Origin of the sequence: Algibacter marinivivus (assembly GCF_003143755.1) — a bacterium.
Taxonomy (GTDB): domain Bacteria; phylum Bacteroidota; class Bacteroidia; order Flavobacteriales; family Flavobacteriaceae; genus Algibacter_B; species Algibacter_B marinivivus.
Window position 1 is genome coordinate 1 of record NZ_QFRI01000002.1, and the last position, 115,343, is coordinate 115,343.

Here is a 115,343-nt window from a genome sequence, read left to right on the forward strand (position 1 = left end):
TGACGATTTGTGTACAAGTAGCTGTATTTCCAGAACCATCGGTTACGGTCCAAGTGACTGTCGTATCTCCTAATGGGAATGTTGCTGGTGCATCATTCGTTACTGTAGCTACTGAACAGTTATCATCTGTTGTTGGTGTGCCTAAAGTGACGTTAGCAGCATCCGTAGTACAAGTACCTGCATCGACATTGACTGCGACATCTGCAGCACAAGTGATTGTTGGATTAGTAGTATCTGGGATTGTTGAAACATTATAGGTTTCAGATATAGAACATCCACTGTTAGTATCTGTAACGATAATAGTATATGAATCAGCGGATAAACCTGTTAAATCTTGAGTATCAGAATCTGGATCTTGTAGACCATTATTATCCCAATCATAGGAATAGCTTCCAGTACCACCTGAAACAGATATATCTATTGCTCCATCATTTGCATTTAAACAAGTTTCATCAGTAATTGATTCTAAGTCAATAACTAAAGCAGGGGGTAAGGTTAATGTATTTGATGATTCTTCAATATCGTTTAAAGTACATGATCCTGTTCCGTATGATCCAGAATAAGTTAAATCAGCTGTAAAGGAACCTTCAAAAACAGGACTTCCAGTATAATTAAAAGTACCATTCTGTGTGTTTGATGTACCAACTTGAGTCCCATTTAGTCTGAAAATCCATTCATAATTATCAGAAACAGATGAACACCCCCCTTGGTTTACTGTACTTGAATACTCGATAGAATTAGTACAACCAATTCTAGAAATAGTAGGACTTACAACAGGACAAGGAACACAAATATTTGGGTTTGAAAAATTAAGAGATGTTGTATTACATGATGAATCTTCATAGTTTATGACTGAATTACCAGGAACTTGAGTGCTACAAGCTGTCATACCATCGGATTCTATCGTATATGTTAAAGTAATGGTTTCATTAAATAAATTAGGTACAAACCATGAAATACTAGTTGCTGTATTTGATGTAGTTCCTGTGCTAGCATTTATAGTTCCGGGGACTAAAGAAAAACCAGCTTGTAAAACATCAGAAACAAGTGATTGCCCTGAAAGTTGAGTAGCTGCTGGAGCTAGTCTCCCTAAAATCTCTGCATAAATATCAGTTAAGTCAGCATTATTCTCCGTAGAGAAAGCTCCTGCATTTTGCATTCCATTTAATGTGTTTAAGGCAACACTTTCTTCAGTACCACTAATAGCACCAACAAGCCCTATTGTAAAAATACTTTGATTATATGTTTGTCCCAAAACTGTTGTAGTTTGCGCATCTATTCCTGCTTGAATAGCTTCAGTTTGGCATGTAGTTACAGTAGTAGTTGAAGAACAAGAACTAGTACCAGAACCATTGTTTCGAACTGTTGAAACTCCATCTGATAACAAAATAATACTTCTAGAAGTCCTACAATCAAAATTACCAGTAGTAGTTAAAATATCATCTGCTTTAACAATACCGTCTTCAGTATTTGTTCCACCACCAGTAACAATACTGCTTATAGCTGCAATTACTGCAGCTTGACCGCTACTATTAGTTAAACCAATATCTATTGTTGCTGTATTACTAAAACTGACAATAGCAATTCTATTTAGGCCAGTAGGGTTATTAGCTGGCAAAAAGAAATTATTTACAAAAGCCTCAGCTGCATCTTGTGCAAAATCTATAGGCTCAGGATTTGGTCCAAAGCTCATACTTCCAGATCTATCAATTACCAATACAGTTTCTTGTGGCTGAGGAGGTGGATTTCCTATAATTTCAAGGGTGACATCAAATTGATTACATTCAGTAGAGTTTTCAACAGCATATTTATTTGCAACAACTTCTTGGGCAGAAATTGTGCTATATGCGAAAAACAACAAAACAACTAAAAGAATATTCTTTAGCTGCTTTCTATTTGTTTTTTGAAAAAGTAAATGACTTCTCATAATTATCTTTTTAGAACTAATTTCAATAGCATACATTTTTAATTTTCTGATGGATCTGGTACAAACACACTTAAAATGATTTCATCAGAAGTAGTTTTACAGTTATCAGAAACGGCTTCTACTTTTATACATCCCCAGGTATTATAGGGTGTTCCATTAGGAGCGGTTGCAGTAATAGTAAACTCTTTTGTTTGTCCAGCTTCAATAGAAATTAGATTACTAGATTGCTTTTTTCCTGTTCCTCTTGATTCATTTGAATTAAATGAAATATTTAAATTTGAGTTTTTTATTGAAGAACCTTTTTTATTTGATCTAGCAGACGCATTTTTATTTGAACAAGGAGAAGAAGCCATTGAAGTTTTTATTACGTAGGAGTTTCTTGAACTAGATGTATTCTTTAGTATCAATTTAAAATTAGCACCATCCTCATCAGCAGATTTAAAACTTCTATTTTTTTCAACAGAAAGTTCTGCACTACAATTTTGTGAAACTTCATTCAAAGCGTTGTTAGCTGGAGGGATTCCATTAACAATCAATGCCATTATCAAAGTAAATAGTGTTCTCATTATTTTTGCATTATAAATTTATAAATCATTATTTTTTAGACACAAACTACAGCTGTTAGTCACTTTACAAGCTTTTACGGCTGTTTTACAACTTTATTTTGGGTCTGTAAAATGATTTTATTTCATTTTTATATACTTTTATGAAGCAAATAAATTGAATTTTATCGAATAAAACAACTTTTTATCGATAAAAAATGCATTTAATCGATGGTTTTGAAAAAAATAATTCTTGTTAGGCACGCTAAATCTTCATGGAAATTTAATGTTATTGATCATCAAAGGCCTCTTAAAACAAGAGGTTATAATGATGCAGAAATTATATCAAAATCTTTGAAAGGTGAAGCTATAATTGTAGATAAGTTAGTTTCTAGTGATGCTGTAAGAGCAAAAACTACTGCAGAAATATTTATAAATAATTTAAATATTGATGAATCAATTATTGAATTTAATAATGATTTATATGATTTCTCAGGCGAAAAACTTATAAAGGTTATTAAGAATATTGACGATACCACAAACAACCTTATGATTTTTGGGCATAATCACGCTATTACTGCTTTTGTAAATACTTTCGGAACAAAATATATTGATAATGTTCCAACTAGCGGTGTTGTAATCATTGAATTTGATATTGTAAATTGGAGTGATTTGAAACAAGGTATAACCGTAAAAACATTATTTCCAAGAGATTTTAAACCTTAAATGTTTTTACTGCAGAATACTTATTAAAAATTACTGTTCAAAATTTATTTATAGCTTAAGATTTAAAAGCATTTTTTTAAGACTAAATACAATATATTTGTTTATGAAATTCAAAATGTGATAATAGTTAATGACAAGACCTGAAACTTCAAAAAACAATAGTTATATAAATCGAGAAATAAGTTGGTTGCAATTTAATGCAAGAGTTTTGCAAGAAGCAGCAGATGAAACTGTTCCTTTAATTGAAAGATTGCGTTTTTTAGGGATTTTCTCTAATAATCTAGATGAGTTTTTTAAAGTAAGATATGCTACTGTTAAGCGTATAGTTGAAGCAGGAAAAGGAGGTAAGAGTGAATTAGGTGGTATAAAAGCTCAAGAACTATTAGAAATCATTACTCAAATTGTGATTAAGCAACAGAGTGAAAGTGTAGAAATTTTGAAGCTTATAGATAAAAAATTAAATCAGGAAAATATATATATCATTGATGAAACTCAAATTGATGATGCACAAAAAGAATTTATAAAAGCTTATTTTTTTAAAATAGTAAGTCCAGCTTTAGTAACTATAATACTTAATGATTTAGTTGTACTACCAAATTTAAAGGATAGTGCAGCTTATTTAGCTGTACGTATGTTAATGTCAGATAATCAAAAACAATTTGCATTAATTGAAATTCCTAAATCAGTAAATAGGTTTGTTGAGCTTCCCAAGCAAGGTGATAAAAGCTACATTATCATGGTAGATGATTTATTGCGTTTATGTCTGGAAGATATTTTCAGCATATTTGAATATGAGTCTATTTCTGCTCACATGATAAAAATAACTAGAGATGGTGAGTTAGATTTTGAAAGTGATTTAAGTAAAAGTTTTATTGAAAAAATTTCTGATAGTGTAAAACATCGTCAAGTAGGTGAACCTGTTAGGTTTGTTTATGATAAAACAATACATAAAGACACTTTAGAATATTTAATGTCTAAAATGGGTATTGATGATATGGATAGTATTATTCCAGGGGGTCGTTACCATAATAGGAGAGATTACATGGGTTTCCCTAGTTTAGGAAGAAACGATTTGTTGTATGATAAAATCGAGGCTCTACCTGTAAAAGCCTTGAGTATGCAGGGAAGTATTTTTAATGCTATTTCAGAAAAGGATTATTTGCTACATGCGCCATATCAAACCTTTTCTTATGTTGTTAAGTTTTTAAGAGAAGCTGCTTTAGACCCAAAAGTAAAAACCATAAAAATTACTATTTATCGTTTAGCAGAAATCTCTCATATAGCCAGCTCACTTATTAATGCTGCAGTAAATGGGAAATCTGTAACTGTTTCGATAGAACTTAGAGCAAGGTTTGATGAGCAGGCAAATATAGATTATGCACAACAGATGAAAGATGAGGGTGTTAATCTAATCTTTGGTGTTACAGGACTTAAAGTACACAGTAAAATGTGTGTTGTTGAAAGAGAAGAAGGAAAAAAATTAAGACGCTATGGCTTTATAAGTACAGGAAATTTTAATGAGTCTACTGCAAAAATTTATACCGATTATACATTACTAACGGCAAACAAAAAAATACTTAAAGACGTTAATAAAATATTTAAGTTTTTTGAAACTAACTATCGTATTTATAGATACAAGCACTTAATTGTATCTCCTCATTACACAAAAAATGCAGTTTTTAGGTTAATTGATAAAGAGATAGAACATGTTAAAGCTGGTCGTAAAGGACTGATAAGACTTAAAATGAATAGTATATCTAGCTACCCAATGATTGATAAGTTATATGAGGCTAGTAGAGCAGGTGTTAAAATTCAAATGATTGTTAGAGGAATTTGTTGTTTAATTCCAGGAATTAAGGGCATGAGTGAAAATATAGAAGTCATAAGTGTGGTTGATAAATTTTTAGAGCATTCTAGAATATACATTTTTGGAAGTAACGGTGATTCTCAATTATATATTTCCTCTGCAGATTGGATGACCAGAAATATTGAAAATAGAGTAGAAGTTAGTTGCCCCATTTATGATGAAGAGATAAAAAAAGAAATTATAGATACCTTTAATATTAGCTGGAAAGATAATGTGAAAGCAAGAATATTAAATGATTCGCAAAAAAATGAATATCGCATCAATGATGAAGAAAAAGTAAGATCACAATTTGCTGTATACGATTATTACATTAAAAAATTAGAAGATTAGGATGCTTTCAATTAAAAAATATGCAGCAATAGATATTGGCTCAAATGCTGTAAGATTACTTATTTCAAATATAATAGAAGAAAAGGGAAAGCCTGTAACATTTAAAAAGAACTCTTTGGTTCGTGTACCTATTCGTTTGGGAGCAGATGTTTTTATAAAAAATAAAATTTCAAAAGCTAACACTGAGCGTATACTTGATACGATGCTTGCGTTTAAACTTCTAATGAAATCTCATAAAGTTGTAAAATATAAAGCTTGTGCAACATCTGCAATGAGAGAGTCTGCAAACGGTAAACAAATAGTTGATTTAGTTTTAAAGCATTCAGGAATAAGTATTGATGTTATTGGAGGAGAAGAAGAAGCAGCTATAATTGCTGCAACAGATTTGAATAAATATATAGATCCGAATAAAACATATTTATATGTTGATGTTGGAGGAGGAAGTACTGAGTTTACTGTTATAGACAGAGGCAATCAGGTAGCTTCAAAATCGTTTAAAATAGGAACTGTTAGGTTGTTAAACGATATGGTAAAAAAAGAAACATGGCAAGAATTACAACACTGGATTGGTAGTCATGCAAAAGGTTACCATAAAATAGATGTTATAGGTTCTGGAGGGAACATCAATAAAATCTTCAAAATATCTGGTAAATCCATGGGGAAACCACTTTCGTATTTTTATATGACATCTTATTACAATACATTACAAAGCTATTCGTATGAAGAGCGTATAACTGAGCTAGCATTAAATCAAGATAGAGCAGATGTTATTATTCCAGCTATGCGAATTTATCTTTCTGCTATGAAATGGAGTGGTGCCAAAAATATATATGTCCCTAAAATTGGACTCGCAGATGGTATCATAAAAAGTATATATTATGATACGGTTTCAAGCAATACACAGTAAAATTCTGCACTTTAGCTTGTATAATTGTAATTTTTTAAATTTATAATATATCTTCGTACTCGCATTATTGCTATTAATAATAACCCAAATCTATTAATAATGAAATAGGCCTGCACACTTATATTGCCCTCTCTTCAATATATTTTTTGGCAAATTACATCTGAATAGATTTAACTAAATAAAAGTAAACAGATGAAAAAATTACTACTATTAACAGTACTACTTGGTTTTTCATTACAAGGATTTTCTCAGGATTCTAAAGACGTAAAAGCTTCTGAAAAAATTAAGGACACAGTTAAAGTCCAAGAAAAATGGTCTGCTTCTAGCGGAATAAAATATGGTATAAGAGCAGGTTACACTATTTCTCATTTAGATTTTGATGGTACACCAACTATGGATAATAAGCATAGAAACAGTATGTATATTGGTTTCTTAGCAAATATTGGTTTATCAAGAACACTATCAATAGTTCCAGAAATACAGTTTTCGGCAGAAGGTGCAGATGCTGAACCACTTCATTTAGATTACATTCAAATGCCAGTTTTATTCAGGTTCAGATTTAGCGAAAAATTCCATGCTGGTATTGGACCACAAATAGGAGTGAAGGTTCATAAATTTGAAGATGGTATGAAAAATATAGCTTATTCTGCAGTAATTGGTGCAGATTATAAAATTAACTATGCCATTTTTGTTGATGTTAGATATAACTACGGAATTAGAAACGTTTTTGATGAAGCATCAGGAATAGTTGCAAAAAACAGAAATATTCAATTAGGTGTTGGTTATAAATTTTAACCGTGTATAGCTTCGCTAGTACCTAAGTTGCTTATAATTTTACTCTCATATTCAAGAAGTTGTTGCCATTTGGTATCAACTTCTTTTTTTTCGCCATATTGTCTTGCAAAGCCTAGAAACATAGTGTAGTGGTTTGCTTCACTAACCATAAGGTTTCTGTAAAACTCAGCTAATTCTTTATCTTCTAATTCTTCTGAAAGTAGCCTGAAACGTTCACAACTTCTTGCTTCAATTAATGCTGCGTATAATAAACGATGTACAAGTTGAGTAGTTCTACTGCCACCTTTTGGGAAAAACTTAAGTAACTCAATAACATAGTCATCTCGTCTATCACGTCCTAAAGTCCAACCACGTTCTAAGATTTTATCGTGTACCATTTTAAAATGGCTAATTTCCTCTTTAACCAAAGCCACCATTTCTTGAACTAACTCAGTATATTCAGGAAAGCTAACAATTAATGAAATAGCTGTACTCGTTGCTTTTTGCTCACAAAAGGCATGATCGGTTAAAATCTCTTCAATGTTTTTTTCAACTATGTTTACCCAACGCGGGTCAGTTGGTAGTTTTAATCCTAACATATTTTATATAAGATTAGCAAGTTGGTTTTTTTCTTTGATTTCAACTTCACCTAGTTTATTTATAACCAAAATAAAATCCTTGTAGGTTTCTGTGTTTGGAATATTAAAAGATGTATTTAAATGTAATTCTGTAGTGGTGGAAGTTTCATAATCAATCCAAACATATTGCATAATGGCTTTTTTCCAAAAAGAATCATCAGCAAAAGCACCAAAAAGTTCTTTGTTTATAAGGCTTTGATTAATAGTTATTCCATTTTTTAAAATATGAAGCTTAGCCTCAAAATTTTTGTAGTATATCTTAGTTGTTGTTTCATTATCAGTTTTTATAGTTTCAGAAACTGTATGATTTTCAATAGAATGGTATTGCATTTTTATTTGAAAACCATTACTTAAAATGGTATCGGTAACTATAGCAACTCTAGATTCTGGTACAAACTTTATGTCTTTACTAAACGTTTCTAAAAGATTATTTTCTTCCAAAACTTCAGCATTAGTTTTGTATGCTCTATCTCTACCATCACAACTAATTAATGCTGTGATTATTATAAAACTAAAAATTATTAACTTACTGTTATATAGCTTTTTAAACATCTAAATCGAAAGTTTTTCTTAAAATATCAATATTTGGGTTTTTCTCCTTTAATTTTTCAAATTTATCAGCAGCTGTATAAGCATATTTCTTTTCCATAACTTCATTTATTGTTATGTTTAAACTGATATCAAAATTACTTAATGTCTTTCTGATAAAGGCTAATAAATCGTATTGTTGACGTTCTACTTCCACTTTATTTGTAGCGTTAGGAAACTCTAAATTAATAGTAGTTCCAGTAACCTTTGGGGTGTCAATAGATAAAATAGAGGCTAAATTATGTTTGCCATCGGTTCTTAAATTTTCAATAAAGGTATTCCAAGCGGTAAGGAGCTCTTTTTCAGTAAATGGTTCTTTAGGCAAGTTTTCTTCATCAATAACCACATCCATTTGTCTGATTTCATGCTCTTTCTTTGCTCTTATGCTAGATAATGAAAGTCCAGACGTTCGTTTAGACTCTTGCTTTAAAACAATTTTTGGTGGTTCTTTTACTTGAAATTTTTCAACAACTTCTGCAATTTGTTCAACAGGTTCTAGTGTTTCTGTTTTAGCTTCCGCGGAATTGGTAGCGTTTTTAGTTTTATTAGGAATAGTAACCGGAATAGGAGTAATGCCCTTTTTTCTGAAGTAAGATGCTGGAATTATGTAATGCTTGCTATTTTTTTTTTCTCCATCATGAGTGATAGAGGCAAGTTGCATAAGGCATAATTCAACAAGTAAGCGTTGATTTTTACTTGTTTTGTATTTGAGGTCGCAATCGTTAGCAAGATTTATACCTTGCATCAGGAACTCTTGGGAGGCTTTTTTTGATTGCTCTAAATATTTAGCTTGTGTTTGTTCTCCAACTTCAAGCAGTTCTATGGTTTCTTCTGTTTTGCTAACCAGTAAATCTCTAAAATGAGACGCTAAACCAGCAATAAAATGATGGCCATCAAAACCTTTTGAAAGCGTATTGTTGAATTGCAATAACAATTCTGGAATTTTATTTTCTAGAATTAAATCTGTGCTTGTAAAATACGTTTCGTAATCAAGCACGTTTAAGTTTTCTGTAACCGCTTGTCTGGTTAGGTTTTTACCAGAAAAACTAACCACACGGTCAAAAATAGAAAGGGCGTCACGCATGGCGCCATCTGCTTTTTGAGCAATAATGTGTAAAGCATCATCTTCGGCAGCAATACCTTGTTCTTCAGCAATGTATTTTAAATACCCTTTGGCATCTTTAACCGTAATGCGTTTAAAATCGAAGATTTGACAACGCGATAAGATGGTTGGGATAATTTTATGTTTCTCAGTAGTTGCCAAAATAAAAATACAATGCTTTGGAGGCTCTTCTAGGGTTTTAAGAAAGGCATTAAAAGCGGCTTGAGAGAGCATGTGCACCTCGTCAATAATATATACTTTGTATTTCCCTACTTGTGGTGGGATTCTAACTTGATCTGTTAAGCTTCTTATATCATCAACAGAGTTGTTTGAAGCTGCATCGAGTTCGAAGATATTGAATGCAAAATCTTCATCGCCAGTTTCAGTTCCATCACTGTTAATCATTTTAGCTAGAATACGTGCGCAAGTGGTTTTACCAACACCACGAGGACCAGTAAACAGTAATGCTTGTGCTAAATGATTGTTTTCAATAGCATTAAGTAGGGTATTTGTAATAGCCTGCTGTCCCACAACGTCTTTAAACGTTTGGGGTCTGTATTTTCTAGCCGATACTACAAAGTGTTCCATTGCTATTGGTAAAGTAACAAAGTTAAAAATTCAGTTTTGAATTGGGAATTTTGAAGCTATAATTTAATAGGAGTTATTAACAAAAATTAAAGTTTTATAAGGATGGATTCTTTTGAATTTGTCAGAAAAAAATGATAAATTCGTTTAATGTTGGATATAAATCATTGAAACGACGCATATCCGTAAAAACATTGTAGCACATTAGAAAACAAAACAAATGAAATATCATTTAAAAATTGAGTATGACCAAGGAACCCATTTTTGGCATAATTACCCTAAAGAAGAAATCATTGATGAACTTCTAGTACCATTTGTAAATGGTCAAATTGTTCTTATAAATATTGGAGATGGCAATAAAGCTATTCTAAACATGAAAAGTGTTGCAAAAATGATTGTTTACCGTACAAGAAAGAGTTTAACAACTACAGATGATAAATCAAAAGTTGAACAAATGAACGAATCGGAATTTGCAAAACACATCTGTACTGAAGAAATTATTAATGAAGCTAAACTTCTATTGATTTCAAAAGGCACTTCATCTCTTCTTCAAAAATCATTAATGACAAGTAAGAATCAAGTCTTCGTTATCTCCAAATTTGGAGATAAAGTGATTGACTCAGCTTATGAAGGAGTCATAAAACCATTGTTCAAAGAAAATGGGATTGATGTGGTTCGTGTTGATGAAATTCAAGATTCAGGTAAAATAGATGACCAAATATTAAATTTAATTGCAGAAAGCAAGTACATAATTTCAGACTTAACTAGTGCAAGACCCAATTGTTATTACGAAACTGGATTTGCACATGCTCTTGGCAAAGAGATAATTTTAACTATTAGAAAGGAAGATGAAATCCATTTTGATCTAGCTGGCTATAGATTTATCCAATGGGAAACTGAAAGTGAATTGAGGAAGGAATTGAAGAAAAGAATAAAAGGATTGATAGAATAACGTGCTACAACAACGTATATAGTACATTGCCAAAATTTGGCTAACTTTAAAATCTCCCCAACAAAATAAAACTCAGTCTCGACTGAATAAAAGGAACTAATCAATACGGCAACGTGCCATATACAAGACCGTTAAACGAACCTTCCCAAAAAGACACCAACTTTCTTTTAAACCCCTAAACAAGCAAACAGACCCGCGTTAAGGATTGCAGTGGAAAACCCACAGCTTTTGCGCCTTAGCGCAGAAGCGAGGACTTGTAGTGGAAAGCCTGACCTAGGTCCTGAACTAAATTCAGGATATAGGTAACGCCCAAATAATTAATTTTATTTAGATTATACAATTTAGGAATTGTAATTTTGCGGGTAAGTAAATCGCCTTATCGCTAGATTCCCGCTTTCGTGAGAATTTAGAGGAAAGTCCGAACACCATAGTGCAACATAGTGGTTAACAGCCACCAACCGTGAGGTTAGGAAAAGTGCAACAGAAAGTATGTACAGGTTATGCTGTAGTGAAACCAGGTAAACTCTATGTGGTGCAATGCTATGTAAACCAACGTTTGAGGGCTGCACGCCCGATTGTTGGAGGGTAAGCAGCTAGAGTGTATTGGTAACAATGCATGTAGATAAATGATAAGGAATTCTTGTTCTTTTTTCGGGAGATCCTGAAACAAGTTCAGGATGAACAGAATTCGGCTTATAGATTTACTTAGCTATAAATAAACCCTTCTTATTAATTTAAGAAGGGTTTATGGTTAAAAAGAGTTGGTTACTCTAGGTAATTGGTAGATTACGTTGTTTATTCTTTTGGTGAGTATGATAAATCTGGACGCATTTTACCTCTAAATTCTTCCATTTTTTCGGTGTAGTTTATAACCTTATTGAATGTTTTATAACGGTCTGGACCTAAAACGTCTTGATTTGCTTTAGATCTTGTTGCACTGTCTATTTCGTCTTTTGCTGGTATTGAGACTAAATAATAATTATCCATGGTGCCTAACGCTGTGTGATACACATTATAATATTCTTTAGAGCCTTTGGATTCAAATAGCTCTTTTACAGCTTTCATGCCTTCTTTCATTTTTGCTGCATTTTTTGGTTTGTAATGCATCATAAACCAAACGCGGTAATTTTGATCAGACATATCTGTTCCTTCTGGAGCTTTATAGCTTAAAGCATCAACACTTCGCATTAAATAAGAACCATGAGAATCATAGCACTTATTAAAACGCTCAAACATTTCACCAAACTTATCGCCCATTGCTTTTGCCATATCTTCCATTGGATCTTCGTCTAATTCTGCCATATTTTTAATAGGCGTGATATAGTAATATGTGAAATCGTCACGCACTGCAGTTATCCATTGTGTTTGCACGTTATGTGCAATACTAGCATCATTAAACTCTTTGGCAATTGTTTCGTATTCCATTGCTTTGGAAGGCTTAACGTTGTCTTGATGTATAAGAAACATTTGTTGTGCCGAAATTTGATAAGTAAAACAAAAGATTGTTACTACAAGTAAAATTGATTTAATAGTTTTCATAAATTATATAATTGGTTGGTTAATATTTTATTCTTCAGATGTTTCTGCTTCTTGAGCAGCTTTAGCAGCGGCTATAGCTGCAAATTCAGCATTCATAGCTGTTCCATCAAAATACACATGTTCTTCTACAATTTTCCCATCAACAAATTGCACAGCTAAATGAACAGGAATTGCCAATTCTTTGCTATTTGCAGCAAGTGTGCCTTTGTGCATAGCCCAGTAATATACCCAAGTTTCATCTTCTTTATCTAAAACCATTTCAACATACTCTTTTTCATGATTAAATCCATAAGCGGACATAGCTTCAGCCATAGATTTTAATCCTTCTGCTCTTTTTGCTATTGTAATATGGTCTGGAGAGTTAACATAGATTTTAGCTGTATCGGCAAAATGGCTTTTCCATTTATCCCAATCACCAGCTTCATAAGCTTCTATACCAGCTTTTAAAGTGTTTATTTCTGGAGAGTCAGCAAAATAACGTTGTGGTTTGTTTTGGCAAGCTATAAACATAATTACAGCTAATGCGAGTAGAAAAATTTTCTTCATTTTAATTTATGGTTTTAAAGGTTAGTATTAAAATTTAAACCATAAAATAAGCGCAAAAAAATATTGTTTTTTTGAGAGATTAAAATAGATGTAGAGCCGGGGAAGGCTCTTAAGGAGATTTCTAAATTACTGAAAAAAAATGAGTTATGAAAATATAAATCAAATTATGCCTTTTCGAAAAAGCTAAAAACATTGCCTCCATAACTTTTAGAGTATTGATAGTTTTCTAACTCTGAAAGCTTAGTATGCTTAGAGTGTTCTACTATCAAAACACCATCTTCAAGCAATAAATCATTAGAAAACACAAGTTCTGGTATTTTTGCAAATTGCTCGTCTGAAAAGTTATAAGGCGGGTCTGCAAAAATGATATTAGATTGAATGTTTGTCTTTTCTAAGAATTTAAAAACATCACTTTTAATAGTTTGAATAGGCATTTCAAATTTTTCCGCTGTTTGATTTATAAATTTTATACAGCCAAAATCTTGATCTACACAGGTAATTTGCTCAGTGCCTCTTGATGCAAACTCATAACTAATATTTCCTGTACCTGCAAAGAGGTCTAAAACAGAAATATCATCAAAGTAATATAGATTATTTATGATGTTAAATAACGATTCCTTTGCCATATCTGTAGTTGGGCGCACAGGTAAATTTTTAGGAGCAATTATTTTTCTACTTTTATATAGACCAGATATAATTCTCATTAAAAACTTTTTAGCAAGGTGAAATTTGAATAATTTGATATTGGCTTGTTCACGTAATTATAATCATCATCTCTATTACCAAAACTAATATTACGGATGTATTTATAAGCTATGTTATATAAGTCATCTTTCTCGCTAATTTCTCCAATCAAAACTAGATTAAGCGTTTCTGGATCTAGATTTAACTGTTCGGCAGTAAAAAGTATATAGTAGATAAAATCTTCTTTTGAATTGTAAGCAAAGGTATTATAAAGCCTTAGCTTTCCATTTTCTACTATTATAATTTCTAAATGATTTAACCCAACATGAACAAACACTTTTGGAGTTTTAGAATCTTTTTCAATCTTTAAAATAGATTCAATTAAAACTGATGATACGTGTTTAAAAGTAAATTCGCCAAACTTATCGTAGATGTAATTGTTAATGTTTACATAAGGTACATATACATTAACACTGTTGTTTTCTGAAATAGCATCGTGAGCAATAAAATCTGACTTTAAGATTTTAGAGTTAAATTTTAAATAATCAGCTAAATGGTTTTTATTGAATAATGACTGGGGTACTAGCGTAGATAAATCGTTATTATGTATAATAGTTACGTTGTTAAAACTATTATTTAAAATAGCTTCATTTTTGAATAGGGATTTTAATTCATCTAAAACTTCTAATGGATTCAGACGTTTATCAAAGTGAAATTCTTTTATTTCAATAATAGTATTAGAATCTCTGTTTAGAATACAAAAAGAAAGTCCACTCAAACTTATTTGAATGGACAAATCTAAATTAGTTAGTTTGTTAGAACTTTTATTCGTTATCGCCATATGTTTTTGGCCAGTTTCCATTAGTCTTAACCTCGTCCATAGAACCTACTTTTAAAGCATCACCGTTAACACCGTCAACAGATACTACTTGATTTTCTTGAACTAATAAATCTTTACTTTGATCACTTAAAATAATATTCTTTTTAACCGAAGCTTCAAATACAGGGATTTTAATATTGTTTTGCTCTAAGAAACCAGATTTCATTTCAAATTTAGCCCCTTCAGTACCAACAGGTACATTCATCATAGTTTTATAACGGTTAGATGTTTTAAATAGAGAATCTTTTACAGGCACAAAATCTAATGTGTCAATAATTACAATATCTTTATATGTATCTACGCCATATCGTTTTGTTAAATCTTCATCAATAATACTAGAATCTCTACGTTGGGTTATAGTATATTCAGCAGTATCAATAAACTTTACTAATCCATTAAAGTCATTTGCAAAAGATCCAGTAACTTGTCTGTGAGCTAATTGTGAGTCTCTAATGTCTTTTAAACTTTCAATAACTTGCGCATAACGCTTTTTCTTTACTTTGTTAAATTGAATAGGCTCATAAATCGACATGTAAGTCTTATAACCTAAGAATGCAATTATTAACCATAATGCTATAGTTAAGATGGATTTAAATTTAGCTGGAATGAATTTATCAACCAATTTTACAAGGCCAATAGTAACTAATATAACTGCAACTGCAACAAGAATGAAATTTAACATAGTGTGCTATTTAATTAAAATTTTTATTAATGGTATTTAGCAAATCTACAATTTTTTTTTAATCGTTAAAACCAAAGCACATAAAAATCATTTCTATCTTTGAATAAAATATAAATACTCCTAAAAGTTAAATGAGCTCATCTGAATTTTATTCAATTATAAAACAGCAATTTCCGTTTCAGCCTACACTGAAGCAGAATATTGTTCTTCAGCAATTATCTGAGTTTATTTTTTCCAAAGAAGTAAATGCACTTTATCTATTAAAAGGGTATGCAGGAACAGGAAAAACTACTATTGTAGGTGCTATTGTATCTAATTTATGGAAAGCTAGAAAAAGTGCTGTATTGATGGCTCCAACTGGAAGAGCTGCGAAAGTTATTTCAAATTATTCAGGAAAAGAAGCATTTACTATTCATAAAAAAATATATTTTCCTAAGAAAGATAAGGGTGGAGGCGTTAAGTTTGTATTACAACCAAATAAGCATAAAAACACCATTTTTATAGTTGATGAGGCTTCAATGATTCCTGATACTCCTGGAGATTCAAAATTATTTGAAAACGGTTCTCTGCTAGACGATCTTATGCAATATGTGTATTCTGGTCATCAATGTAAACTATTACTAATTGGAGATACGGCACAATTACCACCTGTAAAATTAGACTTAAGTCCAGCACTAGACGAAAGAACACTAGCATTAAATTATAATAAGGAGGTTACAAGAATGGAGCTTGATGAAGTAGTACGTCAAGAAGAAGGTTCTGGTATTCTTGCTAATGCTACCGTATTAAGAGAAGCTTTATCAAATGGTAATTTTGATTCATTTAAGTTTGATTTGTCTGATTACAAGGATATTGTTAGGCTAGTTGATGGTTATGAAATAATGGATGCTATTAACGATGCTTACAGCAGTTTAGGAAACGAGGAAACTGCTATTATAGTAAGAAGTAATAAAAGAGCCAATTTATACAATCAGCAAATTAGAAATAGAATTCTTTTTAATGAAAATGAATTAACTGCTGGTGATTATTTAATGGTTGTTAAAAATAATTATTTTTGGATTAAACCAACAACTGAAGCTGGTTTTATAGCTAATGGGGATATTATTGAAGTTCTAGAAATATTCAGTATACAAGAATTATATGGCTTTCGTTTTGCTGAAGTTAAAATAAGAATGGTTGATTATCCAAGGATGCGTCCGTTTGAAACGGTGCTACTTTTGGATACTATTGATGCTGAAACACCATCATTACCTTATGAAGAATCAAATAGATTATATCAAGAAGTAATGAAAGATTTTGAAGATGAAACCAGTAAATACAAAAAATTTTTAAAGGTAAAAGGGAATAAACATTTTAATGCTTTACAGGTAAAATTCTCTTATGCAGTTACCTGTCATAAATCTCAAGGAGGGCAGTGGCAAACGGTATTTGTTGAACAGCCCTATTTACCGAATGGGATTGATAAAGACTATATGCGTTGGTTATATACGGCAGTTACAAGAGCCAAAGAAAAATTGTATCTTATTGGTTTTAATGATAATTTTTTTGAGGAATAGTTTTTGATAAAATTAAAATATGACATTTGAAACCATAATAAGTATTTGCCTCGGCGTTGGTTTATCAGCATCCGTTGGCTTTAGAGTTTTTTTACCACTATTTGCTTTAAGCTTAGCATCTTATTTTGATGTTTGGCAATTAAACGAATCTTGGGAATGGATTGGTAGTACAGCAGCATTAATTACTTTAGGTGCAGCTACTATTGTTGAAATTTTTGCTTATTTCATTCCATATATTGATAATTTGTTAGATAGTATTGCTGTGCCACTTGCAGCATTAGCAGGAACAGCTATTATGTTATCTACTGTGGCAGATTTAAGCCCTGTTATAACATGGTCTTTAGCTATAATAGCTGGTGGAGGAACAGCGGCTGCAGTTGCTGGAACTTCAAGTGCAACACGTTTAACATCAACAGCTACAACTGGGGGAATAGCTAACCCTGTAGTTTCTAGTATTGAAACTGGCACTTCAGTAGTTATGTCTGTAGTTTCTATTTTTCTCCCCATTTTAGCTGTAGTTTTAGTCATTATTTTATTATTTATAATTTTTAGATTATATAAAAAGTTTAAACCATCTAAAGCGCAAAACCAATAATATTTGGCTATTTTTGAAATAGATTTAACCCAATAATAATTTACATTGTGAAAATAATTTCAATGATTCCTGCTCGATATGCAGCATCTCGTTTCCCTGGCAAACTCATGCAAGATCTAGGTGGTAAAACGGTGATTTTAAGGACTTATGAAGCCACTGTAGCTACAAAATTATTTGATGATGTTATTGTGGTTACTGATAGCAAGATTATTTATGATGAAATTGAAAGTAATGGAGGCAAAGTGATGATGAGTAAAAAAGAACATGACTGTGGAAGTGATAGAATAGCTGAAGCGGTTGAGTTTTTAGATGTCGATATTGTTATAAATGTGCAAGGTGATGAACCTTTCACTGATGCAATATCTTTAGCTAAACTTATTGATGTTTTTAAAGATGATGATAAAAAAAATATTGACTTAGCGTCATTGATGGTTCATATTACTGATGAAGATGAAATAAATAACCCTAATACAGTTAAAGTTGTTCTTGATCAATCAAACTTTGCCTTGTATTTTTCGCGAAGCCCGATTCCTTATCCTAGGGATAAAAATGCAGGAGCTAAATATTATAAGCACAAAGGTGTTTATGCTTTTAGAAAAGAGGCCATTTTAGATTTTTATCGTTTGCCAATGCAATCTTTAGAAGCTACCGAGAAGCTTGAACAATTAAGATATTTAGAATATGGAAAGCGCATAAGGATGGTAGAAACCGATGTGCAAGGTATAGAAATTGATACTCCCGAAGATTTAGAACGCGCAAAAAAAGTATGGAAATAAATTACCAAAACATCAAAGTTATAGGCTTTGATGCTGATGATACACTTTGGGTTAATGAAACTTATTTTAGAGAAGCAGAAACAGATTTTGCCAAACTCTTATCCAAATATGAAACTCCAAATAAAATAGACCAAGAACTTTTCAAAAAGGAAATTGATAATTTGCCCATATATGGCTATGGAATAAAGGCATTTACATTATCAATGGTAGAATCTGCTTTAGAATTATCAAATTATAATATCTCATCAAAAAATATTGAAGAGATTCTAAACATTGGCAAAGCCATGTTGAGTAAGCCTGTTGAATTGCTTGATGGTGTTGAAGAAGTTTTAAAATCTTTGTCAGGAAAGTATCGGTTAATTTTAGCAACAAAAGGAGATTTATTAGACCAAGAACGAAAGCTTGAGAAATCTGGATTAACCAATTATTTTCATCATATTGAAGTTTTAAGTGATAAAAAAGAAGAAAATTATTCAAAATTGCTAAGGCATTTAGATATTAACCCTTCTGAATTTTTAATGATAGGAAATTCATTAAAATCTGATGTTTTACCATTAGTAAATATTAAAGCGCATGCTATACATGTGCCTTTTCATACTACTTGGGCACATGAAGAAGTAACTGAAGAAGAGAAAAATGGGAAAGCTTATAAAACAATTAGTAGCTTAAAGGATGTATTAAAATTAATGACTTAATTAATGAATTGTTATATTTATCAAGTTAAGTTGTCTAAAATTATAAATAAAACGAATTATTATTTTATTAAAAATCTAATCTATTTAATAAGATTGAATTTAAAATAATGGTATTTTTACCGACTGTTAAAGAAAATATGTAGATGAGTTATAAAAACTTTCCAATGGTGCCAAAAGTTATTTTTGGCAGAGGTAGTTTCAATCAAATAAACGAAGTTTTAGCCCCTAAGCGGTTAAGCATTCATTCTCCTTTTATATTTTTAATTGACGATGTATTTAAAAACAATACATGGTTATTATCTAGAATATCATTGGCTTATGATGATAGAATCATTTTCATTTCAGCAAAAGAAGAGCCTAAAACGTCCCAAGTAGACACACTAGTAGAAGATATTATCTTAAAATCTAAAGAGCGCCCTTCTGGCATTATAGGTATTGGTGGAGGTACTTTATTAGATTTAGCAAAGGCAGTTTCAATTATGATTACAAATGAAGGTGAAGCTAAAGATTATCAAGGCTGGGACTTAGTGAAAAATGCAGCAATATATCATGTTGGAATCCCTACTATATCTGGAACTGGAGCGGAAGTGTCTAGAACTACTGTATTAACTGGACCTGAAAGAAAATTAGGAATAAATTCTGATTTCACCCCTTTTGACCAAGTATTTTTAGATTCTGAATTGACAAAAGATGTGCCGAATGACCAATGGTTTTATACAGGTATGGATTGTTATGTACATTGTATAGAATCTTTAACTGGAACATATCTTAATGCATTCAGTGAGACCTATGGAAATATGGCTCTCGACTTATGTAAGGAAATATTTTTAGAGGGTAACCTTTCTGAAGTTGATGCACAAGAAAAGCTTATGATGGCCTCATGGCATGGTGGTATGAGTATAGCATATTCACAAGTTGGAATTGCACACGCTATGAGTTATGGTTTATCTTATTTGCTTGGAACTAAGCATGGTATAGGAAATTGTATTGTTTTTGATCATTTAGAATCATATTACCCTGAAGGCGTTAAGCTATTCAAAAAAATGAAATCTAAACATAACATTTCTCTACCTCAAGGGCTTTGTGCAGATTTAAGTGATAGAGAATTTGATATTATGATTGATGTAGCAATGAGTCTTGAACCACTTTGGGAAAATGCTATTGGAAAAAACTGGAAAAAAACAATTACAAGAGAAAAATTGAAAGCATTATATCAAAAAATGTAATATGCAATGGCTAGCCAAATTTATATATTTTAAGATTTTAGGTTGGCAAATTTTCGGCAATACTTCTTTCTCTAAAGAAAACATAAAAAAAGCTATAATTATTGCTGCACCACATACCAGTTGGCACGATTTCTATATTGGTATATTACTACGTGCAGCTGTTGGTGTTAAAACAAACTTTATAGGTAAAAAAGAACTATTTGTATTTCCCTTAGGTTGGTTTTTTAGGGTTTTGGGAGGAGCTCCCATAAACAGGCATTCAAACGAAAACAAAGTTGATGCTATTGCTAAACTATTTGGAGAATATGACGAATTCAGAATGACGCTTGCTCCAGAAGGAACTAGAAAAAAGGTTGAATCATGGCGAACAGGTTTTTACTACATAGCTAAACAAGCTAATGTTCCAATTATAATGTTTACCCTGGATTTTGAAAACAAACAAAATAAAATCTCTGAGCCTTTTTATCCAACAGATGATGTTGATGCAGATTTTAAGTTTATGTATAATTTCTATAAAGGTGTAAAAGGTAAAATTCCAAAATACTCGTAGTTTTTAATTAATTTGTGACTTTGGCATACATATTGTTTCTTATAAATAGAAGCACATGAAACATAAAGTAAACAATTCATTGTTCCTAAAAAGAAACATGAGCTACCCCAAACAAAAAGCTACTTCATAATTGAAGTAGCTTTTTTGCTTTATAATACTTATCATTTATATTATTTAATCTCTTTAATAGCGTTATCAATTAAAGTTCTTAAATGTTGTTTATGTGCTCTAGAGGCAATATTTCCAGAAGGAGCAGCCATAGACCTTATGGCTTTCAAATTATACAATGCCATAGATTTTGCATTGTGTGTATAGCTTCCACTTTGTTTACTTGTTAACATATTAATCAACATATTGGTATATTCTAATTGAAGGTTTTGCCTGAATGAATTGACAGAACTATATATATCAGATTTGAAAATTGCACTATTTAAATCAGTCATAAAAATAGACAACTTGTATTTGTTTCCATATAACTCAGAATCTGTAATACGCTGTAATGTATTTGGATGCAAAATGTGATTCAAAACATTTTTCTGGTACCTTAATACTTGGCTATGAATTTTAGGATCCTCTTGAGTATAATCAAACCCTCTTCGTTGTCTTGCTAAATAGTTATATAAATCATTAGGCGCATCAAAAGCAGTTGGAGAAAACACATAGGTTTTTAATGCATTCATAGCTCTTTTTTGATCTTCAAAACTCACAGGTGTGTAGGGCTGAGTTTCTCCCTGCTGTCCTGCCATAGCTCTATCAACATAAACACCACCAATATATCTAGAAATAACATTTGCCGCATTTGCCTTTTGACCACTTAGTGTATAATATACGCGTCTCAATTCATGATATGATTCACCATTCTTTGTGAATTTATTTTTTACTTCTTTCATCAAGTCGTTAGAAAGCTCTATTCTGTTAATAGCATACCTAATTGGGTCACTAGATTGATCAAAAACCATGACTCTGGGGTCAATTGCTTTCCCAGGCGATCTCATATCATCTGCATCGTTACCAAATATATGCTCAGGTTTTGTAGATTCATTTAAAAGTGCTTGTCGTTCTTCTTCATTTTTAAATGGTTTATAACCTAATTGAATAGCCCAAACATCATAAGGACCAACCGTAACATCATCATATTGGCCTTGTTTAGTTCTATCATTTGTAACGTTAATAATGGCATAATCCATAATTGAAGCCGTTAAACATTTCCCTTTTATAAAATCAGCATCTGCTAATTGCTCTGGAGAGTATAATTGACTTGCTTTCATATTGTGGTTTAATCCCAAAGTATGACCAATTTCATGTATTATCACACCAGTTATAGCTTCTTTTTGTATGGTATTTAATTCTTCTTCAGAAGCTCCAAAAGCTAAAGCAGAAGTTTTTGCAAAGTGTAAATTCTCTAACATACCTTTAGCTAAATTACAGTTGTAATCATTTGCTGGGTTTTCATTTGCATTATTAAAATTGTTATATCCACTTGATGAATCATAAATTTTTGATTGAAAATCACTACCCGTAAACATAACATACTCCAGCATAATATCTGCCCCAATAATCTCACCTGTTCTTGGGTTTTTCATACTTGGTCCATAGCCTCCAAACGGTGGGCGAGGAGAAGCGGTCCATCGTAATACATTATACCTAATATCTCCAGCATCCCACTCAGCATCATCAGGTTGTTGTTTTACTACAATAGCATTTTTAAATCCGGCTTTTTCAAACGCCTTATTCCACTCTAAAACTGCATTCTTAATTGTTTCTCGCCACGCAATTGGTGTGGTGTTTTCCATCCACCATGTAATTGGTTTTACAGGTTCAGAGATTTCCGCATTCGGATCTTTCTTTTTTAAATGCCATCTTTGGATTAAATCCCTATACGGGGTAGAGCTTGAAACGGTTTTGTCATCAACTTTATTAGTAAAGTAACCAACACGAGGATCATCAAAACGCGGTTGATAATCATTTTCTGGTAATGCAATTAAATTATGTATTACTTTAATACTAACATTTCTGCCATCAGTCACAGCATTAGATCCATTGTTTAAAGTTGAAGATTTTGAATAGACGTATTCAGTTTTAATTTTTATATTACTTGGGTAATTATTTATGGCGTTAATTTTAGTTTTATTTTTATCAAGATTACCTAATTTAAAACTAGTAGGAGATGTCCCGGGTCTTGAGGAAGGTTTAATTTGTAAAAACGTTTCTTTTAAAAATAAATCGCCTGCTTTTATTAAATATAATTTTGTGTCTTTATCATACGCTTCTATTTTTAAGCTTGCCATAATACCTTGACTAATGTTTGCATCTTTAGCCTTTGAAATAGCATTATTAGGGTCAAAATAAAAAGATGTGTTTTGTGCAACAAATTCAATTTTATTGAAATATTTTTTTATTTTAAATATTTTTGAACCTCTGTAAGACCCTCTGTTAATCCTACCTGCATCCATAACGCCATCAGCAATTTGTGCAAAATGAATGTATTCTTTATTTAACTGGTCTTCAGAAACAACCATTTGTAAAGCACCTGTAATGGTATCTTGATAAATAGTAAATAAACCTTCAATTTTTTTACTGGACTTTGTTAAACTCTTAATGGTTTTTTTAGGAGCTTTCTTAGGTGTTTTTGCAACAATTTCTGTATTGCCTTTTTTGTTTTTCTTTTTCTTCTTTTGTGCATCAACGGATTGAGGCAATAAGAAAATTGCTGTAGCAAAAATTAGGAAGAAATACCTAACTTGGTTTTTTGATAATTTCATACGATTACTTAATTATTTATGGATATAAATCCTGCTATTTAAATTAGTCGCATAAATGTAGAAATAATTAAGTGTTTAGTTATCAAAAGAAAAGTTAAAATATTTTAGATGGGTTTAATTCTCTATCTTTATAACTTATGATAAAAGACACTAAAATTGCCGTATTGATTGATGGAGATAATATTCCTTCAAAATATATTTCTGAAATGATGGAAGAAATAACTAAATACGGAACACCAACAATAAAAAGAATTTACGGAGATTGGACAAAACCACATTTGTCTAAATGGAAAAATGTTCTATTAGAAAATGCCATCACACCAATACAGCAGTATGCTTATACTACTGGTAAGAATGCTACAGATTCAGCAATGATTATTGATGCTATGGATATTTTATATTCTGAAAAGGTTAATGGTTTTGCTTTAGCATCTTCAGATAGTGATTTTACAAAATTAGCTACTCGTTTACGCGAAGCAGGTATGGTTGTTTACGGCATGGGAGAGAAGAAGACTCCAGACCCCTTTATAGTGGCTTGTGATAAGTTTATTTATCTTGAAATTCTTAAAAAGGATTCTAGTAAGCCAGAAGATGGTACTCAAAAAGCTAAAAAGAATTTATATAATATTACGCCAAAGGTTATTAAATTACTAAGAAACTCTGTTGATGATGCTGCCGATGATGATGGGTGGGCTTTTCTTGGAGATGTAGGCTCATTAATTTTAAAGAAGCAACCTAATTTTGATTCTAGAAATTTTGGTTTTGCTAAATTAACTCCATTATTTAAATCGCTTCAACAATTTGAAATGGAACAACGCGACCAAACTAATGGGCGTTTTAAATTAATTTACGTTAAAAACAAATAACATGGTTTAATTTTTGTGGTGTTCTGAATTTTCATAATGCTCTCTAATTAAATCCCTTCCAAAATCACCATTAAAATCTCTCCATACTGTATGTATATGGTTAGCTTTGTTTTGTGTGTTATCAAACTCTATTAAGAAAGTATCTCCTTGTATTCTATAATAGTGACCTTCTGATAGATTAGTAGATCCAGCCCAACCAAAATAAACATCATCAAACTCAGCTATTTTTATTGCCCTGAATCGTTCTTTTGCTAAACTTTTAGGTATAGTCAATAAGTATTCTTCTATTAATTTTACTAGAATAGTTTGTTGTTTTTTATTTAATAGTTTAGCCTGTATTCCAACAGGGTTTAATTTTTGTACTCTTGATTGATTTTGAGTAACAATTTCTTGAAACGATATTGCTTGAAAGATTGATTGTTTCTTTTGTTCATCAGTCATTGAGTTAATTAATTTAAAAGCTAAATCTTCCTCCTTGTTTAAAACACGTTCTCCTTTACGCTTTCCATTTTTAACCATTCCTGGATTTGCACCTAAAAATCTTGGAGAAAAAGATATTTTATCTTCTGAAATCGTAAAATTTAACGATATATGATGTCCTTCAAAAGACCAACTCCATAATTTATCTTTTTTGGGATTTCCATAAATTGCTATGTAATATTTTAATGGATCTCTGTAAATAGGATCCCCACTAATTTCTGCAAGTATATTTTCTAAACTAATTATAGATTGGGTTTTAGCGTATCCTACTTCACTTAAATAATTTTTAAGAAAATTTATAGCTAATGCATTTTGTTCTTTGCTTAATTCTAGAAGTGCTATTCCTTCTCGTGGAAATGAAACAGCTGGTAAAAAATGCCAAGTTTCTCTATTTTTGTCATCAAAAGATAAATTTGCTTTTTTACGCTGATCTTCATTTAGAGACAATAGAAAATCACTTGCAGTAATGGATTGCGCATTTGAAAGAGCTGAAACAATAAGAATCAGTATTAATAATCTTTTCATAACTCTAGCTTTAATAAAAGTTAAAGTACAAAAAAAGAGGACTAAGTCCTCTTTTTTTGTACTAGGTTACTTATGGTTATTCAGTAGTTTCTTCCATTGTGTGATAAACGTTTTGTACATCATCATCTTCTTCAAGCTTTTCAAGGAGTTTTTCAACATCTTCTGCCTGTTCTGGAGTTAATGATTTTGTCACTTGAGGAATACGTTCAAATCCAGAAGATAAGATTTCAATTTCTCTTTTTTCAAGTTCTGCTTGAATGGCTCCAAAGCTTTCAAAAGGAGCGTAGATTAAAATACCATCTTCATCTGCAAAAACTTCCTCAGCACCAAAATCTATAAACTCTAATTCAATTTCTTCTGGGTCTAAACCTTTAGCATTTATTCTGAAATTACAAGTATGGTCAAACATAAAAACTACCGAACCTGAGGTTCCTAAACTACCATCGCATTTATTGAAATAACTTCTAACATTGGCTACAGTTCTTGTATTATTATCAGTTGCTGTTTCAACTAGGACAGCAATACCATGTTGTGCGTAGCCTTCAAAAATAACTTCTTTATAATCGCCTTGTCCTTTCTCGCTGGCTTTTTTAATAGCACGCTCTACATTATCCTTGGGCATGTTTACAGATTTTGCATTCTGTATAACAGCACGTAAACGCGAATTACTATCTGGATCTGGACCACCTTCTTTCACGGCCATTACAATATCTTTACCAATACGAGTAAAGGCTTTACTCATTGCAGACCAACGTTTCATTTTTCTTGCTTTTCTAAACTCAAAAGCTCTTCCCATAATTATCTTATTTCTTAATGAATCTCAAATTTAAAATTGAACAAATTTAATAAATCTATTATTCCTTTGGAATATGTTTTGCCAAAAACCTTTCATTAGCACCATTCAATTTATTAAATAGAACAGTACGTTTTTTGTTTAATTCTGTATTTGTTTTATTATAATCTTTTACACCTTTATTAAGCAATTTAACCTGCTCATTATAGTTGTCTATTTGTTTTTTAGTACGTTTTCTTTCTGGCGTTTTATCTAAAGTGTTTTTTATAGTTGCAAAATTTTCATTTAAAAGTAAAAAATCAATAAGCTTTGGTACTTTATTTTCAGCTTCATCTTTATAAAATTCAAAAAAGTCTTTAGTTATATATATTATAGATTTATCTCCTTTGTAAGTTTTAAGTGTTGATAGTTTTTCAAGGCCAGCGTTTGCTGTTTCACTTAATGCATTTGCGCTTTGTTCAATAGTCCCAATGTCTGATTTCTCCATTGCCTTCAATAAATATACTTCATTAATATATACTTTAAAATAGGTTAAATACATTTCATTATAATGTTTAAAAACTTCATTAGAAATTTTCATTTTCTTACCTAAATCTGTATCACTTTCAATAATATTTATGTTATGTTTTTTTGCATAAGCATGGAAATCTATTTCATACTGTTGTTGGGCTTCTTCCATTTTTTTATCTGCTAACTCTTGTGCTAACATATAGGCTTCCATTAAATCGTATGATTGTTCTGCAACTTCTTTCATATCTATAATTTTCGCATAGTCATGGTTAAGTAAATTCAAATTAAAATCCAATTGTTTTAGCACTTTGTTTTTATAATCATCACCATCAAAACCGTTAGCTTTTTGGATTTTTAAAATGGCTCGTTGCACAGTTTTAATTAAAACGCTACGTTTCCCTCTTATGGTTCTGTCTTTTTTACTATGCGCTACAGCTTTGGTGTAAGACCACATACTTTTGGATATTGCAGTATGCTCTTTACCAACAAAATTTAAATATTCAGAAGCATTTTTAAAGCTTTGTGCGTTACAAATCATGAAAGCACTTAATAGTAATATGGTAATTTTAATTTTCATGCGTATTTTTTTGTTTTAAATTAATAAAATCCATCATTATTTGATGTGTTTCTTGAAGTGTTATATCTTTTTTTAAATCCTCCAAAATTGAGTTATTATTTTCCAAAGCAACTTCATCATATTGAATAATTTCCTCAGTAGATGTTGTGTTTGCAAATTTCAATTCTTTTAAATTTTGGTTAGTATCATTATTAAACCATTCCCAAAGTTTTTTATAACCATCAACATCATTGTAAATATTGTCTAGAGTTAATGGGTATTGCTTTTTTTTATGAATATAATTTTTTAGTAATTCGATGTTCATTTTTGAAACACTCTTAAAGGTTTCACTTGCCTTAATTCGGTTATTACTTAATAGTTTTAAATTATCCAAATTATATTTTTTTCGAGGAATATATTTAATGCTAGGAGAGATAGAATCATTGTTAAGTGCAAAACTTGAATAACTTTCTTGTGTTTTAAAATTATCATACATCGATGGTATAGCAATATCTGGAATAACACCAATTGATTGATGGCTTTTACCTGTAGGCCTATAAAATTTTTCTACTGTAAGCTTAACAAAACCTAAATCTCTTTCTTTGTCCAAAGGGAAAAGAATCTGTGCACTAGATTTACCATGAGTTGGTGTGCCTACAATTATTGCTCTGTTATAATCTTGCATTACAGAAGCAAAAAGTTCTGAGGCTGATGCACTAAACGCATTGACTAAAACAACTACTGGTTTAACAAATACAGATCCTCTTTTAAAGTCCTTTATAGTATACATTTCTCCATTACTATATTTAATAATAGACACAGGTCCTCTATCTATAAACATACCTGCCAAATCTGAGGCTTCCTTCATTGAACCACCACCATTAAATCTTAAATCTATAATTAAACCTTGAATTTTTTCTTTTTTGAGCTTGTAAATTTCTTTGGCAAAATCATTTGCCATTCCTAGGCCATTAGGTAATTCTAAGTCTGTATAAAAGCTTGGAATTTTTACATACCCAATGGTGCTATTACTTTTTATTAAATAACCTCTTATACTGTTTGTTTCAATTTCAACATTTTTTTTTGTTAACTCTATATCCAAAACTAACCCATTAGATTTTTTTATTTTGAAGATTATAGTTGGTATGGTTTCATCATTTAAATAAGCTAAAATATCTTCATTAGATACACAATAAGTTTCTAGGGTACTTGCATCATGTTTTAAAGACTTAATAATATCATTAACTTCTAAATCTTTATTTCTAGAAGCTGGACTACCTGGAGCTATTTGGGCTATTACAATATCTCCATTGTCATTTTTAGTAGTGGTAATACCAAATGTGAACTGACTATTGGCAACATAAGTTTCAAACTGAACTTTGTTAGATGTATTGAGGTATATAGAATTTGGGTCTTGATAATTTAAAAAAGCGTTAAAGAAAGATTCTTTAACAAATTGATCTATACCGCCATTTTGATTTATAAGTTCATCAAGTAAACATAATTCGTTTTGAATAATTAGAGGCTTTACAGACTCTTCCAAATCTTTAAAATTTATTTTTATATGTTCTAATATTGAATCGTTTTCTATAAGTTTTGTAATAATATTATATCGTATTCTTTTACTCCAATATTTTTTAGCCGAATCAATACTTCCGAAATAAGAATAATTTAAATCAGCATCAAAATATAAAGTGTCTAAACCTGAATAGTCTAAAGTTTTATTTTTTAATTCTGAAATATATGTTTTAGAAAGTTCTATTCTTTTTTTAAGTTTATCTGTGTATAAATTTATAAACTCACAATTATTAGTATTTATATAATCATCAAATTTATAAATATCAGCCTTAAATAGTTTGATATCAGTCTTATTAAAAAGCCTTTTATTTTCATCTAAACTATTAATGAATAATTCATAGACACTTTTAGATAAGCTGTCATTGATTGGTTTTGGAGCATAATGGGATTCTTCAACTAGTGTTTTTAAGTGTGCTAATTGTTCACAAAATATATCATTTTGAGATAATGCATTGAGGCTTAATAAGAATAATAAAAGGAAATAGTATTTTTTGAGCATTCACTAATTTTCAAGAACAACTAAAGTAAGAAAAATATATTGTTATTCTTCTGGCTCGACAATATTTTCAATAGCTTCAGCTAATTTAAAATCTTTATTTGTAACACCTCCTTTATCATGTGTTGATAATGAAATGGTAAGTACATTGTAAATATTTCTCCAATCAGGATGATGATTTAGAGCTTCGCATTCAAAAGCTATTCTACTCATGGCACCAAAGCAGTCTTTAAAGTTTTCAAATTCAAATTCTGCATGAATTGCATTATCGTAATATTCCCAATCAGGAAATCGAAGTAATTTTTTCTCAATGTCTTCTTCTGAAAGTTTACTCATAATAGTCAAATATTGATATACAGACAATTTAATAAATTATAATTTCAAATCCGCAAGAATATCTTCGCTTTTAATTTGAAGATGCTTTGGTAGTTTATTAAATTTTGATAAAACTGCTAAATATCTATCATCGTTTGTAGTATAAACACGCTTATAAATAGGTGTATTCTTAAGCTCTAACGAACTTATTATCTCTTTTATAAAATCTTCATGGTGTACTAAATCATTACTTCCTAAGTGAAAGATTCCGCATTTATTTCTATTAATAATGTAATGAATTTGCTGTGTAATTTTTGAGTCTGTTGTTACATTTATTATCAAATTAGGAAACACTTCAATGGGTGCTTTTGCTTTTATAAATTGAATAATTTCTTGTACTCTTGGAGATTGCGAACCAAATACCATTGGTAACCTTAAGATAGTTACTTGTTTTTTAGGTAAACGCAATAACATATTTTCAATTTTTATTTTGAAATGCCCATAAACGCTATTACTATATGTTTTGTCTTGTTCGTAGCTAGGGTATTTAATATAAGCATCAAAAACATTTGCGGAAGACAGAAATATGATTTTTATTTTATTATGAAAGACATATTCTGTTAAATGCTGATGCAATAAAACTTGCTTTGAAAAATCGCCTCGTAATGTTGAAATAATAATGGAGGGCTTAACAATATCTAAAATTTCATAAATATCATCTTCTTCAATATTATATTGAAAAAAATGATTATTCTTCTCGTAGGCTTTATTTGAAATGTTATAAGTTCCGTAAGTTTTAAAATAAGAGCAGAGTTCTTTATAAATAGCGCCGCCTAAAAAGCCACTGGCGCCAATAATTAATATTCTATGTTTACTTGTTGTCATCCCCGTCTTTTTCATCTTCTAAACAAAAACAAGCTATATTAACCTTTATAAAAAGGCAACTTAACAACTGTGGCAGGTACTGCTTTTTTACGTATTTGAATATTTATTTTACTATTTACATCTGTAAAAACAGGAGGTACGTAACCTAAACCAATACCCTTACCAAGCGAGGGACTCATAGTTCCTGAGGTTACTACACCTATAGTTTTTCCGCTTCCATCAACAATATCATAACCGTGTCTAGGAATACCACGCTCATCCAATTCAAAAGCGATTAGTTTGCGTTCTGGTCCACGTTCTTTTTCGGCTTTTAAAGCTTCAGAATTTGTAAAACCTTTTGTGAATTTTGTTATCCAACCTAATCCAGCTTCAATAGGAGAAGTGGTATCATCAATATCATTTCCATATAAACAGTAACCCATTTCTAATCGTAGTGTGTCACGGGCTGCAAGTCCAATTGGTTTAATACCAAAATCTTCACCAGCTTCAAGAACTTTATCCCATATTTGTTTCACCTCAGAGTTTTTACAATAAATTTCAAAGCCACCACTACCTGTGTAACCTGTCGCAGAAATAATTACATGTTCTATCCCAGCAAAATCTCCAACTACAAAATTATAAAACTTAATTACTGATAAATCATGACTAGTAATACTTTGCATAGCTTCAATAGCTTTTGGGCCTTGAATAGCCAATAAAGAATAGTCTTCGCTTAAATTACGCATAGTAGCACCAAAATCGTTTTTAGAACTTATCCAATTCCAATCTTTTTCAATGTTACTAGCGTTAACAACCAATAAATATCTTTCCGCTTTAATTTTATAAATAATTAAATCATCAACAATACCATCATCATCATTTGGCAAACAACTGTATTGTGCTTTTCCGATAGTTAATTTTGAAGCATCATTACTGGATACTTTCTGAATTAATTCAAGTGCATGCTCGCCTTCAATTAAAAACTCACCCATGTGAGATACATCAAAAACACCAACAGCATTCCTAACGGTTTCATGTTCTATGTTTACACCTTCATATTGTACTGGCATATTATAACCAGCAAAAGGCACCATTTTTGCACCAAGTGCTTCGTGAGTTTCAGATAAGGCAGTGTTTTTCATTTACAAGAATGCTTTTAAATTTCGATTAAAGCAAATGTATAGAAAATTAGTATTAACTTTTAGTTAAAGATTTTTAAGATTTTAAAAAAGTAAATTTTGATAGGTTATAAAGACAGTTTTAAAAAAGTAAACCCAATAGTAATCTAAATTTTAACAAGCTTTTTAACGAAAATATTATTACTGTCTGAATTTGAAATAAAATAAACACCACTTTTCAAACTTGAAATATCAATAATTCTTTTTGATGTTGTATAGTTTATTTCTCGAACTGTTATACCGTGAATATTTTTTAAAAGCAATTTTCCGTTTACTAACAAATTATCTATATGAATTTCATCCCTTGATGGGTTAGGATAAACTTTTAACGTATTTACTTTATCGAATTTGTTAATAGATAAGCTAGCGCAAGATGATTCGCTATTATTAAGATTGAATGCTGTACTATCACTAACATCTGTTCTACGTAGTACCATTTTATCCATAAAAAAGAAACTCGATCTAGCATCTACAATTACAGAGTAATTACCGGCTGTATTAAAAGTTGCCCATATAAATCTAAAAGAATCTCCATCATTTGTATTTGTTACAAAGCCCCAGCGTTGTTCTACTGGAAGATTTACGGGGTGTCTATTCATGAAAGCTTTAAAGTACCCATTAGTACTAGAACCCACTGGACAATTCCTATCTGCATTACTATTACAATTTGGTTTTGGTTCAACAGCTAAGGCAGATGTGGCACTACTTTGTTTTGTGGCATAAAAATCATCTGCTACTATACGCAACCATGCATCATTATGTTCTCCGCCAGAAGTACCTGTGCCAATTCGCCCGCGCCATGCAAGTCTGTATGTGCCAGGGTTATTTATTTTTATGTTATAAGTTATGGGAGCACCGGTTAAAGCATTAAAAGATTGTGGTCCATCCCAATAAATATAATTAATAGTTGATCCTGATAAATTTGGGTCAGCTTCACTACCAGTTTGCCAATTGGTACCTGTTGGCAAGTTACCTGATTCCATTTCAATAGTTAGTAATCCATTTTGCTCTTCAAATGGTAAGGTTCCGTCACATGTGGCTGTTTGAGCTAATAATTGTATACAAACAGTTGAGAATGCTAACAGGAATATTACTTGCAAAGTATTTTTTTTCATTGCTATCAATTTATACGCTTGCAATGTCTAAAAATTAATATGTAAAACCGTCATGAGGTGTCCTGCTTTAAGGTTCAATTTGTTAGTCTTTTAATAAGAAGTTTTTTAAATCATTATAAGTAGAAATAATAACTGACTTTTTTTCTTTACCTATAACCGATTTGATTTGTTCTGGCAAAGACTGTTTTTCTTTAATAACCTCTTCAACAACATCTAAAAATTTAGTTGGATGTGCCGTTTCTAAAAACACACAATGTGCATTCGGGTTTTCTTTTAAATGAGATTTACAACCTAAATAACCAACAGCTCCGTGTGGGTCAGCCACATAATTATAGTTGTTATAAATTTCTAACATAGCCTCACGAGTTTCATCATCAGAAAAACTATAAGAAGATAAGTTTCCTTTTAAAGTATCAAATTGATTTTTATAAATTTCTTGAATACGAATAAAGTTACTAGGTGCACCAACATCCATAGCATTTGAAATGGTTTGAACTGATGGTTTTGGTTCGTATAGCTGAGAAATCAAATAACGTGTTACTACATTATTAGCGTTATTTGAAGCCACAAAATGTTTAATAGGCAAACCTAGTTTTTGAGCCATCATACCTGCACAAATATTCCCAAAATTTCCACTTGGCACAGAGAAAACTATATCATCATACTTTTTATGTAACTGCTTGTAAGCAAACATAAAGTAGAATAATTGTGGCAACCAACGTGCCACATTTATAGAGTTTGCAGAAGTTAATTGCATGGTGCTAGTTAAACTCTCGTCTAAAAAAGCGGTTTTAACCATGGCTTGACAATCGTCAAAAGTACCATTAACTTCTAAGGCTTTTATATTCTGCCCTAGAGTAGTTAGTTGCATTTCTTGAATATCGCTCACCTTTCCACTTGGGTAAAGAATAACAACATTTACACCTTTTACACCTAAGAAACCATTTGCTACAGCACCTCCTGTATCTCCAGACGTGGCTACTAAAACAGTAACTTTATTAGTATTATCTTTATTGAAATAACCTAAACAACGTGCCATAAAACGTGCACCAACATCTTTAAAAGCCATAGTTGGCCCATGAAATAATTCCAAAGTTGAGATGTTATCGTTTAGCTTCACCACAGGAAAATCAAAAGACAAGGTTTCTTCAACAATCGTTTTTAAAATAGCTTCAGGAATTTCTGGAGAAACAAATTGTTTAATAGCTTCAAAGGCAATTTCTGAATAGGATAAATTATCAAAATTATCCCAAAACGATTTAGGTAATGGTGTAATACTTTCTGGAAAGTACAAACCTTTATCTGGTGCTAATCCTTTTATAACAGCATCTTTGAAAGATGTGTTTGGTGCTTTATGGTTTAGTGAATAGTAATTCATTTTTTAATCTATAATTTGTACACCTTGAGTGTTAATTTTTGAAACATGTATATCAAATTTAATTCCTGAATTTAAATATATACTTTGCATAGCTTCTTTAACATTGTTTGCAGTTTCTTGCCCTTTACTTAATGAAAATATAGAAGGTCCTGAACCAGATATTCCAGCACCTAAAGCTCCTGCGCCTAAAACAGCTTGCTTAACATCATTAAAATGTGGAATTAATTGACTTCTATGTGGTTCTACAATAACATCTTTTAACGAATCGCTTATAAGATTATAATCGTTTGTATGTAATGCATGAACCAAACTCCCAAGATTTGCCCATTGTTCTATAGCATCACTTAAAGCCACTTCTTTAGGTAATACAGCTCTAGACTCTGAAGTCTTGATTTCTATCTGTGGGTGGATAATAGTTGCATATAAGTCATCTGGAGAAGGAATTTCTAAAATTTTTAAAGGTGAAACACTTTTTACTAAAGTAAAACCTCCAAAAAGGGCAGGAGCGAGGTTATCAGCATGTTCGCATTTACTTGCTAAAGCTTCACCTTTTATAGCGAATTCTGTAAGTTGTGTTTTATTGAATGGTTTTCCTAAAAGTTCATTCATCCCAAACACACTTCCAACTGCACTTGCAGCACTACTTCCTATACCACTTCCTGGTTTGATGTTCTTATAAATTTCAATTTCAAAACCAAAATCAAGATCAAGTGTTTCATACATGGCTAGGGCAGAAACACCAGCAACGTTTAATTTAGCTTCATATGGCAAATCAAAATTTTCAATCTTAGTAAGATAAATTCCTTTTTTATCAGTTTTCCTTATTACCATCTCATCACCAACACTGTCTAAGCAAAAACCTAAAACATCAAATCCGCAAGATACATTGGCTACGGTTGCTGGAGAAAATATTTTTATTTCGTTCATCATTTAATCATTTCCAAGTCTAATAATATCCGCAAATAAACCTGAGGCAGTAACATCTGCACCAGCACCAGCACCTTTAATAATCATAGGCTGTTTAGGATAACGCTTAGTATAAAACATTACGATATTATCACTTCCTTCTAAGTTATAAAATGGATGTCCTTCTGGTATTTCCTGTAAACTAACACTTGCTTTTCCATTATCAAATTTTGCTACATATTTTAATTGACAATTGTTGGCTTTCGCTGAAGCATATAAACTTTGATAATGTGCTTCATCTTCAATTAAAGTATTATAAAAATCATCAACGGTATCACTTTTTAATCCAGATTCCGATAAAAACGATGCGTTTTCAATGTCTTCTAAATTCATTTCAACACCACTTTCTCTAGCGAGGATTAATATTTTTCGGGCCACATCAACACCGCTTAAATCTATCCTTGGGTCAGGTTCAGTATACCCTTCAACTCCTGCTTGTTTTACAACATCATGAAACTTAGTTTTATCTGTGAAATTATTAAAAACAAAATTTAAACTTCCAGATAATACTGCTTGAATAGAGTTTACTTTATCACCAGAAGCAATCAAATTACTCAATGTATCAATAACTGGTAATCCTGCACCAACATTGGTTTCAAATAAATAGGGAGCATTATATTTTAATGATAATCGTTTTAATTCTTTATAGTTGTTATAATCACTTGAACAAGCAATTTTATTACAAGCCACTATAGCAATACTCTCTCTTAAGTATTGAGGATATAAGTTTGCTACATCAGCATTGGCCGTTACATCAACAAAAATGCTATTACGCAAATTTAATGCTTTTGCATTTTCAAAGAAACCTTGTAGTGATGCTTTTTCGCCATTAGATAATTGCGTTTTCCAATCTTTTAAATTTAGCCCAGAATCATCAAAAATCATTTTCCTAGAATTAGACAAACCAACAACACGAAGATTAATTTTTAAGTTTTCTTTTAAATATTTCTTCTGTTGTTTTATTTGTTCAACTAAACGCTCTCCAACATTTCCAACTCCAGTAATAAATACATTAAGTTGTTTTGTTTTAGCTTCAAAAAATTGTTCATGCAATGTGTTAAGTGCTTTCTTTACATCTTTTTCATCTATTACAGCAGTTATGTTTTTCTCTGATGCTCCTTGGGCAATGGCTCTAATATTAATATTGTTTCTTCCCAAGGTGCTGAACATTTTACCACTAATGCCTTGGTGATTTTTCATACTATCTCCAACAAGAGCAATAATAGATAAGCCTTTTTCTATAATGATAGGTTCTATTTTGCCTAAAGCAATTTCATTTTCAAAAGTAGCATCAATGGCATCTTTGGCATTTTTAGATTCTTTATCTTCAATTCCTAAGCAGATAGAATGCTCTGAAGATGCTTGAGTTATCATTATAACATTTATTTTTTCTTGTGATAAGGTTTCAAATAAACGTTTGGAAAACCCAGGAATTCCAACCATTCCACTGCCTTCAAGTGTCAATAAAGCAATGTTATTTATATTACTAATACCTTTAACTGGACTTGTGGATTTTATGTTTTCGTTAGAAATCACCGTACCAACAGCATCTGGTTCTAAAGTATTTTTAATGTGAATAGGAATTCCTAAGCTAAGTACAGGCTGTACAGTTGGAGGATATAATACTTTTGCACCAAAATGTGATAACTCCATAGCTTCTTGATATGAAATTTTATTGATGGGATAAGCTTGTTTTACCAATTTAGGATTGGTAGTAAACATTCCACTAACATCTGTCCATATTTCCAATTGATCAACATTTAAGGCTGCGGCAATAATAGCTGCTGTAAAGTCTGAGCCTCCACGACCAAGTGTAGTTTGTTCGCCAGCTTTGGAACTCGCTACAAAACCTGGCAAAATGGTAATGTTTTGAGGAACTGAGTTAAAATAATCTGTTATGTTTTTGTTTGTAATTTTATAGTCAACCTCAGCTTTTGTATAATTTGAGTTGGTAATAACTAATTCTTGAGAATTCTTCCTATCTGCCGATAAACCTCTATTTTTCATAGTGCCAGCAATTATGAAAGATGACAACCTTTCACCATAACTCACTAATTTATCAGACGTTTTTGGAGATAATTCATTGATTAGAAATATACCTTCCAATAAGTTTTTTAAACTGTTGTGCCTTTCTTCAGCATACTCTAAAATGGAATTATTATTCTCAGGATTTAGCTCTTTTATAATACTATAGTGCTTTTCTTTGATGAAATTAAACGTTTCAACAAAGCTTCTATCTTTATTTTGAGCTTGTTTTCCAGCTAATAATAATTTGTCTGTAATTCCACCAACAGCTGAAACTACACATGCTATGGAATCGTCTTTCCCATAATTTTCTAAAATATTGATGACGTTATTTATGTTTTTTGAAGAACCTACAGAAGTTCCTCCGAATTTTAAAACTTTCATGTTTTAATATCTTGTAAATTAAAAATAATGCTTGAAATGTTGTAATTTTTTAAAATTACAAAAATAGTCTGCGGAATATATATAACTAATAACCCCAAAGGGTTGTAGTATTTGTAGTTGTACCAAAAATAGACGCATTTCCTTTTAATAAAAAAGAAACAGTTGTAAATGTATTTTGGTTTAATTGAATCATTATAGTTATATAATACACACCAAAAGTATTACTTTTAGCCTTATAAAAAAACTAAAACATTTTTTTTGCAATATTCTTATCTTGATTCAAGATTCGTTTAAAAAAAACGACTATTTGTAATGAGAAATGAAAAATCTATAATTAATTATAAATGAAAGTATTTTCTAAAGAACAGATTTACGAAGGTGACAAGCTAACCGCAGAGCGTCAGCAAATTTCTTCAACCGATTTGATGGAGCGTGCAGGTACTCAAATTTTTAATTGGATGCATATGCGCATGCAAGGTGCTCAAGTGCCCATTCATGTGTTTTGTGGTATTGGTAATAATGGTGGAGATGGATTAGTTTTGGCGCGCCATTTAATTACACATGGATATAATGTTAACACATTTATAATCAATTGTAGTGATAAGCGTTCTAAAGATTTTTTAATTAATTATGACCGAATAAAAAACGTTACTAAAAAGTGGCCTGTACTTTTAAGTTGTGCTGAGGAATTTCCTGAAATAAACCCTGAAGACATTATTGTTGATGCCGTTTTTGGAATTGGTTTAAATAGACCTGTTGATGAATGGGTAAAGAAATTATTTATGCATTTTAGAGCAAGTAAAGCTTTTACTTTAGCTATTGATATTCCTTCAGGTTTATATACAAATAAGGCTGTTGCGAATGAAGACGAAGTAGTTTGGGCAGGTTTTACATTGAGTTTTGCATCTCCAAAATTAGTGTTTTTTCTACCCGAAACAGCTAAATATACTGTTCAATGGGAGGTTTTAGATATTGGACTAGATCAAGAGTTTTTATTTGCTACTGAAACTGAAGTAGAATTAATTGGTAAACATGAAGTATTACCAAACTACATCCCAAGAGAAAAGTTTTCACATAAAGGGCAATTTGGACACACACTAATTGTTGGCGGTAGCTATGGTAAAATAGGAGCTGTAACTTTAGCCAGTAGAGCTGCATTATCTGCTGGTGCAGGGTTAGTTTCTGCTTATGTTCCAAAATGCGGATATCATGCTTTACAAGCTTCATTTCCTGAAGCTATGGTGATTACTGATGCAGATGAAGAGAAGATTACTTCTATTACTTTTGATACAGAACCAACAGTTGTGACTTTTGGAATTGGTGCAGGAATAGATTCTAAAACAATAAGTGCTTTTGAAGCCTTTTTGAAGACAAATAAAGTGCCGTTGGTTATTGATGCAGATGGTATAAACATGCTTGCTAAAAAGAAAACATTATTAAAACTATTACCAGAAGCCACCATTTTAACGCCTCATCCAAAAGAGTTAGAGCGTTTAATTGGAACTTGGAAAGATGATTTTGATAAACTAGAAAAAATTAAAGCCTTCTCTAAAAAACATAAATTAATTATATTAGTTAAAGGTGCAAATTCTATTACTATTTTTGGAGATAAGCTTTATGTGAATACAACAGGAAATCCTGGATTATCTACTGCTGGAAGTGGTGATGTTTTAACAGGTATTATTACTGGCTTAATCTCTCAAGGTTACCATCCATTAACTGCAACAATTTTTGGTGTTTATTTACATGGTAAATCTGCAGACATTGCTGTTGGAGATTTTGGATACCAAAGTTTAATTGCTAGCCATGTTATTGATTATTTAGGAGAGGCTTTTTTAGATTTGTTTAAACAACCAGAACAACCTCAGTCTCCACAAGAAGAAGAAAATCAGCAATAAAAAAGCCGCTAATTGCGGCTTTTTTTAATTAACTTTTAATTATAATTAAATACTTTGTTCATCAAAGAGTTTAATTAATTCTTTGCTAGAAGGTCTTGGAGCGTTTGAATCAACAATATTACCCTTAGAATCAATTAAAATGAATCTTGGAATACCTTGAATTTGATATTCTTTTACAAAATCAGAATTCCAATCATTATCTGCAAATAATTGTACACCACCAAGTTCTTTTTCATTAACCATAGTTTTCCATTTTTCATGATCAGCAACTCTATCTATCGAAATACTTACAAACTCAATGTTTTTACCATGGTATTTTTCTTCAACTTCTTTTAAGAATGGAATCTCACGTTTACATGGTCCACACCAAGTTGCCCAAACATCAACATATACATATTTTCCTTTTAAATCATCAAGAGACGTTTTTCCTCCTGCATAATTTTCATAACCAACAAACTTAGGAGAAGGACTTCCTTTTGCTAACGCCATAAGTTTATTGTATTTTTCGTTTATAATTCCATTGTTCTTTTCGTTCGTTGAATTAGCTTTAAAGCTGTTATAAAATGCAGTAACATCTTCAGAATAGGTCATATTATAATTTGCAAAATCAAATAATAATGTATTCTTAATTGTCTCGCTATCTATAGCGCTAGCAGTTTTTAGGAATGCCATATCGTTAGCAATTGAATCTTTTTCAGCTAATTTATTTGCTATATTAGTATAGTGATCATTTACTAGCCCTTTATAGTTGTTTGAAAATTCAAAATCTTCAATATTAGAATAATCTAATTCTCTTACTTCTTTCAAGAAATCTTCAGAAACTTTAAAACCCTCATTTTTAGTAAAATATTTATGAGCTCTCTCATATGTATTTAATTTACTTAAGTATCCATAATTAAGATTTCTCTTTTCTTTAGCTATAAAATCAGCTGATAATCCTTCAAAATTAGATAATAACTCCTCTTGAGAATTTTTAAATGCTGTTATCTTTTCTTTATATGCAGACTCATCTAATGAAAAGACTTCTTTGTTTTGTTTTGAAAGTTCTTTTTCTCCTTTTCGCTTAGCTACTAAATAATTATTTACTTCAGAACCAATGCCTGTGATAGCTATAGTATTATCAAAATCTTTAGCATCATAAGTTATGTTTAAAGTATAACCAGGCTCTATATTAAGGAAAATAGGATTTTTACCATCATAAAGCACATAAGATTTAATATCTGTACTTAAAGTATCGATAAAAGATCCATCATTAGTTACTTCTAATGTTTCTTTAAAAGATCTATCATCACTATTGATAGTTAAATCTCCTTCTTGCTTATTTGTGATTTTTCCTGTAATTATAGCATAATCAGGTTTTACTTCATCTTTGCAAGCAAATAAAGCTATTGCTAAAGCAATACATAATAGTTTTTTCATTTTTACAATTGTTTAAGTATCAAAAATAGCGAATTGAAAGGCTTTTTTCTTTGTTTTGATAAATTATTAACATTTTTCAGCAATTGAACAAACAAAATAGGTGCTTCTTAAACTTTTTGCTATTTTGCAAATAAATGTTTATGCTCATGAAAATTAGAATATTTAAAATAGCATGCTTATTATCTATTATTCTCATTACGGGTTGTAGTAAAGAAAATAGTAATAATGAAATAAATAATGAACCAGAGGTTGAAAATAATCTAATTTTCTCAGACGAATTTGATAGCAGTAATACTATAGATACAAGTAAATGGAAACATGAAGTTGTTCCGCCAAATAATGGGAGTTGGTGGAATGGAGAAAAGCAGCATTATACTAGTCGAACAGATAATTCGTACATATCAAATGGCACCTTGAAAATTGTAGCTAAAAAAGAAACTTATTCTTTTCAAAATTCAACAAAAAATTACACTTCTGCGCGTATAAATTCAAAATTTTCATTTACCTATGGGCGCGTAGATGTAAGAGCAAAACTTCCCTCAGGAATTGGAACATGGCCAGCAATTTGGATGTTAGGTTCCAATATAACAAGTGTTGGTTGGCCTGCTTGCGGTGAAATTGATATTATGGAACATTGGGGCCATCAACCAGCAATTATTACTAGTGCTACGCATAACCCAGCTTGTCATGGTGGTTGCCCAAATGTTGGTGTTGGAAAAACTACAATATCAGATTATGATACAGCTTTTCATGTATATTCAATAATATGGAATGAAAATGAAATACAATTTTTAATTGATGATGATTTAAAATATACTTACAATCCAGAAGTTAAAAATGCTGATAATTGGCCATATACAAAAAATCAGTTTTTAATATTAAATGTTGCAATGGGAGGTGAATGGTTTACTATTGACCCCAATTTTGAAGAATCAATTATGGAAATAGATTATGTTAGAGTCTATAAAATCTAAAAACATATTATATTTTATAAATCAAATCTTTATAATCTACAATCTCAGTAATAATATTTAAAGCAAATAATTCTTTCTGAACATTCATAACTGTTTTTTCATTAATCAGTTCTTGAGACCATTCAGTTATACTTAGCCATTCTTGTACATCTTCTAGTTTCTGTTCATAACGATTAGCAATGGTTTTATCAATACTTGGTATATCTTTAAAATCTATGGTAGTATTATTTATGATATCCAAAATGGTTTTTAGTTCACTTTCATTTTTCTCAATAAAATCCTCTCTAACCGCAATAACAAAACAAGGCCATGGGGAAGGGCAATTGTCTATTCGTCTAAATACACCTTCATCTACAATTGGCTTAGTTGTAAATTTTTCCCATAAAAAATAATCAGCTTTACCATTAGTTAGTCCTTCAACAGCTCCATTAAGGTTTTTAATAACTTCAAAATCCAAATCTTTTTCTAAATCCCAATCGTGATTCTCAGCATTTATGTATGCCATTAAATGAGATCCAGAGCCATATCGGCTAATAGCAGCCTTGGTACCTTTTAAATCTTCAACCGCTTTATATTTTGAATCGTGTGCAACATGAACACCCCAATGCAGTGGAGTTTCAACAAAAGTTTGTACAATTTTGCTTGGATTTCCAGCTATTATATCTTTAATAATACCTTCCGTTAAAATTACTGCAATATCAATATCACCATCTCTTAATGCTTTACACATAGCACCAGTGCCACCATAATAATCATGCCACCTTAGGTTTATACCTTCTTCTTTATATTCGCCTTCTTTAAGTGTTAGATACCAAGCTAAATTAAAATGTTCTGGTACACCTCCAATATTTACTTTCTTCATTAAGTCAATCGTTTATTCTGTAATTTTATTAAGTGCATAAATAATTAAATTCTCAACTACTGCATTCGGATTTTCGCTAAAAACTCCTAAAACCCTATTAGCAATAATAGCATTTAAAGAAATTGCTTCGTGTCCTAATAATTTTGATAGACCGTATATAGCAGAAGTCTCCATTTCTAAATTAGTAACTTTTACGCCATTAAAGTTAAAATCATCTATTTTAGAGTTTAATTTTGAATCTTGAAGCTCTAAACGAAGTACGCGCCCTTGAGGTCCATAAAATCCTCCAGCTGTAGCAGTTAAGCCTTTATAAAACGTTTTATTTTCAAATTTTTCTCTAAGCTTGTCACTGCCACTTATTACTATAGGATTTGGTTTTTGTACATGCCAATTTGTTTGTTGTATAAAAGCGTTTTCAATATCATAATTTCTAATCGAATCAATTTTATATGCTTGAAGCATACCATTAATATCTAATGCATGAGTGCTTAATAAAAATGAGTCAATAGGAATATTACTTTGTAAAGCTCCAGAAGTCCCTATTCTTATAATATTTAAACTTGTAAGCTTATTTTTGACTTCTCTAGTTTTAAAGTCTATATTTACTAAAGCATCTAATTCGTTAAGAACAATATCAATATTATCAGCGCCAATACCCGTAGAAATTACTGAAATGCGTTTTTCTTTATAATAACCTGTTTGGGTTTTGAATTCGCGTTTTTGAGTTTCAAATTCAATAGAATCAAAATGTGAAGTTACTTTTGATACACGATCTTGGTCGCCAACAAAAATAATGGTGTTTGAAATGTTTTCAGGTTTTAAATTCAAATGATAAATACTCCCATCTGGATTTAAAATAAGTTCTGATTCTTTAATGGGCATTTGTAACAGTTTTGACTAGTTTGTTTTCTTGTTTATTAAATTGAAAATCACTTTTGCTTAAGCCACCAAAAACCATGTCGTTTTTAAACTCTTTTGATGCGTTTAATTGACCAATAAGCACTTCGTGCCCTTTTCTATTGAGTTTTACAGAATTCTCAGTAACAGTGTAGAGTGGACTTAAGTAATCAATTATTCTATTTAGTTGTAAATCTCCATAGCCATAAAAGCCTTGATAATTAAGTGCGTAACCAAGTAAATGATGTTTAGATTTTATATCATTTTCTTTGATAAGGTTTAGTATGTTAGTTTCTAAAATGTTTAACCCTGAAACAGAATCTGGAAACCGCTCTAAATGCGCTTTTAAACAATTACTCAAATATTTAAATGAAGACGTTTTTGTTATGTAAGGTTTAAACAAGTTGTGATCTACACCACAATAAATTTGCCAAAGTGTTATAGCTAAATCTAGGTCTTTAGCAGTTAATTTAACCTTCTTTTTGTAATGATTCATTAATTGTTCTGGGCTTAATTCTCCTAAACCTTTTAAATCTTTAGTACCAGAAACTCTTCCACTACAAACTAAATATACAGGAAGCTTAATGTTCTTTTGTTTTAGCATACTAATAACAGCTATCATATTTATATGACAAAACAAATCGTATTCAAACCATATGGTAACTTCATTATATCTATCATTTGCATTATCTAATTGCGATAATGCAAAGTCAATTTTATTCAAATCCAATTCTATATCATAGAATGTATTTAAAAACTCCCCTCTTTTTTCAATTAAACTCGTTGAATGAACAATTTCCTGAGTAGGACCTTCACAGAGCATTTCTTGCCATGTAACAATTTCACCTTGAATTTGTAACTCTTTAAGGTAAGACGTTAATACGCCACCATTGGTAATGTGCAAAATAGTATGACTCATAAATTATCCGCCTACACGTTTTACATTAAACCCTTTATCTTTCAACATTTGCATAATTTTATCTCTATAATCACCTTGGATTATAATTTTGTCATCCTTAAAACTACCACCAACACTAAGTTTTGTTTTAATTTCTTTTGCCAATATTTTAAAATCTTCGGTTGCACCTGTATAACCTTCAAGAATTGTAATAGGCTTTCCTTTTCGTTTTTCGTATTTACAAAGTATAGGATCATCTTGCATCCAGATTCCAGAAGATTTGTGCTCATTCGAATTATTTTCTCCCTCAACGTGATCCGGAAATAAGTTTTTAAGTTGGTCTGGTAAATCCATCAATTATTTCTTGATAAGTCCTAATTCTATTAATCTTTCATTTAAAAACTCGCCTGCAGTTATATCTTCAAATGCTTTTGGATTATTTTCATCAATACAACCTTCGAGTACATCTAATTTCATTTCACTAATTGGATGCATAAAAAATGGGATGGAGTATCGAGATGTTCCCCAGAGTTCTTTTGGAGGATTCACAACACGATGTATTGTAGATTTAAGTTTGTTGTTAGTATGTCTTGAAAGCATATCACCAACATTAATCATTAATTCATCAGCTTCTGCAATAGCATCAATCCATTCGCCTTTATGGTTTTGCACCTGTAATCCTTTACCTTGGGCACCCATTAAAAGTGTAATTAAATTAATATCACCATGCGCAGCAGCTCTAACAGCCTCATCAGGTTCTTGTGTTATTGGCGGATAATGAATTGGTCTTAGAATGGAGTTTCCATTGTAAATATAGTTATCAAAATAAGTCTCTTCAATTCCCAAATGCAACGCCAGTGCTCTCAAAACATATTTAGCTGTTTTTTCAAGCATTCTATATGTTTCTTTACCAACATCATTAAATTCTTTTAGCTCATCTACAATAACATTATCTGGATATTCTTCTTTGAGTTTATCATCATTTTCAACATATTGTCCAAAATGCCAAAACTCCTTTAAATCTCCTTCTTTTTTGCCTTTTGCACTTTCTTTTCCAAAAGACACATAACCACGTTGTCCACCAATTCCAGGTATTTCATATTTCTGCTTAGTTTCGGTAGGTAAGCTAAAAAAGTTTTTAACCTCTTTATATAGATTGTCAACCAAAGCGTCATCTAAAAAATGACCTTTAAGTGCTACAAAACCTATTTCTTCATAAGCTTTACCAATGGCATCAACAAAGTTTTGTTTTTTAATAGGGTCTTCAGAAAGAAAGTCTTTTAAATTAACACTTGGTATAGTATTCATAAGGCGTAAAATTTAAGTGAATGTATTTAAAGTGATTAACACAAATGTACAAAAACATTCAAAGTTATATATACTGAGTTATGTGCAATTTTTTCTATTAATATTTACTATTTGTAGTATATTTGATAATGAAATAAGTATTTTTTTATGAAAGTGACAAAAACTTCATCAAACATAACTTACGATATTGAAGGTTTAGACGCCGAAACACTTCTGTCTTTATATAGAAATATGTTGAAACCGAGATTGATAGAGGAGAAGATGCTTATTTTATTGCGTCAAGGTAAAATTAGTAAGTGGTTTTCTGGTATTGGTCAAGAAGCTATTTCTGTTGGTGTGACTATGGCGATGCAGAAAGATGAATATATTTTACCCATGCATCGAAATTTAGGTGTTTTTACCACAAGAGAAGTCCCATTATATAGATTATTTGCGCAATGGCAAGGAAAAGCATCTGGGTTTACAAAAGGGAGAGATCGCTCTTTTCACTTTGGCACTCAGCAATATAAAATTGTTGGGATGATTTCTCATTTAGGGCCACAATTAGGTGTAGCTGATGGTATTGCTTTAGCTTCTAAGTTGAAAAACAAAAACCAAGTTACGGCAGTTTTTACAGGTGAGGGAGGTACTAGTGAAGGCGATTTTCACGAAGCATTAAATGTAGCCTCTGTATGGCAATTACCAGTATTGTTTTGTGTTGAAAATAACGGTTATGGCTTGTCTACACCCACAAACGAGCAGTATAACTGTGAGCATATAGCAGATAGAGGTAAGGGTTATGGTATTGAATCTCATATTATTGATGGCAACAATATCACTGAAGTTTACATTAAGGTTAGTGCATTAGCAGAAAGCATAAGAAAAAACCCTAGACCTATTTTATTAGAATTTAAAACGTTTAGGATGCGAGGGCATGAAGAGGCTAGTGGTACAAAGTATGTTCCACAAGAGCTTATGGACATGTGGTCTGCAAAAGATCCTTTATTAAATTTCCAAGCATTTTTAAAGGAAAATGATTTGTTAAATGACGTAGATGAAGTTGAAATAAAAGAAGCTATTGTTCATGAGATTAACGAACATTTAGAGGTTGCTTTCGCGGAAGAAAATATAATACCAGATAAAACTGAAGAATTAAATGATGTATTTAAACCATTTGATTATCAAGAAATTATAAGTGAAAATGTTTTTGAAGAAATTCGTTTCGTTGATGCTATTTCTGAAAGCTTAAAACAAAGTATGGAAAAACATGATGATTTGGTTATCATGGGACAAGATGTAGCAGATTACGGTGGCGTTTTTAAAATTACAGATGGTTTTTTAGAGCAATTTGGTAAAGATCGAGTTAGAAATACACCAATTTGTGAGTCAGCAATTGTTGAAGCTGCTATGGGTTTGTCCATAACAGGGATAAAAAGTGTTGTTGAAATGCAATTTGCAGATTTTGTAAGTTCTGGATTCAATCCCGTTGTAAACTATTTAGCAAAAACACATTATAGATGGAATCAAAATGCTGATGTAGTTATTCGAATGCCTTGTGGAGGTGGCGTTGCCGCTGGTCCATTTCATTCACAAACAAATGAAGCTTGGTTTACAAAAACACCAGGATTAAAAGTGGTTTATCCCGCATTTCCTTATGATGCAAAAGGTTTGTTAGCAACAGCTATTAACGATCCTAATCCTGTGCTATTTTTTGAGCATAAAGGATTGTATAGAAGTATTCGTCAAGATGTACCTAAAGATTATTACACCTTGCATTTCGGTAAAGCTTCAATGCTAAAAAATGGAGAAGACATCACTATTATTTCTTATGGTGCAGCAGTGCATTGGGCTTTAGAAACTTTAAAAAATAATCCAGATATTTCAGCAGATATTATTGATTTAAGAACTCTTCAACCTTTAGACACAGAAACCATTTACGCATCAGTAAAAAAAACCGGAAAAGCTATTATACTTCAAGAAGACTCGCTCTTTGGTGGTATAGCTAGCGATATTTCAGCTTTAATTATGGAGCATTGTTTTAAATATTTAGATGCGCCAGTTAAACGTGTTGCTAGTATGGAAACGCCTATACCTTTTGCAAGTCAATTAGAACAACAATATCTTCCAAAAAATGAATTTGAAGCTGAATTAAAAGCACTTTTAGCGTACTAATTTTATTATTACCTTTAAGAAAACCTAAAATATTTTATTTTGAGATTTCTTATTTTACTATCTGCGGTAATGCTTTTTGGCTGTAAAAATCCAGAGGAAACATTTGAAGATAAATATATTTGGGACTCAATAGATGTTACAGCAACTGCATATAATTCATTAGCATATCAAACAAGTTCTAATCCCCATATTACTGCTTTTGGTGACAGTTTAAAACCAGGATTAAAATATATTGCAGTGTCAAGAGATTTGTTAAGATTAGGGCTAAAGCACAATACACCAGTTAGAGTTGAAGGTTTAGAAGGTATTTATTTTGTAAAAGATAAAATGCATTATAGATGGAAAAGGCGTATTGATGTTTATATGGGAGTAGATGTTAAAGCAGCAAAACAATGGGGAAGAAAGCATCTTTGTATTGAATATGGTATTCTTAAATAAACATATTGAGCTATTAGGTTGCCGCCATAATAGCTCAATATTAAAATAATTTATTTCGTTTCAGCTTCTGAAAGAATAAAAGGATAAGCATCTTTAACTTGCTTAATTTCTGCCTTAGTTAAATCGTCAGAAGGTTTACCAATCACCTTCAAACTATAAGCTTGACGCAGTTCATAATAAGCTTTAGTAAGCTCATTTTGAACAGCAATATAAGTTTTGTAAGTAGTTTGTTTTCCATTTTGTAATGAAACAATGGCTTCTTTTGGACTATCAGAAGACTCAGCGCTTCTTAGGCCTTCACAATAACCACAGCTACCATCACCATTATTATCTAGAAAGGTTTTGGTAATTTCTTTTAGGTTTTCAATTGGAATGATATCGTCTTCCAACATAATTTCATCATTATTACTAATGATGATGCGCAAAATGTTGCGTTCATTAATGTTATTTGTACAATCCATTCCAGTAGGGCATTCACGTGGAAGTATCCTGTTTATACCTTCATCAGAAGATATTGTGGCAGTTACTAAAAAAAAGATAAGCAATAAAAATGCGATGTCTGCCATAGACCCCGCATTTACTTCAGGCACTAATTTTGAGTGTCTCATAATTATAGTTTTAAATGTTAATGTGGTGATTAAGTCACAAAAACAATACCATAACTACATGTTATTCAATTTAATGCGCGTATCGTTTTGTCCCTTTCCAAACACCAGTATGAGATGCTTGAAAATCTATGATGCGTTTACTACTCAATAGATTTTCTTGAGTAATGTTTCTTAAACGTCTAGATATTTTAGTGAAAGATTTCATTTTGATTGATTTATAAATTGATTGATGAAAGTTTATTTTGAAAGACGTTACTTAAAATTTGTAACGTCTTTTTGTATTCCATTGGTTACTTTTTGTTCCGTTTAAAGTTCCTGATAATTGGTTGTTGTTTAAAGTTCTCATGATTTTTTGTTTTTGATTAATTTAAATTGATTGATGAAAGTTTAATTAAAAGTGATGTTTATCTGTAACGCCTTTTAGTATTCCATTGATTACTTTTAGTACCGTTTAAAGTTCCTGATAATTGATTGTTGTTTAAAGTTCTCATAATATTTGATTTTGATTGATTAATGATTATTTATTGTTTTTATTTTTTAATTATACTAGATAGACGACTACAATTTAAATTTGTTACAGTACTATGCATAACAAAGTAGTAAATTAACATATTTTAACATTTTTTTGTAAGGCTAGGGGTGAAAATTGAACCAAATACTAGTTTTAGGAACGGTTATTGTTAAACAGATACTAAATAATAAGTAAATACTAGTTGTATTATTAAGAAACAAATATCTTTGACTTTACACAGGTCTATTTAAATCATATTATATTAATGAAACCTTTTGTTTTATTTCTTTTTTTTATTCTCGCATCGCTTTCTACACAAGCACAAATAGATAGCAAGAAAAAATCCATTTCTATACCTGCTATAGAAAGCAAGAAGGATTCATCTGATGTTAGTCCATTAATACCTTCAAAACCAATAGAGAAAAGCACTAATATTGGCTTTAATAGACCTAAGGTAGCTCCAAAACTAGAAATGCCTAAAAAAGAGTTTTCAATGTTTCCGGAAGAAGAGTTTGGAAATCCGGGAGAACTTTATGTAAAGCAAGTGAATAAAAATTTAGAGGATTTGAAACTTAGTGAAAAAGAAGTTGCTTTGAGAAATGGAAGTACAATAGACCAGTATTTTGGTGATTTTAAAAGTCAATCTAAGTTTGTAAATGTTGTTTATCGGGATCATGGTTATACAGATGGTGATATTATTCAAGTTCGTGTAAACGATGATATTATTCACGCTAGAGTATTTTTAACAGGTGGATTTAAAGGTTTTAAATTAGATTTACAAAAAGGTTTTAATAAGATTGACTTCGTAGCCTTAAATCAAGGAGAATCTGGCCCAAATACTGCAGAATTTAAAGTTATCGATGATTCTGGGAAAATTATTTCTCAAAACCAATGGAATCTCGCCACTGGTGTTAAAGCAACCATCATTGTAGTTAAAGAGTAATTAGCTAATTATAGTTTCTATTAAATTTAATTCTTCTTCAGAAAAATCTAAACAATCCAAAGCTTTTACATTTTCTTTTAATTGGTTTGAAGAACTTGCACCCACTAATACTGAAGCTACTTGTGGTTGCCTTAATATCCATGCAATAGCCATTTGAGATAGTTTTTGTCCACGTTCTTTCGCTATAGTATTTAGCTTTTGTACTTTTTCAATATTAGATTGAACCGTTTCTGCGTTCAAAAAAACAGAATCATTTCCAGCCCTTGAGTTTTTAGGTATGCCATTTAAATATTTATCTGTAAGCATGCCTTGAGCAAGAGGTGAAAAGGCTATACAACCCACACCATTATTTTTTAATGTATCTAAAAGACTGTCTTCTACCCATCGATCAAACATGGAATATCTAGCTTGATGCAAAATAAATGACACATTTAAATCCTTTAATAATTTAGCAGCTTTTTGTGTATCTTCAGGACCATAATTTGAAATACCAGCGTATAATGCTTTTCCTTGGCGTACAATATCTGCTAAAGCTCCGATAGTTTCCTCCAAAGGTGTTTCAGGATCAGGTCTATGATGATAAAAAACATCAACATAATCTAAACCCATGCGTTTTAAACTTTGGTCTAAACTTGAGATTAAATATTTTCTTGATCCAAAATCTCCATATGGTCCGTCCCACATCCCATATCCTGCTTTTGTGGCTATAAATAACTCGTCTCTGTAAGATTTAAAATCTTGCTTAAGTATAGTCCCAAAGTTTTCTTCAGCAGAACCAGGAGGAGGCCCGTAATTATTGGCTAAATCAATATGCGTAATTCCTAAATCAAAAGCTGTTCTTAAAATATCTCGCCCATTCTCAATATCATCAACAAACCCAAAGTTATGCCATAACCCGAGGGAAATTGCAGGTAATTTAACACCACTTTTACCTGTACGCTTATATACCATTGATTCATAACGCTTATCATTAGCTGAATAATAGTTTTCTGTAGATTTATCGTTGATTTCCATGTTTCAAAATTATGAAAAGCAAATGTATAAATTCATTTAGACTTTAATGTATAAAAAAAGCCTTCAGATATAAATATCAAAGGCTTTAAAATTATATTATCTAATAAATTTAGGAATTAATTAGTTTCTTATTTCTGCCAGTTTAGAAGTTAACTCATCTTTTATGGCACTGTTTTCAGTGCTTAGTGGCAATTGATTACTGTTTAGTAGGTTTGGATTTTCTAAAGGGTTACTACTTAGGTTGTATAAAGCTTCAGAGCCATCATCAAAATAAATGTATTTGTGGGTTGCATTTCTTATGGTATGGTCATCGTTTTCAGTATATGTATAATCACGTTTACTATCATTAGAATTATTTAACAAGCCTTTAAAACTTTTACTATCATTAATTTCAGTAGTTTCAGTTCCTGCAATATCAGCAATGGTAGCAAATAAATCGGTGGTGTTTATTAAAGCATCTTCACTATCATTCGAACGAGATACATTTTTTCCAGAAATTATCATAGGTACGTTAACACCACCTTGATAAATACTTCCTTTTACGCGTCTAGAATTATATCCTTGAGCTACTTGTCCAGGAGTTCCGTTATCACCTATAAAAATAATGACAGTATTTGCTTTTTCTTCATCACTTAAAGAATTTATTAGTCTGCCCATTTCCTTATCAAGAGCTTCAAGGGCAGCCATATAATAGGGTAGTGGGTTTGAGTCTATACTAGCACTATCTGATGCTAAAGCACCTTGATCATGCAAATCATTTGGTGGCAAATGGAAAGGTGTATGAGGTGCATTGTAAGCCAACCATAAAAACCAGGGCTTTGTTTGAGCATCAACCCAATCTATAGCTAAATCTGTAAATTTCGAAGTTGAATAATCTGTTGAAGTACTTGTAGAACCGTTAATATTTAAAGCCCAATTTGTATACGATGGTACGCCACCACCAATAAAACCAGCAAAATAATCTACACCCATATCGTTTGGATGATTTGCATCTCTTGACAAATGCCATTTACCAATTACAGCGTTGGCATATTCATCATTGGTATTTATGTCTATAAATTTTTGAAGTGAAGTTTCTGAGGTTGAAAGCGGATCATCAACAGCTAAAACATTTGTTCTAAGTCCGTATTTACCAGTAATAATTCCAGCTCTAGTTGGCGTACATGTTGGGTTAGACCATAAATTATTAAACCTAATCCCTGAAGCCATTAAACTTTGAAGGTTAGGCATATTTGGTTTTATCGAACCAATATTATAACCAGGTGTTGCATCTAATCCCATATCATCTGCAATAATAAGGAGAATGTTAGGAGAATCGCTTGTGTTTTCCCCTTCCTCCATCTCTTCCATTTCATCTTCCTCATTAATAGTATCAGAACTATCGCTACAAGCCACTAGACAAAAGGCAAACATAAACAGGTAAACTAGGTGTTTCATAAATTCAAAAAGATTTGTTTTTCAATAGTTTAGATGATTTCTAAAAAATAAACTTGTGCCTAAGTTGAGAATAATTTTTTAAACTGTTAATATTCCTTTGATAATTTCACACTAAACATACTAGAAAAACCCTTTAAAGGTGTTATTTTTGCACGTTGCAAAATTTAAAGTATGTCCGTTACAAACGCAGAATTAGAATTAGAAGAAAGAGTAGAGGGTAAAAATTTATACAGTTATCAAAAAGGAGCTATAGATAAAATTTTTACTGCTTTTGAAGAATCTCCCAAAGATTATCACTTGCTTTATCAATTGCCAACGGGTGGTGGTAAAACGGTTATTTTCTCTGAAATTGTTAGGCAATACTTAAAGCACCACAAAAAGAAGGTACTTGTTATGACGCACAGAATTGAGTTGTGTAAACAAACTTCAAACATGCTTACTGAATTTGGTGTGCATAATAAAGTGGTTGATAGTAAAGCAGATTTAAGTGATCAGGGAGAATACAGCTGTTTTGTTGCTATGGTAGAAACTTTAAACAATAGGCTTAATGATGATAAATTAGATATCTCAGATATTGGATTGGTTATTATTGATGAGGCACATTACAACTCGTTTACAAAATTATTTAAATTTTTTAGTCAGTCGTTTATTTTAGGAGTAACTGCAACGCCTTTAAGTTCTAGTATAGAATTACCAATGACCGATAATTATGATGAATTAATTGTTGGAGAAAGTATAGAATCACTTATTGAAAATGGCTTTTTAGCACGTGCAGATATGTATACATATAACGTAGGTTTAACCTCGTTAGTAGTTGGTGCAAACGGTGATTATACAGTTAAATCATCAGAAGATTTGTATACCGATAATGATATGCTAACCAAGTTGATACAAGCATACGAAGAGCGCTGTAAAGGCAAAAAAACTTTAATTTTTAACAACGGTATAAATACCTCTTTACATGTTTATGATACTTTTAGAAGAGCAGGCTATCCTGTGGCACATTTAGATAATACTAATTCTAAAAAAGAGCGTGCTATGATATTAAAATGGTTTAAGGAAACACCTGATGCTATTTTAACTTCGGTTAGTATTTTAACTACTGGTTTTGATGAACCTACCGTTGATAGTATTATTCTTAATAGAGCTACAAAATCGTTGACGCTTTATTACCAAATGATTGGTCGTGGATCGCGTATATTAAAAGATAAAAAGAGTTTTACAGTTGTAGATTTGGGTAATAACTTCCATAGGTTTGGACCATGGGGTGATAATTTAGATTGGCAGCGTATATTTAAATCGCCTACATACTATCTTGATGCTATTTTAAGTGATGAAGAGCTTGAAAGTAATTTTAGGTATGAAATGCCAGATGCTTTACGTGCTGAATTTGCTAAATCTGAAGACGTGCATTTTGATGTTCAGAAAACGTATGTAGATTCTATTAGAGGTGGTGAATCTTCAAAAGTAGTTTTAGAACGCTCCATAGAACAACATGCTAAAATCTGTATTGAAAATAGTGAAGATGTTTATGATGCCTTAGCATTAGCTAAGCAACTTGGTGATGATATAGACTTTAGAATTCAGCGCTATACCAAGTGCATTAGCAAAAGTACTTTTAATTTTGTGCAATGGCTTAAAGGCGATTACAGAAAGAAACTGAACTCTTACTTACGCCAGAATTTTGATGAGGTTTTTGAGCAGATTCATGGGTATCCACCTGAGGATTAATTGGTTAATTTATATTGGATTTTACAAAAAAGTCTTAGCTTTTCTAGTTATTTGTGGTTTTTACGAATTTGAGTCTATCAGAAAAAATTGATAACTTCGTTTCATTCAGAATATAAGTCATACAAACGACTCATATTTTGCAAAATATTAGGAATAATTAAACCTAATTGAGATAAATACAAGAATGAATCGTGAAATCATAGACATAAATGATTATACCATTTTATTGGAAGAAGCTTCTACCGATAAAAACTTAATTGATTCATGTTTTTTTGATGAACCTGTAATAGCTATCGCTTTTTATGGTGCGGGTGATGTTGGACTTAATGTAAAGTTTGATGAAAAAATAAAAAAATTTCATCATACAAAGGGTATGGTTTTATCATTCTACGCAAATAATAAAGTAGAATTTGAACATCATGTATCAAAATTAAAGCCGCTTCAATGTTTAGTAATAGCAACAACTATTAAAAACATAGACAAATTACAAAATAGCGAAGGTCACTTTTTAGAAAAGTTTTTGCATCAGTTAGTACACCCAAAAGATCATTATGTTGGAGGTCCTGTATTTAATATGAGCCCAGAAATGTTTCTATTAGTTGAGCAATTCTTTAGCAATACCTATGTAGGAGAGATTAAAATGATGTTCTATAAAAGTCATATAGCTGCTTTACTTTCTCATTATTTTGCGCAACTAGCCAACCAACAAAATACACCACTTAATAATTCGCTATTAGAAAAAATTAATCTAGCACAAGAAATTTTACTTTCAGACTTAGAAAATCCACCTTCCTTAACCGAATTGGCTCATAAAATTGGAACTAATACCAACAAACTAAAAATAGAATTCAAAGCGCAGTTTGGTGTTCCTGTTTTTAAATACTTACAAAACGAACGATTAAAAAAAGCATATAATTTAATAAAGAAAGAACGAAAAACTATTCAAGAAGCTGCTTGGGCTGTAGGTTATGATAGTTTAGGCTCTTTCTCTAACGCTTTTGAAAAAAAGTTTGGTTATAGACCTAGCCAAGTATAAAATTCTTTTCGAATAAATTATAATTCTTTTTGAATAAGTCGCTGGCTTACAGCTACAATAAATTTGTATCATAATTAAAAACAAAAATTATGATTAGTAAAAATTTATTTAGCATTCTATGTGGCATTTTAGTTTGGGTTTTAGGAGTTGGCTTTTACCTCTTTTCCTATTATATACCTTTTTTAGAAAACCCTGAATTACAATCAAATATCATACTAGCTTTAGGCATTATACCTAGCGCATGTTTAGGGACTTATCTGTTCTATAGAAACCACTACATGAAACCATCTGCATTGGCTATTACATTTGTAATTGTGGCTACTGTATTAGATGTATTGATAACAGTTCCTGCTTTTATAATACCGTATGGTGGGAGTTATTCAAAATTCTTTGGAGACCCTATGTTTTATACCATAGTAGTTGAGTTTTACTTCATTGTATTGTATTTCGGTACTCATTTAACAAAAAAAATAAAAGCATGAAAACAACAGCTCTTTTTATAACAATTTTATTGAATGCACTTTCTACAGGCTTTTTCTTCGCTTGGTCCGTTTCGGTTATACTGGGAACAAAAAAAGTAGGCGATTTCACTTACTTGGAAAGCATGCAGAGTATCAATAAAGAAATCTTAAACCCAGCATTCTTTATTGTGTTCTTTGGAAGCCTTATTATGTTGGTAATGTCCGCCAGTATGCAGTTTAATAACAAATCAATGTTTGGGTTGGTTTTAGCATCAGCAATCATATACCTAATTGGGACTTTTGGTATTACAGCCTTTGGAAATGTTCCTTTAAATAATGAATTAGAAGCATTAAACATTACCAAACTGAGCATATTAGAATTAAAAAACTTTAGAACCTATTATGAAAGTGCTTGGAATCAATATCATAACATACGAACCATTTCAAGTATAATTTCATTCATACTATTACTTATATCAATATTTATTAAAAAATAATTTTAAAACAATTCATTATGAAAACGAACATTTTAGTTATCGGAGGAACCGGAAAAACTGGTCGCCGAGTAGTAGAACAATTACAAAACAAAGGAATTGAACCAAGAATTGGCTCAAGAAACGCATCACCAAGCTTTGATTGGGATAATAAAGACACTTGGGTAAATGCTTTACAAGGCATAGAAAGAATGTATGTAACCTATTATCCTGATTTAGCTGTCCCAGGAGCCAAAGAGGCCATACAGAGTTTAACTTATTTAGCTAAAGAGTTAGGTGTTAAAAAAATGGTTTTACTCTCTGGAAAAGGGGAAACAGAAGCTGAAGCTTGTGAAAAAATTGTGATAAATTCTGGTATGGATTATACCATAGTTAGAGCGTCTTGGTTTAACCAAAATTGGAGCGAAAGTTTCTTTTTAGAACCTATTTTATCTGGAGAAGTAGCATTGCCAATGTCTGATGTTTTAATTCCATTTGTAGATGCAAATGATATTGCAGAAGTTGCTGCAACTGTATTACTAGATGATGCTTTTAATGGAGAGATCATTGAGGTAACAGGACCAGAATTAATTACATTTAAGCAAGTCGTTGATATCATTTCGAAGACTATTGACAGAAGTTTAAATTTCTATGACATCACATTAGAACAATATATTGATGGCATGAAACAAATGCAAATACCAAATGATGTTGTTTGGTTAATTGAGTATTTATTTAGTCATGTCTTAACCAATCCGAAAAATCAGTTAGTAATTAATGATATAGAGAAAGTTCTGGGCAGAAAAGCAAAAACATTTTTAGAATATGCGCAAGAAACTGCTCAAACTGGTATTTGGAATCAGGTAAGCGCTGCATAACTTATATAAATAATAGCGATTTGAGTTTTATATTCAAGTCGCTATTCTTTTTATCTTTCGAATAGGGCTAAATATTAACTAGCTATTAATATTCAGGGCCGTTAAGCGATACTCCAAAACAACAACCCTCAGCAAATGGCCCCGCGTTAGGGGTTGCAGTGGATAGCCCACAGCTTTTGCAGTTTAGTGCATAAGCGAAGACTTGCAACGAAACATTTATGCTCATGAATTCAAAAATTTAAAATAGAAATGCATCAATAAAAGCCCGACCCTTTACGGGTAATGCCCAAATATTTATTTTAATACTAGCACAAGTTAAGTTCAGGTTGCTTTTTATCTTGATTATTGTGCGGTGAGCCTATTAATGGGTTGATTATTATAGGATGAGAAATATTAGGCGTATCTTTACAGTCTACAAATATTTAAAACACAGAGGATTTTTAAACTATGGCAAAATCGCAAGTAACATTTAACAAAATTGAAAAAGAAAAAAAACGCTTAAAGAAACGAGAAGAAAAGCAAAAAAAGAAAGAAGCTCGTAAGGCAGAAAAGGAAGCAAGTGGTACATCTGGTATTCAGTTTGCATATGTTGATTTTAACGGTAATTTAACTGATACGCCTCCAGACCCAGCAATGCGTGAAAAGGTTGAGGCAGAAAGTATTGAGTTAGGAATTCCTAAAAAAGAGGACAGAGAAGAGGAGGAGCCAGCAAACAAAGAGGGTAAAGTATCTTTCTTTGACCACTCTAAAGGTTTTGGTTTTATAATTGATAGCATAAACCAAGAAAAATATTTTGTACATGTTAGCGGATTGCTTGAGGATATTGAGGAAAACGATAAAGTAACTTACGAGTTAGAGCGTGGGCAAAAGGGTATGAATGCCGTAAGAGTTAAGAAAATATAAAGTTTTTCTGGTTTATTTTCCAGAAATCTAATCATACAAAAGGCTAAATATGAGTGTATCGCGTAAAACGGTTCTTATCATTTTAGCCTTTTTTGCTATTTATGTAATTTGGGGTTCTACGTACCTTTTAAATAAAATAGCTGTTACGCAGTTGGCACCGTTTTTTCTTTCGGGTGTACGTTTTGCAGTTGCCAGTGTTATTATTTTTATAATAGCTAAATCTTTAAAAGTTAGTTTATATATTTCAAAAAAACAGCTACTTAACACTACCATTTCAGGCTTTTTGTTTTTAACTTTAGGTAACGGGCTTGCTGTTGTTGCACTACAATATATTGATAGTGGTTTTGCAGCTTTAGAGATTGCGTCTCAACCTTTGGTGGTACTTATTATGATGCGTATACTTTTAGGTAAACGTATTTCTACAATGTCTTACATTGGCGTAGTTTTAGGTTTTATAGGTGTATTTCTTTTAGTGAGCCAAAAAGAAATTATAAGTAAAGACGGGCAGATTTTAGGAATGATTTTAATTTTTGCTTGTATGCTAAGTTGGGCTTACGGGAGTATTTTTGTTGGTAAAGCTGACTTACCTTCAAACATATTTGTAAATGCGGGTTACCAAATGCTTACTGGTGGTATTATGCTTGCTATTGTTAGTATATTTTTAGGTGAATCTTGGGTGCTACCTAACTTGTGGGAAACGGATGTAAAATGGTCTATGCTTGGGTTAATTATCTTTGGAAGTATTATTGCTTTTACATCTTTTAATTTTCTTTTAAAAGAGGTCTCCCCAGAAAAAGTAGCAACTAATACGTATGTAAACCCCATTATTGCTCTAATTCTAGGTTGGTGGATTTTAGATGAACATATTACTTTGCAATCTATAATTGCTGCTGTGGTTTTACTTACTGGTGTTTATTTTATAAATACGAAACGTACTTTTAAATTAAAAAATATTGGACGTTAAACAAGCTGTAAAATTTATGCTGATAAGCACTTTGGCATTTGCAAGCATGAATGCTATTGTTAAGCATCTAGTGCATATGAATGCTTTTCAAATTGTGTTTTTCAGATCTGTAAGTTCATTGTTTTTCACGTTTGGATTTTTACTTAAAAATAAGATTCCAGTTTTAGGAACAAACAGAAAGCTTTTGGTTTTAAGAGGCTTAGTAGGTGTTACCTCTATGAGTTTATTTTTTATGTCTACCAAATATTTACCTATTGGCACCGCAGTATCTTTACGTTATATGGCTCCAATATTCGCTGGAGTTTTTGCTATTTATTTTCTGAAGGAAAAAATAAAACCTTTGCAATGGTTATTTTTTACTATGGCTTTTGTTGGTGTTTTAATTTTAAAGGGCTTTGATACTGAATTGGATGGTTTTGGGCTGCTTTTAGTTTTTATATCTGCCGTTTTTAGCGGACTGGTTTACATTGTAATTAGTAAAATAGGGAAGAGTAACCATCCTGTAGTTGTTGTAAACTATTTTATGGTTATTTCTACCATTGTAGGTGGCATATTATCTATTAATAATTGGGTGAACCCTAAAGGAATAGAATGGCTTATGGTATTTGGCCTTGGTATGTTTGGTTATTTTGGGCAGGTTTATATGACTAAAGCTTTTCAAATTGCATCAACTAACCAAGTAGCACCGTTAAAGTATTTGGAGGTTATTTTCACACTTTTAATTGGAGCACTATTGTTTAGCGAGGTTTACACTTTATATAGCCTTTTAGGTATTACCATGATTATTTTTGGGTTAATACTTAACGCCATGTACAAAGGCAAAAAATAAGCACCTTATTAAAGGTATTTAATTTGTAATTTTGCTGCGCTTTATTTTATAAAAAAGTATTTAAATGAGTTTAAAAGTTCGCATTAATAAAATTAGAAGACGCATTATGCGAAGTATTACCAAGCGTGTTGGTAGTTCTTATACAGAGCCAAAGAAGGGTGATATTGTGTTTTCTGAAATTAAGCGTATTTTGATTATTAGGCCTAATCATCGTTTAGGAAATCAACTATTATTAACACCACTTGTTCAAGAGGTTATAAATACGTTTCCGGCTTGTGCTATTGATTTGTTTGTTAAGGGTGGTGTAGCTCATCCTGTTTTTGAAAACTACAATGAAATTGATACCATTATAAAATTACCTAGAAAACCTTTTGATAACGTCTTTAAATACGCTAAAAGCTGGTTGTCTATCAAAAATAAAACCTATGATTTGGTTATAAATGCAGATAGAAACTCATCGTCTGGTAAATTGTTAACGCAATTAGCCAAAGCAAAAATTAAAGTTTTTGGAGATGTTGATGAAAGTATTAAAACGAAATATGCTGATCATGAGCACATATCTAAATATCCTATTTATAATTTAAGACATTACTTGTCTAAATTAGGATTTGAAAATATTCAAACAGAAGTGCCTCTTTTAGATATTAAACTCAGTGATGACGAGCTTTTCAAAGGAAAAGAGATTTTAAATAGCATCATTAAAAATGATAAAAAAACAATTTGCATTTATACTAATGCTACTGGTGCTAAATGTTATTCTGAAGATTGGTGGGATGCTGTGTATTCTAGATTATTAAAGGAATATCCTGATTATAATATTATCGAGATGCTACCCATAGAAAACATTTCTAAAATTAACTTTAAAGCACCAAACTTCTACAGTCAAGATATTCGAGAAATGGGTGCAATTACAAACAATACTAGTGTTTTTGTTTCCGCAGATAATGGTGTAATGCACCTTGCTAGTGCTTCTCAAACCCCAATTGTTGGTTTCTTTTCTAGAACAAATACAAAAATTTATGGGTCTTACGGTAATGGAAGTGTTGCTCTAAATACCAATGAAACTAACATTGATGATTGGTTTAAGGAAATCGCACAAATTTTAAAGTCTTAACATAACTATTTAAGTTATAACACGCTGTTTTTAACACTTTTATAAGATGACATCAAAAGATTATTTACTAAATTGAGTAACTAAATTTTTTGTTTTTTGAAGACTTTCTGTTTATATCTGATTATTTGTATTCTATCATTAGTATCATGTAAATCATCAAAAGCTACTGATGCTCAAATTAATGCTTTAAAAAATTTAGTTGAAAGTAAAAACTATACTATTGAATCAAATTGGGCCTATCCACAAGTTACGAATGCTGTTCAACAGGTTTTAAACTCAGGGCTATTACAACCTGGAAATTCAGCAAATGCTATAAACCTTATAGGGAATTCAAATTTCTTAGCGATTTCGAGCGATAGTATAAACTCCTATTTGCCTTATTTTGGAGAACGTCAAATGAATATTGGCTATGGAGGACAAGATAGCGGCATAGTACTAAAAACTATGATGGAGGACTATTCTGAAACTAAAGGAAAGCATGATAGTCATATTATTCGGTTTAGCGCTAGAAACAAATCTGAAACTTTTAATATTATAATTCAGTTGTTTCCAAGTTTAAAAAGCGAAATTAGAGTTAACAGTTCATCTAGATTTCCTATTTCTTATATAGGACAAGTTGAACCAATTAAGAAATAATTAGTTTTTACTTTAAAAGGATGCGTTTCATCTATTCATCGTAGAATTTTATAGTTCAATCGATTATTTTCTTCAAGATTTATGTATTGACTTAGTTTTGAGGTAATTAAAAAAATCATCCCCAAATGAAAAACTTAATTACTCTATTTAGCTTTGTTTTAATCCTTTCTTGTTTCAACTTTTTATCTGCTCAAGATAGTACTGGTGAATCAGAAGATATTCCAAAGAATTACAAAAAAAGAAGTCCTATCTATGATTATTCAGAAAAGCAATTGAATAATGTAGATACTATTCCTGATTTTGCTGCAAACTCTCAAAAGTTAAAAGTAACTGGTACCATTTATGAAAATGATGGTGTAACACCTGCAAAAAATGTTATGTTGTTTATTCATCATACTGACGAAAATGGAGATTTTGAATTAAAAAGACAAAATAAAAAACGCTATGTGCACCATAGAGGATGGGTTAAAACTGATTCTGACGGTAAGTACACATTTTATACGTTTGTACCTGGTAAATATCTTTATAGTAACGAATTGACTCAGATTCTGCCTATTATTAAAGAGCCTAATAAGCCTGAGTATAAAATTGAAACATTTCTTTTTGATAATGACCCTTTGCTTACTGGTAAATGTAGAAAGAAAGTTGAGGAAACTAACCCTAAAAGAATTCTAACTTTAAAGTTAAACAAGGAAGAAGGTTTATTTGAAGCGAAGCGTGATATTGTTTTAGGTAGAGAAGAAACCGAATCCTATTCCTATTAAAAATCTAACTAAACTATTTTAAAGGTAAATATGCTGCATTGTAATTACCATGAAATTTTCAGTTTTGCAATATTAATCATTGGATGAAACATAAAGTAAATGATTCTTTGAATCTCTAAAAAGAAACATTTGATGATTAAGTATATCTTAAAGCTCTTGTTAATTCAAGGGCTTTTGATGTTTTATACTTTAATATTAAGTATTTTATAAGAATCTCAGTTTATAATTATGACTTCAAGTATCTTTTAAATATTAATACGTAAAACGAATATAAAATCTAGTTCAACGTATATTACTCAAACCACCTCAAAAAAAGATTCACTATATAATAGTATGTTTTATCAGGTTACTTTGGCTGTTTATAACCCAAAAAACAATAACATGAAAAAACAACTACTTATTTTAATGACTCTATTTACAGCTTTAATAGGGTATTCGCAAACGGTTGGAGATACCTTTGTTGATAATTTTGTTACTTATGAAGTTACTTCTATTTCACCCTATGAAGTGGAAGTTCATGGCTATGACCATAATAATGGCAGCACAGATGTAGTTATACCTGCCACAGTTATTAATAATGGCACAACTTATAATGTAACTAGTATTGAGGATGACGCTTTTAATTATAATGGACCAACTGGTAAAATAACCAGTGTTACATTTACCTTACCTAGTAATATAACAAGCATTGGAATTCAGGCCTTTCGAGACCAGAACTTAACAACATTAACAATACCGTCAAGTGTTATTAGTATTAGCCAGTATGCTTTTTGGCATAATAATTTAACAAGTGTTACTTTAGAAAATGGTATTGAAAGCATTGGAGATCATGCTTTTTCAACGAATCAAATAACTAGTATTATTATTCCAAATAGTGTTACCACTATTGGTCAATTTGCTTTTCAAAGCAATCAATTAACTAGTGCTACACTCTCAAATAACCTTATCACTATTGGTTCAGCTGCTTTTAGTCAAAACCAACTTCAAAGCATTGTTATTCCAAATAGTGTTACAAGTTTTGGTAGTGCATTTAGTGCTAATCAATTAACTAATATTACATTCCCTAGTGGTATTACAAATATTGATGTTGGCGCTTTTCGAAGTAATAATTTAACTCATGTTACAATTCCTGCTACGGTAACAAACATTGAGAATACTGCTTTTAGGGATAATCCTTTAGCTACTGTAACGTCACAAGCAACTACACCACCAACTGTATTCACAGGAGGTATTAATGATTCTTTTTGGAATCGTTCTATTATTGACTTAACCATTCCGAATGGAACATCAACTTCATATGCTGCTGGTGGTTGGACAGGGTTTAATTCGGTAACTGAGGCAAGTCCATTGACTGTTGGTAGTACTTTTGTTGTTGATTATATAACCTATGAAGTAACCTCTGTATCACCAGATACTGTTGAAGCTATTGATTATGATATGACTGGAGGTTCTGTAGTTGATATACCTGCTAGTGTTTCCTATAGTATTTCAAATTATAATGTTACTAGTATTGGTATTAATGCTTTTGCACAGAAACAACTCACAAGTATTACTATTCCTAATAGTATTATTAATATTAAACATCATGCATTTAATAGTAATCAACTGACAAGTGTTATAATACCCGAGAGCGTAACTGATATAGATTATTTGGCTTTTACACTAAACCCTATAAGCACAATTGTTTCACTAAATACAACACCACCTACTATAACGACTCTTGCTGGAGGTACTTTCGGGGTCTCTAATCGTAGTAATATTAATTTAATTATAACAAATAATACTACTGACGAATATGTTACTGATAGTGGTGCATTATGGACAGGGTTTAAAATGGTTTTTGAAGCAACATCTCCAACTACAGTTGAAGTTTCAAATTATGATCCAGTAAATGGTACCAATGCTGTAATACCAGCAACTGTTGCAGCTGGTCCTATTGTATTTGATGTTACAAAAATTGATGATTCAGCATTTGAAAATATTGGTTTGACTAGTGTTACCATTCCTGATAGTGTTACAGATATTGGAATTTCTGCATTTAATACTAACAATTTAACGAGTGTAACAATACCAGATAGTGTTACCATTATTGAAACTACAGCTTTTGCTACAAATTCTATTACTAATCTTTCATTAGGTGCTAATGTTACTGATATAGGTATTGGTGCTTTTGTAGATAATGATTTAACAGGTGTTACTATTCCTAGTAATGTTACTTTTATCGGTTTATTGGCTTTTGGCAATAACCCATTAACTAGTGTAACCTCATATGCTACAACACCACCAACAATTACCACAGGTACTAATGATACTTTTGCTTTTAACCGCAGCAATATTGAATTACATATTCCACCTGGTACTTTAGTAGCATATGTTACAGATTCAGGTGCTTTATGGACAGGTTTTAACCCTGTAACACAAGATGCATCACTGAACACTTCAAATTTTGAATTAGAGCATGGTATAAAAATAGTAACCAATAGCGATGCATTAAAAATAATATCATCTAGAAGTGCAAAACTTAAAAGTTATAGTATATACAGCATTTCTGGAGCAAAAGTGAATAATGGTACAGAAAGTACTATAGCAATTGATAATCTATCTGGCGGTGTATATATATTGGAACTAACGTTCGATACAGGAAAACTTGTTAAAAAGTTTGCGAAGTAAATTATTTTAAGCAGAACATATTTAAGAAATAAGCCCCATTTCTTGATTTAATTAACCGTAAGTGTTTTTCATTAAAACACTTACGGTTAATTGTTAATTATATGATTATACTTGTATAATTTTTAACTCATTTTTTGTTGGAAACTTTCAAAAAAGTTGTTTTTAATATTTAAATACTCTCATTCTTAGGATGAAAATTATCAAAATCATCATTGTTTTTTTCTTTTTTTTGTTTTATACGAATTCCTCTATATCACAAAACAAAAAAATTGATAGCCTTAAAATAGAATTGCAGCATCATAAAGAAAAGGATACAACCAGAGTGAATATTTTAAATGCGCTGGCTTTTTCTCATTTCAGTAGAGATATGCCAAAAACCCTTGAATATTTGGATGAAGCATATACGATAGCTGATATTATCCAGTTTGAAAAGGGGAAAGCCAGAAATATTTATATAAAAGGTATAACCGAGGCTATACAATCGAATTATGACCAAGCACTTGGTTACTATAATGAGGCGTTGAAATTATATGAAAATATTGATTTCAAAAAGGGTATAGCCAACTGTTATAATGCCATGGGCATAACCTACAAAAATATAGGAAAACCAAGAAAATCAGTAGACTATATTAAAAAAGCAATAAAGATAGAAGAGGAGATAGGAAGTAATAACCTATCTGCAAGTTTAATAAATTTGGGGAATTCATATACGGATTTGGGTGAATTTGCTGAAGCCATTCCATATTTAAATAAAGCGCTTTCTATAGCTAAGGCTGATAAAAATAAACAACGTGTTGCCTATAGTTTAAATAATTTAGGTACTATTTATTTGGACCAGGGAAATTACCCACTTGCCTTAGAGTACTTTAAAGAATCTTTATACATTAATGAAAAGATTGGGGATAGTTTAGGTATTGCCAATCACCTGAATAATATAGGTTGGATGTATAAGACTCGGAAGCAATATGATAAGGCTATGAAGCACTATGAAAAGGCCTTAGAAATAGACAAACGGATTGATAATAAAAGAGGTGTTTCATCAACATTGAATGATATAGGCATCATATATGAAGAAAATGGAGATTACGAACGTGCTCTCAATTATTATATTAAAGCATTAGACATAAACAAACAAATTGGTTCAAAAAAGGGAATTCCAAATATTTTGCATAATATTGGAGAGGTTTATTTGGCATTAAATGAATTCAACACTGCAAATCAATATTTCTCAGAGGCAAAGAAAATCAGTACAGAAATTGGAGACAAGGTAACATTATGCGATACATATATAGGATTGGCGAAAACATATGCGAACCAAAAACTATATGACAGTGCTCTCAATAATGTACTAAAGGCAAAAAAAATTTCCAAAGTATCTGGTTTTTTGGATTGTCAAAAGGAAGCTACGGAAATTCTTTTCAATATTTATAAAGCTACAGGCAACTATAGGGATGCACTTGAAAACCACCAACAATTCAAAACATTAAATGACAGTCTGTTCAATAAAGAAAATATAAAGAAAATAGCCCAAATAGAGTACGAGTATAAGTATAAGCAAGCATTAGATTCTGCAAATATTAGAGAATTACAATTAACTAAAACAGTAAGGGCTAAATCTGAGGACTTAGAAAAAACGCAACGCAATTATTTATGGGCTATTATAGGTGTTCTAATGATTTCTATGCTATTAGGGTCTGTTATTTTTTATCAAAAGTTAAAAAATGCCAAAACCAAAACTCAAAATGCGGTTATAGAGCAAAAATTATTACGCTCGCAAATGACACCACATTTTATCTTTAATTCATTATCAGTCTTACAAGGGATGATATTAAATAAAGAAGATAAAAAATCTGTTTCATACCTATCAAAATTTTCAAAATTATTAAGAATTACTTTAGAAAACTCAAGAGATAAAACAGTGTTACTTTCGCAAGAATTAAAAGCTGTCCAAAATTATTTAACCCTTCAGAATTTAGAAAACGATGCATATCAATCTACACTTTTAGTAGAAGAAACCATAGATATCCCTATGTTTGAAGTACCTCCAATGTTAATTCAACCATTTGTAGAAAATGCCATAGAACATGCTTTTATTGATACTAACGATGATAAAAAAATTGATATTCGCTTAAAATATATAGATAAAAAACTAATATGTACTATAGCTGATAATGGTATTGGTTATATGCCTCAAAAAAAGACTAATAATGGGTATAAAAAATCACTATCTACAGCTATAACTTCAGAACGCTTAAAAATACTATCTAAAGATTTTAAAATGGATGGTTCAGTTACTATTGAAGATAGAGAAAAATATAACGCACAAGGCACTATTGTAACTTTAGTTATTCCTCATAAATTTGTTGCATGATGAAGACATTAATAGTAGAAGACAAAGCATATATTAGAAAAGGATTAATTAATCTATTACAAACCATAGACGCCAAAGTTGAAGTAATAGGTGAGTGTGCCTCTGTAAAAGACGCAGTTGTTGTTGCTAATGCTTGCAAACCAGGTTTAATTTTTTTGGATATTAACCTAACTGATGGTAATGCTTTTGAGTTTTTAGAACAAGTTGAGCATCTAAATTTTAAAGTGATTTTTATAACAGCTTATGAAGAATATGCACTAAAAGCTTTAAAAAGTGGGGCAGTAGATTATATCTTAAAACCTGTAGATATAGAAGAACTTCAATCTGCCTTGGAAAAAGTAAAGCAACTTCCTGTAGCAAAACAAAAACAACAAATTAATACAGTAAGGTCAAATTGGACTAACGACGATGATAAACTTATTTTATCATTGCATGATAGTTTTCAAGTTATTAATTTAAATGAGTTATTATATTGTGAGTCTGATAAAGGTTATACAACGTTTTATTGTAGTGATAATAAAAGATACGTAGTTTCTAAAACATTAAAAGAATTTGTAAATCAGCTATCACGATCTAATTTTGTTCGTCCACATCAATCTTATATGGTAAACCTAAAGTTTATAGATAAATATGAGAAATCTGGGACTATTTATCTTAAAAACGGAAAAAAAATCCCAGTATCTTCACGAAAGAAAGAACATTTTGTAGCATCGTTTTTGAATTCTCATAAAAGCTAAAATTCATTTTTCTAATTCATATTTTTTCTTCATTAAAATAACATTAAGCTACCTATTGGCAAGTCCTAGAGAAAGGCTATTTTAGATAGGATTTAGCGAGAATATATTGATTTGTCTCAAGAATATATTCTGTGATATTTTAATGTTCTATTTTTTAATAAACATACGTGAAATATTTTCACCACTTAATAATTTTAAATTTAATATATAAGTTCCCTCACTAAGGTTTTTTATATTAATTTCTTTTGTTTTAGCATTCACCAGTAATGTTTTTATTTGCTGACCTACTAAATTATAAATTGAAATATTTTGAATAGTTTTCTCTGAATTTATCATCATTTTTTCTTCTGCTGGATTTGGATATATCTTTAATACAAATCCACCATTATCAAAATAATTTGTACTTAAACTTACACTAGAACTTGCTTTCCAGTTAATAGCCAGGGCATTATCAGAATTAACATCAATAAGTTCTAAATAAAAGCCATCTCCATCTGCAGACTCTGGCCAAGGTGCTTCATCTTTATACTCAACCTGGTCAATTACATTGCCAAAAGCGTCTACTAATACTAAATTATGGCTCTTGTTTGATAAATCTCTTAAAAAAGTTCCAAAAGGGGCTTTACCATATTTAGCTTGAAAAGTAGTAGCGTCTGCTGCTAAATGAATCACTTCTCCAGCTGCAATAGTAGCATTTTCAGGGAATTGATACGACACACCCAATTTTTCAAAATAGATTCCTGTAAGGTTTACAATTGTACTTCCAGTGTTTTGAATTTCAATAAACTCTAAATCATCACTCTCAGGGAAAGTATCTGTTTCTATTGGGTTGTAATCAATTTTAGTTATAACCAAAGAAGGTGTTTGTACCGTATAACAACTTGTATAGTTGTTAAGGTTGTATTCCATCCATATAATTCTCTCTTGTATCCAGCTCTTCATATTAGCTATTTCTCCATAAAAATCATCTATAGTATTCCATCGTTCATTTTCACGAACAACAGCTTCAGATATTAATGCTGCAGTATTATCAATTAAGTCTGATATGTAATTATAATTTAAGGGCTGTCCAGTATTAGTAAGTTCATCAAACCGTTTTGATAAATAACAATTAAATGCTGGGTTATCAAAAAGGTCTCCCCAAAAATTTGCTCCAATATTGCTGAATTCAAATTGCCAAACATCAGTAAAACTGCGGTCAAAATAAATATCAAAAAAGTCAAATAAATCATTGCCAAAGGTTAAATTATAATCCCAAATTGGGCCGGCTCTTAATTTTCCTCCTCTATCTTTATGGTAATACGTACTAAGTGCATATGCATCAGCATTTGAGCTAATTTCAGCCATCAACATATAATCTATAAATGAAGGCACATCTATGACTGCTGGATAGCCATTTGTAATATCAGAATTATTTGCAGAATTGTCTAAATCTCGAAAAACAGATTCAATATATGCGGATTGAACCGAAGTAATATCATCTGAGTTTGGCTTTTCATGAATATACCCAGCACCGTTATTGTACCAAGCCTCAGGGTCTTCTTCGGATGGTCTATCTGTCTGCATAAGATAACCTCCTGTAACTTCTGGGAATACGTTTTCATCATCAGATAACTTTGCAATATCTACCCGATCTCCATCTCGTTTTATTTTCTCTGAAAGTGCATATAAGCCTTTGTAATCGCCATTAACTACAACTTCACAATACCGTAAATTTGCAGCATACTGGCCCATTTCTCTTGCCATTTCATAGCTAATAAAATCACGCATCATACTATCATCAAAAGCAAAAGAATTTAAAATCCAATCATTTTCTTTAGCCATTCCAAGTAACTCTACATTATCATCTTCTATACCATCATCTTCCAAAGTATCAATACCATATGGCTTTTTATCTAATGCTTGTGATGAAGAACCTCTAGTTTCAATTCCTATTGTACCAGAATAATTCAAATACTCATCATTATCAGCATCACAAATAAAATTTCTAGCACCATTCGGTCTTTCGATAATTTTCATTGTACCTAAGACTTTTGGCTCATCAGGAATTGTAGCCCCATTAAATGTTTCAATGATAACAATTGGCAAATTACTATTGTTGAATGTATCCGAATTTAAGTCTTCAATACAAACTTCTGGGGTTTTCCAGAAATATAGATTATCAACATAAATTTTTCCTCCATTTCCATTATCAAATTTAAATTGATAAGCATTAGTAAGATCTCCTGTAATACCTGTAATAGGAATATCAACACTTTTCCATGACCCAGGTTGACTAGAAATAGGGTGAGCAATTTCATCGCCAGAACTAATGACATAAACATTTGGAGCAGAGTTGTTAGTCCAAATATCAACATGCAAGAATTCCATAGCTGATATGTCTTGTGGATGATCGCCCCAATGCGTTCCTTGATAATTAAAGTTTGAATATTCTAAGGATAAGTTACCAGATCCTGGCACTATTTCAAAAGCTTCGTTAACAGATGTATTTTGAGCCCAATCAGGATTAAAATAAACATCAGGAACATTTATGTAAGCCTCACTAAATATGGAAATAACATCAGAAGCATTTCTATTAGGTGGAGTTGGAGCATCTTCAATTGGAGTAGTAATAACTTCTTCATACAAAAAATCATCAATATAAGCTGTTACAAAATCAAAATTGCCTTCTGAATTTACTTGAAGTAACACTCTGTTAAAATCCGTTCTGCTAATTGGATTAGGTGAACTTCCATCTAGGTTTATATAATTATCAGTAGCAAAATTAAAAGAAACTTCTTGCCATTGATCAAGGACAATGGGCTTTATAATTTCAGTTTGTGTGGTCCAAGGTAAATCGATAGTTCCATCTTGTAATTTTAATGAAACTTGATTTGGTTGTGTACCAGTTATACTACTAGAAGGCACATAGATTTTTATTGAAAAAGAACTACTAGTAGAAAGGTCAAAATTTTCACTAGCTTGAAAACGAACATTTGCCCATTCACCACCAATATCTTCATATTGTAATACCGTATTGGAAGTATTGATTCCTTCAGGATACGGATTTGAAAACGCTGTATCTATAATCGTATTGTCTGCAGCCCAAGTTGTAATATTTCCATTTCCTTCAAAATCATCATTTAGATTTGAAACTTGTGAAAAAAGGCACGTAGAAAAACATATAGTAATTACTACAAAAAACAAGTATTTCATGAATTTTTATTTTGTTTAAAACAAAATTAATCTTTTAAGTATTTTTTTATGAGCAATGCTACTATACATAAACGCTACAGTTTTATTTAATTAATCCGTTAAGGGAGAAAATAATACACCTTATCGAATTTTTTGATTCTCACACTAAATTGCAAGTCATATTTATAACTCATAATTTATAATATTATAGTTGGTTATTTATAGAAGACTGACTTATAAATCGTTCTAAATTTTGTCACTTTTACAATTTAAGTTTTGTTGAAAAATGATAATTATTATAGTTTCTTATACAATGTCAATTAAGCAGTTTGAGGTTCAATATTACTTTAAGATTTTAAACACTTTTTATTTGACGACGCAGGAGGGAAGCAAAATGGCCAAAAAATGATGCATAAATATTTAGAATAGTTATATTTGTCATGTTAACTAATAAAATGACAAGTAAATAGATGAGTTCGTTTTTAGACCAATCTGCTGGATACCTTATAAATATGACAGCACTCTTATTAAAAAGAGAATTTAGTTCTGCAATTAAAAGCCATAACATAGATGTAACACCCGAGCAATGGGCAATTCTTAACAGGTTAAACGAAAACTCTGATTTAACACAAAAAGAAGTAGCAAAATTAACTTTTAAAGACAACGCAAATATTACGAGGATGGTTGATAAACTTGAAAAGAAAGGTTTAGTTATTAGGCATTCTGACCCTAATGACCGTCGCAGTTGGAATTTATCTATAACCAAAAAAGGAATAGAAATACGTGATTTAGTAGAACCACTTGCAGTTGATATTTTAAATAAAATATCTAAAAACATAAGTAAAAAGGAAATGGATTCGTATAATAAAATATCTAACAAAATAATTAATAATTTAATTGAGTAATTTTTTATTCATATATTTGTCATAACAAATATTGTTATATCAATTATAATATAATTATCATGAAGTATTTTAAAACATTAGCAATTGCAATTCTATTAGTAACTACAGTGACATCTTGTTTAAATAAAGAAAAAACTGAAAAAAAGACAAATATGGAATCTAACAAAAAAACAAACATTACTCTTATAAATCCTTTTGAAGTACCAGAAGGCAAGATAGAAGAATCAATAGTTTATTGGGAAGCTTGTAGAGATTTTCTTAAAAAAGAACCTGGTTATATTTCAACCAAATTACATAAATCAATAAAAGAAGGTTCAAAATTTGAATTAATAAATGTTGCCGTTTGGGAAAGCCCAAAGGCATTTACAGAAGCAAGTCAAAAAATGGCAAAAGAACTAGGAGTATTACCTCCAGAAGGGCTTAAAGCTAATCCGTCTCTTTATTCTGTTATCAGTGAATAAATAGGAAAATAAAAAATCAAAACTTCAAGATTTCAATAATTTGTATTATAAAGTTCTGCGTTATGCAACTTGAGGTGCACGATCTCTTATTTATTAAATAACTTGCGTAAGTAATATGTGTGTAATGGTTTGATTAATTCTGAATATAATTAACAATTAAAGTTCCATTTATTAACCTATTTTCATTATCAATACCACTAAAAACTCCTTCTTGTGTACCATTTTTATTTTTTAAATAATAGGTTTTGAAATATATATTCACTCTCTCTAGAGCTATAATGCCTGAAAAACTAAACCTAAAATTTATTACCGATCCTTTGTTAAGCAATTCAAAATTGTCTTTTTCTATATATACATTATCAGTTAACGTTATAATTTGATAATTTGTTGGTAATATTTTGAATTTTAAAATCTCTTTAAAGCCAGTATCAAAATTAAAATTTAACTCATAGGTTCCAGGTAATTTGCCGTATAGCGAAGCATATGGACTATTACTTGATAACTCCAAAGCATTTCTAGGCACAAAACTATTATTAACAATACGCTTGTTTCTAATTTCTAAAGCTATATATGGAGGAATAAAAGGTGTTTTAGATTGTTCTTCCATTACTTGTTTACTCTCACACTTTTCAAGAATAGAGCGTCCTGCAACAGTATTTGTATAAATATCAAAAGTGCAATACGTACCAATAAGATAATTTATGTTTGAAGGTGATTTATGGCCTATATAATAAATCTCACTTGCACCTTCAATATATCTATCGCCAGAAAGTGTATTGGTTTTTATTGTAATTGTGTCTCCTTGTCGCTTTATACTACCATTACTGTAATGTTCTCTAAAAGTTCCATCTTCTAAAGGATATATAAAAATATGTTGAATTTTTTTCCAATTATTTGATATTATAGTTTGTCCTTTTAATATTGTATCGTCTTCCCCAAAATAGTAATTTAGATAATAGTAAGTTATATCTTCATTATCTTTATAAATTAAATCATGCTGTTTCTCATACTCGATAACAGATGTTTTATTTTCTTCAAGAAAGACATTAAAATTCTTGTAACCTAAATAAAGTAAAATGATGTCTTTATAATGTTGATTAAGCTTAATTATTGGTTTGCCTTTTTCAAGTTCTCGTGATTTATCATAAAGATATTTTCCATTAATAAACTCAGAGCCAATGTCTTCAAAATCTTTCTTTAGACTTGGCTTATCATCATTAAAAGCACCATAACCATATAATTGTAATGCTTTTGGAAGCTTCTTAAGATTATGCTTATATAAGAAGGTTTCATATACTTTATCTAATATAATCTTAAAGTATTCAGGAGTTAGTAGTAATGAGCTTGATTTCATAAATTCCTATTATTTAAATAAAATTATTAAAAATATTTTTAATAATTAGCATTAATAATAATTAATATTTGAATACTACTTTTATATAATTGAATTATTAAGTATCTTAAAACTAATCCATAAACCATGAAACATACTGTATCATTGTTATTCTTATTAATAACAACATTGTCTTTTTCGCAAACAACTATTTCCGGTAATGTAACTGATAAAAAAGGAGAACCAATTCCTGGAGTAAATATTATTGAAAAAGGAACAACAAATGGATCCATTTCAGACTTTAATGGAAATTTTGAAATTAATGTGTCTTCAAACGATGCAGTTTTAGAATTTTCTTTTATTGGATTTGAATCTCAAGAAATTTCAGTTTCTGAAAAAAATCAAATTGATGTCACGTTAAATGAATCAGCAGAATCATTAGACGAAGTCGTTATAAGGGGTTTTACTGGAGTAATAGGTAAATCTAGAAAGCGAACAGAATCTATTCAGGTTACACCAGAATCTGTTACAGCATTAAATGCTGAAGGAATTGAAAGCGCAGGTATTTCAGATGTAAGTTCGTTCTCTACACTAGTTCCAAACTTAAAATTCAATTCTGCTCAAGCTGTTGGTTTAAATTTTATAACAGTAAGAGGTATTCCACAAGTTAGAGGTGGAGATGCACCTTTAGCTTTCGTTGTAGATGGTGTTACTATTCCAGACCCAAGTTTATTAAGTCAGGATTTATATGATTTAGCTTTAGTAGAAGTCGTAAAAGGCCCTCAAGGTGCTTTGTACGGTAAAAATGCAATCGGAGGAGCAGTTAATATTTATACCAAAGAACCAACAAATAAAGGGTCTAATAGACTAAAATTTGGCATTGGTAATGGTGGAAGTTTACTAAGTCAATTTGTATCTTCAGGTGCTATATCTAAGGATAAAGTGTTTTACCGTTTTTCAACACAATATAAAACCTTTGATGGTCTTTTAACCAATGAATTTTTAAATCAAAATGTAGATTTTTCAGATAACTTTAATATTAGAGGTCAAATAAAAGCTAGATTATCTAAAAGTTTTACAGTTTCTGCAACCTATCAGCATTTTAAAATTGATGGTGGAGCAACCTATTATTCTGTAAACCCAATAGGTTTTGATGGCGAATTCCCAGGTGGTGTCTTAGATCCAAATCCAAAAGAAGGTAATAATGTAATTGTAGCTGATGTACTTGGTAAATCTGATATGATTAACAATTATGGAAACTTTAAAATGGACTATAATTTTGGAAACGTAAAACTGCAAAGTATTACGTCTATTAATAAAGTAGAACGTTCCACATTTGGAGATTTAGATTTTATAGACCTTGATTTATTTACGCAAGGTGAAGAAGCTACAACTAAAACTTTCAATCAAGAATTACGAATTAATAATACAAATACAGACACTAAACTAGATTGGAGTTTAGGTGGTTTTTATCAAAAAGTAGAAAAAGATGTGTATCAAAATGGTGCAGATGGAGTAGATGCTGAATTTGGTCCAGCAGAATATGATGTTGCAGATTATGTAAATGAAATTAAAACCATAGCGCTATTTGGTTTTGCTGATTATAAATTAACCGAAAAGCTAACGGCTTCTGTCGGATTTAGATATGATATAGATAAATTTAGTCAAGTAGATGCCTTATTCGTTACGTCTTCAGAAAGAGATAATAATGAGTTTCAACCTAAAGTATCATTATCATACCAAGCTTCAAAAAATGCATTGTTTTACGCAAACTATGGTAAAGGTTATCGTAATGGTGGCTATAATGCAGATGCTACCGATTTATTTAATAGAGAATTCGATGACGAAACTTCAGATAATTATGAACTAGGATTTAAAACGACTTCTTGGAATAATCGCTTAATTTTTAATGGTTCAATATTTTCTTCAAAATTAAATAACCAACAACAGTACATTTTAGATTTAAACACTTTTATTGCAGGTGTGTATAATTATGATGAAACCAAAATATTTGGATTTGAATTAGAATCCCGTGCACGACTTTCAAATTGGCTAGATGTTTTTGCTAATTTTGGTATGGCTGATGCAGAAATTGTAGATGGAGGTACATCAGGAGGATCAGACGGAGCATTTACAGATAATACTACTTACAATGGAAAGAAAACGCCTTTTGTACCTGTAAGCTCTTTTGGAATAGGTTTGGAATCTTCGTTTAAAGTAACAGATAATTTGAATTTTAATGGCTTTTTAAATCTAGATACAACAGGAAAGACCTATTGGCATGAAAGTAATTTAGCTATTCATACTACAGATGCCTATTCATTATTAGATGCTCGTATTGGATTAAGTTATAAAAACTGGCAACTAGATATTTGGGGCAAAAACTTAACAGACAAACAATATTATCAAGAGTTTTCACCAGGAGAGTTTGTTGGAAGTCCAGATGATGTTGCATGGAGAGGTCAACCATTATCAGTAGGTACAGCTATTTCAATAAAATTTTAAGTGTAAATTAAATAATTTGATTAATTCTAATTAGAGGGAATGTAGAGTTCCCTCTTTTTTTTCAAGTTTATGACAACAGACAAACAATTATTGCGGACACGTTTTTCCAAAACATTAATGGAAGATATGTTCCAAATTAAAAAAGGAGAAACTGTTGCTATAACAGCAGATTTTGGTTCAGATACAGCAATTATTGATGCTTTATTTGTAGCTACTAAAAACGCTGGTGGATTGCCTTTAATAATACAAATTCCGAAAGCGGAAAACGATAGTCAAGCAGGTATGAAAGATTGGCCTTCAAAAGCAATAACCGCAGCGCTTTGCAATGTAGATGTTTGGATTGAAGCAAATTCAGTAGTTCTACTATATTCAGATATTTGGGAAACTGCAATGAAAGAAAATAAACAACTCCGTTATTTAATTATTGCAGATAGCACAATTCAATCATTAGATCGTGTTTTTACTGGTTTTGATATTCAGCGTCTTAAAGTTTTATTAAATGAAGTTAGGACTATGGCAATGGCTTCAAAATCAGTGAGAATTACAAGTAACAATGGTACAGATGTATCTTATGAAATCGATTTAAATTATGCATTTGATGTTGATGATGGAGATTATTCACAACCAAAATTTGGTACTGCGCCAGGGTTTGTAAACATAGTTCCAAAACTAGGCAGTATGAATGGTTCTATTGTATTCGATCATTTGCAATTTGCAGAAGATGATACACTAGAATTTATACTGAAAAACGGAAAAGTAATAGATGTAAAAGGAGGGAAGTCAGCAGAAGAATTTAAAACCTATTTAGCCACTTTTAATGATGAAAACATGTATAAAATTTCTCATAATATGATTGGTTTAAATCCTAAAGTCACTGAATTATCTTATGAGTTGGTAGAAGACGAGCGTATTTGGGGTGGTGTTGATTTTGGTTTTGGGCACACAAGCGCTATGGATATGCCTCCATTTGGACAAGAAGCAGCTTCACATTTTGATGGTGTTGTCACAAAAGTGAATCTCTATTTTGATGCCATTCAAATATTTGAAAATGGACAAATTTGTCATCCAAAATTAAGACCTTTAGCTCAAAAGCTTTTAACGAATTAAAATGTCAGAAACGAATAGTCAATATACAACTACCAAAGTACAACCTAAAGATTTTACATCTGGTTGGTTAGTTGCGTTGATTATTGCAGGTACAGGTTTAACCTTGCCTATTTTATATTTGGGTTCTGAAGTAACATTAGCAGTTGGGTTTGAAAAAGCATTATGGGCTTTTGGTATTTCAACACTGGTTTTAACCCTAATGTGTATGGCAACAACCATTATTGGTAATCGTTCTAGATTATCAACTTATATGATATTACACTTTAGTTTTGGTCGTAAAGGCGCAAAAATAATGAATACTATATTTGGTATTACGCTTTTAGGCTGGTTTTCAGTATCATTAGAGTTACTTGCTATTGCAGTAAAAGATACAGCATCCGAAACCTTAAAAATCAATATTCCTGAATGGCCAATAATAATAGTTATTGGGGTATTAATAATAATAACTACCGTTTATGGAATTAAAAGTCTTGAAAAGCTCGCCAATGTTGCTGTACCTTTATTAACGCTGTTTTTGGGGTATGTTGTTTATAAATCATTTCAAGACATCTCGTTTGCAGAGGTTATAACATTTGTACCAGAAAACCCAACAATGAGTTTATTCCAAGCTACTTCAATTTTAGTAGGTTCATCTATATTATTTCCAGTATTAATGGCGGATTTTTCCCGTTTTATTCATAATGACAAACAAAGCTTAATAGCTGTTTTAGGTATTACTATAGGATTTCCAATTGCTTTATTGTTTAGTGCTATTCCATCTATTATGAGTGGAGAAGTAGATATTATAAAAATCATGAAGGGTTTAGATCTAGTACTACCAGCTTTCTTTCTATTGCTAGTGTCTACTTGGGTTGGTAATGCTTCAAATTTATATTCAACAACATTAACGTTTTCAACTGTTAAGACTAATTGGAGCTATAAAAAAATGGCAATAGTTATGGGTAGCTTTGGTATAACATTAGCATTATTAGGGTTTTCAGATTATTTATTTGATTTTCTTGATTTAATGGGTGTTTTTGCTCCAGCAATTTCAGCTATTTATATTATCAATTTTTTCTTTGTTAGAAAGCAGAATTATAAGCTAAAAGAAATTAAAGAATGGGAATTTTCAGCATTAATAAGTTGGATCATTAGTTCAATTATTACAGTATTCACTTATTTTGAAGTGTTTCAACTTACTCACGCATATTTTATTGATTCTTTTGTTTTAGGTGGTTTACTTTATGTTTTTCTTACCCGAAAGGAAATATTTAAAATTTCTTCTTGATTATTACAATAAGTTTTGCGGTTTTAGTGTTACAAAGACATTTTACATAATGACTGATTATGATAATGATTAATCTGTATCATAATGTTCTCGCGTTATGTAACTTTGCTTTGGCAAAAGCGAAGTTTAAACTACTATTTTTTCTTATTTTTTTCTTCTAAAAACAATCTCTACGATGTTAATGGAACACGCTTTTTACGAAACGACGTAGGAGAGAAGTGGAATGTGTGTGGAATGCTTAATGAATAAAAACATGCGATATTTTTGTCGTGCGTCAAAAATATCGTATGTTTGTGTAAAATAATTATAATGGAAAATATAAAACCACTTACTCCAAGTACAGGTTCAGTTTTAACACCAGAACAAGTAATAGGAAGAGAGGATGACGTTAAAAAAATTATAGACATATTAGAAAAACAAGGGGTTTGTCTTAATGCTGTAAGAAGATTTGGTAAGAGTTCTTTGCTATTAAAAGTAAAAAATGTATTAAATGGAATGCCAAACTACATGGCTGTATACCTTGATGTTGAAGGTTTGTCGTCTTGTGATAGTTTAATCGGAAAGTTATACAATGAGTTCAAAAACAGGGGATTAGTAAAGGAGAGTACAATTAAAAAAATAGATATTGTTTTTAATAAACTGCTTGATAGATTTAAGAAATTAGGAATAGCTTCTCTTTTGGAAATTGAACTTAATGAAAGAGAACAGTTTTGGGAAAAAAAACTAGAAACTATTTTAATTGCAGCAATAGAGGAAAATCCAGGAAAAAAATTAATTATTTGTTTAGATGAGTTCAGCATCCTTTTAGATTCAATTGAAAACAAACGGGAATCAATTTTGTTGATTGGCATTTTACGAGCATTAGTACATAATGAAAACTTAAAAAATCATGTTCGCTTTATCTATTGTGGATCAATTGGAATAGATTTAGTTATAGCCGAACTAAAAAAACTAAAAGTAAATTTCGGCAAGCCTTTAAACCATATGCATCCTTATGAATTAGAACCATTGTCTAAAGAAGACGCGCTTTTATTATGCAAATGTTTTAATAATGGTTGTAATTTGGATGTAAGTGATGATTTAATGGACAAAATTTGCGTTTTATGTGATAATATACCATACTATATAGACGGTTTGTATTCTTTATTTAGATATGAGCCAATTGTAAATGTTGACATAATTGATGTTGCTTACAAGAAAATGTTAGATGATTCTAATGGGAAGTTTGAATTTGATCATTTTTATGAACGTATAAAATCTCATTATCCAGAGAAAAAGATTTCACTCCATTTGCTAAATGTATTAAGCAAGGAATCAGGGTGGGTAAGTGAGTCTAAAATGTTTGAATTAGTAAATGCTAAGTTGGAAGTTGATAGATATCTTTTAATAGATGAGGCAGAACGACTATGGAAAGATAAGTACTTAAGAAGGGAATCTGGGGATGAAGGAAGGTACTACAAATTTAAATATCAAGTATTGAAAGATTGGTGGGAAGTAAATAAATCATATTAGAATGTTATTAAGTTTTAGCGCAAATAAAGTTCCATCAAAAATATTAGAAGCAACACTAATAGGAAGGAAAGAAACAGTTAATCAAATTGAAAATGAATTAATTGAAAAAGTCACTCAAGGAATGACTTATCAATCTTTACTTGTCGCTCCAAGAGGAAGCGGTAAGACACATATAACTAGTGTAATATACCATAGAATAAAATCAAATCCTATTTTAGCAGATATTGTTGTTGTAGCTTATATGAATGAAGACGAGAGAGGCATAGCAAATTTTTCTGATTTTATCCGACATATTTTGCTGTCATTTGAAAAACACAAAGAAGGAAACTATCAAGTTATCAATGAACTCATTTCCGAAGTTTCTTTTATGCCTGATAATGAGCAAGAAAATTCATTTGTTAGTTTATTACTTGATTTTTTAGGTGATAAAAAATTAGTTTTATTAATTGAAAATCTCAATGTCATATTTAATAATAAGACAGGAATGGGTTTATTGGGTCAAAAAAAATTAAGAAGCCTTCTACACGAGACGAATAGTATTAATATTTTAGCTACTAGTCAAAATCTATTTCATCATATTCAAAACTCTAAAGACCCTTTTTATAATTTTTTTAATGTTAAGGAGTTAAAAAGATTAACTTTCCCGCAAGCATTAGAATTTATAAGGGTTTTAATTAATTTAGAAGTTAAAAACACTCCTAATTCAGAAACTAGTAAAAAATTATTATTAGAAGTTAAAAGTGACACTTTTTCAGGCAAGGTGAAAGCTATCTATGAGTTAACAGGAGGCAACTATCGATTACTAGTTATATTTTTTGATTTTTTAAAGGCAGAAGTTAAAGCAGACCTTTCTCGAATTTTTGAAAAAGCTATGAATGATTTAAAGCCTTATTATGAACAATTTTTAAATGTTCTTTCTCCACAACAGCAAAAAATAATCAAATATTTATGTAGTGAGCATAAACCAAAAATGGGTAAAGACATTAGTAGATTCTGTTTTATTAAGGCTAATACTTTAAGTAAAAGTACATCTGAATTAGTAAATGAAGGTTTTTTAGATACATGGAAAGTAGGTAAGGATTCATATTATGAATTAAAAGAAGCTTTAATGAGAATTTGCTTTGAAATTACTGAACACCCTAGTGGGATAGTAAAATTATTTGTAAACTTTCTTTCATTATTATATAGTACTGAAACTTTAGAAGATAAATGTTTAGAATTAATAAAAAATTCATTTACCACAGACTTTCAACAAATAAAAGGAAGAACAAACAGTAAAGAAGTTCAAATGTATGTTCAAGCTCTACCACCAAATCGTCGGGAGAAACTAGATTTCATATTGAATAGCTGCCAAGATAAAGAATCATTGGACGAAGCAATTTCTAGTTTAAATTTTGAAAGAGAAATTCAAGAAAATGATGTTTTACAAAATATAGAAAATATCAAGAAAAAGGAGTGTCTCGAAATAAGCGTTATTAATAAAAAAGATGTTTTAAGAAGGATAAAAACTACAAAAATGTTAACGAAACATCACAAATCTATTTTACACAAAGAAATAGAACACATGGATGAAATAAACATCAATTCAATAATTAACACCTTAAAGAATTTTGATGATTTGCTTAATAAACAAATAATTCAATTTCAACCAATAAACAAAATTTTTGCTCCTGATGGAATTAAATATATCTTAAAAAACAAAGAAATTGAGAAGGTTTCTGGTATATATTTAGATTTAGGTCTTCTTTTATCATTTATTAATCAATTAAAATTATCTCAAAAAGTTCTTGAAAAAGCAATAATTCTAACTCCAAAAAAAGCTAGAATTTATTCTGTATTAGGTTATAATTATTATAATCTAAAATTATATGACAAATCTATTGAAGCTTCAAAAAAAGCAATAAAATTCAATAATAAAAATGCTAAATATTATTCAAACCTGGGTATTTTACTTAGAAAAACAGAGAAGTATAAAGAGGCAATTGAAGAATTCAAAAAGGCTATAAAACTTGAATCAAAAAACTTTAAATATCATTATAATTTAGGTTATACCTACATGAAGTTGGATAGTTTCACAGAGGCCTCTGAATCATTTCAAAAGGCAGTTGAATATAATTCAAATGAAGGTCATATCTATTTTGAATTAGCAAGAGCAAGTAATGCTTTAAATCTTTATAATTCTGCAATTGAACACCTTGAAAAAGCTATAAAATTAGAGAGTGATAATGTTTTATATTATTCTGAATTAGCAAACACATACTATAAATTAAAAAACTATGAGAAGTCAATTGAACTTTATAATCAAGCGATAAATTTAGACGCAAAATCGGCTACATTATATTTCTACCGAGCCATTTCCCTTTATTCAAGTGGAGAATTAAAGGCTTCGATAAGTGATTTTGAAAAAGCTATTGAATTAAATCCCAATAATCCTAATTATTATTCTCTTTTAGCTCAAGTTCATGACGATAATATAAAAGCTATATTTTATCATAGAAAAGCAGTTAAATTAGATGAAAGTAATTTAAGCTATAGATTTGAATTATCAGATGCTTTATATTATCTAAAGAATTATAACGAGGCATTGATTGAACTTGAAAAAATTCTTGAAATAAGTAATAATAATATTACTGCTCTGATGAGTTTAGGTAAAACATATTTTAGCCTTAAAAACTTCAACGAAGCTTTGGCTATATATAGCAATGTCATTGAATTAAATCCCGATAATAGCGAAGCATATCATATGTTAGGCAAATGCTTTATTGAAAAACAAGAATTTGAAAATGCAATTACTTATCTAAAAAAGACTATTGAATTAAAACCAAATCATTCTGAATACTATACTCAAATAGGTAATTGTCTATTTGGTTTAAAAAAATATGATCAAGCTTTATTATATTTTAAGAAAGCGTTGAAATTGAATCCAAAGGATTTATTTAACAGATTATATATTGGATATGTTTATTTCACTTTAAAGGATTTTGATACTGCTATAAAAGAGTATGAATCCATTATTCAAATTGATCCAGAAAATGCTGATGCGCATCATAGGTTAGGTGAGGTTTATCTGTATGAAAAGAACTTTCAAAAAGCCAGAGTAAAATATAAAAAAGTAATCGAATTAGAGCCAAATAATGCTGAATTCCGTTTTCATTATGCCAATTCTTTATCTAGCCTTAACAAAGATAAAGAAGCAATTATTGAATTTGAAAAATCTCTAGAGTTGAACCCAAATAATATTAATACTTTGATTAATATAGGTCACTCATATTTTTCTATAAAAAATTATAATGAAGCAATTAAAAAATTCGCTAAAGTTATTGAAATAAAGCCTAATAACATTGAATCTTATAGAATGTTATCTCTAACCTATAAAAAGAACGGACAAATTAAAGAAGCCATAAATAATTATTATATGGCTATTCAGTTAAATCCAGAAAACGCTAGAATTCACTATTACTTAGGTTCTGATTTATATGAATTAAAGGAGTACGATGATGCGTTGAAAGAACTCAATATGGCAAATAAATTAGAACCTAATAATATTGACACATTACTAGGCTTGGGTAATTTGCTTACTGATCGCAAGGAATATGATAAAGCCAGAGATATGTTCAATCAAATTATTGATATCCAACCAAGTTTTATTGAAGCGCATCATAGACTAGCTACTATTTTTACTCTACAAGAAAAATTCGACGAAGCTATTATTAGTCTTAAAAACTCAATTGCTATAAATCCAAAAGAAAGTTCTGCCTATATCCTTATTGGTATTAACCTTTCGCTTTCGGAAAAGTATGATCAAGCAAATAATTATTATAAGAAGGGTATTGTATTAAATACAAAAAGACCAGAATATTATTTTAGTTATGGATCTAACTTGTTAGCCTTGAGTAAATATGAAGAGGCTATAAATGAATTTAAAAAGGCTATAAAAATAAACCCAAGTAACGAGAGATATTTAAATCATTTAGCAAAAACTTATACCTACATAAATAAATATGAAAGTTCATCTAGTGTGTATAAAAAAATGATTGAATTATATCCAAAAAACGATAAGTATTATTTTGAGTTAGCTAATTGTTATAGTAAACTAAAAAAATATAAAGAAGCGTTGGAAATCACTAAACAAGCTGCTGTTTTAAATGACAAAAAAAATGCAAATATTTGTAATAGTTTAGGTATATTATACCTTAAGGTTAATGAAATAAAAAATGGTAGAAAAGAATTTGAAAATGGATTAAAACTTGAACCTAAAAATTGGTTTTTAAATGGAAGTTGGACTAATTTACTAATAATTGAAGGTCGATTTGATCAAGCTAAATCGCAATTTGAAGCTGTCTATGAAATAACTGATTTTGAAAAAAATTCTTTCGAATCATTTATTTTTGAAGATAACTTTTATCCATTATTAAAATTTTCTGATGTTGAAAACATTAAAAAATATTTGATATTTCTAAAAAAGTACCTCATTGATAGAGAAATGATTTCTTCATTATGGAGGCCTCTTTCTTCATCCATATTTAACATATTAATTAATATTGAAGATTATAGTTCTGAAAGAATTGAATTAATTAAAAATATTCTTATTACTACTTTTGGTAATTATGCTGAGGCAACTATACCTTTAATGTATTTAGAAATAGGAGTTAAATATTTATCTAAAAATGATAAAAGTGCTTTGTATGAATTTAGTAAAGAGGAAAGGAAAGTATTTGAGGAATTCGTTTTAAATGAAAGAAATATTTTTATTTAATTGTGGGTTGCGACCTCATAAAATTTTGGTAAAACAATAGGCGAGTGGAGCGTTCATATTTTAGGGGTTTAGTAATACAGTTTCTTAATATTTGTAACTATGCAATAACTTCAAAGCAATCTTAACGAGTTACAATGTTTCCTAAAATATAGTGTAACGAGCCGTAATTGTTTCCAAAAGTTTATGCAGTCATGATTTTTTTGTTTCTTTTTTTATCAAGAAAAAAAGATTGAAAAGCTAATAATTTTATTTTTTTGTATATTTGTTAAATCCTCTTTCTAAGATATTTTAATAGTAAATGTTTAATTCTTAAATATTATATTATGAAATATCTCTTATTCTTATTTTTTGCTAGTGGCAATTTGTTGTTTTCTCAAACCATTTTCATTAATGCTAATGATTATAACGATTCTAAAAATGTAACCTTTGGAAATCCAACCGGTGAAACCGATTATGGTAATTATGTCATTCATAATGCTAACCCTCACATTGCACAATATCAAATGGTATCTTATTTATTTGATGTAAAACTTGCTGGGAAATATGAATTATGGATTAAATATGCAGCAGGAGATGCTACTAGAAAATGTAGAGTGAATTTTGCTAGGTTAGAAGTTATAGAAAATACTCTTTCTGAATACACTGGTTGTTGGGGAATGTCTTGTCAAACCCCCTTCAAAATAACAACAAAAGCTCACTCATTAGAAATCGGTACTTATGAAATTATTATAGAACAACCGCATATGTTTCCTCACATAAGTATGATTGAGGTTAGATATATACCTTAAGGTTAACTTTATCTATGAGTACTCTCAATGAAGTCGCTTTAAATTTTATGAAATCAGAGCTTAATAAAGCTCAAATTGAAGTTTCAAATAATGAAAGTGGGAGAGAAGGAGTTGATTTTTTAATTGGGAATAAGCAAATCTTCTTTCAGCCACTAGATTTAGATACCATACTACAAAGTTTTAAAATTTTAAAGCATGAGTTAGGAGAACTAAACGATAACTTGTTTATCGCTTTGGTTTTAATCATAGAAAAACAACCAAGAGTTGTTTATATTATTCCATCTAAAGAATTACAAGATTCCGATAATAACTTCTTTATAAACAATGACGTTAGCTTAATGCCAAGTTTATCTAATTGGGAAATTAAAATATCAAGTACAACTATAGTAGAATTGGAAAAGTATGCTTTAAATAATATGCTTGATAAACTATGATATATGGATTACAATGTATTACTCATAATAGTTATTGGAATAGTTGCTTGGTTGGTTAAACGTTGGGTTTTTAATGTTAAGCGTAAACGGCGTCGAGACTATTACCGAAATGTTTATCTTAAATCTGATGCATGGAAACGTAAACGTTATGTTGTTCTGAAACGGGATAATTGGCGTTGTGTTTATTGTGGTGTACGTGCGACACAAGTTCATCATAAAAAATATGCAAAGAGAAATATAGGGAAAGAACCAATAAAATGGTTAGTTTCAATATGTGAGCCTTGTCATGATAAAATTCATAAATAATATCCTCTAATAATATTATGTAAAATAGAATTTTAAAAAAGTTTAATAGGAATTCTAAATAGAACAAGTGTATGGGAATTTTAAAGCAAGGATTTGAGCGAGGGAAAATTTTATACTCTTGTGGCAACTTTACGAGAATCACGTAGAAAAAAATATGGAGCACAATTATTCAATTACGCTAAAATTTCAATAACATCTAAAAACTAGCTTTTTTTTGGCCTTGGCAAGCGGCGGTAAATTGTGTTTAAAAATAAATGTTATTGAAACATTTAAATTTTAAAAAAACAATCGAGCGATTGGCAGCGGCAATTTTACATAACGGCAAATTATAATACAAATTTGAAAACGTGAAGTTTCTTCAGAATCGCGTATTTAAAAAACTTGAACAATTGTACACAATATTAAAATTATACGAGAAGTACATTACTAATGTTTAATGACCCAAGTACTAAGGTTTCTAATGGAAACGATACTTTCTGGGATATTTTACATAATACTACATTATAGCTATCAAATGGATAAACCATCATAAATACTAAACAATACATTTGTACTATAATTTATATTATGTAAAATAGAATATTTTAATACTACTCTTATCTGTTAAATTTGTTAATTGTTTTAAAAAACAAATATCAAAGCTTATCTTTGTATTCCCCTCTCTGATCTATCTTGAATTATGAAACAAAAGTCTAAGCAGAAAACTGCAAAGTCACGATTGCAGCTTTTACACCAATATTATAATTATACAGGGTTTTACACCTTTGTATGGCAAGCTATTAAAAAAGCTTTGCCGTATATAATTGTTGCTATTATAGCGATTTATACATTAAATCACTTCTTTAATATTGAGACTGCATTAATTAGACTTACTGAAATACTCCCTTCTTATGGTGTATTAAGTTTCTTTTTCGTTTCTGAAACTTTACTAGGTTTAATACCACCAGAAATATTTATTGCTTGGGCTGGTAAAATGTATAGTCCATGGTTTTATCTAAGTATTTTGGCAGTTTTGTCTTATGGTGGCGGATTAGTATCCTATTGGATGGGACGTTCAATTACTAAAATGCCGTCGGTGCATAATTACTTAGAAGTAAAAATGGAAAAGCAACTAAAAAACTCCAAAAAATGGGGTGGATTTTTAATTGTTGTTGGTGCTTTATTGCCACTACCCTTTTCCATAGCCTGTATTGCTGCTGGCATTATCAAATTTCCATTTAAAAATGTTGTTGTATATGGTTCACTTCGTTTATTACGATTTGCTATTTACGGACTCATCATTTTTAACGTATTATAAAAAAAGCTTAAAACTTACTGTTATTACTTGATTCTGAACTATTTTTGCACAAAATTATTTCAGTATGTTTTCTTCATTAAATATTTTTAGACTTGTAGCACTATTAGAAGGTGTTTCATATATTTTACTTTTATTTATAGCAACACCAATTAAATATTTACTTGGAGAGCCTCAATATGTTAAGTTACTTGGTATGCCTCACGGTATTCTTTTTGTAGCTTATGTTGCATTAGCCGTATTATTCAAAAAAGAATTTACTTGGAGTAATAAACAATTTTTAATCGTTCTTGTTGCATCAATTATTCCTTTTGGCACATTTTATATTGATAGAAAATATTTAAAGGCAACACAGTAAAATGGAAAAATTCAAACATCTTATATATGATTATTTAGTGAATTCTGGAGTTTCTGAAGATGCATCAGCTTATCTAAACATGCTAATTCTTTTGGTGGGTTTATTACTAATCATATTCATAGTAGATTTCATTATAAGAAAGTTGTTAATTAGTGCTTTTAGCCAATTTGCAAAACGATCTAAAACAAACTTTGATGACTTATTAATAACAAACAAAGTACCACGAAACATTGCTCATATCATACCCCTTTTAATAGCCTTAGAGTTTGTACCAGATGTATTTGCAGACTTTTATAATTTTGAAGTTATTATAGAAAAAGGCTTAAAGGTATTTGCTATACTTTTAACATTATGGGTTGCTAGAAGTCTTTTAAATACCTTAAAAGATTACTTAAAAACATTACCTCGTTTTAAAGACAAACCCATAGATAGCTACATTCAAGTATTTATGATATTTGCTTGGTTAGGTGGTATTATGTCAGCTATAGCAATCATCACAGATATTCCATTCTTGAAATTTGTAACAGGAATGGGTGCTATATCTGCTGTTGTTATTTTAGTGTTTAAAGACACTATTCTAGGTTTTGTAGCTAGTATACAAGTATCCATTAACGACATGGTGCGTATTGGCGATTGGATAACTTTCGAAAAATATGGAGCCGATGGCGATGTGATTGAAATTAACTTAGCGACTGTAAAAGTTCAGAATTTCGATAAAACCATCACCACTATTCCAACTTATGCCCTAATTTCAGATTCGTTTAAAAACTGGCGAGGGATGACAAACTCTGATGGTAGACGAATTAAGCGTGCCATAAATATCAAACAAGACAGCATCAAAAACCTATCTGAAGATGATATTAAAGCTTATAGTAAAATTGAATTAATTAGGGCTTACTTAGAATCAAGACAAAAAGATATTTCAGAATTCAACAAAACAAATGCTGTGAATAAGGAACTGCTTTTAAATGGTAGAAACCTTACCAACATTGGTGTCTTTAGAAAATACATCCAGACCTACATTGAAAATCATTCTGCAATAAACAAAGACATGACCATTATGGTGCGTCAATTAGCACCTACCGTTCAAGGGTTGCCTATTGAAATTTATGCGTTTAGCTCAGATAAACGTTGGGTAAATTACGAATATATTATGGCAGATATTTTTGACCATGTTCTGGCATCAGTTCCTTATTTTGATTTAGAAATTTTTGAATTGCCTACTACGTTTTCTAGTCATTAAATACCTCAAAGCTTTTAGCAGGTAATAAATACATTTATTAGGTTTCGACTGCGCTCAATCTGATATTTGAGGAAATATCTTGAACTGCCGTTAAATAACTATTTTCAAAATCTCGAAACCTTGCAGAAATTCACAGATGCTAGTTCTATTACTGATTTTAGCCGGATAGGATGCGTTAGGGATAGTAGTGGATAGCCCACAGCCTGATCCCGATAGTTATCGGGAGAAGTGCGAGGACTTGTAACGGATAGCCCGACCCCTTTTCGGGGTAACGCCAAATACATTCTAAACAACAAAAAGCCCTGTAAAGTATAAACTCTACAGGGCTTTTTAATATAATTTATAGAAGACTAGATGTTACTAGCCAACCAATCTCCAACTTCTGAGGTACCATAAGATTTTCCTCCATCGGCTAAATCTTCAGTAACAATACCTTCAGCCAATGCTTTATTTACAGCATCTCTAATAGCTTTACCTTCTTCAGGTAAGTTAAAAGCGGTTTCAAACATCATAGCTGCTGATAAAATAGTAGCCATTGGGTTAGCAATATTAAGTCCAGTTGCCTGTGGATAAGACCCATGGATAGGCTCAAACAAAGCAATATCAGCTCCCATAGATGCAGATGGCATTAATCCCATAGAGCCTGAAATTACAGACGCTTCATCTGTTAAAATATCTCCGAATAGGTTTTCAGTAATTAACACATCGTAGCTATTTGGCCATTGTACCAAACGCATCGCCACAGCATCAACAAACTCATAACTCACTTCAACCTCTGGATAATCTTTTTCCATAGCTTGAACAGTTTCTCTCCATAGTCTTGAAGTTTCCAAAACATTAGCTTTATCAACACAACATAGCTTTTTACCGCGTGTCATAGCCAATTCAAAACCCTTTTTTGCTAAACGTTGTACTTCTACTCTTGTGTAAACACAGTTATCAAAAGCCGTTTCTCCTCCATCTCTTCTACCCTTCTCACCAAAGTAAATACCTCCAGTTAATTCACGTAAAAACACTAAATCTGTACCTTCAATACGTTCTTGCTTTAAAGGCGATTTATCTAATAAAGAAGGAAACGTAAACGTTGGTCTTACATTAGCAAACAACCCTAATTTTTTACGCATTTTTAATAAACCTTGCTCCGGGCGTACCTTTGCAGAAGGGTCATTATCAAAACGCGGATGACCAATAGCGCCAAATAATACCGCATCCGAAGCTACACAAACATCATGCGTTTCATCAGGGTAAGGCTCTCCTACAGCGTCTATTGCTGCAGCACCTGTTAAAGCTGGTTTCCATGTAATTTCATGTCCAAATTTCGCAGCAACCGCATCACTCACTTTTACTGCTTGGTCAATAACTTCTGGTCCTATTCCGTCTCCGGCCAATAGTGCTATATTAAATTTCATTTTTTATAATTTAATTTTTAAATATTTTAATTTATTTGGGCGTTACCCAAGGGTCGGGCTTTCGGCAGTCGCTCCCTCCTAGGTCGGGGAGCTTCAACAAATGCCTCAATCCCTAACGCGGGTTTATTTGCCAACTATTAGCTAACAATAATGTTTAACATCTTCTCTGTAGCCTTAATAGCCGAAACCGTTTGATCACTATCCAAACCTCTAGTTTTAAACTCTTTATCAACAGCCTTCCAAGTAATAATGGTTTCGCATAAAGCATCAGAATTACTTCCAGGTGGTATCCTTACCGCATAATCAATCAAACTTGGCAATATCACTTTCTTTTTCTTAAAAACACTTTTAACGGCATTCATAAAGGCATCAAACTGACCATCCCCTTGAGAATTCTGCTCAAAAGTTTCATCTTCAATAGTAATGGAAACCGTTGTAGAAGGTTTTAAACCCTTAGAGTGTGTTAATACATAAGAGTTTACCTTTACCTTTTCTTCATACGTTCTATCTAAAACATCAGATATTATATAAGGCAAATCCTCTTTAGTAACCACTTGTTTTTTATCACCTAACTCAATAATACGTTGCGTTACCTTCTTTAAGTCTTCATCATCAAGCTGAAGTCCTAATTGTTGCAAGTTTTTTTGAATATTGGCTTTCCCAGACGATTTTCCTAAAGCATATTGGCGTGTTCTACCAAAACGCTCAGGCATCAAATCGCTGAAATATAAATTGTTTTTATTATCGCCATCCGCATGTATTCCTGCAGTTTGCGTAAATACATTAGCACCTATAATTGGCTTATTCGCAGGAATCATAACCCCCGAGAAATTCTCAACCAATTTACTAACAGTATAAAGCATTTTTTCATTTACACTAACTTTTACATCAGGCATAAAATCATTAATCACAGCAATAGTACTAGACATAGGTGCATTTCCAGCACGCTCGCCCATACCATTTACAGTTAAATGTAAACCATCAGCACCAGCTTTTAAACCTTCCATAGCGTTTGATACGCCTAAGTCATAATCATTATGCGCATGGAAATCAAAATGCAAATCTGAATAGGTATCTTTTATTTCTTTTATAAAATCGTAAGATTCTTTAGGTGTTAAAACACCCAAAGTATCAGGAAGCATAATTCGAGCAACATCTTGAGTTTTCAAAAAATCTAAAAACTCATAAACATAGTCTTTGGAGTTTCGCATTCCGTTACTCCAATCTTCCAAATAGACATTAGTTACAATGTCTTTTTTTGAAGCCAGCGAAATCACTTCTGATATTTCCTTAAAATGCTGACTAGAAGTCTTTTTAAGTTGATGAGTTAAATGATTTAAAGAACCTTTAGTAAGCAGATTTTGAACCTTAGCTCCTGCTTCAATCATCCAATTAATAGATACGCCTTTATCAACAAAAGTCAATACTTCAACTTTATCTAAATAATCATTTTCAGCTGCCCAATCTGTAATATCTTTTACAGCTTGAAACTCCCCTTCTGAGACTCTAGCAGAAGCCACTTCAATTCTATCAACCTTTAATTCTTCAAGTAAAAGTTTAGCAATAGTTAATTTCTCTGAAGCAGAAAACGACACCGTCGAGGTTTGTTCACCATCGCGCAATGTCGTGTCCATTATTTCTACGTATCTCTTACTCATTGAGGGTTTATAAATTCACAAAAAGCATTTCATATAGTATGGAATGCTTTTCTAATAGTTTTACATAAATTTATGTATTGTTAACTAAACTTAAAACTTAGAAAGGTCGGGTTTCAGCAAAAGTCCCTACTTCTTCTTTCATGTTTTGAAGATAATCTATATCATCAAAACCATTCAACATATTGCCTTTTTTATAACCGTTAATATCAAAAGATTCAGATTCACCAGTAGCTACTAAGGTTACTGTTTGTGCTGGTAGATCAACTTTAATTTCTGTTTTGGAATCCGCTTCAATAGCATCAAATAATTTTTGAGCAAAATCAGCTGAAACTTGTACTGGTAATACACCAACATTTAAACAGTTTCCTTTGAAAATATCTGCAAAAGCAGATGAAATTACGCAACGTAATCCGAAATCATAAACAGACCATGCTGCATGCTCTCTAGAAGAGCCCGAACCAAAATTCTTTCCTCCTATTAAAATTTTAGATCCTGCATATTTGTTATCATTTAAAGGAAAATCCGCTATAGGGTTTCCTTCAGAATCATATCTCCAATCGCGGAAAAAGTTATCCCCGAATCCTTTACGCTCTGTTGCTTTTAAGAAACGAGCAGGTATGATTTGATCTGTATCCACATTCTCAATTGGTAGTGGATATGCCGTACTTGTTAATACTTCAAATTTATCGTAAGCCATTTCTTTTTTCTTTTAAGCTGTTACTTCAATTAATGTTCTCGGATCTGTTACTACACCTTCAACTGCTGTAGCTGCTGCTACAAGCGGAGATGCTAATAATGTTCTTGATCCTGGACCTTGACGCCCTTCAAAATTACGATTAGATGTAGATACTGCTAATTTTCCAGCAGGTACTTTATCATCATTCATTGCTAAACAAGCTGAACAACCAGGTTCTCTTAATACAAAACCAGCTGCTTCTAAAATCTTATCTAAACCTTCTTCTTTAATTTGATCTACTACCTTATGTGATCCTGGAACTAACCAAGCAGTAATATTATCTGCTTTTTTACGTCCTTCAACTATAGAACAAAATGCTCTAAAATCTTCAATACGCCCATTTGTACAAGATCCTAAGAAAACATAGTCTACTTGTTTTCCAATCATATCATCACCTTCATCAAACTTCATATAACCTAAAGATTTCTTGTAAGTAGAAGTTCCTCCTTCAACATCATCTGCTTTAGGGATTGATTTAGTGATACCCATTCCCATTCCTGGATTGGTACCATAAGTAATCATAGGTTCTATATCTGCTGCATCATAATTAAATTCTACATCAAACTCAGCATCATCGTCCGTTTTAAGTGTTTTCCAATAATCCATCGCTTTATCCCAATCAGCGCCTTTTGGTGTATGTTTCCTTCCTTTTATATACTCAAAAGTCTTCTCATCAGGAGCAATCATACCACCACGAGCACCCATCTCAATAGATAAGTTACAAACGGTCATACGGCCTTCCATTGTCATATCTTCAAAAACATCACCTGCATATTCTACAAAGTAACCTGTAGCACCTGATGTTGTTTGCTTTGAAATAATATATAAGGCAACATCTTTTGGTGTTACCCCAAAACCTAATTTACCATTTACGTTAATACGCATTTTCTTTGGTTTAGGTTGCATAATACATTGTGTAGATAATACCATTTCTACCTCTGAAGTACCAATACCAAAAGCAATAGCTCCAAAAGCACCATGTGTAGATGTATGCGAATCTCCACAAACAATAGTAGCACCAGGAAGTGTAATACCATTTTCTGGTCCAACAATATGAACAATACCGTTATTTCTGTGTCCTAAGCCCCAGTGAGAAATACCATATTCAGCAGCGTTATTAGCTAAAGCTTCTAATTGATTTGCTGATAAAGGATCTGCAACTGGTAAGTGTTGATTCCAAGTTGGTGTATTATGATCGGCAGTAGCAAACGTGCGCTCTGGATACATAACACCAATATCTCTTTGTTTTAAACCAACAAAAGCAACTGGACTTGTAACTTCATGTATAAAATGACGATCTATAAAAAACACGTCTGGTCCGTCTTCTATTTTTCTAACAACATGTGAATCCCACACTTTGTCAAATAATGTCTTACTCATAAATAATAAAGGTTTTATAGCGCTACAAACTTAAAAGTGAATATAATTCACCCAAAAAGTCATAACAGTCTACAAATTTATATTTAATTACATTTATTAGAAAGTTTAGTCTACATTGTTATTGAATTTTTATAAAAAACACAACAAAGAGTATATAAATTATATTTTATTTAAAAAAAAATGAATTTTGGTTATAATCTTTAAATAGAGTTGTAATAGAAAAACTCTTATTAGCATTAATATTAATAAACATGAGTTTTTTATCTTTTCTGGAAAATTACTTTTTGTTTTTTCTTTTCTCCAGAAATTAAAAAAGTATCAATTTCAGAATCAATTTTAAACACTTGAACAGTATCTATATGCGAAGCATTTAAATATAGAAAATCGAAAACGATTTGTTTCAATGGCGAAAAGTCTTCAATATTAAAAACCGTCAGTTTATTTAAGGGTATCTCTTCATCTAAATCTTTAAAAGCAAATTTATAACCCAAAGAATTTAATGGCTTTGTTGCTTTTTGAGTTCCCAAAAAGTTATCCTTTAGCACTCTTAAAAATTCCTTAGATTTAAGATACTCTAGAATGTTTAATTTAAAACACATTACATGCCCTCTAAGAATTGACTTTAAAGATTTTTTGTTGAAAAAAATCATATACTTATACCTGTAAATATAATTACTCCATAAACGCTTGTATTCCAAATAGCCATAACCTTGATCAAGGATTTTATAATTATTAATATAACACCATTTAATTTGTTCATAAACAGCTGTATTCCCTAACGAAAATTTACTATAATCTATATCATAAGCAATAATTAAACTATGCATTATATCCCCAAAATGAGATTGAATTGAGACCTGAATTGGAGTTTTATTATTGAAAATTGCAAAAATGGAAGCTTTTTTTTCTCTTATGAGCATAAATGTATTTTCATATAGATGTTCCCAAGATTTTAGGTATTTATTAGTTTCATTTCTCTGTTTAAACCTTCTCTCCAACATTATTTTTAATGATGTCATTAAAAAATTATAGTCCATTTTTGAGATGTAACCATAATACTTAACATATTCAATTTCAAAACATAATTCCAGTCTTTTTTTTCTCTTGAATATATGACGAGCATTTTTCTTAAATTGATTTTTTATGTACTCATCAACAGAGTTGTAATTACCTAAAAAAGAGGCATATGCCTTTTGATACTGAACTACTTCTTTTTTACTTATAGATTGATTAACATCAAATTTAAAATAATCAGGAACAAAATTGAGTATATGAAAATTTAAATTATTATTACTGTTTAACGATTGATATAAAAGCTCTTTACTTTTTGAATTTAAGATTGAGCGAATAAAATTTGGTATTTTACCGCCATGATTAAAAATATTTTCAAAAAAATTAGAGAAGTTTTGTTTGTTTATCTTCATTTGGAATAATTAAATTATAACCTAATCTTGAATTTATTTTTTTTACAAAATAAGCCGATAACAACGGAGATTCTTTTTCAATGTTTTGATGAATAAAAAAATCAATTTCTTTAATGCCTTGATCTTTCCATAACTTTAAGCGTTCAATCCAATCATCCAATCGTGTATAATCTGTGGAATGATTAGCACCAACATAACGCACAAAAGCAGTAGCATTAGTTAATCGCATGTGCATTAAATCGCGCCTTCCAGCTGTATCAACAATGACGTTTGAAATATTATTAGCTTCTAAAAGTTGATATAAATCTTCAGCAATCGCTTTATCATTATACCAATTGGTATGTCTGAATTCTATGGCTAGCGGAATGTCTTTTGGCCAACTCTCCACGAAGGTGATAACCCTATTAAAATCTTTGGGCGCAAAATTAGAATGCATTTGTAAAAATATAGTACCAAGTTTTTCTTTTAAGTTTGAAGCATTATAGAGGTAATTATCAACCACTTCTTGTGTTTCATTTAACCGCTTCCAATGGCTAATTTCTTGATTTAACTTAGGAAAAAATTTGAAACCATTTGGGGTTTTATCATACCATTTTGCAAATTGCTCCGCGGGAAAAATTCTATAAAATGTTGCGTTCATCTCAATAGAATTATACTGAGACGAATAATAAACCAACTCGTCTTTTGTGCCTCTTGGATAAAATCCTTTTAGGTCTGCCCTATTCCATTTTGCACAACCAACATAGATTTCTGGAATATTATCGTCCTTAACTTTTCCTAGAACTTTTTTGGTGTCGGGATGGTCCTTTGGAAATGTAAAGTCTATTAATTCTGGATTATCAACGCTTCCGAATTTCATGTTTCTAATTTTTAATAAAGATAATAAAACTTGAATGTTGATAACCTCGTTAACAATTATAAGTTAAAGCAATAAATCCAGCATGTATATTCAATATTTTTAATAAAAATCTACAACATGAACTCCAGACAATTCAATCTTAAAAGCATCAGACCAGAAATTTTAAGTGCAACTATTAATGATAATATGAGTACTGATGAGCGTTTTCAGAATTTAGTTTTACGCCCTATTATTAAGTTTCAAAATGATTTATTAATTGCTGTTTTTAGAAATTACATTACAAAACATAAATCTGTTTTTTATGATTTGTCTATAGAAAAACGCATGATTTATATCGAAAACGCAATTCAAAAAGACATGAAACTCCGCAACTCAATGAAAGGTATGATTATAGGTCAGTTTACAGTTGAAGAATATGGTATCTATATTGAAAATTCTTCGGCTTTAAATAAACGCATGATGAATATTGTGAAACAGCGCTTATTGAGTCATATTCAATTGTTTGATAAGCCTGAGCTTTTGGCTGTTGTTTAATCAATTAAAGAAACCCCATTCAAATCCGTAGTCAACACATCACTCATATAATCAAAAAATGGTCGAATCGCTTTAAATGACATATCAATTTCGTTTAAAAAATTAACATCAAGCACTTCTTTGTCGGTATATTTTTTAGTGAAAATGTATTGCTTTTTTTTAATTAAATCAATCGCTTTATGATCTTTAGCAAATCCTCTTGGAGCAGACTTCACTTCATCGCCTATAAACGAATCTCCCCAAACTGAATTGAATTTTTTATTTGCTAAAATCTCACGAATTTCAGAATCATCCATTTCAAATTCTTTACGAATCCGCATCAAATCTTCTTTAGCAGGTTCCCAAAAACCAGTAGCTATAAAACTTTCATTATTGGGCTGAATATGTAAATAATAACCACCCCTTAATCTTGGTTTTGTTCTATGAAATGAGCCTCCAAAATGTGTTTTATAAGGTAGCTTGTTTTTTGAAAAACGTACATCTCGATAAATTCTAAAAATCTTGAGTTTATCAATCTCATCATGAATATTTAAGTTTTCATGAATGGTATTATAAAAAGCTTTTACATCTTTTTCAATAGCTTTAAATTCAGACTTATTATCATTAAACCAATCACGATTGTTATTTTTCTCTAGTTTTTTAAAAAATGCAAAAACAGATTTTGGCACTGATGCACTCATAATATTTATTTTTTATAAAGCTACAAAAGCTTAAGTATTATTCAAACTCTATTTTGTTAAGAATTAAACCTGAAGCCGGTGCAATATAATTCATCTTAATTCTGCTATCCGGAACCAAAGAGTTCTTAATATCTTGAAGAGTTAATTTTCCTTTTCCTAAATCAATAAGTGTTCCCATCATCAAACGAATTTGATTTCGCATAAACCCCTTTCCTTTTACTTTTAATAAATATGTTTTTTTAGGAAAATAATTAGCCGAATATATAGTATTTTCAACCAACTCGCATTGAAGAATCTCTCGAGTATAAATACCATTTTCAGTTGGCTTATAACAATAAGACCACAAATAATTTTTACCTTCAAAAAGCTTTGCACCTTCTTTCATTAGCTGAATGTCCAAATCATCAAGAATAGTTGTCATTATAGGTGCACAAAACGGATGGCATTTTTCGCCATAAGCAAAAAGGTATATATATTCCTTAACCTTGGAATGGTTAATGATATTGAAATCCTTATCAACTTCTCTAATACTAAATGCCCGAATATCTTGTGGTAAATTATAATTGAATAAGTCTAAAAAAGCATTTTTATCTTCAATTGGTTCTTTTAAAAACAATTCAAAAGCAGCATGTTCTGCTGATACCATAGCATCTGTTCTTCCTGAAATTAAACTTTTAAAGTATTTACCTTCTAGAATAAAATTCAAAGTTCTATCAACCATAAGATGTAATGTTTTTACATCAGGTTGCTTTTGCCAACCATGAAAACGATAACCCAAATATTGAATATCTATAACGTAAAAATACTTTTTCATTATGCGCTTTTAGAGTGCGGAAATTAGTCTATTTATCAATTGTGACAAAAATTTTATACATTGTATTGGTTAATACTAACTAAAACTAATAATTTATGACTAACTCAACAAACAAACCACCAATCTGGTTCTGGATAGTAAGCGTCATTGCTTTAGTCTGGAACGCCATGGGTGTAAACGAATATTTACAACAAGCTTACAATACAGAACGTTATCGTGAAATGTACACGCCAGAACAACTTGAAATAGCTGCAAACTTGCCTTCTTGGGTTACAGCAGCATTTGCGATAGCCGTTTTTGCTGGCGCTTTAGCAGCAATTGGATTATTACTTAGAAAATCTTGGTCTGTTAAATTATGGCTATTATCGTTACTAGCAGTAATTGTTCAAATGGGATATCTTTTAATAAATGGTTATGCTTCAAGCATAGTAATGACAATTATGATCATTGTTTTTGCTTTAGCTTTTGTCTGGTTTGCTAGAAAATCTGAAGCTAATGGTTGGTTGTCTTAAAGATTAATAATTCGCATAAAAAAGGCATTAGATTTTCTAATGCCTTTTTAATTTATTTTTGTCTGCCTTTAAGTTCTTCCTCAATATCTTTTAAAGTAAATCCTTTGGCCTGTAGCAACATTAAGTAGTGAAATAATAAATCTGCTGACTCATATAAGAACAGCTCATCATTATTATCCATGGCTTCAATAACGGTTTCTACAGCCTCCTCTCCTACTTTTTGAGCGACTTTATTAATCCCTTTTGAAAACAAACTTGCCACATAAGATTTATTGGTGTCTTTATTTGCAACACGTTCTGCAATTACACCTTCTAACGTTGAAAAGAATCCATAAGAAGCATTATTGTTTTCCTTCCAGCAAGTATCAGTTCCAGTATGACACGTTGGTCCAACAGGATTTACTTGAATTAATAATGAATCATTATCACAATCATTTTTAATATCAACAAGGTTTAGAAAGTTTCCACTTTCCTCACCTTTAGTCCATAAACGTTGTTTACTTCTACTAAAAAAAGTCACTTGTTTAGTGTCTAATGTTTTTTGATAAGCCTCCTCATTCATATAGCCTAACATCAAAACTTTTTTTGTTGTGGCATCTTGAATGATTGCTGGCACTAATCCGTTTGAGTCGTATTTTATTTCCATTTTTTTTCATTCCTGCGAAGGCAGGAATCTATTTTATTTAAAACTTAAATAGTGGATTCCTGCCTTCGCAGGAATGACAACTATAATCTAACTTCTATATTATTTGCTTTTAATTCTTTTTTCAATTCTGGAATAGGGATTTCACCAAAGTGAAATACACTAGCAGCTAAAGCCGCATCAGATTTTCCTTTTTCAAAAGTATCAATAAAATGCTGCACATTTCCTGCGCCTCCAGATGCTATTATTGGAATATTCAATTCATCTGATAATTTAGCTAAAGCTTCATTTGCAAATCCATTTTTAGTTCCATCGTGATTCATAGATGTAAACAAAATTTCTCCTGCGCCACGTTCTTCAACTTCTTTTGCCCATTCAAATAATTTAATTTCTGTTGGAATGGTTCCTCCTGCAAGATGCACAAACCACTCGTTATCAATTTTTTTAGCATCAATAGCTACAACAACACATTGGCTTCCAAATTTATCAGCCAATTCATTGATTAATTCTGGTCGTTTTACTGCCGACGAGTTAATAGACACTTTATCTGCTCCACATTGTAACAATGCATCAACATGTTCAACACTGGAAATACCACCACCAACAGTAAAAGGTATATTTACTTGTTCTGCGACATGCAATACCATATCTAAAGTAGTGCCTCTATTCTCTAAAGTTGCTGCAATATCTAAGAACACCAATTCATCAGCCCCATGATCAGCATATTGTTTTGCTAGTTCTACAGGGTCTCCTGCATCACGCAAATCAACAAAATTCACGCCTTTTACTGTGCGCCCGTTCTTAATATCTAAACATGGTATAATTCGTTTTGTTAGCATTATACAAATTTTTCTAGTTCGTAAAGACTGATTCTGTTTTCATAAATTGCTTTACCAATAATAACGCCTTCACAACCTAACTGAATTAACTTTGGTAATTCATCAATATGTGAAATCCCACCAGATGCTATTAATTTTATAGATTGCCCGCTACTACTATTGGAGCACTCTTCAATGATTTCTTTATACAAATCGAACGAAGGTCCTTCAAGCATACCATCTTTTGAAATATCAGTACAAATAACATACTGAATCCCCTTCTTTTGATAGTCTTTTATAAACGGAATAACATCTTCTTTACTTTGTTCCATCCAACCGCTTATAGATACTTTTCCTGCATCACTGTCTGCTCCTAAGATAATTTTATTTCCTCCATATTTAGAAACCCAACCTTCAAAAGTGTCTCTGTCTTTCACAGCTATACTACCACCAGTAATTTGTCTTGCACCAGAATTGAAAGCAATATGCAAATCTTCATTGGTTTTTAAACCACCTCCAAAATCAATCTTCAACTTGGTTTTTGAAGCAATTTGCTCTAATACTTTATAGTTTACAATATGTTTTGCTTTAGCACCATCTAAATCTACTAAATGCAAATATTCAATCCCTGAAGCTTCAAACATTTTTGCAACTTCAAGCGGGTTTTCATTATATACTTTTTTAGTATCATAATCCCCTTTGGTTAAGCGAACGCACTTTCCGTCTATGATGTCTATGGCTGGTATTATTCTCATATTATAATTCTAAAAAATTCTGTAATATTTTTGCTCCTGAAACACTACTCTTTTCTGGGTGAAATTGAGTGCCATAAAAATTTTCGTGCCGCAATGCAGAGGCATAATTAATCTCGTAATCTGTTGCTGCTATGGTTTCATTACAATGCTCTGCATAATAACTGTGAACCAAATACATGTATTCGTTTTCTTTGATATCTTTAAATAAATCAGATTTTAAATCTTTAATAACATTCCATCCCATTTGCGGTACTTTTACGTTATCTGAAAAGCGTTTTACCTTGGTTTGAAATATACCTAAACCTTCGGTATCGCCTTCTTCAGTATGCAAACACATGAGCTGCATGCCTAAACAAATCCCCAAAACTGGCTGCTTAAGCTTAGGAATCAATTTATCTAAACCACTTTCTTTAAGCATTTTCATTGCAGAACTTGCTTCTCCTACACCAGGAAAAATCACTTTATCAGCAGCTTTTATTTCCTCAGGATTATTAGATAAAATAGCATCATGACCCAAACGATTGAAAGCAAATTGAATACTCTTTATGTTGCCTGCTCCGTAATTTATTATTACTAACTTCATTATAGCATTCCCTTTGTACTTGGTAAAAACATTTTATTTGAATCTCTTTTTACAGCCATTTTCATCGCTTTTGCAAAAGCTTTAAATATGCCTTCAATTTTGTGGTGCTCATTTGTGCCTTCTGCCTTAATATTCAAATTACATTTTGCTCCATCAGTAAACGATTTAAACAAGTGGAAAAACATTTCAGTTGGCATATCGCCTATTTTTTCACGTTTAAATTCCGCATCCCATTCTAACCAATTTCTTCCACCAAAGTCAACTACTACTTGTGCTAAACAATCATCCATTGGCAAACAAAAACCATAGCGTTCAATACCAAGTTTATTTCCTAATGCTTTGTTGAACAATTCACCTAAAGCAATCATGGTATCTTCAATAGTGTGATGTTCATCAACTTCCAAATCGCCATCCACTTTAACAGTTAAATCCATTGCACCATGACGTCCAATTTGATCTAGCATATGATCGAAAAAAGACAAGCCTGTATTGATGTTATTTTCGCCAGAACCATCTAAATTTAATTTTATATAAATCTTTGTTTCATTGGTGTTACGAGTAATTTCTTCAACGCGGTCTTGAAGTTTTAAAAACTCATAAATTGTTTTCCAATCTGTACTTGTTAACGCTATACAATCAAAAATTTCTTGTTTAGAACTTTCAATTTCATCAGCACCCAATTCAGGATCTTCAGACAGATAAACACCCTTAGCACCTAAATTTTTAGCCAGCTCCATATCGGTAATTCTATCACCTAAAACAAAAGAATTTTCTAAATCATAGTCCTCAGAAAAATATTGAGTTAATAAACCTGTTCTTGGTTTTCTAGTCTCAGCATTTTCATGCGGAAACGTTTTATCAATATAGATAGCAGAAAAATTCACACCTTCTTTTTCAAAAGCATCAATAATTTTATTTTGAGCAGGCCAAAACGTGTCTTCTGGAAAACTATTGGTGCCTAAACCATCTTGATTGGTGACCATAACCAATTCGTAATCCAATTCATTAGCTATTTTAGCCATATATTGAAAAACTTTTGGGTAGTATTCCAACTTCTCTAAACTATCTAATTGATAGTCTAAAGGTGGTTCTAAAACTAGTGTTCCGTCTCTGTCTATAAATAATACTTTCTTCATTATATAGATTTTAAAGTATCTATTAATATTTTATTTTCTTTAGGAGTTCCAACTGTAAAACGCAAACAATTTTCACAACCTGGTTGAGTTGTTCTATTTCTAATTACTATCCCCTTTTCAATTAATTGATTGTAACGCTTTGTGGCATCATCAACTTTAGCTAATACAAAATTAGCATCTGATGGATATATTTTTGAAATAAAATTTACATCATTCAATTTACTCACCAAAACATCACGTTCTTCTAAAATAGATTCAACCTGCTGTTTTGTTAATGCGTTTTGCTCTAGTTGAGAAATCGCTTTTTGTTGCGTTAACTCATTCACATTATATGGCGGTTTAATGCGATTTAATACTGAAATGATTTCTTCTGAAGCATAACAAATTCCTAAACGAATACCTGCCATTCCGTAAGCTTTTGAAAGAGTTTGAGTAACAATTAAATTAGGAAACTCGCTCAATCGACTTGCCCAACTTTCTTCATTTGAAAAATCAATATATGCTTCATCTATAACAACAATACCATTAAATTTATTTATTAATCTTTCAATGGATTTTGCTTCAAAACTATTCCCTGTTGGATTGTTTGGCGAACATAAAAACAACAACTTCGAATTTGAATCTGCTATTTCAAGAATCTCATCAACTTTAGGTTGAAAGCTATCACTTAGTTGGACACTTTTAATTTCAACAGCGTTAATATTAGCCAAAACACTATACATACCATAAGTTGGAGGTAGTGTAATAATATTATCTTGGTTTGGTTCACAAAAAGCACGATAAATTAAATCTAAAACTTCATCACTACCATTACCTAAAAGCATATTTTTTTGTGAAATGCTTTTAATTTCTGAAAGTAATGATTTCACGGTACGCTGCTGTGGATCTGGGTAACGATTTACGCCATTTTCAAACGGATTTTCATTCGCATCTAAAAACACCATGTCGCCACTATTACCTTGAAACTCATCTCTTGCCGATGAATACGGTTTTAGTGCTTTTATTGTTGGCCTTATTAAATTTTGAACACTCATTATTTTAAATCCTTTAATCGAATTGATACCGCATTTTTGTGCGCTTGTAAACCTTCTGCTTCTGCCATTAACTCAATGGTTTCTCCAATATTTAAAAGTCCTTCTTTTGATATTTTCTGAAATGTCATACTTTTCATAAAACTATCTAAATTCACGCCTGAATACGCTTTACTAAATCCATTTGTTGGTAAAGTATGATTCGTACCTGAAGCATAATCTCCTGCACTTTCAGGTGTATAATCACCTATAAAAACAGAACCTGCATTATTGATATTATCCACATACAAATCTTCGTTTTTACAACAAATAATAAAATGTTCAGGCCCATATTCGTCAATCATATCTATAGCAGTCTCATCATTCTCAACATAAATCAACTTTGAATTACTAATCGCCTTTTCTGCAATTGCTTTACGTGGAAGTACTTTTAATTGTTTTTCAACTTCTTCAGAAACTTCATCTATCAATCGCTTAGATGTTGATACTAATATTACTTGACTATCCGTTCCATGCTCTGCTTGACTCAATAAATCTGAAGCTATATAAGATGCATTTGCTGTTTCATCTGCAACTACTAATAATTCGCTTGGTCCCGCAGGCATATCAATGGCAACACCATGTTTTGTAGCTATTTGTTTCGCAACTGTTACATACTGGTTTCCAGGTCCGAAAATTTTATAAACCTGAGGAATGGTTTCTGTACCAAAAGTTAATCCAGCTATAGCTTGAATACCTCCTACTTTTATAATTTTAGTTACACCACAAAGTTGAGCTGCAAACAGAATTTCTGGTGCTAACTTACCCTCTTTATTTGGTGGCGAACACAAAATTATTTCTTTACAATCGGCAATTTGTGCAGGAACCGCTAACATTAAAACTGTAGAAAACAAAGGTGCTGTTCCCCCAGGAATGTACAAGCCTACTTTTTGAATTGGTCTTTTTTCTTGCCAACATTGCACGCCGTTAGTCGTTTCTATTTCAATTTTTGATGTCTTTTGAGCAGTATGAAATACTTCAATATTATGTTTTGCTATCTTAATAGCTTTTTGAAGTTTTTCAGGAACTTGCTGAACTGCTTGTTCTATTTCACCAAGTGTTACAATATTTGATTCTAAAGTAACATTATCAAATTTACTTGTAAATTCCTTTATGGCTTCATCTCCTCTTTCAGAAACCTCATTAAATATTTGAGTAACTACACCTTCAATATCGCCAACAGTTTGTGTTGGACGTTTTAAAACATCAGACCAGTTTTCCTTATTTGGATTTTTTATGATTTGCATAATCCGAGATTAAAGTACCATTTTTTCAATAGGACATACTAAAATACCTTGTGCTCCTTTTGCTTTTAATTCGTCAATAACATCCCAAAATTGGTTTTTACTTATTACTGAGTGAATTGAACTCCATCCTTCTTCTGCTAATGGTAAAACAGTAGGACTCTTCATTCCTGGTAATACACTAATGATGTCTTGAACTTTATCATTTGGTGCATTTAATAATACATATTTAGAATTTCTACCTTTTAAAACCGATTGAATTCTAAATTGAATCGTTTCTAAAATGGCTTGTCTTTCAGCATTCAATTTTGGAGAAACCGCTAAAACGGCTTCCGATTTTAAAATCGTATCAACCTCTTTTAAATTATTCTTAAACAAGGTGCTACCACTAGAAACAATATCACAAATAGCATCTGCTAACCCTATATTTGGTGCTATTTCAACAGAACCATTAATGATATGAAGATTTGCATTTACACCGTTTTTATCTAAGAATTGTTTAACTGTATTTGGATACGATGTTGCAATTCGCTTCCCTTCTAAATCTTTTATACTGGTGTAATTATCTACTTTTGGTACTGCAATACAAACACGACAAGTTGAAAATCCTAGCTTCTCAACAACGTTTATACCTTCGCCTTTTTCTATTAAAACATTCTCGCCAATAATAGCGGCATCTACTACACCATCCTTCAAGTATTGAGGAATATCACCGTTTCTTAAATAGAAAACCTCTACAGGAAATCCTTTAGCTGAAGCTTTTAATTGATCTTTCCCATTATCAATAGAAATACCAATATCTTTTAATAGACGCATTGAGTCTTCGTTTAAACGACCCGATTTCTGTACTGCAATTCTTAATTTACTCATTATCTTATTTTTATGAGTTTGAAACTACCAAGTTGGAAATTAAATTAAAAAACCCGCTTGATTGTCTCAAACGGGTTTAAATATATTTTGATTTTACTCAATACATTTTCACTTCGCCTGAGAGCAAATATGAAAATGATGATGTAATTGAATAAAAGTCATGTTCTTTTTATTTGATGCAAATATCTATAATTTATCTGATTAAATCCAAATTATAAAAGTAATTCTTATAACAATTCAATATTATTAATAATTAGGTAAGTAAAAATTAATAATTTTTAAAAGAACACCTTATTTGCTGAATTTATTATTTTATTGATTCCCAAGAATAATGGGTAAACCACTATCTCCAGAACCAATAACTATGACTTTGCTATTTGGAGACTCTGATAATTTCATTGTAGCTTCAATGCCTTTATCTTGAAGGATTTTATCAGTTAAAGATGCGCTTAAAATTTTATTAGACTTTGCTTTACCTTCGGCTTCAATAATTTGCTTTTGCGCTTCTTTTTCAGCTGTAACTAATCTAAACTCATATTCTAAAGATTCTTGTTCTTGACGCAATTTACGCTCAATAGCTTCCTTAATCGTATTTGGCAGTGTAACGTCTCTAACTAGTACTTCGTTTAATTGTACATATTGCTTATCTAAAATCTTCTTTGTTTCAGCAAAAATTTCATCTTGAATAGCATCACGCTTACTAGAATATAATTGCTCAGGAGTATATCGACCAACAACACTACGTGCTGCACTTCGAATTGCTGGTTGAATAACGCGCTGCAAGTAATTCTGCCCTAATGATTGATGCAAGTTTCCTAAGTCTCCATAAACTGGCTCATACCAAGCAGAAGCATCAATTTGGATTTCTAATCCGTTTGATGATAATACTTTCATTTTCTCAAAAAGCTCTTGTTGACGTACTTCGTATACATAAACCTTATTCCAAGGCGCTACAATATGAAATCCTTCTGCCATTGGAGGTTCATCAGTAACAACTCCTTCTCCAAAGGTTTTAAAAAGTACTCCAGCTTCACCAGAGTCAATTGTTACTGCTGATTTTGCTAATATTACTACTAATATAATTGCACCAATTATAAAAGGTAATGCCACTTTTGGTAATTTTTCCATTTTTATCTATTTAAATTAATCCGTTATATTTTCTTAAAAACCATTCTAAACCTAAGCTAAGTGTTATTACAGCTAGAAGATATTTCCAATCTATCAAAGGTATGGTATTTTTACTGCTTTTTTGAATAGGAACATAACGATTATCTCTCAATAAATCGCTTATCACATTTTCAGTGTTTGCAATAAAATAACTAGAACCCGAACTATTAGTAGCCAACTGTTGCAACTTTGTTACATCTGCATTTAAAAATTGTTGTTCTACATTATATTCTAAAATTTGAAAACCACCAGATTTAGAAATATTTTCGTTTGTTGCTCTTACTGTAAAACTATATTCTGAAGGTGGCAAACTACTTAGATCAACTTGATAATTGTTGTTTTTTAGAATAAAAGGAAATGTCTTTTTTTCTTTTGAAATCTTATCCGTTATGGTGATATTTAATGATTCACGAGTATCAAAAATATAGTTTTTATCAAAGAACTCTGCTTTAATGATGATATTTCCACTTCCGTTATAAAATGATTGATAATCTATGTTTAATCTACTTTTTTGTTTGCTAGTAGCTAAATATTGAATGAGTTTCCCAATAAAATTATCAAAACCATTGAATGATTTTTCATTGATATAGCTTTGAGCACGCCATTGCCAAATATTTTCTCCGAATAATACTGCTTCTCGTTTACCGTTAGTTTCAAAGGTTGATAAAAGTGGTTCGTTAGTTGAAACACCATTAACGTTTTTATTTAAAATAGATTCAAATGGAATGTTAAATTTTACTTCGCCATAATTTGAAATCAAAGGAGGAAGAGATTCAAAATCTATATCATCAATAATAAAAGGTGAATAATTGATGTTTAATTCTGGAAGGTAATCTTCTGTTTGATCTGTTATTGTATGAGAGTAATCTTTAGAAACTCTATTAATAAAACTAAGACTTGTTTTTGGTCCAATAATTACAAATCTATTTCTCTTTTCCGAATCTAGCCTATCTATTATAGTGTTAAATGTATTATTCGGTTGATACAATATAATCAATTGAAAATCATTAAATTTATTAATAATATTTTTTGGATTAACGATTGAAACTGAACGCTGCTCGTTACTTTCAATACTCTTTTTTAAAGCACCAATATCTGGGTGCAAAAAATCACTAACAATGGCAATTTTTGTTTTTTGATTAATGACTTCTACAGCGAAATTCTTAGTATTATTTATCTTATTCTTTTCACTTTCTAATGGAACTAATGTTGCCCTGTAATTACCAACTCCCACTCTATTCGCAGGTAAAGTAAAATTGATAACTTCTGAATTATCATTTTTTGAAAAGTTAATAGCTTTTGAATACAAAGTTGTATTACCACTCTTAACTACAAATTGAGATTTTATAGATTTATTGCCATTATATACTAAAATAGCTTCAACGGGGAATTTGTTTTTTAAGAAAGCATATTTATTAACGTTGAATTGTTGAATTTTTAAATCAATATATGTTATGGTATCTCCTAATATGATTGGGTAAATAGGTTGTTTATATGTGTTTGATGTAAATTGATAATCGTTTCCAAAAGTTTGATTTCCATCAGTAATAAGTACTGTTGGTGATGTTGTTTGCTTATATATTTGATTTAATTGGGTAAACGCTTTAGAAATATTGGTTTGTTTATCCGAAAATGTAATAGAATCAGAAGATTTTAAATTTACACCAAAACTATAATAATTTATATTGAACTTAGTTTGAATTTCCTTGTTTGACTTAATACTTTCCACAAAATCTAGTAAGGCTTTTTCTTGTTTTAAATGCTTTACAGAACTTGAATTATCAATAGCGACAACTAAATTTGGTTTTTCAACTGAAACCTTTACTTGATCAAAACTTGGGTTGATTATTAAGAGTAAAACTGAAAACACTGTTAAAAACCTCAAAAAAGAGAAAAGCATGTTTATTCTTGACATGCTTTTCTTTTTTGTGAAGTACTGAAAAAGCGCTAAACCTAGCGACAAAATTCCAGCGAGTATAATGTATAATAGAGTTTCAGAACTCATTAATAAACTTTAATTTTAATATATTGATGAGAAGATTCATGCCATCGTAGGAATAACAATTAAGTTAGCATTCCACCATCAACGTTTAATGTTTGTCCAGTAACATAGGCACTCATATCGCTAGCTAAGAATACACAAACGTTAGCAATGTCTTCTGGAGTTCCTCCACGTTTCAGTGGAATTCCTGCACGCCATCCTTTTACAACTTCTTCATCTAATTTAGCTGTCATTTCAGTTTCAATAAAACCTGGAGCAACTACGTTACTTCTAATATTCCTAGAACCTAGCTCTAAAGCTACAGATTTTGAAAACCCAATAATACCAGCTTTTGAAGCTGCATAATTAGTTTGTCCCGCATTACCTTTGACCCCTACTACTGAACTCATGTTTATAATTGAACCTTTTCGTTGCTTCAACATAGTGCGTTGCACTGCTTTTGTCATGTTAAAAACAGACTTTAGATTTACTTCAATTACTTTATCAAAATCTTCCTCTGAAATACGCATTAACAAATTATCTTTTGTAATTCCAGCATTATTAACTAAGACATCAATACTTCCAAACTCTGCTACTACGTCTGAAGCTAATTGTTGTGCTTCTTCAAAACTTGCAGCATTACTCTTGTATCCTTTTGCTTTTACTCCTAAAGCATTTAATTCTTTTTCTAATGCATTTGCTGCATCAACTGAGGAGCTATATGTAAACGCTACGTTCGCACCTTGTTCTGCAAAAACTTGTGCTATTCCTTTTCCGATACCACGGCTAGCTCCAGTAACTATCGCAGTTTTTCCTTCTAATAATTTCATTTATAATATGTAGTTAGTTTGTTTTTAATCTTGCTATATTCAAATATAACAAATAGAACTGTTTTCAAATAAAAAAACCTCACAAGTTTTGCAAGGTTTTCAGTTTCAAAATTTTATTATTTTATTTTTTTATAGCTAACTTAAATTCTTTTTTAACAATTTTAAAAATCTGCATATCTATAAGTTCTCCTAAATTATTCTCTTATAGGTATAAACTCTCTCAAAGTCTTCATCTAAATTACTAAATATTAGATCTATAAAAACTATTTCAGGATCATCACCTATTGAAGTATAAGTGATTTCAAAATTATTAGTATAATTAGTATTTGACTCAGAGCCATTAATAGTTAAGGTTAAGTCAAAATCGCCATCATCAGATTTCCAAGTACCTCTGAAAGTTTCAGGGCTGCATGAATCAAGTGCTTCTGTCCAAAAATATACAGTACCAATATAATTTCCATTAAACGCACTATTAGTTATAAATTCAGATATGGTTGTTTTATCACACTCAGTTATTTGTTGATCTCCATCAAATGTTATTGAAACTAACTCCCATTTACCTTCCAAATCTTCAATAAGTTTTTCATCATCTTCAATCTCTATTTCACAATTAAATAATATAACAAGCAACGATACAAATGCAAATAGTTTAAATTTCATATTAAATATATTTTCAAGCTAAAATAGATTAGATTTTAAACAAAAAAAATCCCCAATAATGGGGATTTTTAAATTTATTTATTAAAAATTTTAACCTAATACTTCGGCAATTTTTTTACCTATCTCCGCAGGCGAATCCACAACGTGAATGCCACATGCTCTCATAATTTTCTTTTTTGCCTGAGCTGTATCATCGCTACCACCTACTATAGCACCAGCGTGCCCCATTGTACGACCTGCAGGAGCTGTTTCACCAGCAATAAAACCAACAACTGGTTTTTTACTACCACTTGCTTTGTACCAGTTTGCAGCATCTGCTTCTAGTTGCCCTCCTATTTCACCTATCATTACAACAGCTTCGGTTTCAGGATCGTTAATCAACAATTCTACAGCTTCTTTTGTAGTAGTTCCAATAATTGGATCTCCCCCAATACCAATAGCAGTAGTGATTCCAAGACCTTGTTTTACAACTTGATCAGCAGCTTCGTAAGTTAAAGTACCCGATTTTGAAACGATACCTACTTTACCTTGTTTAAAAACAAAACCTGGCATGATACCAACTTTTGCCTCACCTGGAGTGATGACACCTGGACAGTTAGGGCCAATTAAACGGCAATCTTTATTTTTTATATAGCTTGATGCTGTAATCATATCAGCAACAGGAATACCTTCAGTAATAGTGATAATTACTTTTATCCCAGCGTCGGCAGCTTCCATAATGGCATCTGCAGCAAATGCTGGCGGTACAAAAATAATTGTCGTGTCTGCATCAACTTGCTCTACTGCTTCTTGAACCGTATTGAAAACTGGCTTGCCTAAATGTGTTTGTCCACCTTTACCTGGAGTAACACCACCGACTACGTTTGTTCCGTATTCAATCATCTGACCAGCATGAAATGTACCTTCACTACCTGTAAATCCTTGAACTATAATATTTGAATCTTTATTTACTAAAACACTCATATTTTTCTATTTGAATATTGTTTTACAAATGTAATTTTTTGAACTGACTTATTTATCTTAAAAAATCTTAATTTTTTAATTGTTTTAAAATATTTGGAATCTGCTTGATTGATGCCATTTCCTTTAGCTTCAAACGAACTTCTTGTATTGGTGTTCCCCAATACGTTTTTCCGCCTTCTATAGATTTTGTAACTCCAGATTGCCCTTGAACCACTGCTTTTTTACCAATAGTAATTCCGCTTGTAGTACCAACTTGCCCCCAGAGTGTTACTTCATCTTCGATAACCACGCAACCAGCAATACCAACTTGTGAGGCTATTAAGCATTTTTTACCAATTACAGTATCGTGACCTACTTGAATAAGGTTATCTAATTTTGAACCTTCACCTATGATTGTGTCTCCACTAACACCTCTATCTATTGTACAGCCTGCACCTATATCTACATTATCTTCTATAACTACTCGTCCTCCAGATTTTAATCTATCGAAACCTTCTGGCCTGTTTTTATAATAAAATGCATTAGCTCCTAAAACAACTCCAGAATGCAGTGTTACATTATCTCCTATAATAGCATCATCATAAACACTAACATTAGAATGAATAATACAATTATCTCCTATTGTAACATTATGCCCTATAAAGCTATTGGGCTGAATCACTGTGTTTTTACCAATTTTAGATGAAGGGGAAATTGAAACATTTGAAGCTACAAATGGCTTGAAATGATCAGTTAATTTATTAAAATCTCTAAAAGGGTCATCACTTACTAAAAGTGCTTTTCCTTCTGGACATTCTACCTCTTTATTTATAAGGACTATTGTAGCTGCAGATTCTAATGCTTTGTTATAATATTTTGGATGATCTACAAAAACGATATCTCCAGGTTCTACAACATGAATTTCGTTCATACCAAGAATTTGAAAACCTGCATCTCCAATGAATTTGCAACCTATGAGGTTTGCAATTTGTTCTAGAGTATGTGGTTTAGGAAATTTCATAAATTACAATTCGTTAAATGATGAATTTATATACTCAAATGTATTTTCATATTTCATCCTTCTGTCACCCAAGGTCCAATTCATAATCATATAAATGTTTTCTTTTCCCGAAACAAAACCAATTAGATAGAAAAAATCTAACCCATCAACAATACCAGACATTTTAAACTGTCTTGCTGGCAAACTATTAATACTAGTTAATCCATAATCCTCAATTTTTACGTCTTCAATAGCTTCTCGAAACATTTGCTTCTGAATAATCTTATAGTTTTCAATTGGTGAAAGTTCATCATTATATTCATCAAACTCTTTGAACGTGTCAATGAAGTTTTGCTTGTTTTCCTCTATAACAACCGTATAAGTTTCTTTAAAAATGTTTGCATACTCTAGCGATGCTTCATCGTGTAGATTAGGCATATTTTTCATATACTTAGGAACACTTAACTCATATTGTTCACTTACTGTTACTGTTGAAAAATTACTTGCAGATATTGATTCTGGCTGTTTAGAAGAACCAGAGATATTTTCAGCAGCCTCTTTGAGTTTTTGTATACAACTTGTAGAAATAAAAATTATAATAAAAACAAGAGAATACCTTAAAACATTTTTAATCATTCTTTTACACGCTCTTTATAAGTCCCTTTTGCAGTTTCTATTTTAATTTTATCACCTTCATTGATAAACAGCGGTACATTAACTTCTGCTCCAGTTTCTACAGTAGCTGGTTTTGTTGCATTTGTTGCTGTGTTTCCTTTTACACCAGGCTCAGTATGCGTAACTTCTAATATAACACTTGCTGGTAAATCTACAGAAAGCGGCATATTATCTTCAGTATTAATAAGCACTGTAACAACCTCTCCTTCTTTCATCAACCCAGGATTATCTAAAGCAGCTTCTAATAAACGTATTTGTGTATAATCGGCTTCATTCATAAAATGATAAAACTCGCCATCATTGTATAAATATTGAAACTTATGCGTTTCGACACGTACATCTTCTAATTTATGTCCAGCAGAAAATGTATTATCTAGTACTTTTCCGCTTGTTACACTTTTCATTTTTGTTCTTACAAACGCTGGTCCTTTACCAGGTTTTACGTGTAAAAACTCAATAATTTTATAAATATCATTATTATAACGAATACATAATCCGTTTCTGATGTCGCTTGTTGTTGCCATAAATTAGTTTGATTTGAAATATCCTTTCATGATACCTCTGTGTGAATTTTTTATAAATTGAAGAATCTCATCTCGCTCTGGAGTTGCTTCCATTTCAGCTTCAATAATATCTGCTGCTTGTGAATTATTATAATTTTTTTGATACAAGATTCTAAATATATCTTGAATTTCTCTAATTTTTTCTGTTGAAAAACCTCGTCTTCTTAATCCTACTGAATTAATACCTACATAAGATAAAGGCTCTCTAGCTGCTTTTACAAATGGTGGAACATCTTTTCTAACTAAAGAACCTCCAGTTACAAAAGCATGATTTCCAACTGAAACAAACTGATGAACAGCAGTCATACCAGCTAAAACAACATAGTCGCCAACATTAATATGACCAGCAAGTGTACTATTATTTGAAAATATACAGTTTTTTCCAACAACGCAATCATGTGCAATATGGCAATACGCCATTATTAAACAGTTATCCCCAACAACAGTTTTCATTCTGTCTGTGGTGCCTCTGTTAATAGTTACACACTCTCTTATCGTAACGTTATCTCCTATTTCGACTGTAGTATCCTCATCATTATATTTTAAATCTTGAGGAACAGCAGAAATTACAGAA

Annotated in this window: 105 protein-coding genes and 1 other RNA gene (1 of these 106 running past the window's edge); 47 read left to right on the plus strand and 59 right to left on the minus strand. The window is 31.0% G+C overall.

The genetic code is table 11. The annotated features are described in order from the left end of the window. Together DIS18_RS08385 and DIS18_RS08390 are read right to left on the minus strand one after the other, a co-directional pair. Positions 1–1,927 (minus strand): VWA domain-containing protein (locus DIS18_RS08385; protein ID WP_181364015.1); only part of this gene is annotated, 1,927 nt, incomplete at its 3' end. Between the two features lie 38 nt (positions 1,928–1,965). Next, positions 1,966–2,493, minus strand: a complete 528-nt coding sequence (locus tag DIS18_RS08390; protein ID WP_146191812.1) for a hypothetical protein — start codon at positions 2,491–2,493, stop codon at positions 1,966–1,968. A gap of 213 nt (positions 2,494–2,706) precedes the next feature. Between DIS18_RS08390 and DIS18_RS08395 the strand changes: the two genes are divergently transcribed. The 4 genes from DIS18_RS08395 to DIS18_RS08410 all read left to right on the plus strand — a co-directional run bounded on the left by DIS18_RS08395 (position 2,707) and on the right by DIS18_RS08410 (position 7,094). Continuing rightward, positions 2,707–3,195 carry a SixA phosphatase family protein gene (locus tag DIS18_RS08395; protein ID WP_109353221.1) on the plus strand — a complete coding sequence of 163 codons (489 nt, stop codon included), beginning with the start codon at positions 2,707–2,709 and terminating at the stop codon, positions 3,193–3,195. A 130-nt stretch (positions 3,196–3,325) separates the two neighbouring features. Continuing rightward, positions 3,326–5,392 carry a polyphosphate kinase 1 gene (gene ppk1, locus DIS18_RS08400; RefSeq protein WP_109352637.1) on the plus strand — a complete coding sequence of 689 codons (2,067 nt, stop codon included), beginning with the start codon at positions 3,326–3,328 and terminating at the stop codon, positions 5,390–5,392. A gap of 1 nt (position 5,393) precedes the next feature. Continuing rightward, positions 5,394–6,299, plus strand: a complete 906-nt coding sequence (locus DIS18_RS08405) for a Ppx/GppA phosphatase family protein (protein WP_109352638.1) — start codon at positions 5,394–5,396, stop codon at positions 6,297–6,299. A gap of 192 nt (positions 6,300–6,491) precedes the next feature. After that, on the plus strand, positions 6,492–7,094 hold the full coding sequence (locus DIS18_RS08410) for a porin family protein (RefSeq protein ID WP_109352639.1): 603 nt from the start codon (positions 6,492–6,494) through the stop codon (positions 7,092–7,094). On the opposite strand, the gene DIS18_RS08415 is transcribed toward DIS18_RS08410, so the two are convergent. Genes DIS18_RS08415 through dnaX form a run of 3 tightly spaced genes read right to left on the minus strand, consistent with a single transcriptional unit; the run spans position 7,091 to position 9,989 of the window. Further along, on the minus strand, positions 7,091–7,672 hold the full coding sequence (locus DIS18_RS08415; protein ID WP_109352640.1) for a MiaE family protein: 582 nt from the start codon (positions 7,670–7,672) through the stop codon (positions 7,091–7,093). The genes DIS18_RS08410 and DIS18_RS08415 overlap by 4 nt on opposite strands. 3 nt (positions 7,673–7,675) lie before the next feature. Beyond that, on the minus strand, positions 7,676–8,263 hold the full coding sequence (locus tag DIS18_RS08420) for a DUF4738 domain-containing protein (RefSeq protein WP_109352641.1): 588 nt from the start codon (positions 8,261–8,263) through the stop codon (positions 7,676–7,678). Continuing rightward, positions 8,256–9,989, minus strand: a complete 1,734-nt coding sequence (gene dnaX, locus DIS18_RS08425; RefSeq protein ID WP_109352642.1) for a DNA polymerase III subunit gamma/tau — start codon at positions 9,987–9,989, stop codon at positions 8,256–8,258. The genes DIS18_RS08420 and dnaX overlap by 8 nt, the downstream gene beginning before the upstream one ends. Before the next feature lie 217 nt (positions 9,990–10,206). Here dnaX and DIS18_RS08430 point away from each other — a divergent pair, with 217 nt between their 5' ends. Both DIS18_RS08430 and rnpB read left to right on the plus strand, forming a co-directional pair. Beyond that, the gene (locus DIS18_RS08430; RefSeq protein WP_109352643.1) at positions 10,207–10,938 is read left to right on the plus strand and encodes a hypothetical protein; all 732 of its coding nucleotides are present in this window, start codon (positions 10,207–10,209) and stop codon (positions 10,936–10,938) included. 363 nt (positions 10,939–11,301) lie between these two features. After that, positions 11,302–11,650, plus strand: an RNA gene (gene rnpB / locus DIS18_RS08435) — RNase P RNA component class A. Between the two features lie 83 nt (positions 11,651–11,733). Here the strand turns inward: rnpB and DIS18_RS08440 are convergent. From DIS18_RS08440 to DIS18_RS08460, 5 genes are all read right to left on the minus strand, one after another. Continuing rightward, positions 11,734–12,477 carry a hypothetical protein gene (locus DIS18_RS08440; protein ID WP_146191813.1) on the minus strand — a complete coding sequence of 248 codons (744 nt, stop codon included), beginning with the start codon at positions 12,475–12,477 and terminating at the stop codon, positions 11,734–11,736. Between the two features lie 27 nt (positions 12,478–12,504). After that, the gene (locus DIS18_RS08445) at positions 12,505–13,023 is read right to left on the minus strand and encodes a nuclear transport factor 2 family protein (RefSeq protein WP_109352645.1); all 519 of its coding nucleotides are present in this window, start codon (positions 13,021–13,023) and stop codon (positions 12,505–12,507) included. 164 nt (positions 13,024–13,187) lie between these two features. Beyond that, positions 13,188–13,727, minus strand: coding sequence for a 16S rRNA (guanine(966)-N(2))-methyltransferase RsmD (gene rsmD / locus DIS18_RS08450; RefSeq protein ID WP_109352646.1), 540 nt, complete (start codon positions 13,725–13,727; stop codon positions 13,188–13,190). After that, positions 13,727–14,548, minus strand: coding sequence for a DUF3822 family protein (locus tag DIS18_RS08455; RefSeq protein WP_109353222.1), 822 nt, complete (start codon positions 14,546–14,548; stop codon positions 13,727–13,729). Before DIS18_RS08455 ends, rsmD begins: the two co-directional genes overlap by 1 nt. Continuing rightward, entirely contained in the window at positions 14,532–15,269 is a 738-nt protein-coding gene (locus tag DIS18_RS08460; protein WP_181364016.1) for a hypothetical protein, read from the minus strand. Before DIS18_RS08460 ends, DIS18_RS08455 begins: the two co-directional genes overlap by 17 nt. Positions 15,270–15,400: 131 nt before the next feature. On the opposite strand from DIS18_RS08460, the gene DIS18_RS08465 reads away from it, so the two are divergent. The 6 genes from DIS18_RS08465 (at position 15,401) to DIS18_RS08490 (ending at position 20,667) form a co-directional block, all read left to right on the plus strand. Further along, positions 15,401–16,825, plus strand: a complete 1,425-nt coding sequence (locus DIS18_RS08465) for an ATP-dependent DNA helicase (RefSeq protein WP_109352647.1) — start codon at positions 15,401–15,403, stop codon at positions 16,823–16,825. A 19-nt stretch (positions 16,826–16,844) separates the two neighbouring features. Then, positions 16,845–17,420, plus strand: coding sequence for a DUF4126 domain-containing protein (locus tag DIS18_RS08470; RefSeq protein ID WP_109352648.1), 576 nt, complete (start codon positions 16,845–16,847; stop codon positions 17,418–17,420). A gap of 62 nt (positions 17,421–17,482) precedes the next feature. Next, on the plus strand, positions 17,483–18,196 hold the full coding sequence (kdsB, locus tag DIS18_RS08475; protein ID WP_181364039.1) for a 3-deoxy-manno-octulosonate cytidylyltransferase: 714 nt from the start codon (positions 17,483–17,485) through the stop codon (positions 18,194–18,196). Further along, positions 18,187–18,891: an HAD family hydrolase gene (locus DIS18_RS08480; protein ID WP_109352650.1), complete on the plus strand. Its 705-nt coding sequence runs from the start codon at positions 18,187–18,189 to the stop codon at positions 18,889–18,891. The genes kdsB and DIS18_RS08480 overlap by 10 nt, the downstream gene beginning before the upstream one ends. Positions 18,892–19,034: 143 nt before the next feature. Next, positions 19,035–20,117, plus strand: coding sequence for an iron-containing alcohol dehydrogenase family protein (locus DIS18_RS08485; protein ID WP_109352651.1), 1,083 nt, complete (start codon positions 19,035–19,037; stop codon positions 20,115–20,117). Between the two features lies 1 nt (position 20,118). After that, entirely contained in the window at positions 20,119–20,667 is a 549-nt protein-coding gene (locus tag DIS18_RS08490) for a 1-acyl-sn-glycerol-3-phosphate acyltransferase (protein ID WP_109352652.1), read from the plus strand. A gap of 170 nt (positions 20,668–20,837) precedes the next feature. On the opposite strand, the gene DIS18_RS08495 is transcribed toward DIS18_RS08490, so the two are convergent. Next, positions 20,838–23,429: a zinc-dependent metalloprotease gene (locus tag DIS18_RS08495; protein ID WP_109352653.1), complete on the minus strand. Its 2,592-nt coding sequence runs from the start codon at positions 23,427–23,429 to the stop codon at positions 20,838–20,840. Between the two features lie 137 nt (positions 23,430–23,566). Between DIS18_RS08495 and DIS18_RS08500 the strand changes: the two genes are divergently transcribed. Then, on the plus strand, positions 23,567–24,295 hold the full coding sequence (locus DIS18_RS08500) for an NYN domain-containing protein (protein ID WP_109352654.1): 729 nt from the start codon (positions 23,567–23,569) through the stop codon (positions 24,293–24,295). A gap of 6 nt (positions 24,296–24,301) precedes the next feature. Here DIS18_RS08500 and DIS18_RS08505 read toward each other — a convergent pair whose 3' ends face one another. The 11 genes from DIS18_RS08505 to thrA all read right to left on the minus strand — a co-directional run bounded on the left by DIS18_RS08505 (position 24,302) and on the right by thrA (position 37,458). After that, complete coding sequence (locus DIS18_RS08505) at positions 24,302–25,300, minus strand: DUF3500 domain-containing protein (protein ID WP_109352655.1); 999 nt, start codon at positions 25,298–25,300, stop codon at positions 24,302–24,304. Positions 25,301–25,376: 76 nt separating this feature from the next. After that, a complete protein-coding gene (locus tag DIS18_RS08510) occupies positions 25,377–26,096 on the minus strand; it encodes a YebC/PmpR family DNA-binding transcriptional regulator (protein WP_109352656.1) in 720 nt (239 codons plus the stop codon). Positions 26,097–26,154: 58 nt separating this feature from the next. Continuing rightward, the gene (locus DIS18_RS08515; protein WP_109352657.1) at positions 26,155–27,180 is read right to left on the minus strand and encodes a hypothetical protein; all 1,026 of its coding nucleotides are present in this window, start codon (positions 27,178–27,180) and stop codon (positions 26,155–26,157) included. Beyond that, the gene (locus tag DIS18_RS08520) at positions 27,170–29,236 is read right to left on the minus strand and encodes a carboxy terminal-processing peptidase (RefSeq protein ID WP_109352658.1); all 2,067 of its coding nucleotides are present in this window, start codon (positions 29,234–29,236) and stop codon (positions 27,170–27,172) included. The genes DIS18_RS08515 and DIS18_RS08520 overlap by 11 nt, the downstream gene beginning before the upstream one ends. Positions 29,237–29,278: 42 nt before the next feature. Continuing rightward, entirely contained in the window at positions 29,279–29,569 is a 291-nt protein-coding gene (locus tag DIS18_RS08525) for a 4a-hydroxytetrahydrobiopterin dehydratase (protein ID WP_109352659.1), read from the minus strand. Between the two features lie 36 nt (positions 29,570–29,605). Then, complete coding sequence (locus tag DIS18_RS08530) at positions 29,606–30,448, minus strand: sugar nucleotide-binding protein (protein ID WP_109352660.1); 843 nt, start codon at positions 30,446–30,448, stop codon at positions 29,606–29,608. Positions 30,449–30,471: 23 nt separating this feature from the next. Next, on the minus strand, positions 30,472–31,554 hold the full coding sequence (gene gcvT, locus DIS18_RS08535; protein ID WP_109352661.1) for a glycine cleavage system aminomethyltransferase GcvT: 1,083 nt from the start codon (positions 31,552–31,554) through the stop codon (positions 30,472–30,474). Between the two features lie 143 nt (positions 31,555–31,697). Then, positions 31,698–32,705: a T9SS type A sorting domain-containing protein gene (locus tag DIS18_RS08540; protein ID WP_109352662.1), complete on the minus strand. Its 1,008-nt coding sequence runs from the start codon at positions 32,703–32,705 to the stop codon at positions 31,698–31,700. An 82-nt stretch (positions 32,706–32,787) separates the two neighbouring features. Beyond that, complete coding sequence (thrC, locus tag DIS18_RS08545; RefSeq protein ID WP_109352663.1) at positions 32,788–34,083, minus strand: threonine synthase; 1,296 nt, start codon at positions 34,081–34,083, stop codon at positions 32,788–32,790. A gap of 3 nt (positions 34,084–34,086) precedes the next feature. Then, entirely contained in the window at positions 34,087–35,010 is a 924-nt protein-coding gene (locus tag DIS18_RS08550; RefSeq protein WP_181364017.1) for a homoserine kinase, read from the minus strand. Positions 35,011–35,013: 3 nt separating this feature from the next. Continuing rightward, positions 35,014–37,458 (minus strand): bifunctional aspartate kinase/homoserine dehydrogenase I, encoded by a 2,445-nt coding sequence (gene thrA / locus DIS18_RS08555; RefSeq protein ID WP_109352665.1) that lies wholly within the window; start codon positions 37,456–37,458, stop codon positions 35,014–35,016. 344 nt (positions 37,459–37,802) lie between these two features. On the opposite strand from thrA, the gene DIS18_RS08560 reads away from it, so the two are divergent. After that, positions 37,803–39,356, plus strand: coding sequence for an NAD(P)H-hydrate dehydratase (locus DIS18_RS08560; RefSeq protein ID WP_109352666.1), 1,554 nt, complete (start codon positions 37,803–37,805; stop codon positions 39,354–39,356). 45 nt (positions 39,357–39,401) lie between these two features. On the opposite strand, the gene DIS18_RS08565 is transcribed toward DIS18_RS08560, so the two are convergent. Continuing rightward, positions 39,402–40,775 (minus strand): TlpA family protein disulfide reductase, encoded by a 1,374-nt coding sequence (locus DIS18_RS08565; RefSeq protein ID WP_109352667.1) that lies wholly within the window; start codon positions 40,773–40,775, stop codon positions 39,402–39,404. A gap of 146 nt (positions 40,776–40,921) precedes the next feature. On the opposite strand from DIS18_RS08565, the gene DIS18_RS08570 reads away from it, so the two are divergent. Next, on the plus strand, positions 40,922–41,749 hold the full coding sequence (locus DIS18_RS08570) for a glycoside hydrolase family 16 protein (protein ID WP_181364018.1): 828 nt from the start codon (positions 40,922–40,924) through the stop codon (positions 41,747–41,749). A gap of 7 nt (positions 41,750–41,756) precedes the next feature. Here the strand turns inward: DIS18_RS08570 and DIS18_RS08575 are convergent, their stop codons facing one another. From DIS18_RS08575 to DIS18_RS08595, 5 genes are read right to left on the minus strand one after another with little or no spacing between them, the layout of a single operon-like run. Next, on the minus strand, positions 41,757–42,611 hold the full coding sequence (locus tag DIS18_RS08575) for a substrate-binding domain-containing protein (RefSeq protein WP_109352669.1): 855 nt from the start codon (positions 42,609–42,611) through the stop codon (positions 41,757–41,759). Positions 42,612–42,623: 12 nt separating this feature from the next. Further along, on the minus strand, positions 42,624–43,493 hold the full coding sequence (locus DIS18_RS08580) for a nucleoside phosphorylase (protein ID WP_109352670.1): 870 nt from the start codon (positions 43,491–43,493) through the stop codon (positions 42,624–42,626). Beyond that, positions 43,483–44,427, minus strand: a complete 945-nt coding sequence (locus tag DIS18_RS08585; RefSeq protein ID WP_109352671.1) for a DUF1835 domain-containing protein — start codon at positions 44,425–44,427, stop codon at positions 43,483–43,485. Before DIS18_RS08585 ends, DIS18_RS08580 begins: the two co-directional genes overlap by 11 nt. 3 nt (positions 44,428–44,430) lie before the next feature. After that, entirely contained in the window at positions 44,431–44,760 is a 330-nt protein-coding gene (locus DIS18_RS08590) for a translation initiation factor (RefSeq protein ID WP_109352672.1), read from the minus strand. A 3-nt stretch (positions 44,761–44,763) separates the two neighbouring features. Continuing rightward, a complete protein-coding gene (locus tag DIS18_RS08595; protein WP_109352673.1) occupies positions 44,764–45,714 on the minus strand; it encodes an isopenicillin N synthase family dioxygenase in 951 nt (316 codons plus the stop codon). Between the two features lie 147 nt (positions 45,715–45,861). Between DIS18_RS08595 and DIS18_RS08600 the strand changes: the two genes are divergently transcribed. Together DIS18_RS08600 and DIS18_RS08605 are read left to right on the plus strand one after the other, a co-directional pair. Next, complete coding sequence (locus tag DIS18_RS08600; protein ID WP_109352674.1) at positions 45,862–47,865, plus strand: alpha-ketoacid dehydrogenase subunit alpha/beta; 2,004 nt, start codon at positions 45,862–45,864, stop codon at positions 47,863–47,865. Between the two features lie 69 nt (positions 47,866–47,934). Next, complete coding sequence (locus DIS18_RS08605) at positions 47,935–48,303, plus strand: 3D domain-containing protein (RefSeq protein WP_109352675.1); 369 nt, start codon at positions 47,935–47,937, stop codon at positions 48,301–48,303. Positions 48,304–48,353: 50 nt separating this feature from the next. On the opposite strand, the gene DIS18_RS08610 is transcribed toward DIS18_RS08605, so the two are convergent. Continuing rightward, on the minus strand, positions 48,354–48,911 hold the full coding sequence (locus DIS18_RS08610) for an ExbD/TolR family protein (protein ID WP_109352676.1): 558 nt from the start codon (positions 48,909–48,911) through the stop codon (positions 48,354–48,356). 70 nt (positions 48,912–48,981) lie between these two features. Then, positions 48,982–49,116: a hypothetical protein gene (locus DIS18_RS15105; RefSeq protein ID WP_281261085.1), complete on the minus strand. Its 135-nt coding sequence runs from the start codon at positions 49,114–49,116 to the stop codon at positions 48,982–48,984. A gap of 571 nt (positions 49,117–49,687) precedes the next feature. On the opposite strand from DIS18_RS15105, the gene DIS18_RS08615 reads away from it, so the two are divergent. Then, positions 49,688–50,365 carry a hypothetical protein gene (locus tag DIS18_RS08615; RefSeq protein WP_109352677.1) on the plus strand — a complete coding sequence of 226 codons (678 nt, stop codon included), beginning with the start codon at positions 49,688–49,690 and terminating at the stop codon, positions 50,363–50,365. Here DIS18_RS08615 and mgrA read toward each other — a convergent pair whose 3' ends face one another. Both mgrA and DIS18_RS08625 read right to left on the minus strand, forming a co-directional pair. Beyond that, complete coding sequence (mgrA, locus tag DIS18_RS08620; RefSeq protein WP_109352678.1) at positions 50,366–51,379, minus strand: L-glyceraldehyde 3-phosphate reductase; 1,014 nt, start codon at positions 51,377–51,379, stop codon at positions 50,366–50,368. 120 nt (positions 51,380–51,499) lie between these two features. Continuing rightward, positions 51,500–52,816, minus strand: a complete 1,317-nt coding sequence (locus tag DIS18_RS08625) for a sulfatase-like hydrolase/transferase (protein WP_245925640.1) — start codon at positions 52,814–52,816, stop codon at positions 51,500–51,502. 171 nt (positions 52,817–52,987) lie between these two features. On the opposite strand from DIS18_RS08625, the gene DIS18_RS08630 reads away from it, so the two are divergent. The 14 genes from DIS18_RS08630 to DIS18_RS08695 all read left to right on the plus strand — a co-directional run bounded on the left by DIS18_RS08630 (position 52,988) and on the right by DIS18_RS08695 (position 68,383). Next, the gene (locus tag DIS18_RS08630; protein WP_109352680.1) at positions 52,988–54,547 is read left to right on the plus strand and encodes a DEAD/DEAH box helicase; all 1,560 of its coding nucleotides are present in this window, start codon (positions 52,988–52,990) and stop codon (positions 54,545–54,547) included. A 184-nt stretch (positions 54,548–54,731) separates the two neighbouring features. After that, complete coding sequence (locus tag DIS18_RS08635) at positions 54,732–55,583, plus strand: helix-turn-helix domain-containing protein (protein ID WP_109352681.1); 852 nt, start codon at positions 54,732–54,734, stop codon at positions 55,581–55,583. 89 nt (positions 55,584–55,672) lie between these two features. After that, positions 55,673–56,065, plus strand: coding sequence for a DUF5367 family protein (locus DIS18_RS08640; protein ID WP_109352682.1), 393 nt, complete (start codon positions 55,673–55,675; stop codon positions 56,063–56,065). Next, positions 56,062–56,541 (plus strand): anthrone oxygenase family protein, encoded by a 480-nt coding sequence (locus DIS18_RS08645; protein WP_109352683.1) that lies wholly within the window; start codon positions 56,062–56,064, stop codon positions 56,539–56,541. The genes DIS18_RS08640 and DIS18_RS08645 overlap by 4 nt, the downstream gene beginning before the upstream one ends. Before the next feature lie 17 nt (positions 56,542–56,558). Beyond that, positions 56,559–57,395, plus strand: a complete 837-nt coding sequence (locus DIS18_RS08650; protein WP_109352684.1) for an NmrA family NAD(P)-binding protein — start codon at positions 56,559–56,561, stop codon at positions 57,393–57,395. 447 nt (positions 57,396–57,842) lie between these two features. Beyond that, positions 57,843–58,298: a cold-shock protein gene (locus DIS18_RS08655; RefSeq protein WP_109352685.1), complete on the plus strand. Its 456-nt coding sequence runs from the start codon at positions 57,843–57,845 to the stop codon at positions 58,296–58,298. Positions 58,299–58,347: 49 nt separating this feature from the next. Continuing rightward, positions 58,348–59,262 carry an EamA family transporter gene (locus tag DIS18_RS08660; RefSeq protein WP_109352686.1) on the plus strand — a complete coding sequence of 305 codons (915 nt, stop codon included), beginning with the start codon at positions 58,348–58,350 and terminating at the stop codon, positions 59,260–59,262. Between the two features lie 16 nt (positions 59,263–59,278). Continuing rightward, positions 59,279–60,091, plus strand: a complete 813-nt coding sequence (locus DIS18_RS08665) for a DMT family transporter (protein ID WP_109353224.1) — start codon at positions 59,279–59,281, stop codon at positions 60,089–60,091. Between the two features lie 64 nt (positions 60,092–60,155). Beyond that, entirely contained in the window at positions 60,156–61,205 is a 1,050-nt protein-coding gene (locus DIS18_RS08670; RefSeq protein ID WP_109352687.1) for a glycosyltransferase family 9 protein, read from the plus strand. 96 nt (positions 61,206–61,301) lie between these two features. Then, entirely contained in the window at positions 61,302–61,841 is a 540-nt protein-coding gene (locus DIS18_RS08675) for a DUF4251 domain-containing protein (RefSeq protein ID WP_181364019.1), read from the plus strand. Positions 61,842–61,966: 125 nt separating this feature from the next. Further along, the gene (locus DIS18_RS08680) at positions 61,967–62,605 is read left to right on the plus strand and encodes a peptidase associated/transthyretin-like domain-containing protein (RefSeq protein ID WP_109352689.1); all 639 of its coding nucleotides are present in this window, start codon (positions 61,967–61,969) and stop codon (positions 62,603–62,605) included. A 381-nt stretch (positions 62,606–62,986) separates the two neighbouring features. After that, entirely contained in the window at positions 62,987–65,275 is a 2,289-nt protein-coding gene (locus DIS18_RS08685; RefSeq protein WP_181364020.1) for a leucine-rich repeat protein, read from the plus strand. 190 nt (positions 65,276–65,465) lie between these two features. Then, positions 65,466–67,646, plus strand: a complete 2,181-nt coding sequence (locus tag DIS18_RS08690) for a tetratricopeptide repeat protein (RefSeq protein WP_245925643.1) — start codon at positions 65,466–65,468, stop codon at positions 67,644–67,646. After that, positions 67,646–68,383, plus strand: coding sequence for a LytR/AlgR family response regulator transcription factor (locus tag DIS18_RS08695; protein ID WP_109352691.1), 738 nt, complete (start codon positions 67,646–67,648; stop codon positions 68,381–68,383). The genes DIS18_RS08690 and DIS18_RS08695 overlap by 1 nt, the downstream gene beginning before the upstream one ends. A 147-nt stretch (positions 68,384–68,530) precedes the next feature. Here the strand turns inward: DIS18_RS08695 and DIS18_RS08700 are convergent, their stop codons facing one another. Next, entirely contained in the window at positions 68,531–71,578 is a 3,048-nt protein-coding gene (locus DIS18_RS08700) for a CotH kinase family protein (protein WP_245925647.1), read from the minus strand. Positions 71,579–72,027: 449 nt separating this feature from the next. Here DIS18_RS08700 and DIS18_RS08710 point away from each other — a divergent pair, with 449 nt between their 5' ends. Together DIS18_RS08710 and DIS18_RS08715 are read left to right on the plus strand one after the other, a co-directional pair. Next, complete coding sequence (locus DIS18_RS08710; protein WP_109352692.1) at positions 72,028–72,462, plus strand: MarR family winged helix-turn-helix transcriptional regulator; 435 nt, start codon at positions 72,028–72,030, stop codon at positions 72,460–72,462. A gap of 59 nt (positions 72,463–72,521) precedes the next feature. Continuing rightward, positions 72,522–72,923, plus strand: a complete 402-nt coding sequence (locus DIS18_RS08715; RefSeq protein WP_219930762.1) for an antibiotic biosynthesis monooxygenase family protein — start codon at positions 72,522–72,524, stop codon at positions 72,921–72,923. Positions 72,924–73,056: 133 nt separating this feature from the next. Here the strand turns inward: DIS18_RS08715 and DIS18_RS08720 are convergent, their stop codons facing one another. Continuing rightward, positions 73,057–74,277 carry a hypothetical protein gene (locus DIS18_RS08720; RefSeq protein ID WP_109352693.1) on the minus strand — a complete coding sequence of 407 codons (1,221 nt, stop codon included), beginning with the start codon at positions 74,275–74,277 and terminating at the stop codon, positions 73,057–73,059. 126 nt (positions 74,278–74,403) lie between these two features. Here DIS18_RS08720 and DIS18_RS08725 point away from each other — a divergent pair, with 126 nt between their 5' ends. The 11 genes from DIS18_RS08725 to DIS18_RS08775 all read left to right on the plus strand — a co-directional run bounded on the left by DIS18_RS08725 (position 74,404) and on the right by DIS18_RS08775 (position 89,826). Beyond that, entirely contained in the window at positions 74,404–76,761 is a 2,358-nt protein-coding gene (locus DIS18_RS08725; RefSeq protein WP_109352694.1) for a TonB-dependent receptor, read from the plus strand. A 69-nt stretch (positions 76,762–76,830) separates the two neighbouring features. Beyond that, on the plus strand, positions 76,831–77,868 hold the full coding sequence (locus tag DIS18_RS08730; protein ID WP_146191814.1) for a 2,5-dihydroxypyridine 5,6-dioxygenase NicX family protein: 1,038 nt from the start codon (positions 76,831–76,833) through the stop codon (positions 77,866–77,868). Position 77,869: 1 nt separating this feature from the next. Beyond that, positions 77,870–79,135, plus strand: a complete 1,266-nt coding sequence (locus DIS18_RS08735; RefSeq protein WP_109352696.1) for a purine-cytosine permease family protein — start codon at positions 77,870–77,872, stop codon at positions 79,133–79,135. A gap of 309 nt (positions 79,136–79,444) precedes the next feature. Beyond that, on the plus strand, positions 79,445–80,647 hold the full coding sequence (locus DIS18_RS08740; RefSeq protein WP_109352697.1) for an ATP-binding protein: 1,203 nt from the start codon (positions 79,445–79,447) through the stop codon (positions 80,645–80,647). Position 80,648: 1 nt separating this feature from the next. After that, a complete protein-coding gene (locus DIS18_RS08745) occupies positions 80,649–85,403 on the plus strand; it encodes an ATP-binding protein (protein WP_109352698.1) in 4,755 nt (1,584 codons plus the stop codon). Between the two features lie 323 nt (positions 85,404–85,726). Beyond that, positions 85,727–86,191 (plus strand): hypothetical protein, encoded by a 465-nt coding sequence (locus DIS18_RS08750; RefSeq protein WP_109352699.1) that lies wholly within the window; start codon positions 85,727–85,729, stop codon positions 86,189–86,191. 14 nt (positions 86,192–86,205) lie between these two features. Continuing rightward, entirely contained in the window at positions 86,206–86,625 is a 420-nt protein-coding gene (locus DIS18_RS08755) for a hypothetical protein (RefSeq protein WP_109352700.1), read from the plus strand. 3 nt (positions 86,626–86,628) lie between these two features. Next, positions 86,629–86,931 carry an HNH endonuclease gene (locus DIS18_RS08760; RefSeq protein WP_109352701.1) on the plus strand — a complete coding sequence of 101 codons (303 nt, stop codon included), beginning with the start codon at positions 86,629–86,631 and terminating at the stop codon, positions 86,929–86,931. A 679-nt stretch (positions 86,932–87,610) separates the two neighbouring features. Then, positions 87,611–88,228, plus strand: coding sequence for a YqaA family protein (locus DIS18_RS08765; RefSeq protein ID WP_109352702.1), 618 nt, complete (start codon positions 87,611–87,613; stop codon positions 88,226–88,228). Between the two features lie 64 nt (positions 88,229–88,292). Then, positions 88,293–88,583, plus strand: coding sequence for a DUF3817 domain-containing protein (locus tag DIS18_RS08770; RefSeq protein ID WP_109352703.1), 291 nt, complete (start codon positions 88,293–88,295; stop codon positions 88,581–88,583). Position 88,584: 1 nt separating this feature from the next. Beyond that, a complete protein-coding gene (locus tag DIS18_RS08775) occupies positions 88,585–89,826 on the plus strand; it encodes a mechanosensitive ion channel family protein (protein WP_109352704.1) in 1,242 nt (413 codons plus the stop codon). Positions 89,827–90,176: 350 nt separating this feature from the next. On the opposite strand, the gene leuB is transcribed toward DIS18_RS08775, so the two are convergent. The 6 genes from leuB to DIS18_RS08805 form a co-directional block, all read right to left on the minus strand. Further along, a complete protein-coding gene (gene leuB / locus DIS18_RS08780; protein WP_109352705.1) occupies positions 90,177–91,235 on the minus strand; it encodes a 3-isopropylmalate dehydrogenase in 1,059 nt (352 codons plus the stop codon). 137 nt (positions 91,236–91,372) lie between these two features. Beyond that, positions 91,373–92,893 carry an alpha-isopropylmalate synthase regulatory domain-containing protein gene (locus DIS18_RS08785; RefSeq protein ID WP_109352706.1) on the minus strand — a complete coding sequence of 507 codons (1,521 nt, stop codon included), beginning with the start codon at positions 92,891–92,893 and terminating at the stop codon, positions 91,373–91,375. Between the two features lie 97 nt (positions 92,894–92,990). Then, positions 92,991–93,590, minus strand: coding sequence for a 3-isopropylmalate dehydratase small subunit (gene leuD / locus DIS18_RS08790; RefSeq protein ID WP_109352707.1), 600 nt, complete (start codon positions 93,588–93,590; stop codon positions 92,991–92,993). 12 nt (positions 93,591–93,602) lie between these two features. Further along, complete coding sequence (leuC, locus tag DIS18_RS08795; protein ID WP_109352708.1) at positions 93,603–95,009, minus strand: 3-isopropylmalate dehydratase large subunit; 1,407 nt, start codon at positions 95,007–95,009, stop codon at positions 93,603–93,605. A 260-nt stretch (positions 95,010–95,269) separates the two neighbouring features. Beyond that, complete coding sequence (locus tag DIS18_RS08800) at positions 95,270–96,433, minus strand: GNAT family N-acetyltransferase (RefSeq protein WP_109352709.1); 1,164 nt, start codon at positions 96,431–96,433, stop codon at positions 95,270–95,272. Continuing rightward, on the minus strand, positions 96,405–97,292 hold the full coding sequence (locus DIS18_RS08805; RefSeq protein WP_109352710.1) for a DUF72 domain-containing protein: 888 nt from the start codon (positions 97,290–97,292) through the stop codon (positions 96,405–96,407). The genes DIS18_RS08800 and DIS18_RS08805 overlap by 29 nt, the downstream gene beginning before the upstream one ends. A 117-nt stretch (positions 97,293–97,409) precedes the next feature. Here DIS18_RS08805 and DIS18_RS08810 point away from each other — a divergent pair, with 117 nt between their 5' ends. After that, the gene (locus DIS18_RS08810) at positions 97,410–97,826 is read left to right on the plus strand and encodes a glyoxalase (RefSeq protein ID WP_109352711.1); all 417 of its coding nucleotides are present in this window, start codon (positions 97,410–97,412) and stop codon (positions 97,824–97,826) included. Here DIS18_RS08810 and DIS18_RS08815 read toward each other — a convergent pair. Further along, on the minus strand, positions 97,823–98,506 hold the full coding sequence (locus tag DIS18_RS08815) for a DUF2461 domain-containing protein (RefSeq protein WP_109352712.1): 684 nt from the start codon (positions 98,504–98,506) through the stop codon (positions 97,823–97,825). The genes DIS18_RS08810 and DIS18_RS08815 overlap by 4 nt on opposite strands. 37 nt (positions 98,507–98,543) lie before the next feature. Beyond that, positions 98,544–99,320, minus strand: a complete 777-nt coding sequence (locus DIS18_RS08820; protein ID WP_109352713.1) for a tRNA pseudouridine synthase A — start codon at positions 99,318–99,320, stop codon at positions 98,544–98,546. Positions 99,321–99,415: 95 nt separating this feature from the next. Here DIS18_RS08820 and DIS18_RS08825 point away from each other — a divergent pair, with 95 nt between their 5' ends. After that, positions 99,416–99,832, plus strand: a complete 417-nt coding sequence (locus DIS18_RS08825) for a hypothetical protein (RefSeq protein ID WP_109352714.1) — start codon at positions 99,416–99,418, stop codon at positions 99,830–99,832. A gap of 52 nt (positions 99,833–99,884) precedes the next feature. On the opposite strand, the gene hisIE is transcribed toward DIS18_RS08825, so the two are convergent. From hisIE to lpxA, 17 genes are all read right to left on the minus strand, one after another. Beyond that, entirely contained in the window at positions 99,885–100,478 is a 594-nt protein-coding gene (gene hisIE, locus DIS18_RS08830; protein WP_109352715.1) for a bifunctional phosphoribosyl-AMP cyclohydrolase/phosphoribosyl-ATP diphosphatase HisIE, read from the minus strand. Between the two features lie 80 nt (positions 100,479–100,558). Continuing rightward, positions 100,559–101,314, minus strand: coding sequence for an imidazole glycerol phosphate synthase subunit HisF (gene hisF, locus DIS18_RS08835; protein ID WP_109352716.1), 756 nt, complete (start codon positions 101,312–101,314; stop codon positions 100,559–100,561). Continuing rightward, positions 101,314–102,048: a 1-(5-phosphoribosyl)-5-[(5-phosphoribosylamino)methylideneamino]imidazole-4-carboxamide isomerase gene (gene hisA, locus DIS18_RS08840; RefSeq protein WP_109352717.1), complete on the minus strand. Its 735-nt coding sequence runs from the start codon at positions 102,046–102,048 to the stop codon at positions 101,314–101,316. Before hisA ends, hisF begins: the two co-directional genes overlap by 1 nt. A 1-nt stretch (position 102,049) precedes the next feature. Beyond that, positions 102,050–102,631: an imidazole glycerol phosphate synthase subunit HisH gene (hisH, locus tag DIS18_RS08845; protein WP_109352718.1), complete on the minus strand. Its 582-nt coding sequence runs from the start codon at positions 102,629–102,631 to the stop codon at positions 102,050–102,052. Next, the gene (gene hisB / locus DIS18_RS08850; RefSeq protein WP_109352719.1) at positions 102,631–103,767 is read right to left on the minus strand and encodes a bifunctional histidinol-phosphatase/imidazoleglycerol-phosphate dehydratase HisB; all 1,137 of its coding nucleotides are present in this window, start codon (positions 103,765–103,767) and stop codon (positions 102,631–102,633) included. Before hisB ends, hisH begins: the two co-directional genes overlap by 1 nt. Continuing rightward, entirely contained in the window at positions 103,767–104,801 is a 1,035-nt protein-coding gene (gene hisC, locus DIS18_RS08855) for a histidinol-phosphate transaminase (protein WP_109352720.1), read from the minus strand. The genes hisB and hisC overlap by 1 nt, the downstream gene beginning before the upstream one ends. Then, positions 104,801–106,084 carry a histidinol dehydrogenase gene (hisD, locus tag DIS18_RS08860; RefSeq protein WP_109352721.1) on the minus strand — a complete coding sequence of 428 codons (1,284 nt, stop codon included), beginning with the start codon at positions 106,082–106,084 and terminating at the stop codon, positions 104,801–104,803. The genes hisC and hisD overlap by 1 nt, the downstream gene beginning before the upstream one ends. Positions 106,085–106,093: 9 nt before the next feature. Continuing rightward, complete coding sequence (gene hisG / locus DIS18_RS08865) at positions 106,094–106,951, minus strand: ATP phosphoribosyltransferase (RefSeq protein WP_109352722.1); 858 nt, start codon at positions 106,949–106,951, stop codon at positions 106,094–106,096. Between the two features lie 312 nt (positions 106,952–107,263). Next, positions 107,264–108,079: a prohibitin family protein gene (locus DIS18_RS08870; RefSeq protein ID WP_109352723.1), complete on the minus strand. Its 816-nt coding sequence runs from the start codon at positions 108,077–108,079 to the stop codon at positions 107,264–107,266. A 10-nt stretch (positions 108,080–108,089) separates the two neighbouring features. After that, positions 108,090–110,033, minus strand: coding sequence for a VWA domain-containing protein (locus tag DIS18_RS08875; protein WP_342752161.1), 1,944 nt, complete (start codon positions 110,031–110,033; stop codon positions 108,090–108,092). Positions 110,034–110,182: 149 nt separating this feature from the next. Then, the gene (gene fabG, locus DIS18_RS08880; protein ID WP_109352725.1) at positions 110,183–110,929 is read right to left on the minus strand and encodes a 3-oxoacyl-[acyl-carrier-protein] reductase; all 747 of its coding nucleotides are present in this window, start codon (positions 110,927–110,929) and stop codon (positions 110,183–110,185) included. Positions 110,930–111,118: 189 nt separating this feature from the next. Continuing rightward, entirely contained in the window at positions 111,119–111,589 is a 471-nt protein-coding gene (locus tag DIS18_RS08885) for a lipocalin family protein (protein WP_109352726.1), read from the minus strand. A 90-nt stretch (positions 111,590–111,679) separates the two neighbouring features. After that, positions 111,680–112,552, minus strand: coding sequence for a succinate--CoA ligase subunit alpha (gene sucD, locus DIS18_RS08890; RefSeq protein ID WP_109352727.1), 873 nt, complete (start codon positions 112,550–112,552; stop codon positions 111,680–111,682). A 67-nt stretch (positions 112,553–112,619) separates the two neighbouring features. Continuing rightward, positions 112,620–113,552 (minus strand): UDP-3-O-(3-hydroxymyristoyl)glucosamine N-acyltransferase, encoded by a 933-nt coding sequence (gene lpxD, locus DIS18_RS08895; protein WP_109352728.1) that lies wholly within the window; start codon positions 113,550–113,552, stop codon positions 112,620–112,622. A 3-nt stretch (positions 113,553–113,555) separates the two neighbouring features. Continuing rightward, entirely contained in the window at positions 113,556–114,167 is a 612-nt protein-coding gene (locus DIS18_RS08900; protein WP_109352729.1) for a hypothetical protein, read from the minus strand. Next, positions 114,164–114,730 carry an elongation factor P gene (gene efp / locus DIS18_RS08905; protein WP_109352730.1) on the minus strand — a complete coding sequence of 189 codons (567 nt, stop codon included), beginning with the start codon at positions 114,728–114,730 and terminating at the stop codon, positions 114,164–114,166. Before efp ends, DIS18_RS08900 begins: the two co-directional genes overlap by 4 nt. Positions 114,731–114,733: 3 nt before the next feature. Further along, on the minus strand, positions 114,734–115,343 hold the 3' portion of the coding sequence (gene lpxA, locus DIS18_RS08910; protein WP_109352731.1) for an acyl-ACP--UDP-N-acetylglucosamine O-acyltransferase. 176 nt of this gene lie beyond the right edge of the window; the window shows 610 of its 786 coding nt (coding positions 177–786); its start codon lies off the right edge, out of view; the stop codon is at positions 114,734–114,736.

Coding starts and splice junctions, on each gene's coding strand:
- DIS18_RS08390 (WP_146191812.1), bottom strand. CDS start 2,493: ATGAGAACACTATTTACTTTGATAATGGCATTGATTGTTAATGGAATC.
- ppk1 (WP_109352637.1), top strand. CDS start 3,326: ATGACAAGACCTGAAACTTCAAAAAACAATAGTTATATAAATCGAGAA.
- DIS18_RS08405 (WP_109352638.1), top strand. CDS start 5,394: ATGCTTTCAATTAAAAAATATGCAGCAATAGATATTGGCTCAAATGCT.
- DIS18_RS08410 (WP_109352639.1), top strand. CDS start 6,492: ATGAAAAAATTACTACTATTAACAGTACTACTTGGTTTTTCATTACAA.
- DIS18_RS08415 (WP_109352640.1), bottom strand. CDS start 7,672: ATGTTAGGATTAAAACTACCAACTGACCCGCGTTGGGTAAACATAGTT.
- DIS18_RS08420 (WP_109352641.1), bottom strand. CDS start 8,263: ATGTTTAAAAAGCTATATAACAGTAAGTTAATAATTTTTAGTTTTATA.
- dnaX (WP_109352642.1), bottom strand. CDS start 9,989: ATGGAACACTTTGTAGTATCGGCTAGAAAATACAGACCCCAAACGTTT.
- DIS18_RS08430 (WP_109352643.1), top strand. CDS start 10,207: ATGAAATATCATTTAAAAATTGAGTATGACCAAGGAACCCATTTTTGG.
- DIS18_RS08440 (WP_146191813.1), bottom strand. CDS start 12,477: ATGAAAACTATTAAATCAATTTTACTTGTAGTAACAATCTTTTGTTTT.
- DIS18_RS08445 (WP_109352645.1), bottom strand. CDS start 13,023: ATGAAGAAAATTTTTCTACTCGCATTAGCTGTAATTATGTTTATAGCT.
- rsmD (WP_109352646.1), bottom strand. CDS start 13,727: ATGAGAATTATATCTGGTCTATATAAAAGTAGAAAAATAATTGCTCCT.
- DIS18_RS08455 (WP_109353222.1), bottom strand. CDS start 14,548: ATGGCGATAACGAATAAAAGTTCTAACAAACTAACTAATTTAGATTTG.
- DIS18_RS08460 (WP_181364016.1), bottom strand. CDS start 15,269: ATGTTAAATTTCATTCTTGTTGCAGTTGCAGTTATATTAGTTACTATT.
- DIS18_RS08465 (WP_109352647.1), top strand. CDS start 15,401: ATGAGCTCATCTGAATTTTATTCAATTATAAAACAGCAATTTCCGTTT.
- DIS18_RS08470 (WP_109352648.1), top strand. CDS start 16,845: ATGACATTTGAAACCATAATAAGTATTTGCCTCGGCGTTGGTTTATCA.
- kdsB (WP_181364039.1), top strand. CDS start 17,483: ATGATTCCTGCTCGATATGCAGCATCTCGTTTCCCTGGCAAACTCATG.
- DIS18_RS08480 (WP_109352650.1), top strand. CDS start 18,187: ATGGAAATAAATTACCAAAACATCAAAGTTATAGGCTTTGATGCTGAT.
- DIS18_RS08485 (WP_109352651.1), top strand. CDS start 19,035: ATGAGTTATAAAAACTTTCCAATGGTGCCAAAAGTTATTTTTGGCAGA.
- DIS18_RS08490 (WP_109352652.1), top strand. CDS start 20,119: ATGCAATGGCTAGCCAAATTTATATATTTTAAGATTTTAGGTTGGCAA.
- DIS18_RS08495 (WP_109352653.1), bottom strand. CDS start 23,429: ATGAAATTATCAAAAAACCAAGTTAGGTATTTCTTCCTAATTTTTGCT.
- DIS18_RS08500 (WP_109352654.1), top strand. CDS start 23,567: ATGATAAAAGACACTAAAATTGCCGTATTGATTGATGGAGATAATATT.
- DIS18_RS08505 (WP_109352655.1), bottom strand. CDS start 25,300: ATGAAAAGATTATTAATACTGATTCTTATTGTTTCAGCTCTTTCAAAT.
- DIS18_RS08510 (WP_109352656.1), bottom strand. CDS start 26,096: ATGGGAAGAGCTTTTGAGTTTAGAAAAGCAAGAAAAATGAAACGTTGG.
- DIS18_RS08515 (WP_109352657.1), bottom strand. CDS start 27,180: ATGAAAATTAAAATTACCATATTACTATTAAGTGCTTTCATGATTTGT.
- DIS18_RS08520 (WP_109352658.1), bottom strand. CDS start 29,236: ATGCTCAAAAAATACTATTTCCTTTTATTATTCTTATTAAGCCTCAAT.
- DIS18_RS08525 (WP_109352659.1), bottom strand. CDS start 29,569: ATGAGTAAACTTTCAGAAGAAGACATTGAGAAAAAATTACTTCGATTT.
- DIS18_RS08530 (WP_109352660.1), bottom strand. CDS start 30,448: ATGAAAAAGACGGGGATGACAACAAGTAAACATAGAATATTAATTATT.
- gcvT (WP_109352661.1), bottom strand. CDS start 31,554: ATGAAAAACACTGCCTTATCTGAAACTCACGAAGCACTTGGTGCAAAA.
- DIS18_RS08540 (WP_109352662.1), bottom strand. CDS start 32,705: ATGAAAAAAAATACTTTGCAAGTAATATTCCTGTTAGCATTCTCAACT.
- thrC (WP_109352663.1), bottom strand. CDS start 34,083: ATGAATTACTATTCACTAAACCATAAAGCACCAAACACATCTTTCAAA.
- DIS18_RS08550 (WP_181364017.1), bottom strand. CDS start 35,010: ATGAACGAAATAAAAATATTTTCTCCAGCAACCGTAGCCAATGTATCT.
- thrA (WP_109352665.1), bottom strand. CDS start 37,458: ATGAAAGTTTTAAAATTCGGAGGAACTTCTGTAGGTTCTTCAAAAAAC.
- DIS18_RS08560 (WP_109352666.1), top strand. CDS start 37,803: ATGAAAGTATTTTCTAAAGAACAGATTTACGAAGGTGACAAGCTAACC.
- DIS18_RS08565 (WP_109352667.1), bottom strand. CDS start 40,775: ATGAAAAAACTATTATGTATTGCTTTAGCAATAGCTTTATTTGCTTGC.
- DIS18_RS08570 (WP_181364018.1), top strand. CDS start 40,922: ATGAAAATTAGAATATTTAAAATAGCATGCTTATTATCTATTATTCTC.
- DIS18_RS08575 (WP_109352669.1), bottom strand. CDS start 42,611: ATGAAGAAAGTAAATATTGGAGGTGTACCAGAACATTTTAATTTAGCT.
- DIS18_RS08580 (WP_109352670.1), bottom strand. CDS start 43,493: ATGCCCATTAAAGAATCAGAACTTATTTTAAATCCAGATGGGAGTATT.
- DIS18_RS08585 (WP_109352671.1), bottom strand. CDS start 44,427: ATGAGTCATACTATTTTGCACATTACCAATGGTGGCGTATTAACGTCT.
- DIS18_RS08590 (WP_109352672.1), bottom strand. CDS start 44,760: ATGGATTTACCAGACCAACTTAAAAACTTATTTCCGGATCACGTTGAG.
- DIS18_RS08595 (WP_109352673.1), bottom strand. CDS start 45,714: ATGAATACTATACCAAGTGTTAATTTAAAAGACTTTCTTTCTGAAGAC.
- DIS18_RS08600 (WP_109352674.1), top strand. CDS start 45,862: ATGAAAGTGACAAAAACTTCATCAAACATAACTTACGATATTGAAGGT.
- DIS18_RS08605 (WP_109352675.1), top strand. CDS start 47,935: ATGCTTTTTGGCTGTAAAAATCCAGAGGAAACATTTGAAGATAAATAT.
- DIS18_RS08610 (WP_109352676.1), bottom strand. CDS start 48,911: ATGAGACACTCAAAATTAGTGCCTGAAGTAAATGCGGGGTCTATGGCA.
- DIS18_RS15105 (WP_281261085.1), bottom strand. CDS start 49,116: ATGAAATCTTTCACTAAAATATCTAGACGTTTAAGAAACATTACTCAA.
- DIS18_RS08615 (WP_109352677.1), top strand. CDS start 49,688: ATGAAACCTTTTGTTTTATTTCTTTTTTTTATTCTCGCATCGCTTTCT.
- mgrA (WP_109352678.1), bottom strand. CDS start 51,379: ATGGAAATCAACGATAAATCTACAGAAAACTATTATTCAGCTAATGAT.
- DIS18_RS08625 (WP_245925640.1), bottom strand. CDS start 52,816: ATGAAACACCTAGTTTACCTGTTTATGTTTGCCTTTTGTCTAGTGGCT.
- DIS18_RS08630 (WP_109352680.1), top strand. CDS start 52,988: ATGTCCGTTACAAACGCAGAATTAGAATTAGAAGAAAGAGTAGAGGGT.
- DIS18_RS08635 (WP_109352681.1), top strand. CDS start 54,732: ATGAATCGTGAAATCATAGACATAAATGATTATACCATTTTATTGGAA.
- DIS18_RS08640 (WP_109352682.1), top strand. CDS start 55,673: ATGATTAGTAAAAATTTATTTAGCATTCTATGTGGCATTTTAGTTTGG.
- DIS18_RS08645 (WP_109352683.1), top strand. CDS start 56,062: ATGAAAACAACAGCTCTTTTTATAACAATTTTATTGAATGCACTTTCT.
- DIS18_RS08650 (WP_109352684.1), top strand. CDS start 56,559: ATGAAAACGAACATTTTAGTTATCGGAGGAACCGGAAAAACTGGTCGC.
- DIS18_RS08655 (WP_109352685.1), top strand. CDS start 57,843: ATGGCAAAATCGCAAGTAACATTTAACAAAATTGAAAAAGAAAAAAAA.
- DIS18_RS08660 (WP_109352686.1), top strand. CDS start 58,348: ATGAGTGTATCGCGTAAAACGGTTCTTATCATTTTAGCCTTTTTTGCT.
- DIS18_RS08665 (WP_109353224.1), top strand. CDS start 59,279: ATGCTGATAAGCACTTTGGCATTTGCAAGCATGAATGCTATTGTTAAG.
- DIS18_RS08670 (WP_109352687.1), top strand. CDS start 60,156: ATGAGTTTAAAAGTTCGCATTAATAAAATTAGAAGACGCATTATGCGA.
- DIS18_RS08680 (WP_109352689.1), top strand. CDS start 61,967: ATGAAAAACTTAATTACTCTATTTAGCTTTGTTTTAATCCTTTCTTGT.
- DIS18_RS08685 (WP_181364020.1), top strand. CDS start 62,987: ATGAAAAAACAACTACTTATTTTAATGACTCTATTTACAGCTTTAATA.
- DIS18_RS08690 (WP_245925643.1), top strand. CDS start 65,466: ATGAAAATTATCAAAATCATCATTGTTTTTTTCTTTTTTTTGTTTTAT.
- DIS18_RS08695 (WP_109352691.1), top strand. CDS start 67,646: ATGAAGACATTAATAGTAGAAGACAAAGCATATATTAGAAAAGGATTA.
- DIS18_RS08700 (WP_245925647.1), bottom strand. CDS start 71,578: ATGAAATACTTGTTTTTTGTAGTAATTACTATATGTTTTTCTACGTGC.
- DIS18_RS08710 (WP_109352692.1), top strand. CDS start 72,028: ATGAGTTCGTTTTTAGACCAATCTGCTGGATACCTTATAAATATGACA.
- DIS18_RS08715 (WP_219930762.1), top strand. CDS start 72,522: ATGAAGTATTTTAAAACATTAGCAATTGCAATTCTATTAGTAACTACA.
- DIS18_RS08720 (WP_109352693.1), bottom strand. CDS start 74,277: ATGAAATCAAGCTCATTACTACTAACTCCTGAATACTTTAAGATTATA.
- DIS18_RS08725 (WP_109352694.1), top strand. CDS start 74,404: ATGAAACATACTGTATCATTGTTATTCTTATTAATAACAACATTGTCT.
- DIS18_RS08730 (WP_146191814.1), top strand. CDS start 76,831: ATGACAACAGACAAACAATTATTGCGGACACGTTTTTCCAAAACATTA.
- DIS18_RS08735 (WP_109352696.1), top strand. CDS start 77,870: ATGTCAGAAACGAATAGTCAATATACAACTACCAAAGTACAACCTAAA.
- DIS18_RS08740 (WP_109352697.1), top strand. CDS start 79,445: ATGGAAAATATAAAACCACTTACTCCAAGTACAGGTTCAGTTTTAACA.
- DIS18_RS08745 (WP_109352698.1), top strand. CDS start 80,649: ATGTTATTAAGTTTTAGCGCAAATAAAGTTCCATCAAAAATATTAGAA.
- DIS18_RS08750 (WP_109352699.1), top strand. CDS start 85,727: ATGAAATATCTCTTATTCTTATTTTTTGCTAGTGGCAATTTGTTGTTT.
- DIS18_RS08755 (WP_109352700.1), top strand. CDS start 86,206: ATGAGTACTCTCAATGAAGTCGCTTTAAATTTTATGAAATCAGAGCTT.
- DIS18_RS08760 (WP_109352701.1), top strand. CDS start 86,629: ATGGATTACAATGTATTACTCATAATAGTTATTGGAATAGTTGCTTGG.
- DIS18_RS08765 (WP_109352702.1), top strand. CDS start 87,611: ATGAAACAAAAGTCTAAGCAGAAAACTGCAAAGTCACGATTGCAGCTT.
- DIS18_RS08770 (WP_109352703.1), top strand. CDS start 88,293: ATGTTTTCTTCATTAAATATTTTTAGACTTGTAGCACTATTAGAAGGT.
- DIS18_RS08775 (WP_109352704.1), top strand. CDS start 88,585: ATGGAAAAATTCAAACATCTTATATATGATTATTTAGTGAATTCTGGA.
- leuB (WP_109352705.1), bottom strand. CDS start 91,235: ATGAAATTTAATATAGCACTATTGGCCGGAGACGGAATAGGACCAGAA.
- DIS18_RS08785 (WP_109352706.1), bottom strand. CDS start 92,893: ATGAGTAAGAGATACGTAGAAATAATGGACACGACATTGCGCGATGGT.
- leuD (WP_109352707.1), bottom strand. CDS start 93,590: ATGGCTTACGATAAATTTGAAGTATTAACAAGTACGGCATATCCACTA.
- leuC (WP_109352708.1), bottom strand. CDS start 95,009: ATGAGTAAGACATTATTTGACAAAGTGTGGGATTCACATGTTGTTAGA.
- DIS18_RS08800 (WP_109352709.1), bottom strand. CDS start 96,433: ATGAAGATAAACAAACAAAACTTCTCTAATTTTTTTGAAAATATTTTT.
- DIS18_RS08805 (WP_109352710.1), bottom strand. CDS start 97,292: ATGAAATTCGGAAGCGTTGATAATCCAGAATTAATAGACTTTACATTT.
- DIS18_RS08810 (WP_109352711.1), top strand. CDS start 97,410: ATGAACTCCAGACAATTCAATCTTAAAAGCATCAGACCAGAAATTTTA.
- DIS18_RS08815 (WP_109352712.1), bottom strand. CDS start 98,506: ATGAGTGCATCAGTGCCAAAATCTGTTTTTGCATTTTTTAAAAAACTA.
- DIS18_RS08820 (WP_109352713.1), bottom strand. CDS start 99,320: ATGAAAAAGTATTTTTACGTTATAGATATTCAATATTTGGGTTATCGT.
- DIS18_RS08825 (WP_109352714.1), top strand. CDS start 99,416: ATGACTAACTCAACAAACAAACCACCAATCTGGTTCTGGATAGTAAGC.
- hisIE (WP_109352715.1), bottom strand. CDS start 100,478: ATGGAAATAAAATACGACTCAAACGGATTAGTGCCAGCAATCATTCAA.
- hisF (WP_109352716.1), bottom strand. CDS start 101,314: ATGCTAACAAAACGAATTATACCATGTTTAGATATTAAGAACGGGCGC.
- hisA (WP_109352717.1), bottom strand. CDS start 102,048: ATGAGAATAATACCAGCCATAGACATCATAGACGGAAAGTGCGTTCGC.
- hisH (WP_109352718.1), bottom strand. CDS start 102,631: ATGAAGTTAGTAATAATAAATTACGGAGCAGGCAACATAAAGAGTATT.
- hisB (WP_109352719.1), bottom strand. CDS start 103,767: ATGAAGAAAGTATTATTTATAGACAGAGACGGAACACTAGTTTTAGAA.
- hisC (WP_109352720.1), bottom strand. CDS start 104,801: ATGAGTGTTCAAAATTTAATAAGGCCAACAATAAAAGCACTAAAACCG.
- hisD (WP_109352721.1), bottom strand. CDS start 106,084: ATGCAAATCATAAAAAATCCAAATAAGGAAAACTGGTCTGATGTTTTA.
- hisG (WP_109352722.1), bottom strand. CDS start 106,951: ATGAGTAAATTAAGAATTGCAGTACAGAAATCGGGTCGTTTAAACGAA.
- DIS18_RS08870 (WP_109352723.1), bottom strand. CDS start 108,079: ATGGAAAAATTACCAAAAGTGGCATTACCTTTTATAATTGGTGCAATT.
- DIS18_RS08875 (WP_342752161.1), bottom strand. CDS start 110,033: ATGTCAAGAATAAACATGCTTTTCTCTTTTTTGAGGTTTTTAACAGTG.
- fabG (WP_109352725.1), bottom strand. CDS start 110,929: ATGAAATTATTAGAAGGAAAAACTGCGATAGTTACTGGAGCTAGCCGT.
- DIS18_RS08885 (WP_109352726.1), bottom strand. CDS start 111,589: ATGAAATTTAAACTATTTGCATTTGTATCGTTGCTTGTTATATTATTT.
- sucD (WP_109352727.1), bottom strand. CDS start 112,552: ATGAGTGTTTTAGTAAATAAAGATTCAAATATTATAGTTCAAGGATTT.
- lpxD (WP_109352728.1), bottom strand. CDS start 113,552: ATGAAATTTCCTAAACCACATACTCTAGAACAAATTGCAAACCTCATA.
- DIS18_RS08900 (WP_109352729.1), bottom strand. CDS start 114,167: ATGATTAAAAATGTTTTAAGGTATTCTCTTGTTTTTATTATAATTTTT.
- efp (WP_109352730.1), bottom strand. CDS start 114,730: ATGGCAACAACAAGCGACATCAGAAACGGATTATGTATTCGTTATAAT.